This is a genomic window from Acinetobacter sp. F-1, assembly GCF_022869025.1.
In the GTDB taxonomy this organism is placed as follows: Bacteria; Pseudomonadota; Gammaproteobacteria; order Pseudomonadales; family Moraxellaceae; genus Acinetobacter; species Acinetobacter pseudolwoffii.
In genome coordinates this window covers 1-115,343 of the sequence record NZ_JAJKFX010000005.1, presented here as the reverse complement: position 1 = coordinate 115,343, position 115,343 = coordinate 1, and the positions used below count along the sequence as shown (strand labels likewise).

General features: G+C 43.5%; 112 protein-coding genes, 1 tRNA gene and 1 pseudogene (1 of these 114 running past the window's edge). 40 read left to right on the top strand and 74 right to left on the bottom strand.

Going from position 1 to position 115,343, the window contains the following annotated elements:
- From cyoE to alr, 6 genes are all read left to right on the top strand, one after another.
- Positions 1 to 361 carry the final stretch of a heme o synthase gene (gene cyoE, locus LOZ91_RS06750; protein ID WP_005097240.1) on the top strand. It extends 518 nt beyond the left edge of the window, so the window shows 361 of its 879 coding nt (coding positions 519-879); its start codon lies off the left edge, out of view; it ends in the stop codon at positions 359 to 361.
- Between the two features lie 433 nt (positions 362 to 794).
- The gene (gene rpsF, locus LOZ91_RS06745) at positions 795 to 1,181 is read left to right on the top strand and encodes a 30S ribosomal protein S6 (RefSeq protein WP_004278789.1); all 387 of its coding nucleotides are present in this window, start codon (positions 795 to 797) and stop codon (positions 1,179 to 1,181) included.
- Positions 1,182 to 1,193: 12 nt separating this feature from the next.
- Complete coding sequence (gene rpsR, locus LOZ91_RS06740) at positions 1,194 to 1,421, top strand: 30S ribosomal protein S18 (protein ID WP_005097242.1); 228 nt, start codon at positions 1,194 to 1,196, stop codon at positions 1,419 to 1,421.
- A gap of 9 nt (positions 1,422 to 1,430) precedes the next feature.
- Positions 1,431 to 1,877 carry a 50S ribosomal protein L9 gene (gene rplI / locus LOZ91_RS06735; RefSeq protein WP_004645413.1) on the top strand — a complete coding sequence of 149 codons (447 nt, stop codon included), beginning with the start codon at positions 1,431 to 1,433 and terminating at the stop codon, positions 1,875 to 1,877.
- Between the two features lie 216 nt (positions 1,878 to 2,093).
- Positions 2,094 to 3,536: a replicative DNA helicase gene (gene dnaB / locus LOZ91_RS06730; protein WP_005097243.1), complete on the top strand. Its 1,443-nt coding sequence runs from the start codon at positions 2,094 to 2,096 to the stop codon at positions 3,534 to 3,536.
- 48 nt (positions 3,537 to 3,584) lie between these two features.
- Positions 3,585 to 4,655: an alanine racemase gene (alr, locus tag LOZ91_RS06725; protein WP_244782866.1), complete on the top strand. Its 1,071-nt coding sequence runs from the start codon at positions 3,585 to 3,587 to the stop codon at positions 4,653 to 4,655.
- A 47-nt stretch (positions 4,656 to 4,702) separates the two neighbouring features.
- Here the strand turns inward: alr and LOZ91_RS06720 are convergent, their stop codons facing one another.
- From LOZ91_RS06720 to LOZ91_RS06700, 5 genes are all read right to left on the bottom strand, one after another.
- Complete coding sequence (locus tag LOZ91_RS06720) at positions 4,703 to 5,134, bottom strand: BLUF domain-containing protein (protein ID WP_191112145.1); 432 nt, start codon at positions 5,132 to 5,134, stop codon at positions 4,703 to 4,705.
- A gap of 81 nt (positions 5,135 to 5,215) precedes the next feature.
- Positions 5,216 to 5,950 (bottom strand): proteasome-type protease, encoded by a 735-nt coding sequence (locus LOZ91_RS06715; protein ID WP_244782864.1) that lies wholly within the window; start codon positions 5,948 to 5,950, stop codon positions 5,216 to 5,218.
- 13 nt (positions 5,951 to 5,963) lie between these two features.
- Complete coding sequence (locus tag LOZ91_RS06710; protein ID WP_074383227.1) at positions 5,964 to 6,743, bottom strand: transglutaminase family protein; 780 nt, start codon at positions 6,741 to 6,743, stop codon at positions 5,964 to 5,966.
- Positions 6,740 to 7,342: an alpha-E domain-containing protein gene (locus LOZ91_RS06705; protein WP_005097250.1), complete on the bottom strand. Its 603-nt coding sequence runs from the start codon at positions 7,340 to 7,342 to the stop codon at positions 6,740 to 6,742. The genes LOZ91_RS06710 and LOZ91_RS06705 overlap by 4 nt, the downstream gene beginning before the upstream one ends.
- A 22-nt stretch (positions 7,343 to 7,364) precedes the next feature.
- Positions 7,365 to 8,924 (bottom strand): circularly permuted type 2 ATP-grasp protein, encoded by a 1,560-nt coding sequence (locus tag LOZ91_RS06700; RefSeq protein WP_244782862.1) that lies wholly within the window; start codon positions 8,922 to 8,924, stop codon positions 7,365 to 7,367.
- A 239-nt stretch (positions 8,925 to 9,163) separates the two neighbouring features.
- Here LOZ91_RS06700 and LOZ91_RS06695 point away from each other — a divergent pair, with 239 nt between their 5' ends.
- Positions 9,164 to 10,171, top strand: a complete 1,008-nt coding sequence (locus LOZ91_RS06695; RefSeq protein WP_180097544.1) for a WYL domain-containing protein — start codon at positions 9,164 to 9,166, stop codon at positions 10,169 to 10,171.
- Positions 10,172 to 10,668: 497 nt separating this feature from the next.
- Complete coding sequence (locus LOZ91_RS06690; RefSeq protein ID WP_244782861.1) at positions 10,669 to 12,339, top strand: FMN-binding glutamate synthase family protein; 1,671 nt, start codon at positions 10,669 to 10,671, stop codon at positions 12,337 to 12,339.
- Positions 12,340 to 12,425: 86 nt separating this feature from the next.
- Here the strand turns inward: LOZ91_RS06690 and LOZ91_RS06685 are convergent, their stop codons facing one another.
- From LOZ91_RS06685 to LOZ91_RS06670, 4 genes are read right to left on the bottom strand one after another with little or no spacing between them, the layout of a single operon-like run.
- On the bottom strand, positions 12,426 to 13,469 hold the full coding sequence (locus tag LOZ91_RS06685; protein WP_064096527.1) for an alpha/beta hydrolase: 1,044 nt from the start codon (positions 13,467 to 13,469) through the stop codon (positions 12,426 to 12,428).
- Positions 13,469 to 14,608 (bottom strand): YdcF family protein, encoded by a 1,140-nt coding sequence (locus LOZ91_RS06680; protein WP_244782860.1) that lies wholly within the window; start codon positions 14,606 to 14,608, stop codon positions 13,469 to 13,471. The genes LOZ91_RS06685 and LOZ91_RS06680 overlap by 1 nt, the downstream gene beginning before the upstream one ends.
- A 1-nt stretch (position 14,609) precedes the next feature.
- The gene (murB, locus tag LOZ91_RS06675; protein ID WP_244782859.1) at positions 14,610 to 15,650 is read right to left on the bottom strand and encodes a UDP-N-acetylmuramate dehydrogenase; all 1,041 of its coding nucleotides are present in this window, start codon (positions 15,648 to 15,650) and stop codon (positions 14,610 to 14,612) included.
- A 3-nt stretch (positions 15,651 to 15,653) separates the two neighbouring features.
- Positions 15,654 to 16,160, bottom strand: coding sequence for a low molecular weight protein-tyrosine-phosphatase (locus LOZ91_RS06670; RefSeq protein ID WP_244782858.1), 507 nt, complete (start codon positions 16,158 to 16,160; stop codon positions 15,654 to 15,656).
- A gap of 120 nt (positions 16,161 to 16,280) precedes the next feature.
- Here LOZ91_RS06670 and LOZ91_RS06665 point away from each other — a divergent pair, with 120 nt between their 5' ends.
- A complete protein-coding gene (locus LOZ91_RS06665; RefSeq protein ID WP_005170476.1) occupies positions 16,281 to 17,441 on the top strand; it encodes an iron-containing alcohol dehydrogenase in 1,161 nt (386 codons plus the stop codon).
- A 44-nt stretch (positions 17,442 to 17,485) separates the two neighbouring features.
- A complete protein-coding gene (locus LOZ91_RS06660) occupies positions 17,486 to 17,920 on the top strand; it encodes a thioesterase family protein (protein WP_005170474.1) in 435 nt (144 codons plus the stop codon).
- Positions 17,921 to 17,928: 8 nt separating this feature from the next.
- On the opposite strand, the gene dnaX is transcribed toward LOZ91_RS06660, so the two are convergent.
- The 5 genes from dnaX to LOZ91_RS06635 all read right to left on the bottom strand — a co-directional run bounded on the left by dnaX (position 17,929) and on the right by LOZ91_RS06635 (position 24,421).
- Positions 17,929 to 20,046, bottom strand: a complete 2,118-nt coding sequence (dnaX, locus tag LOZ91_RS06655) for a DNA polymerase III subunit gamma/tau (RefSeq protein WP_005097263.1) — start codon at positions 20,044 to 20,046, stop codon at positions 17,929 to 17,931.
- Between the two features lie 133 nt (positions 20,047 to 20,179).
- Positions 20,180 to 20,623: a copper resistance protein NlpE N-terminal domain-containing protein gene (locus LOZ91_RS06650; RefSeq protein ID WP_034608473.1), complete on the bottom strand. Its 444-nt coding sequence runs from the start codon at positions 20,621 to 20,623 to the stop codon at positions 20,180 to 20,182.
- A gap of 78 nt (positions 20,624 to 20,701) precedes the next feature.
- Complete coding sequence (locus LOZ91_RS06645) at positions 20,702 to 21,967, bottom strand: serine hydrolase domain-containing protein (RefSeq protein ID WP_080633092.1); 1,266 nt, start codon at positions 21,965 to 21,967, stop codon at positions 20,702 to 20,704.
- 59 nt (positions 21,968 to 22,026) lie between these two features.
- Entirely contained in the window at positions 22,027 to 22,881 is an 855-nt protein-coding gene (locus LOZ91_RS06640; protein WP_005170469.1) for a MaoC/PaaZ C-terminal domain-containing protein, read from the bottom strand.
- A 148-nt stretch (positions 22,882 to 23,029) separates the two neighbouring features.
- Complete coding sequence (locus LOZ91_RS06635; protein WP_005097268.1) at positions 23,030 to 24,421, bottom strand: 3-oxoacyl-ACP reductase; 1,392 nt, start codon at positions 24,419 to 24,421, stop codon at positions 23,030 to 23,032.
- A 240-nt stretch (positions 24,422 to 24,661) separates the two neighbouring features.
- Here LOZ91_RS06635 and LOZ91_RS06630 point away from each other — a divergent pair, with 240 nt between their 5' ends.
- On the top strand, positions 24,662 to 26,179 hold the full coding sequence (locus LOZ91_RS06630) for an acetyl-CoA C-acetyltransferase (RefSeq protein WP_159516011.1): 1,518 nt from the start codon (positions 24,662 to 24,664) through the stop codon (positions 26,177 to 26,179).
- 57 nt (positions 26,180 to 26,236) lie between these two features.
- Here LOZ91_RS06630 and LOZ91_RS06620 read toward each other — a convergent pair.
- Positions 26,237 to 28,425, bottom strand: a pseudogene (locus LOZ91_RS06620) (hypothetical protein).
- 173 nt (positions 28,426 to 28,598) lie between these two features.
- Positions 28,599 to 29,030, bottom strand: a complete 432-nt coding sequence (gene aceI, locus LOZ91_RS06615; protein WP_244782855.1) for a chlorhexidine efflux PACE transporter AceI — start codon at positions 29,028 to 29,030, stop codon at positions 28,599 to 28,601.
- Between the two features lie 99 nt (positions 29,031 to 29,129).
- Here aceI and LOZ91_RS06610 point away from each other — a divergent pair, with 99 nt between their 5' ends.
- From LOZ91_RS06610 to LOZ91_RS06595, 4 genes are all read left to right on the top strand, one after another.
- Positions 29,130 to 30,020, top strand: coding sequence for a LysR family transcriptional regulator (locus LOZ91_RS06610; RefSeq protein WP_005170459.1), 891 nt, complete (start codon positions 29,130 to 29,132; stop codon positions 30,018 to 30,020).
- A gap of 89 nt (positions 30,021 to 30,109) precedes the next feature.
- A complete protein-coding gene (gene tal / locus LOZ91_RS06605) occupies positions 30,110 to 31,087 on the top strand; it encodes a transaldolase (protein WP_005170457.1) in 978 nt (325 codons plus the stop codon).
- 73 nt (positions 31,088 to 31,160) lie between these two features.
- Positions 31,161 to 31,817 (top strand): leucine efflux protein LeuE, encoded by a 657-nt coding sequence (leuE, locus tag LOZ91_RS06600; protein ID WP_005097277.1) that lies wholly within the window; start codon positions 31,161 to 31,163, stop codon positions 31,815 to 31,817.
- Positions 31,818 to 31,892: 75 nt separating this feature from the next.
- Positions 31,893 to 33,068, top strand: coding sequence for a benzoate/H(+) symporter BenE family transporter (locus tag LOZ91_RS06595; RefSeq protein WP_244782854.1), 1,176 nt, complete (start codon positions 31,893 to 31,895; stop codon positions 33,066 to 33,068).
- Between the two features lie 59 nt (positions 33,069 to 33,127).
- On the opposite strand, the gene LOZ91_RS06590 is transcribed toward LOZ91_RS06595, so the two are convergent.
- Positions 33,128 to 33,475 carry an SMR family transporter gene (locus tag LOZ91_RS06590; RefSeq protein ID WP_244782853.1) on the bottom strand — a complete coding sequence of 116 codons (348 nt, stop codon included), beginning with the start codon at positions 33,473 to 33,475 and terminating at the stop codon, positions 33,128 to 33,130.
- Between the two features lie 84 nt (positions 33,476 to 33,559).
- Positions 33,560 to 34,549, bottom strand: coding sequence for an alpha/beta hydrolase (locus LOZ91_RS06585; RefSeq protein WP_005097281.1), 990 nt, complete (start codon positions 34,547 to 34,549; stop codon positions 33,560 to 33,562).
- Positions 34,550 to 34,825: 276 nt separating this feature from the next.
- On the opposite strand from LOZ91_RS06585, the gene LOZ91_RS06580 reads away from it, so the two are divergent.
- Both LOZ91_RS06580 and LOZ91_RS06575 read left to right on the top strand, forming a co-directional pair.
- Positions 34,826 to 35,269, top strand: coding sequence for a universal stress protein (locus LOZ91_RS06580; RefSeq protein WP_005170452.1), 444 nt, complete (start codon positions 34,826 to 34,828; stop codon positions 35,267 to 35,269).
- A 135-nt stretch (positions 35,270 to 35,404) separates the two neighbouring features.
- Positions 35,405 to 35,851: a universal stress protein gene (locus LOZ91_RS06575; RefSeq protein ID WP_005097283.1), complete on the top strand. Its 447-nt coding sequence runs from the start codon at positions 35,405 to 35,407 to the stop codon at positions 35,849 to 35,851.
- A gap of 34 nt (positions 35,852 to 35,885) precedes the next feature.
- On the opposite strand, the gene LOZ91_RS06570 is transcribed toward LOZ91_RS06575, so the two are convergent.
- Positions 35,886 to 36,095 (bottom strand): hypothetical protein, encoded by a 210-nt coding sequence (locus LOZ91_RS06570; protein WP_005097285.1) that lies wholly within the window; start codon positions 36,093 to 36,095, stop codon positions 35,886 to 35,888.
- Positions 36,096 to 36,311: 216 nt separating this feature from the next.
- Positions 36,312 to 38,918 (bottom strand): aminopeptidase N, encoded by a 2,607-nt coding sequence (gene pepN / locus LOZ91_RS06565; RefSeq protein WP_244782852.1) that lies wholly within the window; start codon positions 38,916 to 38,918, stop codon positions 36,312 to 36,314.
- A 357-nt stretch (positions 38,919 to 39,275) separates the two neighbouring features.
- Between pepN and LOZ91_RS06560 the strand changes: the two genes are divergently transcribed.
- From LOZ91_RS06560 to thiM, 3 genes are all read left to right on the top strand, one after another.
- A complete protein-coding gene (locus LOZ91_RS06560) occupies positions 39,276 to 39,533 on the top strand; it encodes a hypothetical protein (RefSeq protein ID WP_244782851.1) in 258 nt (85 codons plus the stop codon).
- 160 nt (positions 39,534 to 39,693) lie between these two features.
- Positions 39,694 to 40,854 carry a hypothetical protein gene (locus tag LOZ91_RS06555; protein ID WP_005170446.1) on the top strand — a complete coding sequence of 387 codons (1,161 nt, stop codon included), beginning with the start codon at positions 39,694 to 39,696 and terminating at the stop codon, positions 40,852 to 40,854.
- Between the two features lie 32 nt (positions 40,855 to 40,886).
- Positions 40,887 to 41,735 carry a hydroxyethylthiazole kinase gene (gene thiM, locus LOZ91_RS06550; RefSeq protein ID WP_171063326.1) on the top strand — a complete coding sequence of 283 codons (849 nt, stop codon included), beginning with the start codon at positions 40,887 to 40,889 and terminating at the stop codon, positions 41,733 to 41,735.
- 575 nt (positions 41,736 to 42,310) lie between these two features.
- On the opposite strand, the gene LOZ91_RS06545 is transcribed toward thiM, so the two are convergent.
- Positions 42,311 to 43,834 (bottom strand): TerC family protein, encoded by a 1,524-nt coding sequence (locus LOZ91_RS06545; RefSeq protein ID WP_005097293.1) that lies wholly within the window; start codon positions 43,832 to 43,834, stop codon positions 42,311 to 42,313.
- A 739-nt stretch (positions 43,835 to 44,573) separates the two neighbouring features.
- On the opposite strand from LOZ91_RS06545, the gene LOZ91_RS06540 reads away from it, so the two are divergent.
- Complete coding sequence (locus LOZ91_RS06540; RefSeq protein WP_005097294.1) at positions 44,574 to 45,038, top strand: MarR family winged helix-turn-helix transcriptional regulator; 465 nt, start codon at positions 44,574 to 44,576, stop codon at positions 45,036 to 45,038.
- A 76-nt stretch (positions 45,039 to 45,114) separates the two neighbouring features.
- On the opposite strand, the gene LOZ91_RS06535 is transcribed toward LOZ91_RS06540, so the two are convergent.
- The 5 genes from LOZ91_RS06535 to LOZ91_RS06515 form a co-directional block, all read right to left on the bottom strand.
- A complete protein-coding gene (locus LOZ91_RS06535) occupies positions 45,115 to 45,777 on the bottom strand; it encodes an SOS response-associated peptidase family protein (protein WP_244782850.1) in 663 nt (220 codons plus the stop codon).
- A gap of 83 nt (positions 45,778 to 45,860) precedes the next feature.
- A complete protein-coding gene (locus LOZ91_RS06530) occupies positions 45,861 to 47,309 on the bottom strand; it encodes an aldehyde dehydrogenase family protein (RefSeq protein WP_244782849.1) in 1,449 nt (482 codons plus the stop codon).
- Positions 47,310 to 47,436: 127 nt separating this feature from the next.
- Positions 47,437 to 49,602, bottom strand: coding sequence for a malate synthase G (locus LOZ91_RS06525; RefSeq protein WP_159138329.1), 2,166 nt, complete (start codon positions 49,600 to 49,602; stop codon positions 47,437 to 47,439).
- A gap of 371 nt (positions 49,603 to 49,973) precedes the next feature.
- On the bottom strand, positions 49,974 to 51,119 hold the full coding sequence (gene zapE / locus LOZ91_RS06520; RefSeq protein WP_005097301.1) for a cell division protein ZapE: 1,146 nt from the start codon (positions 51,117 to 51,119) through the stop codon (positions 49,974 to 49,976).
- Between the two features lie 84 nt (positions 51,120 to 51,203).
- Positions 51,204 to 52,211 carry an AraC family transcriptional regulator gene (locus LOZ91_RS06515; RefSeq protein ID WP_100355366.1) on the bottom strand — a complete coding sequence of 336 codons (1,008 nt, stop codon included), beginning with the start codon at positions 52,209 to 52,211 and terminating at the stop codon, positions 51,204 to 51,206.
- 144 nt (positions 52,212 to 52,355) lie between these two features.
- Here LOZ91_RS06515 and LOZ91_RS06510 point away from each other — a divergent pair, with 144 nt between their 5' ends.
- Positions 52,356 to 53,852, top strand: coding sequence for an NAD(P)/FAD-dependent oxidoreductase (locus LOZ91_RS06510; RefSeq protein WP_244782848.1), 1,497 nt, complete (start codon positions 52,356 to 52,358; stop codon positions 53,850 to 53,852).
- A 68-nt stretch (positions 53,853 to 53,920) separates the two neighbouring features.
- Positions 53,921 to 54,829 carry a lysine exporter LysO family protein gene (locus LOZ91_RS06505; protein WP_005170429.1) on the top strand — a complete coding sequence of 303 codons (909 nt, stop codon included), beginning with the start codon at positions 53,921 to 53,923 and terminating at the stop codon, positions 54,827 to 54,829.
- Positions 54,830 to 54,943: 114 nt separating this feature from the next.
- Here the strand turns inward: LOZ91_RS06505 and LOZ91_RS06500 are convergent, their stop codons facing one another.
- The 29 genes from LOZ91_RS06500 to LOZ91_RS06360 all read right to left on the bottom strand — a co-directional run bounded on the left by LOZ91_RS06500 (position 54,944) and on the right by LOZ91_RS06360 (position 77,206).
- A complete protein-coding gene (locus LOZ91_RS06500; RefSeq protein ID WP_100329616.1) occupies positions 54,944 to 55,171 on the bottom strand; it encodes a hypothetical protein in 228 nt (75 codons plus the stop codon).
- A gap of 113 nt (positions 55,172 to 55,284) precedes the next feature.
- Positions 55,285 to 55,965, bottom strand: a complete 681-nt coding sequence (gene pyrF, locus LOZ91_RS06495; RefSeq protein ID WP_005097309.1) for an orotidine-5'-phosphate decarboxylase — start codon at positions 55,963 to 55,965, stop codon at positions 55,285 to 55,287.
- A 36-nt stretch (positions 55,966 to 56,001) separates the two neighbouring features.
- On the bottom strand, positions 56,002 to 56,361 hold the full coding sequence (locus LOZ91_RS06490) for a lipopolysaccharide assembly protein LapA domain-containing protein (protein WP_074383247.1): 360 nt from the start codon (positions 56,359 to 56,361) through the stop codon (positions 56,002 to 56,004).
- A gap of 23 nt (positions 56,362 to 56,384) precedes the next feature.
- Positions 56,385 to 56,690: an integration host factor subunit beta gene (locus tag LOZ91_RS06485; protein WP_005097312.1), complete on the bottom strand. Its 306-nt coding sequence runs from the start codon at positions 56,688 to 56,690 to the stop codon at positions 56,385 to 56,387.
- A 163-nt stretch (positions 56,691 to 56,853) separates the two neighbouring features.
- Positions 56,854 to 58,533 (bottom strand): 30S ribosomal protein S1, encoded by a 1,680-nt coding sequence (gene rpsA / locus LOZ91_RS06480; protein WP_005097313.1) that lies wholly within the window; start codon positions 58,531 to 58,533, stop codon positions 56,854 to 56,856.
- 110 nt (positions 58,534 to 58,643) lie between these two features.
- Positions 58,644 to 59,327 carry a (d)CMP kinase gene (gene cmk, locus LOZ91_RS06475; protein WP_244782847.1) on the bottom strand — a complete coding sequence of 228 codons (684 nt, stop codon included), beginning with the start codon at positions 59,325 to 59,327 and terminating at the stop codon, positions 58,644 to 58,646.
- A gap of 17 nt (positions 59,328 to 59,344) precedes the next feature.
- Positions 59,345 to 59,776, bottom strand: coding sequence for an SRPBCC family protein (locus LOZ91_RS06470; protein ID WP_244782846.1), 432 nt, complete (start codon positions 59,774 to 59,776; stop codon positions 59,345 to 59,347).
- 56 nt (positions 59,777 to 59,832) lie between these two features.
- The gene (tadA, locus tag LOZ91_RS06465; protein WP_244782845.1) at positions 59,833 to 60,348 is read right to left on the bottom strand and encodes a tRNA adenosine(34) deaminase TadA; all 516 of its coding nucleotides are present in this window, start codon (positions 60,346 to 60,348) and stop codon (positions 59,833 to 59,835) included.
- Between the two features lie 7 nt (positions 60,349 to 60,355).
- The gene (locus LOZ91_RS06460) at positions 60,356 to 61,477 is read right to left on the bottom strand and encodes an enoyl-CoA hydratase/isomerase family protein (protein ID WP_244782844.1); all 1,122 of its coding nucleotides are present in this window, start codon (positions 61,475 to 61,477) and stop codon (positions 60,356 to 60,358) included.
- Positions 61,474 to 62,187 (bottom strand): uracil-DNA glycosylase, encoded by a 714-nt coding sequence (ung, locus tag LOZ91_RS06455; protein ID WP_244782843.1) that lies wholly within the window; start codon positions 62,185 to 62,187, stop codon positions 61,474 to 61,476. The genes LOZ91_RS06460 and ung overlap by 4 nt, the downstream gene beginning before the upstream one ends.
- A 46-nt stretch (positions 62,188 to 62,233) precedes the next feature.
- Positions 62,234 to 62,830, bottom strand: coding sequence for a 6-carboxytetrahydropterin synthase (locus LOZ91_RS06450; RefSeq protein ID WP_244782842.1), 597 nt, complete (start codon positions 62,828 to 62,830; stop codon positions 62,234 to 62,236).
- A gap of 150 nt (positions 62,831 to 62,980) precedes the next feature.
- Entirely contained in the window at positions 62,981 to 63,928 is a 948-nt protein-coding gene (gene gspK / locus LOZ91_RS06445) for a type II secretion system minor pseudopilin GspK (protein ID WP_348519896.1), read from the bottom strand.
- 45 nt (positions 63,929 to 63,973) lie between these two features.
- Positions 63,974 to 64,600 (bottom strand): type II secretion system minor pseudopilin GspJ, encoded by a 627-nt coding sequence (gspJ, locus tag LOZ91_RS06440; protein WP_244782840.1) that lies wholly within the window; start codon positions 64,598 to 64,600, stop codon positions 63,974 to 63,976.
- On the bottom strand, positions 64,597 to 65,043 hold the full coding sequence (gene gspI, locus LOZ91_RS06435; protein ID WP_074383542.1) for a type II secretion system minor pseudopilin GspI: 447 nt from the start codon (positions 65,041 to 65,043) through the stop codon (positions 64,597 to 64,599). Before gspI ends, gspJ begins: the two co-directional genes overlap by 4 nt.
- 61 nt (positions 65,044 to 65,104) lie before the next feature.
- Entirely contained in the window at positions 65,105 to 65,656 is a 552-nt protein-coding gene (locus LOZ91_RS06430; protein WP_100329620.1) for a type II secretion system protein, read from the bottom strand.
- 14 nt (positions 65,657 to 65,670) lie between these two features.
- Complete coding sequence (locus LOZ91_RS06425; protein ID WP_004645466.1) at positions 65,671 to 66,285, bottom strand: TetR/AcrR family transcriptional regulator; 615 nt, start codon at positions 66,283 to 66,285, stop codon at positions 65,671 to 65,673.
- A 40-nt stretch (positions 66,286 to 66,325) separates the two neighbouring features.
- Positions 66,326 to 67,099 (bottom strand): TatD family hydrolase, encoded by a 774-nt coding sequence (locus tag LOZ91_RS06420; RefSeq protein WP_100535277.1) that lies wholly within the window; start codon positions 67,097 to 67,099, stop codon positions 66,326 to 66,328.
- Between the two features lie 27 nt (positions 67,100 to 67,126).
- Positions 67,127 to 67,468, bottom strand: a complete 342-nt coding sequence (locus LOZ91_RS06415) for a PilZ domain-containing protein (protein WP_005170399.1) — start codon at positions 67,466 to 67,468, stop codon at positions 67,127 to 67,129.
- 15 nt (positions 67,469 to 67,483) lie between these two features.
- Positions 67,484 to 68,464 (bottom strand): DNA polymerase III subunit delta' C-terminal domain-containing protein, encoded by a 981-nt coding sequence (locus LOZ91_RS06410; RefSeq protein ID WP_244782838.1) that lies wholly within the window; start codon positions 68,462 to 68,464, stop codon positions 67,484 to 67,486.
- 14 nt (positions 68,465 to 68,478) lie between these two features.
- Positions 68,479 to 69,240, bottom strand: a complete 762-nt coding sequence (gene kdsB, locus LOZ91_RS06405; RefSeq protein WP_005097328.1) for a 3-deoxy-manno-octulosonate cytidylyltransferase — start codon at positions 69,238 to 69,240, stop codon at positions 68,479 to 68,481.
- A gap of 12 nt (positions 69,241 to 69,252) precedes the next feature.
- Positions 69,253 to 70,257 carry a tetraacyldisaccharide 4'-kinase gene (gene lpxK, locus LOZ91_RS06400; RefSeq protein WP_244782837.1) on the bottom strand — a complete coding sequence of 335 codons (1,005 nt, stop codon included), beginning with the start codon at positions 70,255 to 70,257 and terminating at the stop codon, positions 69,253 to 69,255.
- 3 nt (positions 70,258 to 70,260) lie between these two features.
- On the bottom strand, positions 70,261 to 71,988 hold the full coding sequence (gene msbA / locus LOZ91_RS06395) for a lipid A export permease/ATP-binding protein MsbA (protein ID WP_005097331.1): 1,728 nt from the start codon (positions 71,986 to 71,988) through the stop codon (positions 70,261 to 70,263).
- Complete coding sequence (locus LOZ91_RS06390) at positions 71,988 to 72,410, bottom strand: biopolymer transporter ExbD (RefSeq protein ID WP_004278885.1); 423 nt, start codon at positions 72,408 to 72,410, stop codon at positions 71,988 to 71,990. The genes msbA and LOZ91_RS06390 overlap by 1 nt, the downstream gene beginning before the upstream one ends.
- Before the next feature lie 10 nt (positions 72,411 to 72,420).
- Entirely contained in the window at positions 72,421 to 73,059 is a 639-nt protein-coding gene (locus LOZ91_RS06385; RefSeq protein ID WP_244782836.1) for a MotA/TolQ/ExbB proton channel family protein, read from the bottom strand.
- Positions 73,060 to 73,092: 33 nt separating this feature from the next.
- The gene (locus tag LOZ91_RS06380; protein WP_005097335.1) at positions 73,093 to 73,980 is read right to left on the bottom strand and encodes a ParB/RepB/Spo0J family partition protein; all 888 of its coding nucleotides are present in this window, start codon (positions 73,978 to 73,980) and stop codon (positions 73,093 to 73,095) included.
- Positions 73,977 to 74,759 carry a ParA family protein gene (locus tag LOZ91_RS06375; protein ID WP_005170377.1) on the bottom strand — a complete coding sequence of 261 codons (783 nt, stop codon included), beginning with the start codon at positions 74,757 to 74,759 and terminating at the stop codon, positions 73,977 to 73,979. The genes LOZ91_RS06380 and LOZ91_RS06375 overlap by 4 nt, the downstream gene beginning before the upstream one ends.
- A 25-nt stretch (positions 74,760 to 74,784) precedes the next feature.
- Positions 74,785 to 75,417: a 16S rRNA (guanine(527)-N(7))-methyltransferase RsmG gene (rsmG, locus tag LOZ91_RS06370; protein WP_005097338.1), complete on the bottom strand. Its 633-nt coding sequence runs from the start codon at positions 75,415 to 75,417 to the stop codon at positions 74,785 to 74,787.
- Positions 75,418 to 75,502: 85 nt separating this feature from the next.
- A complete protein-coding gene (gene murU, locus LOZ91_RS06365; RefSeq protein ID WP_159516024.1) occupies positions 75,503 to 76,192 on the bottom strand; it encodes an N-acetylmuramate alpha-1-phosphate uridylyltransferase MurU in 690 nt (229 codons plus the stop codon).
- Positions 76,193 to 77,206, bottom strand: a complete 1,014-nt coding sequence (locus LOZ91_RS06360; RefSeq protein ID WP_005170371.1) for a phosphotransferase — start codon at positions 77,204 to 77,206, stop codon at positions 76,193 to 76,195. It abuts the gene before it with no gap.
- Between the two features lie 121 nt (positions 77,207 to 77,327).
- Here LOZ91_RS06360 and LOZ91_RS06355 point away from each other — a divergent pair, with 121 nt between their 5' ends.
- Both LOZ91_RS06355 and LOZ91_RS06350 read left to right on the top strand, forming a co-directional pair.
- Positions 77,328 to 79,781 carry an LPS-assembly protein LptD gene (locus tag LOZ91_RS06355; protein ID WP_180072306.1) on the top strand — a complete coding sequence of 818 codons (2,454 nt, stop codon included), beginning with the start codon at positions 77,328 to 77,330 and terminating at the stop codon, positions 79,779 to 79,781.
- Positions 79,781 to 81,088 (top strand): peptidylprolyl isomerase, encoded by a 1,308-nt coding sequence (locus tag LOZ91_RS06350; protein ID WP_180001292.1) that lies wholly within the window; start codon positions 79,781 to 79,783, stop codon positions 81,086 to 81,088. Before LOZ91_RS06355 ends, LOZ91_RS06350 begins: the two co-directional genes overlap by 1 nt.
- 119 nt (positions 81,089 to 81,207) lie before the next feature.
- Here LOZ91_RS06350 and hfq read toward each other — a convergent pair whose 3' ends face one another.
- The 4 genes from hfq to tsaE all read right to left on the bottom strand — a co-directional run bounded on the left by hfq (position 81,208) and on the right by tsaE (position 85,231).
- Positions 81,208 to 81,741, bottom strand: a complete 534-nt coding sequence (gene hfq, locus LOZ91_RS06345) for an RNA chaperone Hfq (RefSeq protein WP_244782835.1) — start codon at positions 81,739 to 81,741, stop codon at positions 81,208 to 81,210.
- A gap of 93 nt (positions 81,742 to 81,834) precedes the next feature.
- On the bottom strand, positions 81,835 to 82,779 hold the full coding sequence (gene miaA, locus LOZ91_RS06340) for a tRNA (adenosine(37)-N6)-dimethylallyltransferase MiaA (RefSeq protein WP_005097348.1): 945 nt from the start codon (positions 82,777 to 82,779) through the stop codon (positions 81,835 to 81,837).
- Between the two features lie 6 nt (positions 82,780 to 82,785).
- Positions 82,786 to 84,762, bottom strand: coding sequence for a DNA mismatch repair endonuclease MutL (mutL, locus tag LOZ91_RS06335; RefSeq protein ID WP_005170358.1), 1,977 nt, complete (start codon positions 84,760 to 84,762; stop codon positions 82,786 to 82,788).
- Complete coding sequence (tsaE, locus tag LOZ91_RS06330) at positions 84,752 to 85,231, bottom strand: tRNA (adenosine(37)-N6)-threonylcarbamoyltransferase complex ATPase subunit type 1 TsaE (protein WP_005097351.1); 480 nt, start codon at positions 85,229 to 85,231, stop codon at positions 84,752 to 84,754. Before tsaE ends, mutL begins: the two co-directional genes overlap by 11 nt.
- Positions 85,232 to 85,356: 125 nt before the next feature.
- Between tsaE and LOZ91_RS06325 the strand changes: the two genes are divergently transcribed.
- The 3 genes from LOZ91_RS06325 to LOZ91_RS06315 all read left to right on the top strand — a co-directional run bounded on the left by LOZ91_RS06325 (position 85,357) and on the right by LOZ91_RS06315 (position 87,269).
- Positions 85,357 to 86,265: a pseudouridine synthase gene (locus LOZ91_RS06325; protein WP_244782834.1), complete on the top strand. Its 909-nt coding sequence runs from the start codon at positions 85,357 to 85,359 to the stop codon at positions 86,263 to 86,265.
- A gap of 114 nt (positions 86,266 to 86,379) precedes the next feature.
- On the top strand, positions 86,380 to 86,727 hold the full coding sequence (locus LOZ91_RS06320) for a type II toxin-antitoxin system RelB/DinJ family antitoxin (protein ID WP_005097354.1): 348 nt from the start codon (positions 86,380 to 86,382) through the stop codon (positions 86,725 to 86,727).
- A 98-nt stretch (positions 86,728 to 86,825) separates the two neighbouring features.
- Positions 86,826 to 87,269 carry a GNAT family N-acetyltransferase gene (locus LOZ91_RS06315; RefSeq protein WP_005097355.1) on the top strand — a complete coding sequence of 148 codons (444 nt, stop codon included), beginning with the start codon at positions 86,826 to 86,828 and terminating at the stop codon, positions 87,267 to 87,269.
- Between the two features lie 39 nt (positions 87,270 to 87,308).
- On the opposite strand, the gene LOZ91_RS06310 is transcribed toward LOZ91_RS06315, so the two are convergent.
- A complete protein-coding gene (locus tag LOZ91_RS06310; protein WP_244782833.1) occupies positions 87,309 to 88,019 on the bottom strand; it encodes a 16S rRNA pseudouridine(516) synthase in 711 nt (236 codons plus the stop codon).
- 139 nt (positions 88,020 to 88,158) lie between these two features.
- Here LOZ91_RS06310 and LOZ91_RS06305 point away from each other — a divergent pair, with 139 nt between their 5' ends.
- On the top strand, positions 88,159 to 88,611 hold the full coding sequence (locus LOZ91_RS06305; RefSeq protein ID WP_005097358.1) for a DUF441 domain-containing protein: 453 nt from the start codon (positions 88,159 to 88,161) through the stop codon (positions 88,609 to 88,611).
- A gap of 272 nt (positions 88,612 to 88,883) precedes the next feature.
- On the opposite strand, the gene LOZ91_RS06300 is transcribed toward LOZ91_RS06305, so the two are convergent.
- The 6 genes from LOZ91_RS06300 to hrpA all read right to left on the bottom strand — a co-directional run bounded on the left by LOZ91_RS06300 (position 88,884) and on the right by hrpA (position 99,080).
- Complete coding sequence (locus LOZ91_RS06300) at positions 88,884 to 89,210, bottom strand: gamma-glutamylcyclotransferase family protein (protein WP_244782832.1); 327 nt, start codon at positions 89,208 to 89,210, stop codon at positions 88,884 to 88,886.
- A gap of 33 nt (positions 89,211 to 89,243) precedes the next feature.
- Positions 89,244 to 90,956, bottom strand: a complete 1,713-nt coding sequence (locus LOZ91_RS06295) for an AAA family ATPase (protein ID WP_244782831.1) — start codon at positions 90,954 to 90,956, stop codon at positions 89,244 to 89,246.
- Between the two features lie 89 nt (positions 90,957 to 91,045).
- The gene (locus tag LOZ91_RS06290; RefSeq protein WP_244782830.1) at positions 91,046 to 93,052 is read right to left on the bottom strand and encodes a hypothetical protein; all 2,007 of its coding nucleotides are present in this window, start codon (positions 93,050 to 93,052) and stop codon (positions 91,046 to 91,048) included.
- A 161-nt stretch (positions 93,053 to 93,213) separates the two neighbouring features.
- The gene (locus LOZ91_RS06285) at positions 93,214 to 93,990 is read right to left on the bottom strand and encodes a 1-acyl-sn-glycerol-3-phosphate acyltransferase (protein ID WP_244782829.1); all 777 of its coding nucleotides are present in this window, start codon (positions 93,988 to 93,990) and stop codon (positions 93,214 to 93,216) included.
- Positions 93,991 to 94,016: 26 nt separating this feature from the next.
- Positions 94,017 to 95,126, bottom strand: coding sequence for a beta-ketoacyl-ACP synthase III (locus LOZ91_RS06280; protein ID WP_005170328.1), 1,110 nt, complete (start codon positions 95,124 to 95,126; stop codon positions 94,017 to 94,019).
- 30 nt (positions 95,127 to 95,156) lie between these two features.
- Positions 95,157 to 99,080, bottom strand: coding sequence for an ATP-dependent RNA helicase HrpA (gene hrpA / locus LOZ91_RS06275; protein ID WP_244782828.1), 3,924 nt, complete (start codon positions 99,078 to 99,080; stop codon positions 95,157 to 95,159).
- A 489-nt stretch (positions 99,081 to 99,569) separates the two neighbouring features.
- Here hrpA and ahpC point away from each other — a divergent pair, with 489 nt between their 5' ends.
- Entirely contained in the window at positions 99,570 to 100,133 is a 564-nt protein-coding gene (gene ahpC / locus LOZ91_RS06270) for an alkyl hydroperoxide reductase subunit C (RefSeq protein ID WP_005097370.1), read from the top strand.
- A 316-nt stretch (positions 100,134 to 100,449) separates the two neighbouring features.
- Positions 100,450 to 100,656, top strand: coding sequence for a KTSC domain-containing protein (locus LOZ91_RS06265; protein ID WP_100329913.1), 207 nt, complete (start codon positions 100,450 to 100,452; stop codon positions 100,654 to 100,656).
- On the opposite strand, the gene LOZ91_RS06260 is transcribed toward LOZ91_RS06265, so the two are convergent.
- Both LOZ91_RS06260 and LOZ91_RS06255 read right to left on the bottom strand, forming a co-directional pair.
- Positions 100,653 to 101,258 carry an O-methyltransferase gene (locus LOZ91_RS06260; protein WP_244782827.1) on the bottom strand — a complete coding sequence of 202 codons (606 nt, stop codon included), beginning with the start codon at positions 101,256 to 101,258 and terminating at the stop codon, positions 100,653 to 100,655. The genes LOZ91_RS06265 and LOZ91_RS06260 overlap by 4 nt on opposite strands.
- A 23-nt stretch (positions 101,259 to 101,281) precedes the next feature.
- Complete coding sequence (locus tag LOZ91_RS06255) at positions 101,282 to 101,500, bottom strand: DUF1653 domain-containing protein (RefSeq protein ID WP_005097373.1); 219 nt, start codon at positions 101,498 to 101,500, stop codon at positions 101,282 to 101,284.
- Positions 101,501 to 101,734: 234 nt separating this feature from the next.
- On the opposite strand from LOZ91_RS06255, the gene ahpF reads away from it, so the two are divergent.
- The 3 genes from ahpF (at position 101,735) to LOZ91_RS06240 (ending at position 104,167) form a co-directional block, all read left to right on the top strand.
- Entirely contained in the window at positions 101,735 to 103,300 is a 1,566-nt protein-coding gene (gene ahpF, locus LOZ91_RS06250; RefSeq protein WP_244782826.1) for an alkyl hydroperoxide reductase subunit F, read from the top strand.
- Positions 103,301 to 103,571: 271 nt separating this feature from the next.
- Positions 103,572 to 103,820, top strand: coding sequence for a hypothetical protein (locus LOZ91_RS06245; RefSeq protein ID WP_005097376.1), 249 nt, complete (start codon positions 103,572 to 103,574; stop codon positions 103,818 to 103,820).
- Between the two features lie 146 nt (positions 103,821 to 103,966).
- Entirely contained in the window at positions 103,967 to 104,167 is a 201-nt protein-coding gene (locus LOZ91_RS06240) for a hypothetical protein (protein WP_005097377.1), read from the top strand.
- On the opposite strand, the gene LOZ91_RS06235 is transcribed toward LOZ91_RS06240, so the two are convergent.
- Both LOZ91_RS06235 and LOZ91_RS06230 read right to left on the bottom strand, forming a co-directional pair.
- Positions 104,151 to 104,789, bottom strand: a complete 639-nt coding sequence (locus LOZ91_RS06235) for a LysE family transporter (protein ID WP_100535265.1) — start codon at positions 104,787 to 104,789, stop codon at positions 104,151 to 104,153. The two genes, LOZ91_RS06240 and LOZ91_RS06235, sit on opposite strands and share 17 nt — an antisense overlap.
- A 126-nt stretch (positions 104,790 to 104,915) precedes the next feature.
- On the bottom strand, positions 104,916 to 105,482 hold the full coding sequence (locus LOZ91_RS06230) for an FxsA family protein (RefSeq protein WP_180083214.1): 567 nt from the start codon (positions 105,480 to 105,482) through the stop codon (positions 104,916 to 104,918).
- A 125-nt stretch (positions 105,483 to 105,607) separates the two neighbouring features.
- On the opposite strand from LOZ91_RS06230, the gene ruvC reads away from it, so the two are divergent.
- A complete protein-coding gene (gene ruvC, locus LOZ91_RS06225; protein WP_004278925.1) occupies positions 105,608 to 106,153 on the top strand; it encodes a crossover junction endodeoxyribonuclease RuvC in 546 nt (181 codons plus the stop codon).
- A 278-nt stretch (positions 106,154 to 106,431) separates the two neighbouring features.
- Here ruvC and LOZ91_RS06220 read toward each other — a convergent pair whose 3' ends face one another.
- Complete coding sequence (locus tag LOZ91_RS06220; protein ID WP_244782825.1) at positions 106,432 to 107,913, bottom strand: NAD(P)H-hydrate dehydratase; 1,482 nt, start codon at positions 107,911 to 107,913, stop codon at positions 106,432 to 106,434.
- Between the two features lie 23 nt (positions 107,914 to 107,936).
- On the opposite strand from LOZ91_RS06220, the gene queG reads away from it, so the two are divergent.
- From queG to bioB, 3 genes are all read left to right on the top strand, one after another.
- On the top strand, positions 107,937 to 109,031 hold the full coding sequence (queG, locus tag LOZ91_RS06215) for a tRNA epoxyqueuosine(34) reductase QueG (RefSeq protein WP_244782824.1): 1,095 nt from the start codon (positions 107,937 to 107,939) through the stop codon (positions 109,029 to 109,031).
- A 109-nt stretch (positions 109,032 to 109,140) separates the two neighbouring features.
- Positions 109,141 to 109,341: a hypothetical protein gene (locus tag LOZ91_RS06210; protein ID WP_100355385.1), complete on the top strand. Its 201-nt coding sequence runs from the start codon at positions 109,141 to 109,143 to the stop codon at positions 109,339 to 109,341.
- A gap of 144 nt (positions 109,342 to 109,485) precedes the next feature.
- A complete protein-coding gene (bioB, locus tag LOZ91_RS06205; RefSeq protein ID WP_074383276.1) occupies positions 109,486 to 110,487 on the top strand; it encodes a biotin synthase BioB in 1,002 nt (333 codons plus the stop codon).
- A gap of 16 nt (positions 110,488 to 110,503) precedes the next feature.
- Here the strand turns inward: bioB and LOZ91_RS06200 are convergent, their stop codons facing one another.
- Positions 110,504 to 110,731, bottom strand: a complete 228-nt coding sequence (locus LOZ91_RS06200; RefSeq protein WP_074383544.1) for a hypothetical protein — start codon at positions 110,729 to 110,731, stop codon at positions 110,504 to 110,506.
- A 1,281-nt stretch (positions 110,732 to 112,012) separates the two neighbouring features.
- Positions 112,013 to 112,089: transfer RNA gene (locus LOZ91_RS06195), tRNA-Ile, on the bottom strand.
- Between the two features lie 797 nt (positions 112,090 to 112,886).
- Between LOZ91_RS06195 and LOZ91_RS06190 the strand changes: the two genes are divergently transcribed.
- Positions 112,887 to 113,441, top strand: coding sequence for a 1-acyl-sn-glycerol-3-phosphate acyltransferase (locus LOZ91_RS06190; protein ID WP_159516036.1), 555 nt, complete (start codon positions 112,887 to 112,889; stop codon positions 113,439 to 113,441).
- Between the two features lie 245 nt (positions 113,442 to 113,686).
- Entirely contained in the window at positions 113,687 to 114,436 is a 750-nt protein-coding gene (locus LOZ91_RS06185; RefSeq protein ID WP_005097391.1) for a YebC/PmpR family DNA-binding transcriptional regulator, read from the top strand.
- 68 nt (positions 114,437 to 114,504) lie between these two features.
- On the opposite strand, the gene LOZ91_RS06180 is transcribed toward LOZ91_RS06185, so the two are convergent.
- A complete protein-coding gene (locus tag LOZ91_RS06180; RefSeq protein WP_244782823.1) occupies positions 114,505 to 114,975 on the bottom strand; it encodes an Lrp/AsnC family transcriptional regulator in 471 nt (156 codons plus the stop codon).
- Positions 114,976 to 115,343: the final 368 nt, after the last annotated feature.

The following is a 115,343-nucleotide window of genomic DNA, read 5'->3' as shown; positions in this document are numbered from 1 at the left end:
GCCTCACTCATGGGCAATTGCGGTTTACCGCTTTGATGATTACAAAAATGCAGGCATTCCCATTTTGCCTGTGGCGCGCTCGATTCATCGTACCAAGATCGAATCACTTTTGTATGTGGTGTTATTCACCCTGACCATGAATGCATTATTTGTATATGGCTATGCCAATTGGTTGTATGCAGTCATTTTAAATCTATTGTGCATTTACTGGTTGTATATCGGTGTCATTGGATTTAAAGCTGAAAATGATCAGCTTTGGGCAAAGAAATATTTTCTGTTCTCTGTCATCCTGATTACCGTGATCAGTATTGTATTTAGCTTTACTTCAACTGCGCCATCTACACAGATAGTGTTTTTTTAAAAAGATAGAGAGTTCGCCTCTATCTTTTTTTATTTTGATTTTATCCCCCCACTCCGAGCATCTGTTTGCAGAATCAAAATTTCAGCTTTAAGCGCTCGTCCCCTCCTTTCTTATCTTCTGTGAAATTCACTCATTTTTGTTTTAGAGTCACATTCATAGGTTTAGGCCAATTCCTGCCTAGAAAGAGTCGGTTGATATGATCAACAGTATATTTAATAAATTTAAGCAGTTTAAGCCTGATTAAAAATATAACGACTTTTTGATAAGAGAATCTGGCAATAGATATAATTTCACAAAAATGGCTTATCTGGTTGAAATTATCCTCGAAAATCTCTACAATTCACCCTTCGCAAACACTGCGACACAACCTTGGTTGTGACTCCTTGCTTCAATTTACTTAAATTGGGGCTGTCCAAACCGTAAGGAGCTGACAATGCGTCATTACGAAATCGTACTTTTAGTACACCCTGATCAAAGCGATCAAGTCGTTGGTATGGTAGAACGCTACCTAACTCACATCAAAGAAGCTGAAGGTCAAATCCACCGTCTTGAAGACTGGGGCCGTCGTCAATTGGCTTACCCAATCAACAAGATCCACAAAGCTCACTACATTCTTATGAATGTTGAGTGTGGTCAGACTACTCTTGATGAGCTTGAAGAATTGTTCCGTTATAACGATGCAATCATTCGTAGCCTTATCATCCGTCGTGAAAACGCAATCACTGAAGAGTCACTATTGGCGAAAAGTGCTGAAGAAAAACGTGCGCGTAAAGCTCAACGTGAAGAAGCACAACACGCTCAAGACTCTGCTGAAGCTTAAGGAGAACATAACATGGCACGTTTTTACCGTCGTCGCAAGTTCTGCCGCTTTACAGCTGAGAACGTTACGTACATCGACTACAAAGATATCGACACTTTAAAACAGTACATCACTGAAAACGGCAAGATTGTTCCTAGCCGTATTACAGGTACTAAAGCTCGTTACCAACGTCAATTGGCGCTAGCTATTAAACAAGCTCGCTTCTTGTCTTTGATCCCTTACACTGACAATCATAAGTGAGGTTGAGCTGTGGATATTATCTTATTACAACGCATTAAAAACCTAGGTAAACTAGGCGATAAAGTATCAGTTAAAGCTGGTTATGGCCGTAACTTCCTTATCCCACAAGGTATGGCAGTTGCTGCAACAGAATCAAACACTGCTGCTTTTGAAGCTCGTCGTGCTGAACTTGAGAAAGCTGAAGCTGATGTTTTAGCTGCTGCTCAAGCACGTGCTGACCAATTGAACGAAGTAAATATCGTAATCACTGCGAAAGCTGGTGACGAAGGTAAACTATTCGGTTCTATCGGTACTCGTGACATCGCTGACGCGTTGACAAATGCTGGTCTAGAAGTAGACCGTGCAGAAGTACGTCTTCCAAATGGCGCACTTCGTCACACTGGCGAATTTAACATCGCAATCCAATTGCACCATGATGTTACTGCAGAAGTTCTGGTTACTATCGTAGCTGAGTAATTTCTCGCCTCAAAAAGAGCATGCGAAAGCATGCTCTTTTTTTATCTATAAAAAAATGACAGGTATCTCCTGCTTAAAAATTATTTTATTACCCATACAAATGAAAATTTACCCTTCGCATTTGATTTCAGAACGCGTATGATTTCATGTCGTAGTGAATAAAAGCTATTCATCTCCGATAATGTTTAACCATTGTATTTAAAATCAGGGATTTATATGTCACAGGCGAATGCCAGCAAAAAGCCGACCAGCGCTAATATCGAAATCAGTACTGAGAACAGCAATCTCAAGGAATTTCGTACTCCACCGCACAATTTAGCGATTGAACAAGCCGTACTTGCTGCATTAATGACCGTTGCCGAATCTTTTGAACAGGTCGGTGATGTGCTGACTGAAAATGATTTTTATGCGACCCGACATAAATATATTTTCCGCGCCATTGATCAACTCTCTAAAGAAAACTCACCTTATGATGCGGTACTGGTGCATGACTGGCTGATCAAGCAGAACTTGCTGGATGCCATTGGTGGTGAAGAATATCTGATGCAGCTCATGGCAGACTCGCCATCGAGTTTCTACAACCTGGAAACCTATGCAGGCAAAATTAAAGAATTCTCCACCCTGCGCAGCATGATTAAAGTCAGCTCTGAAATTTTACAAAATGCCTATGACACCAAAGGCCGTACCGTCAGTGAAATTCTGGACTTGGCTGAAACCAATATTTTCTCGATTGCAGAACAACATAATAACAATGCCAAGGCGCAAGGGCCTAAACCGATTAACTCTGTCGTTGCCGATGTTTTTGATAAATTGAATGAATTATCACAAATGGAAGGTAGCATTACCGGTTTAACCACAGGTTTTGTGGAACTGGATAATAAAACCTCAGGCATGCAATCCGGCGACCTGATTATTGTCGCAGCGCGTCCGTCCATGGGTAAAACCACTTTTGCCATGAATCTGGTCGAAAGCGTTTTATTTAATAACAACCTGCCGGCGCTGGTCTATTCTATGGAGATGCCAGCGGATTCGATTGCCATGCGTTTGATTTCGTCATTTGGCCGTGTGCATCAGGGGCATTTGCGTTCAGGCAAAATGGACAGCGATGAGTGGTCAAAAGTGACCAGTACCATTGTGCATTTACAGGAAAAAAACCTGTATATCGATGATTCCTCTGCCCTGCCACCAACTGAATTACGTTCCCGTGCCCGTCGTATTGCCAAAATGCATGGTGGCAAACTCGGCTGTATCATGGTCGATTATCTTCAGTTGATGAAAGTACCCGGTATGGGCGACAACCGTGTCGGCGAGATCTCGGAAATTTCACGAAGTTTAAAAGCCTTAGCCAAAGAAATGCAGTGCCCTGTGATTGCACTTTCCCAGTTAAACCGCGCCCTGGAAAACCGCCCCAATAAACGCCCGGTGATGTCCGATTTACGTGAATCCGGTGCAATCGAGCAGGATGCCGATTTGATCATGTTCATTTACCGCGACGAGGTTTATAACAAGGAATCAAAGGAAGCCGGCACTGCTGAAATTATTATTGGTAAGCAGCGTAACGGCCCGATTGGTACGGTACGTCTGGCTTTCGAAGGTCAATATACCCGTTTTAGTAATCTCTCACCTGAGTTTTATGCTCAGTATGATGATGAAGAGTAAACAAGCTCAATCATCAGATTTCCATCGTCCCTCCAGGAGTAATTTAGGGTGCGCCAAGCTACAGTTTATATTGACAGTGCAGCACTGCAATATAATTTAAACCGTGTCAAACAACTTGCCCCAACCGCTAAAATCGTCAGTATGGTCAAAGCCAATGCTTACGGACATGGAGTTAAAGACTGCCTGGCAGCCTTAAGTGCAAGCGACGCTTTTGGTGTCGCATGCTTACAAGAAGCCCTGGAAATTCGTGAACTGGGTTATCAACAGCCGATCACGCTCATCGAAGGTGTTTTTGTTGCAGACGAAATGCCAATCGTGATTGATCAGAATATTGAAGTGATTGTGCATCAGCAGGCACAGGTCGATTGGCTCTTGGCACATAAAGATGCTTATATCGCCAAAGACCTGAAAGTCTGGGTCAAGCTGAATAGCGGGATGAACCGTCTTGGCTTTAAAATTGATGTAATTAAAGACGTGATCAATCAACTCAAAGCTGAAGGTTTTACTTGTGTTTTGGCGATGCATTTTGCCAATGCCGATGCTGATCACCCGCTGAATGATGAACAAATCCGTCAATTCTTAGAAATTAAAAATGACTGTGCACCATTGATGGGTTCATGTTGTAACTCAGCAGCCATTTATAAATATCCAGAATTGCATTTTGATTTTGTCCGTCCCGGGATCATGCTTTATGGCGCGACTCCATTTGCAGATCGTGATGTGCATGATCTGGATCTAAAACCGGTCATGACCTTTACCGCCGAGATTATTGCCTTGAATGAGATTCAAGCGGGTGAGCATGTCGGTTACGGTTCTACGTTCACAGCTGAACAGGACATGACTTTAGCAATTGTTTCAATTGGCTATGGTGATGGCTACCCTCGCGCTTTCCCTAAACAGAACTATCTCGCGATTAATGGCCAGCAAACTCGCGTGATCGGCCGCGTAGCGATGGATATGATCGCTATTGATGTCACAGGGTTAGAAGTGCAATTGGGCACAGAAGTCGAACTTTGGGGTAAAACCCGTCTGGTGGATGATGTGGCTGAAGCGAATGGCACGATTGGTTATGAACTATTATGCCGACTGAGCAATCGTCCACTACGCAAAATGGTCTGATCTAGTCTTCAAAGTAAAAAAAGCCCAACATAGGTTAGGCTTTTTCTTTAGGCTGACTTTTGTTCTTCGCCCTGTTCTATGCATAATTGCATTAATAAGGCATCGACATGGCTTTGCTGAAAGGCAAAAGGATTAAAGTCATCAAATCCCATTTCCCGACAGAATTGCTGGATCTGACTGCGTTTGGAAATATATTTCATGGACCAGTCCGGGAAACTTGGATATTCAATTTCCTTGGTCTCAAATAATTTAATATCCTGATGGCGTGGATCTTTATTCAGTCGCTCCACCAGCAGACTCTTTAAAGTAAGACATTCACCTTCCAGACATTGAAAAAAATGCCCATCTGCGAAATACAGTACACCTGTCACTTGATGCTGGTAATTAAAATCACGAGCTTCTTTCAGGATATTCGCCAAATCTTCGAGTAAGTCAGTTTTGGGAGAAGTACTTTTACTGGCGTAACAAAATTGGTACATGCGCTAACTTCTCTATTTTTATTATGCTGAACCGCATAGAAGTTAACACTGTACGCGAAAAACCTGACTCACGATAGGTTTTTATAAGAAATACTCATTAGAGGGAACTGGAAGTTCTGCCAATCCTTTTTTCAAGGTCTCTGACCATTGCCGGCTGATTGCCGTGAAATACTCATCATCTTCGGCAATACGCTTGCCTCGTGGCATGATCAAACTGTCTTTTTTATAGACCAGCACATCGAGTGGCATACCGACCGATACATTGGAACGTAGGGTCGATGCAAATGAAATCAGGGAACAGCGCAAAGCTTCATCCAGCGGCATATCATAAGTCAGCGCACGATCCAGGATCGGCTTGCCATATTTACTTTCACCAATCTGGAAATACGGCGTATCGCGTGTGGCACAGATAAAGTTCCCTTGCGGATAGACATGATAAAGCTGCATATCCTGATCTTTAAGTTGTCCACCGACCAGCAGATTACAATAGTAATTGCTTTGTTCCGAAATATCGCTCTTAACATTCGCAATCACTTTTTTCAGCATACTTCCCACCAGCTCAGCAACATCAAACATGGTGTGCAGACTCAAGATATTGGGTTCCTGCTTCAGTTCGAGCTGATTTTTGATATGACCAATTACGGCTTGTGTGGTTGCCAGGTTTCCGGATGCCTGTATGACGATCATACGTTCCCCAGGAATACCAAAGGTATACAACTTTCGAAATACAGAAATGTGATCTACTCCGGCATTGGTCCGTGTATCACTAATAAAAAGCATACCTTGCTCTAAACGTAGCGCACAACAATACGTCATTCTTTTGTCCTTATTAACATCCTAGTACCTGAACAATGGAATGCATGGATTCCACTCCGCCCTTCTCCCTCACACCGCGTACCGGTGCTACATCCCAATAATCCCGCCCAATGGCCACATAAATATGCGAGCTTGGACTAAACAGCAGATTACTCACATCAAAACAATACCATGTCTGCTCTACAAACACCTCTGCCCAGGCATGACTGGCCAGATGTGAAGCATTTTGTGCATATAAATAGCCAGAAACATAACGGGCAGCTAAGCCCAGATATTTACACATGGCAATGAAAATATGACTATGATCCTGACAGACCCCCTGACGTGCTTCAAAGGCATCTATGGCAGAGCCTTGCACTGAGGTGCTATTGGAAATATAAGGGACATGTTCCAGCAAGGCCTGTGCCAGTTCAATCAGACGTTGACGGCTTAATGCAGGAACATGAGCTTGTGCAAAATCTTTCATTGCTGCATTACATTGCGTTGATTCGGTTGGCTGTAAAAAAATATTGGGATTGATTGAATCATTCAGTCCAGTCTGATGCGCGGGATTCAGCTCGACAATCCCTTGCGCCATGATCGTTAAGGAATAATAAGGTTCACGCTGGTTACAGGTCATCCACAGATTATGAAAGGCATCTTTTCGGATTTCTTTATTCCCCGGTACACTAATATCCCAGGAATGCACCCGTTGATGCGCATTGCTCGAAGGCATCATTTTGATGTACTGAATACTGTTCCTCACCTCAGCTGTATACATATAATGCGTTTGGTGATTCACCATCAATTTCATACATCTGCCTCAAACAGTTGATGGATATGGTCGCTAAACTGATAGAACTGAATCCGGTTCGGTTCTGTACGCAACTGTTCCCAGTATTGCTCCAGGTCACCCCAGCCCATTTCCACTAGAATTCTGACTACATCATCGATCTTGCACAGTGTCGTACTGGTTTCTTCACCGAGTCGTAACTGATGATCGAGCTGTTCGACACATTGTCCCAGGCTAAAGAACAGAAAAATATCGGCAGATTCAGCTTCCAGAATATCTTCACATTCAGTCACCACTTCACAAATATAACCAGCATTTTTGTCTGCAGTTTTGATCAGTTTCATTAGTTCTGCATAGCCTGATGCAGACAATACTCCGCGTAGTTCCTGAATATTATCTTTAGCCACTTTAAACTGCTGGCTAAAAGATGCGGTCTGAGTTGAATCTAGTACCAATTCATTTAAGGAACTGGCATCAAAAGCGGGTAAACAAAAAGCATGGGCATAGGCCACAGCTGCTTCGTCTTCTAAAAATGGAAAGCGCGCACATAAAAAATGAGTGCGAGATAAATAACGCCCTAACCAAAAAATATGTTGTGCATTGCTATTCAGCAAAACCATGACATTTTCCTTCTTTGGAATATTATGAATGTAAATTGTCGACTACCCAGGTATCTTTAATACCGCCACCCTGTGATGAATTCACCACCAGTGAACCGGGCTGCATCGCTACACGTGTCAAGCCACCCTGCACAATTTCAGTACGGTAAGGCGAGCTTAAGACAAATGGGCGCAAGTCAATATGACGTTCAGCAATACCAAAATTGGTCAAAGTCGGACTAACCGATAAGTCCAAAGTTGGCTGCGCAATATACAAATGCGGCGCAGCTAAAATTTTCTCCCTGAAAAATTCAATTTGCTGTTTCGAAGCCTGTGGCCCAATCAGCATGCCATAACCACCCGAACCCTGAGCTTCTTTTACCACCAGCTGGTCCAGATGGGCCAAAACATAGTTTAAATCTTGCTGATTACGACATTGATACGTCGGAACATTTTTTAGTATTGGCTGTTCACCCAAATAAAAATGAATCATTTTATCGACATATGGATAAATCGATTTGTCATCTGCGACACCTGTACCCGGTGCGTTGGCAATCAGGACATTATTTTGTAAATAAGCTGACATTAAGCCAGGTACACCCAGGGTACTCTCCGGTTTAAAGCATAACGGATCGAGATAAGCATCATCGACCCGTCTATAAATAACATCGACTCTTTGGCGACCACGTATAGTTTTTACATAAACCTTCGAGTCATCAACAAAAAGGTCACGTGATGTTACCAATGGCACATCCATCTCCCTTGCAAGGAAGGCATGTTCATAGTAAGCGCTATTAAAACGTCCTGGAGTCAGTACTACGACAAATGGCTTATCGACGTAGGCATTTTCGATCAGGATTTCTTTCAATAATTGTGGATATTGCTCGATTCCGGCAATCTTGGACTGCTCAAATACTTTCGGCATCAGTTTTTCACTGATCTTGCGGCATTCCAGCATATAAGACACGCCAGATGGCGTTCTGAGATTATCTTCTAATACATAAAACTCGCCCTTGGAATCACGGATCACATCGATCCCGCTAATCTGGCTATAAATCCCGCCTTTCAAGCTATGTTGATACATATGCGGCTGATAGGCCTCATGAGTTAAAATCTGCAACTCAGGAATGATATTGGCTTTTAAAATGTCCTGTTGATGATAAATGTCATGTAAAAACAGATTCAGTGCGCGCACGCGTTGTGCCGACCCCAGAGCCACCATATTCCACTGTTTGCGGTCAATCACTCGTGGAATGATATCGAAAGGAATGCTTCGCTCTACCCCCTCTTTATCTTCGTAAACCGTAAAGCTAATGCCATGATGTAAAAAATGTTCTTTTGCCACCTGATTCAGAGCATTCAATTCATCCAGCGTGTGTTGGGATAACCATTCTTCCAGTCTTTGACTTGCCTGACTGGACATGACTTGCTCATCCTGCATTTCATTAAAGAATTTTGAAGACAACTGTTGAAATAAAAGTTGTGGATTTGCTGTAGTCGATACCGTTGCTGTTTTAGCCTCTATAAAATTTTTCCCAAGATTTTGGGAACTAAAATTATCAATTTTTTCAATTACATTTGTATCCCGATTTCCTTTAAGCATACAAACCTCGTCTTATCATCTATTATAATTAAATCAAAGCAATATCCATGCCATTGAACCTATATTGCGACTACCATTAATCTAATAAATGCGCCCTGAACTCAATGCCATTTCTTACCAAGTTGTTTTTAGTTTGTAGGACAATTGTTGCGCAGAAAGACTTGCGAAAAAATGAGAGTTTTTTTATTGTGTTAGTCTAAGCCTAAATCCCATCCTCTTTATCGCCAGCAAAATAAATTATGTCAGCACAAGAAAAAGAAACCTCGAATAGCCTGTATCGCCAATGGCAAATCTTGTCGCGTCTTTCTACCGGCAAATGGATGGGAACACGTGAATTACAGGAAATCTTGAATCGCGAAGGAATTGATATCAGCCTGCGTACCATTCAGCGTGACCTGAACCAGATTGCGCAGCGCTTTCCAATCGAAAGCAGCAAGACCACACCACAAGGCTGGCGTTGGCGCTCAGATGCACCGCTGCAAAGCTTGCCGCATATGACCAGCTCACAGGCGGTCACCTTTATGATGGTCGAAGAACATTTAAAACATTTGCTGCCACCGAGCCTGATCGAAGAAATGAATCCCTGGTTTGATCTGGCACGCCGCAGTCTGTCCTCGCAAAACAATGTCCGCCAATGGATTAATCGGGTACGGATTGTGCCAGCCACCCAACCGCTCATTCCACCTTTCGTGGATAAGACTGCACAGCAGGCGGTATATGAAGGCTTGTTGCAGGACAAACAGCTGGAATGTGTCTATCAGGGCCGCGGTCACAACAGCGAAGAAAAGACTTATATCCTCAATCCACTGGCTTTGGTGCAAAAAGGCTCCATCATTTATCTGGTCTGTACCCGTCATGACAAATCTGATATTCAGACCTTTGCCCTGCACCGTTTTAAATCGGCAGTAGTTCTCAATTCACGTGCCCTGCATCCGGTGAATTTTGATATTGATGAATATATTGATTCTGGTGCATTGGGCTTCCGGGTGGATTTCAATCACCCTACTGAAAATGTCATGCTAAAACTGAGCATGTCGGAATCGGATGCACATTATTTTGAGGAAAGTCAGCTCAGTAAAGATCAGAAGATTGAAAAACTGGACAATGGTATGTCGCTGATTAGTGCAACGGTTCCTTTTACTTCACAACTGGTGTGGTGGCTGCGCAGCTTTGGTAAAAAGATTAAACATATTGAACCCAGTATGGTGTCCAATGCAGTTAGCCAGATGGATGAGGAAAACCCTTAACCAAATGGATTTCATTCAGCTTTAATAATTCCAGAATAAAAAAATCCCCAGATTGGGGATTGGAGAATTATGCTTGTATTTTTATGATTGTTCTGGTGGTCTACCGCTGTACCAACCTGCTTTTCTCTAATACCCCGAAATGCAGATTGGATGAAACCTCAATATTTAAAAAGAACTGAGACATGAGCAAGCCAGTTCGGCATTATTAAAGCGAATGGATTTTTTTGTCATGGTTTATAACTCCTGTATGGGTGATAAATCGACTATAAAAGCATTCACTCTGCCTGTGAAATAAATAGAATATATGTGCTTTGCATATTTTTTCTATAGGAATTTTTCCGCAAAATTTATCTGCAATTGCTACTGATTGATTGCCTGTCTGGGTATGATTTTTGGCAAGTTTATAAAATTGAATAACAATTCTATGCTTGCATAAGATACCTGGCTCTGCACATCATAAAGCCCTATAGAAGTAGAAATAGGGACTTAATTTTACAATGGCTAACCCTGCTCAATTAGTACGGCACAAGCTGCTCAATACTTTCTTTTCTCGCCATTCAGTCTGGTTTGCCTGCATTCTGATTGCAGTGATTTTTACCACATTCCATATCGGTTATTCGCCGCGTTATATCTATTATTTTATGCCGCAAACTTTGGTGAATACCCTGTGGATTCTGAGTATACTCCTGAGCCTGTTGGGTTTGTATGATGTACTGCAAAACAAGCATTCTATTCTGAAAAACTACCCCATCATGGGACATTTCCGCTTTATCTTCGAAGAATTTCGTCCGGAGATTCGTCAATATTTTATTGAAGCCGACCGCGATGCACTGCCCTTTTCCCGTATGCAACGTAGTCTGGTGTACCAGCGGGCGAAAAATGAAAATTCAGATAAACCTTTCGGTTCAATTCTCAATGTCTATGAAGACAATTATAGATTTGTCAGTCACTCTTTGACGCCATGTAAGGTGGCCGATCCACAAACTTTCCGTATCCTGATCGGCAATGAGCAATGTACACAGCCCTTCTCTGCTTCCATTTTAAATATTTCAGCCATGAGCTTTGGCAGTATGAGTGCCAATGCAATCCGTGCGCTGAATCTCGGCGCTCAAAAAGGTGATTTTTTCCATGATACCGGTGAAGGCAGTATCAGCCCCTATCATCTTGAATATGGGGGCGATCTGGTCTGGGAAATTGGCAGTGGTTATTTTGGCTGCCGTACCTTAGATGGACAGTTTGATCCGGAACGCTTTGCGGCACAAGCCAAATTACCGCAAGTAAAAATGATTGAAATCAAGTTATCACAAGGGGCTAAACCCGGACATGGCGGTATTTTACCTAAAAGCAAGATCTCGGAAGAAATTGCCCAAATCCGGGGCATCAGCCGTGAACATGATTGCGTATCACCCTCTAGTCATCCCGCCTTTAGCACCCCGATTGAAATGATGAATTTCATCCAACGATTACGTGAACTTTCCAACGGAAAACCGGTCGGATTCAAGCTATGTCTGGGGCAGCCCTGGCAGTTTATGAGTATGGTCAAAGCCATGCTGCACACCCAGATTTATCCCGATTTCATCGTCGTCGATGGCTCTGAAGGTGGAACGGGCGCTGCACCCATTGAGTTAATCGACTTTGTCGGTGCACCCCTAAGAGAAGGTTTACTATTTGTGCATAATACCCTTGTTGGTGCAGGTTTAAGAGATAAAATCAAAATTGGTGCAAGTGGTAAAATTATTAGTGCATTTGATATTGCCAGCACGCTCGCGATTGGGGCAGATTGGGTGAATTCGGCACGTGGTTTTATGTTTGCCGTCGGCTGTATTCAGGCTCAAAGCTGTCATACCAACCAGTGTCCTGTCGGTGTCACCACACAGGATAAAGATCGTCAAAAGGCCTTACATGTGCCAACCAAGGCAGAACGCGTCTTTCATTTTCATAAAAACACCTTGCATGCCCTGTCTGAACTGATCGCTTCCGCAGGTTTAAAACACCCTTCAGCCATTAAGGCGCATCATCTGGCACAACGTGTGAATAATCACGAAATAAAAAACTTTGCACAGATTCATTTTTGGTTGAAAGAGGGAGAATTATTATCTTGTGAAAATAAGGATGATGAGAACTTCTACTTCCGGATGTGGAATTTGGCCAAATTAGAACATTTTTAAATCAACATAGTTAGAAATAAAAAGGCGTTCTAAAAAAACGCCTTTTTTTTACTTGAATGTTTAATTTTCACTCTCTTAACAATAAATTAATAATAAGTTTTACTGCCATGGGCATGTAGAAAGGCTGGAATCAAGCCTGTCAATGCAGCACGAATATCTGCACGCTCGTTGATTAACTGATGGGAACCTTCTTCCAACATCAATAAGGTTTGGAGCCGGAATTTACGCCGGATAAATTCAATATTATAGCGCCAGTCCACAGTCTGATCTTGCGCACCCTGCGCCAGCCAGACCGGAATACGGCAAGCAGGTCGTGCTTCCATTTCCAGCATCCAGCGCGACATCGCTAAAATCCAATCCATGCCCATCATTCGCGGTTGTAATGGATCTTTAAGCCGGATAAAACGCAGAAACTCCGGATTATGATTATTACGTCTGAAATGTCGGGGAACTTCACGTTTGATGCGGCTAATAATGCCCAGCCCCACCGAATTATGCCACCAGGCAGTTTTGGCAGGTCGAATCAAAGGTGATAACAGCAGAACCCGTTCCACAAAAGGATTTTCGCGACGCTGTGCAAATTCCAGTAAATGATGCATCCAGATCGCACCGCCGGTACTTTGTCCGATCCCCACCCAAGGTTTAGGTAATTGTGAGGCGTGCTGTACATAACGCTGTACTGCATGCAAAACCTGCTGATAGTGATCAAAATTCTGAATGCTGGCAGATGAACCATCACTCAGACCATGTCCAGGCAGATCATAGGTCAACACACTAAAACCCTGCTCCAGCAGCTCTTTTACAATCGGCTGATAAATACCACTATGTTCCAGATAACCATGCAACAGAAAAGCGGTTCCCTGAATCTTGTCAAAGCGGGTATTTTCCAGATTTGGCTCAAACACCTGTACATGCAGCCTGAATAATGGCATCTGCACATAGCCCTGCCAGTGTTTGCAGTCCAGCAAATCAAAACCATAAAGTTTTCGATAGGACTGCAAATCAATTGGCGGTTGATCACTACGATTCAGGTTCAAAGGTGGCAAAAGCTGTGGGGTAATGTCCCGACTAGGAATAGGTAAATCCAGCTGTTTGAGAACGGCGGGATTTAAAAATGGGATATCAGACATTATGGCACCTCCCGACAGTCACTGGACCCAAACCAGACATCGCGCATGGTCGCCAACATTTCATAATTGGCACGACGACTATGATCATAATTTTGTGCACTTGGACGCCAGCGGGTCAAAGGCGTTGGCATCGGTGCTTCTACCGGAATAGTTTGTATACCATTTAAAGCAAATAAACGGCGGGTACGCGGCATATGATAACGATCAGTAATCAGAATCACTGTAGGTGCTCCACCTTTCTTTTGTAATAATAATGAACTGAAACGGGTATTTTCACAGGTATTCATACTGCGATCTTCCAGTAATTTTGCATCAACTCCGTGATTTTTCAGCCAGCGCTGCATATATGGTGCTTCGACCCCACTCAGGACAATTGGTAACTGGTAATGTTTCTCTACTGCCAGCGTGGTTTCCAGTCGTAGTCGCGTATAATTATTGACGACAATTTCTTTGCGTTGCTCATCCAGAGTTAACCCACCACCCAGTACCACAATGGCATAAGGCTGAGAGCGATTCGCTGGTTTAACCTGCTGCTGATCTTGTAGTAATGCCAAATCCTGCCGGATTTCTTCGCCATTAGTTTCCTGTACTGAACTAGCCTCCCTCTGCTCGAGTGGATGTGTCGTCAGAAACTCCATATATTGCTCAATGCGTTCCTTGTTTTCACTCCTATCCCACTCCAGTAATTCCCGGACATTCGCTGCCGGATCGGCTGGCTCTGCCGGTTCTTGTGAGGACAATAAAGGCACTTGGGCGGGCGGACTTTGCTCGGCTTTTTGATTTTGCTGCTCGCGCTGATGTTCATCAATGACCTGTTGCAACGCTTTATAACGTGCCTGGATCAGAATCAGGTTGGCAGAATTATTTTGCTGGATATCCTGTTCCATCACCTTGAGATATGCCTGACGGGCAATCCATAGATCTGACCCGGGCTCCAGATTTTCATGCTCACTCAGGGCTGCCATTTTCTGGCTTTGCGCAGCGACTTCATTTAACTCTAAAGATACAAACTGGTTTAAGCCCTTAACAATCATTTGTGAATAGAAAGGCGTATAGACCAATACCAGTAGACAGCCGAAAAGCACAAACAGTCCAGTGACCACTTGTACAAAACGCACCATCCAATGGGTTTTACTCATATCATTCGTCATCCTGATGAGAACGGATCAATCCATTTTTATCAAACAATACAGGTTCCGGTTCCAGCATCAGCTTGAATTTTTCCCAGACCGACTGCTGTACCGCACGATAAGTTTTACGCACATCAGTCAGGGAGGCTTGACCATAATTTACCAGAACCAGTGCCTGTTTATGAAACATCCCCACAGGCCCCAACTGTTTGCCCTTCCAGCCCGCCTGATCAATTAGCCAGCCCGCTGCCAGTTTAACCTGAGCATTGGCTTGCTGATAATGGGGCAAATTCGGGAAAGATGCTGCAATTTGGTCAAAGACCGCCTGATCGACCAGCGGATTTTTAAAAAAACTGCCCACATTGGGAAATTCCTGCGGATCAGGCAATTTGCTTTGACGGATCTGAATGACCTGTTGCTGCAAGTTTTCCGCTGTCAGCTTATCACCCACTGCTGTCTTCAGATCACCGTAGTTGAGTTTCAGATCTGGCTGTTTCAGTAATTTAAAAGTCACATGTGTAATCACATACCGGTTTGGATCATCTTTAAAAATACTATGTCTATAGGCAAACTGGCAATCAGCAGCGCCAATCGAAGCAAACTGTTTTAACTGACGGTCATAGACTTCGACAGACGCAATAAACTCGCCAACTTCAACGCCATACGCACCAATATTCTGTACCGGAGAAGCCCCCACACGTCCGGGAATCAAGGCCAGATTCTGCAAGCCATAGAAACCCTGTGCCGTGGTCCAGAGTACAAACTCATGCCAGCCCTGCCCACCACCAACGCGTAAATATTGAAACTGATCATCAGCATCCAGAATTTCGATACCCTGAATATCGATATGCAAAACCAGTGCATCAATCTGCTCCGGCAATAACATATTGCTGCCGCCTGACAGGATCAGCACATTGAGGTGCTGCTGTTCAGCAAAATCCAGTGCCGCCAGCAAATCAGCAGTCGACTGGATATGGGCATAGTGGGAAGCCACTGCTTCTAGATTTAAGGTATTAAAGGGTTTAAGTTGAACCTGAGTTTGAATCTGCATCGCTTAAACCTTGTGTACATTCTGTTTAAAAATTTCAACCCATGCCCGGCTGCTGGACTCGCACTGATCGAGCACCCGTTCAAAACCATCCGCTTCGCCATAATAAGGATCTGGCAAGGCCTGTTTCGGATAGATCTGGTCATGCTCACTCATCAGTGCCACTTTTGCACGTACATGACCAAACTCGGTTTCGGCTAGACGCTGTATGTTTTGGATATTGGATAAATTCTCCAAATCCATCGCCAGAATCAGATCATAATCAATAAAATCATGCGGAATCAGCTGACGCGCCCGCAAGCCAGAAAGATCGTAACCACGTTTCAGCGCGTGCTTTTGGCTACGCAAGTCCGGAGCCTTGCCGGGATGATAATTACTGGTTCCAGCAGAATCGACCACGATATTCAGTTGCTGTTCATCACAATAATGTCTGAGTACCACTTCTGCCGTGGGAGAACGGCAAATATTCCCCAAACAAACACATAACACCTTGTATGGCGTTCTGGATGACATAAACAACCTCAGAGCTACTTTATTTTAAGGATTCTTATGTTAAGTTATTTATATACTGATTCCTATCTCACAACCATAGAATAATCTCGTATTTGCAATAAAAAAATCAAGGATATCGCCATGAATCGTTTTCAGTTTCAAACCGTCCCCAATATCATTGCCGGACTAGGCACGATTCAGGAATTATTTAAAATTCTAAAAAATGGCCGTTATCAACGTCTTCTACTGGTGACTGACCCGGGTATGCTGAAGCAGCAATTACATCTGCCGATTCTGGATATTATTGAATCTGCCGGTCTGGATTATGTGATTTACTCAGATGTTCAGGCTGACCCGCCCGATAACGTAGTGCTTGAAGCAGCAGCTTTTGCAAAGCAGGAAAAGATTGATGTGGTGCTAGGCTTTGGTGGTGGCAGCTCGATGGATGTGGCCAAGCTGATTGCGATTTTGGCGCATCCTGAGCAGCATCAGACGCTTTCCGATCTGTATGGCGTCGATAATGCCACCGGGCCACGTTTAGCTCTAATTCTGGTTCCCACCACAGCCGGAACGGGCTCCGAAGTCACACCAATTTCGATTGTTACTACAGGTGAAACCACCAAAAGCGGCATTGTCGCGCCTATTCTCTATGCCGATATTGCTATTCTGGATGCGACTTTCACTCGGAATTTGCCGGCACAGATTACCGCTGCCACCGGAATCGATGCCATGGTACATGCCATTGAAGCCTATACCTCAAAACACAAGAAAAATCCTTATTCGGATATGCTGGCCAAACAGGCTTTAAGATTATTGAATGCCAATTTGCAACGTGTTCTGCAAGATGGTCATGATCTAGATGCCCGTCAAAATATGCTGGTCGGTTCCATGCTGGCCGGACAAGCCTTTGCCAACGCACCGGTTGCCGCCGTGCATGCGCTGGCTTATCCACTCGGTGGGCATTTTCATCTGTCGCATGGACATAGCAATGCTTTGGTGCTGACCGAAGTCTTAAAATTTAATGCACCTGTAGCCAAACAGCTCTATGCCGAATTGATGACCTGGTTAGATCCCCACAGTAAAGGTTGTCATGATGGACTGACCGATCTGTTTATTGATCATTTTAATAATCATCTGATACAGAGCGGCTTAACCTTAAAATTAAAGCAGTTAAATGTACCAGAACAGATGTTGATGGTTATGGCAGAAGATGCCATGCAACAAAGCCGGCTGTTGCAGAACAATCCACGCGAACTCAAGTTGGATGACGCTTACCAGATTTACCAGGCGATTTATGCCTAAATCTATTTCCACACTAAGCCTTGTCTAGCTGAGAGCGAATCCTGATGAAAGCCACGATCAAACAACGCGAACACTATGCCTTTTTCTTGCCCATTCAGACCCGCTGGGCAGACAATGACCTGTATGGCCACGTCAACAATGTGACTTATTACAGTTATTTTGACACCGCAGCCAATGCCCTGCTGATTCAGGAAGCGGCCTTTGATCCGAAATACTCTCCGATGATTGGGCTGGTGGTCAGCTCCAACTGCCAGTTTAATCAGGAACTGTCTTATCCGGAAATTATTGAAGTGGGCGTGGCCATTGAAAGCATGGGAAATTCATCACTGAGCTACGATCTGGCCATTTTTAAACGCAATTCGGATACAGCTGCAGCTCAGGGTAATTTTGTTCATGTATTTGTCGATCGTGAGACACGAAAAAGCACCCCGATTTCAGCCGAAATGCGGGATGCCTTATCTCGATTTGTTGTGCCTTAAAATCCAGTCTATTTCAGCTGAATATTTTGCAATTCACCATCGAACTGCTGCAACAGGTCACGTACCGCAGGTTCAGCCTGTAACAGCTCTTCAGCGCGTTTAAAGGCACGAGCCTTCCGCTGATGCTGCATGGTATAGGGTGTTAGCTGGTCCACACTTTCAAATTTCACCTGGAAATGAGTTTGCGGCCACTGCTGTTGTAAAGCAGCTTCCAGAGTATGTTGCAGTTGTGTCAAAAGTTGCTGGTATTGCTCAGGGATATGAAAAACGGATTGACCATTAATCTGTCCGCTCATGACACCATACTGTGCCAGTTCCTGCACTGCTGGAGAAAGCTGGCTGTTACGGAACCAGTATTCCCATTTTTCGACGCTCCACTCACCCTCTAACATTTGCTCAGGGATTTTTAAAATATCCTGTGGCATCAGATTCTGCGTATTTAAATCTTGGGAAATGTCATCCGGTAGCGCAGTCTGAATCGGAGCGACTTCTTCAATCACAGGCTGAGCAATCGTTTCCTGTGAAAGTTCCAATTCCGGTGAGGCAAGACTAAATTCCTCATCAGCAGATATTTCTTGTGCTGCTTCGACATGAGTAACAGCATCTACAGGAATAAACTCTTCAAGCAGGAAATCATCCGAGCTGCTGCTTGTCGCCGGTGCTTCTACGCTACTCTCGATTTCATCAAAACCAAACAGGCCTTTGTCGTCATTTGGATCAAAAACGATCTGATCACTAGACTGTACTTCCTCAATCGCTGTCTGAATTACTCCCTGTTGAACAGGCTCAGGTGCATGATCATTAGTGGACTTTTCTTCATGGAGAAAATCATCTGAAGATGGTTCAGGCATTGATGGCGTATAAGCTTCCTCATCCGTCTCATCGTCCAGAGAGAAATCATCGAAGGTCGGTTCCGCTTCAAATGTTTTTGCTGTGACTGTTTCAGACTGCAATTGTGTCTGAATGGGCTGTTGTAGACGTGTAGGAGAAGCTGCTATTGGTTGAGTTGCGGCTTCATGAACGACTGGAACCTCGCTTGGCTGTAAGGGACGGAATGCCAATAAGCGTAGCACCGTCATCTCAAAACCTTGTTCCTGAGTCACCGCCAACTGTAAATCAGCGCGTCCTTTACATGCGACTTGATAATACAGTTGCAAATCCTGCGCCGAAATCAAACCGGATAATTGCATAATCTTTTGATTGATTTCAGCACTATATTTCAGACTTAAATCTGGCAGATATTGTAATAAAGCCAGTTCATGCAAAGTCGAAATTAACTGATCTAAAACCAGTGACACATCCAAAGCCTGCTGACGGAATTGCAGCAACAACTGACTGACCTGTGCTTTCTGGTTCTGGTGAATCGCCAGAATCAGATCATAAATAATGGTCCGGTCAATCAAGCCCAGCATGTCTTTGACATCCTGATGCTGAATCGCACCCTGACCATAGGCAATCGCCTGATCGGTCAGAGACAAGGCATCACGCAAAGAACCTTGAGCAGATTCGGCAATTTGCCAGATGGCATCCTGATCCGACTGAATACTTTCTTGGCCTAAAATCTGGGCCAGATGCTCGGTAATTTCATCAACAGCCAATGGGCGCAAAGTAAACTGCAAACAGCGTGAAATTACTGTAATTGGCAGCTTTTGTGGGTCGGTCGTAGCAAACAGGAACTTGACGTGCGCAGGTGGCTCTTCCAGAGTCTTTAATAAAGCATTGAAAGAATGCGTGGACAGCATGTGCACTTCATCAATCAGGTAAACTTTAAAACGACCTTGAGTCGGTGCATAAGGCACATTGTCGAGCAGCTCGCGAGTATCTTCAACCTTGGTGCGTGAGGCCGCATCGATTTCGATCAAATCGATAAAGCGTCCTTCGTTGACGGCGCTACAAGTCGCACAGACTTCACACGGTGTCGAGGTGATACCGGTCTCACAGTTCAAGCACTTCGCCAAAATACGTGCAATCGTGGTTTTTCCGACACCACGCGTTCCTGTAAACAAATAGGCATGGTGCAAACGGCCACGTTCGAGCGCGCTGGTTAAAGCACGTGAAACATGGTTTTGCCCCACCAATTCATTAAAATTACGAGGACGGTATTTTCGCGCAAGTACTTGATACATGTATGCTCCTTTTTACAGGTCTAAGCATACTGTTTTTTTAGTAAATAGTGAAATGAATGCCGGTTTATAAACAATAAAAATCCCTTGATCAAAATCATTGAAAAAGGGATATAAAACATATATTTTCTTAAAATCAGACCGATTCAAACAGGATAAAGTCACTTTGCATCTGGTAGCGTTTGCCTGTTTGATCTTCACGAATTTCCAGAACCTGCTTTTTCAGATCCACATAAACCAGATTGCGGGTATCGACATTCAGCAGTTCAATCTTTTGTTGCGTATCATCCTGAAAACGAATCGGCCCAGTAATGGTTTCAATCGGGTTATGCCCACTCAAGCTTTCACGTGATAACGTAAAAGTCCGATCATCATGCAAGCTCAAAGCAACAGCCATACCCGGACAATCGTCACAACTTGAAAAACATCCCATACAGGGTGTGGTGCCCTGATAATTCCCGACCCAGGCAGGAATCTGAGCTTTAGCCTCAATAGCAGTATTTGCCGTCGATTGGTTTTGATCCTGGCAGCCAAACAAGGCACTGCTTGCGACCAGAGGAATCATCAGCACTTTTTTCATCACTTCATACCACAGACTGGGAGTCACGCCAAAATAACATATTTTAAGGACTTTACTAAACTCCCCAATCAGGGATATTTAGCGCCAACCTTTACGTCCAGTCAGGACGGCATCAGCACAGCGTAAGGTTTCCTGTGTCAAACCCCACAGACGATAATCTCCGGTCAATGAACCTGTCGGGAAATTATGGGTATAGGCAAAACTTAAATTGCGCTCAGGGTCACACCAGGCTCCCGAACCATTAAAGCCCATATGACCAAAACCTTGCGAAGCTTTACCTAAAGTAAGCACCCGATGATAACCCAATCGCCAGTGCATCGGCAAAGGCATGACTCGATCGCGTTTTTTGCATTGAATCTGACTGAGACGCTGAAAAACTTCAGGCGAGATCAATTGCTGTCCTTGCCATTCGCCGCGGTTGGCCAGCATGGCATAAATTTTTGCCAGACTCTCTGCGGTAAATACTCCATTGGCGGATGGAATGATTGCTTGCAGGCCTTGCTCACTAAAGAAACTGAAATTCCTCATTCCTTTGGGAATCATCGCATCCTGAAAATCCTGCGGATCTTGTCCACTCCAAATCAAAGCCCGCTCCATCAGATTCGGTTTTCTTGATCCTGTTTTTTTCGCAGGCTGCGATTGAGACTTGGCTGCTTTAGCTTTAAAAATCGGCAGTGCTACCCGAGCTAATTCATTGGTCGGCACACTGAAATAAGCACCATTCAACATCAAAGGCTGAACCAGATATGCCTGCATCAGTTCAGTTAAAGTTTTAGCTGTCGCTTTTTCTAATGCACCACCGACCTGCCAGCCAAAGGTCAGCGGTTGATAGGCCGCATCTGTTGCAACTTGAAAACGTGGTTCAGCCGCGGCAATTCGGTCTAGCATCTGCGGCCAGTCGGCCATTTCAGTGGCGTCGGCAATGATATTACGGATATCAAACAATCCGCTTTGATGACTCAGCATATGCGCCAGAGTAATATTTTCTTTACCGTTTTGCGCAAATTCAGGCCAATATTCTGCAACAGGCTGGTCATAATCAACCAGGCCCTGACTGGCCAGAATATGTGCCAGTGTCGCCAGCACACCTTTGCCCGTCGAATAACACAGCGACATGGTATCGGTTTGCCAAGCCTCAGATTCCGATTTTTTCCCGGTATAAATATCGACGACTTTTTGTCCCTGAAAATAGACAACAAGTGCCGCACCACCCTGCTCTGTGCGAGCATGCTGTAGGCGACTAAACTGACGGGCAAGGTCACGGAAATTTTCATTTACCGTTCCTTGGTAATGGGCTGTATCCGCAAATAAATAATCTTTGAGTGGCTGCATCATTCTATCCATAGAATATTGATTTCTTAAAAACAAAAAAGCCTAAATCAGGTTCAGGCTTTTATCGTACTTTAAATTGCGGTCACAGTTCCTGTGACATGCGGCTTCTGATTTTTGCTATTACGAATCAGGATTTCCGTATCATTAGCTGCTTTCGCGGTTAAGAATTGCACTTTGGAAGGCAGATATAAGGGCAGTTTAAACCAGACATCTGCTTCATAGGCATCGGGCAATGCCAGGCTGGACAAAGCTTTAGCCTTGGTCCACATACCATGCGCAATCGCCTGTTTAAATCCGAATGCCTTAGCCATTAGGGCATGAATATGAATCAGGTTAAAGTCGCCGGATGTCATGGCATAACGGCGACCCGTATTTTCTAGAATTTCCCATTCAGCATTCAGCTCATAATCGGGTGTCTTGTTTTCGACGATTTTGGCTGCAGCTTTGCCTTTACTCTTTTGACGGGACAGATAAGTGGTCAAGGCTTCCACCACCACTTCATCACCGACTTTTACTGTGGTGATGAAATCAAACTGTACACCTTTATCATGCGGCTGCAATTCACCAAACTTGCAAGACAATGTGAGAGATTCATTGACTCCGATTTTACGATACTGTTTGACCTGATTGCGGATATGCACCAGACCGAGAACCGGAAAAGGAAAAGCTTCAGCCGTCATCATATGCATTTGCAGGCTTTGTGAAAGAACTGTTAGATAAATGGCTGGAATATAGCCATTATTTTTAAAACCACAAACTTCATTATAGGCTTTCAGATGCTTTTGATCGACCTTGAATGAATCCACCACATATTCAACTTGCGGTAGAACTTTTTCAGCTTTTGGCTTTTTAAAAATCAAGCCCTGAATCACTTTTGGATAGGCTAAATAAGGTTTTGGAAGTTGACTAAAATGGCGAGTATTCATACTGAACCTTTGGAATATTTATCTTTATGACGTCCTTCTTTTTAAAAGAAGGAAGAATATCTTTTTAAATAAATCCCTCCCAACCTCCCTTTAACAAAGGGAGGAGTAGTCCCCTCTTTTGCAAAGAAGGATTTAGGGGGATTCTAAATTAAGCCCCTAACAGGCTCTGACCACACACACGCACCACATTGCCATTCAAACCTGAAGAGGCAGTCGAGGCAAACATCGCAATCGCTTCTGCCACATCAACAGGATGACCACCCTGACTCATGGAATTCATACGGCGTCCAGCTTCACGGATGGCAAATGGAATTGCTGCTGTCATTTGCGTTTCAATAAAACCCGGTGCCACAGCATTAATGGTTATACCATTTTTTAATGTCGGTGCTGTGAATTTCACCACACCAATTACACCTGCTTTAGAGGCTGCATAGTTGGTTTGACCCAGATTACCTGCAATACCTGAAATAGAAGATACACAGATAATGCGACCATTTGCATTTAGACCATCGTTGCAGAGCAAGTAATCATTGACGCGTTCAATTGCTGACAGGTTGATGTTAATGACCAGATCCCAAAGCTCAGGCTTCATATTGGCCAAAGTCTTGTCGCGGGTAATCCCGGCATTATGCACGATAATATCCAGACCACCCTGCGCCGCTGCCGCCTGTTTGATTTTCTCACCCGCATCGGCTGCAGTAATGTCAATCGCTAGTGTAGAGCCGCCAATTTCACCAGCGACACGATCCAGATCTGCCTGCTGTTGTGGGACATCCAGACAAATCACATGTGCGCCATCACGTGCCAGCACATGAGCAATCGCCTCACCAATACCACGGCTTGCTCCAGTTACTACTGCCGTTTTTCCTGCCAGTGGCTTACTCCAGTCCAAGTCTACTTGTGCTGCTGCCGATACACGAATAACCTGACCAGACACATAGGCAGAGCGTGGAGAAATTGCAAAACGTAGCACAGACTCAAGATTGGCTTCGGCACCTGCATCGACATAAATCAGGTTGGCTGCAATACCCTTTTTAAATTCTTTGCCCACAGATTTGACAAAACCTTCGAGCGCACGTTGTGCAATGGCCTGACTCACAGATTTTGCAGATTCAGGTGTTGTGCCGATCACGACCACACGACCAGAACTTTGAATCTGACGCGCAATCGGATTAAAGAATTCATAAAGTGATTTCAACTGCTCTGAATTTTCAATACCAGAAGCATCAAAAATAACCACTTTAAACTTGGATTCTTTATCGCCAGTATTAAATGCATTCAGGTTCAGACCCGATTTCGCCGCTGCCTGTTGCAGTTCCGCATTATTGCCTGCATAGCTATTGGCATGAATATTTGCCAGCACCTGAGCAATAGAACCGGTCAATACACTCGCAGGTGCAGCACCGAATAACACAGCGCCTTTTACCACTGGCGTTGCAGACTCGAAACGGTCTAGGGAAATTGGGGATGGCAGGCCCAGATTTTTAATGACAAATTTACCAATAGGAGATTTTGCGAAATTTTGGTACTGATCAGTCATGTTTATTATCTCTCATACAAATTAATTTTTGATCGATCTAAAGTTATCCTTTAACTTCAATATAATGCCAGATACTTATATTGCAATAGATCTACCAGATTCTACCCAATCATACTTGAGATATCTGGCAGATGACTTGACCTGAGCGCAGTCTGCAATGTCATTGTAGTCAATACAGCATATACTCATCTATGCTAATGTAAGCCACAAGAAGACGATCAATTTGCTTGGAAAAGCCTTATGAGCAAAACAACTCAAGAAAATCCAGCAGTCGAGAATTCCGCATCTCCAGCTGTGTCAAAATCATCAACGCGTGCTAAGCGTAGCACTAAAAACACGGATACAGCCGCTGCTGCAGCTAAAAGTCCGGCTAAAACTCCGCGTACCCGTCGTACAGCGAGCAGTAGCAGTCAGACGACATCAACTCAAACAGATTCAGTTTCAAAAACACAGCCTTCTGTTCAACAGGATAATAATATGAGCCAAAACACAGTTCGCCGCGTTGCTATTCTTGGTGGCAACCGTATTCCATTTGCACGTTCGAATGGTGCCTATTTTACTGCCTCTAACTCGGACATGCTGACCGCAGCATTAAATGGTCTGGTAGAGCGCTTTAATCTGCAAGGTCAACGTGTCGGTGAAGTGGTTGCAGGTGCTGTCCTGAAGCATAGCCGTGACTTTAACCTGACTCGTGAATGTGTTCTGGATACGGCACTGGCACCAGAAACCCCAGCTTATGATATCCAGCAGGCGTGTGGTACGGGTTTACAAGCTGCATTTTTAGTGGCAAACAAGATTGCACTGGGCCAAATTGAAGTAGGAATCGCCGGTGGTGTAGATACCACCTCTGATGCGCCCATTGCATTGGGTGACGGCTTGCGTAAAGCGCTGCTTGAATTGAACATTGCCAAAACTGCCAAAGACCGTTTAAAAGCCTTGACCAAAATTAATGTCAAAGAATTGATGGACGCACCTAAAAATGGTGAGCCACGTACTGGCTTGTCTATGGGTGATCATCAGGCGATTACCACACTGGAATGGGGTATTTCCCGTGAAGCGCAAGATGAACTTGCTGCATCTTCACACCAGAAAATGGCAGCAGCTTATGAAGAAGGTTTCTTTGATGATCTGATCACGCCATTCCTGGGTTTAGAGCGTGACAATAACCTGCGTGCTGATTCTTCAGTCGAGAAACTGGCGAAGCTTAAACCTGCGTTTGGTAAGGGCGATGCGCGTACCATGACTGCGGGTAACTCTACCCCACTGACAGATGGTGCTTCTTGCGTTCTGCTAGCGTCTGAAGAATGGGCAAAAGCCAATGGTCATGAAGTTTTGGCTTATCTGACTTTTCAGGAAACTGCAGCAGTTGATTTCGTCGAGAAGAAAGAAGGTTTATTGATGGCACCTGCTTATGCTGTTCCTCGCATGCTGGAACGTGCGGGCCTAAAACTTCAGGACTTCGACTATTATGAAATTCATGAAGCATTTGCTTCTCAAGTGCTGTCTACTTTAAAGGCATGGGAAGATCCAGCATTCTGTAAAGAGCGTTTAGGTCTGGATGCGCCACTCGGTTCAATTGACCGTGTAAAACTGAACGTGAAAGGCTCATCACTTGCAGCCGGTCATCCCTTTGCAGCAACTGGTGGTCGTATTATTGCGACGGCAGCCAAACTGATTGCTCAAAAAGGTTCAGGTCGTGTACTGGTATCGATCTGTGCTGCCGGTGGTCAGGGTGTTACAGCGATTATTGAAAAATAAGCTGCTACCTTGATTCAAAAAAGCTCCTCGATTGAGGAGCTTTTTTATACCTTTTACCTACTGTATTGGCATTGGATTATTTTTAAAGTATTCGTCAACTTTATTCCAAGGTGCTGTTGATGCTACACCCCTCACAATGTTTTGATTAACCCCCTGGCACAGCGCTGCATCGGGAGTGAGGTGGAATGCGTTAACATTTGGATCCATATAAGGCAGTGAACCAGGACGGCGCTGGAAGTAGAAGTTCAACCAATCCACCATCGGCTCGAAGCCATGTGATGACATCGCCCATGCGCTATTATGTCCCCCCCAATGATGTCCGAATTCATGCGCAATAATACGAAAACCTGATAAACGATAGTGACCATAGAATAGCCAAGTATCGACACCCAGCACGGTACCGCCACCAAGACCACCACCCATATTGGTAATACCAAGATTAATCTCGTTACGATTTAAAATCTCTTTGTAGATACGAACATAGTCTTCAGGCATATAAATACCGTGTGGCCCATCGACTTGACCTGCATTACCAAAGAAATCATGGCCCATCACTGCTTTATGATTAAACCAGAGGTTTTCAAATTCAGGGGTACTGAGCATGTATGCTAAGTTCGTCATCATGATGACCCATTCACGCGCATAGACAGGCGTTACTCGACACCATTTGCCTGGTTCGTCATATTTACCAAAATAGATTTTCCATTTTGCCTGAATTTTATTGAGCTTTTTCACATGCTCGTCTGTTTCAGAAGTCACATGTAAATCGAAAATATCACTTGGTATCAGCGTGGTCTGACTTAAACCTGCCAACTGAATTGAACCACTGCCATCTGCAAGCGGGATTGATCATTCAATTTAATATTAAATTTTGCAGTGGAAAATGGCGTAAGCTCATCTAAATCTGCAAGTATAACCCAATCATCTGAATGACGGATTTTGGCGCGAATTTGTAAATTTCGAACAGGAACAGCGCTATAACTTTTAAGCGTTAAAGCGTTGCTACTCAGCTCTGCCGATAAAATCCGATTCATATACACATGACGTTCAGCACTATTGGTCAGCGCCTCCCAAGATTCACCATCTTGCAATACAAGTGTTTGACTTTGTGCTTTAGATTCAGTCAACAATAATGCAGAACTCAGCTGTTTGGTCTTATTTTGCTGTAATGTGACCATTGGCAAGAGCTTAACCCTTTGATTAGACAAATGAATCAACTGTTGGCCATACACCGCAACATCACCTGCTCTTTCGATATGACTGCTTTCAGCTTGCCCTTTCAGGATATATTTTTTGAATTGGTCGATATTGTGCTTTGGCAGAATTGATTTTAAGCCAAATTCCTGAGTAGGATATGTTGCTATCGAACCATCATTCCTTGCGGTATACACAGTACCGTCATCATGACGGTGCAAAAGGGTCGCAAGATTTGACTCTGTCAAAATAGGTGCAATGTGAGTGTCATTTTCACGAATTTGGTTAATGTCATGCACATAAGTTTTACCGTTTGGAAGGCTGGTATACAGATGATCTCGCATGACTTCCATACGTGCATTACAGTTACGACCACAATCAGGAAGACTGAGCCGAGCAAACTTTTTCGCTTTTAAATGGTTTTGTGCAATAGCATCGCTTTGACGCCAGACATTAATACGACCTTCGATATCGGGGACATAGATATAGCGGTCATCTGCGGTAACAGCATTACTGTGAACTAAAGCATGGTTCACTGTATCGCCCCACCAAACGCCAGTTCCTAGCGCCATCACAAAGCTCGGTTGAGGCTGTGAAATATCTAGAATATCGACACGGTTAGAACCATAACTGGCCACATATAAGCGTTCTGCATGGATTTCGATATCTGCAAGACTGTCCCATTTTTTTGCTAAGCCTTCAATTTTTAATGGGTCAATTGCACTCAGCGCACGTTTTTGTTTTAAATCATAACGTAAAATTTTTGATTCTGATTGGCTATTGGCGATATACAATACATCACCAGTTCGTACCAGGGCTGTAGGATTCCATGTACTTAAACCGAAATCTTGAGCAGTAAGTTCCGAACCCACATCCAAGACTTTAAATTCTGAAATTTTGGTAAATTGAGCATTATTTCCTGTTGATGGATTAGAGCCAACCGTACCTGACCCAGGCTTAGATGCATGGCTGTCATTCTCACCACCACCGCCGCCACAAGCAGTCATGAGTAAGGCAATGCTTAAACTCAACAAGCTATATTTTAACTTCATAATTCCCCTTAGATGCAAATGCATAAAAACTTCTGCTCTTATAAAGGGGTTTAAGATGAATACAAAGTCGAATAAGTGTGCTATGTGTCAAAGAAATACTGCTGTTTACTAGATTCCCCACATAAAGCACAAGTAACATTAGCTGTGCTTTATTTTTTTCTATGCTTTTCTTATTATATTTTTCGATGCTCAGGCTGATATCCAAGCATTTCTTCTATCGAATCATAACACCACTGAAAAATAAAGGTATATACCAGAATACACAAGGTCAGGCTAAAATCGAGCACAATCGCCTGCCATAGTCCCATGTTCATCGCATAGGCCACCATTGGAATGGTGGCGAGCATTAAACCACCTTCAAAGCCAATCGCATGTAAAATACGCACTCGAATCGTTCGTTTCAGTTGACGTTTCGCTTCAAATTTTTCGACATAATGATTAAACAGCATATTCCAGATGACAGAGGTCACGGCCATCACAATTCCCAGTGCACCTGTGACTTCTAGCGGCATATTAAAAATAAGACTCAAAGCTATCGCAATGATCACCAACAGGATGACTTCATAGCTAAGCGCATGCACAAGTCGTCTTTTGGAAATCAACATTTTCATTACTCGGTTTTTTATCAATAATCGCGCATATTATGTTCTTTAAACTGATTAATCGAGTTAGAATATTTCAATAAAATTGATAGATAAGATTACATGAATATTAATCAGGAACAACTCACTGTATTTAAAACTGTGATGGAAACCGGTTCATTCTCTGCAGCTGCACGAAAATTGGGAAAAGTTCCCTCTGCCATTAGCATGTCAATTGCGAATTTAGAAATTGATCTGAATCTGCAACTGTTCCAGCGTATTGGGCGTGAACCTGTGCCAACGGAGCAGGCACAGACACTGTATGAAAGAACAGAACAGCTGTTAATCGAAATGAATCAGTGGAAACAGCATGCGCTTGCCCTAAGTTCAGGCCTGGAGTCTGAACTGAATATCGTCATCGTTTCTGAATTACTGCATACGCGCTGGACTGATTATGTCGTTCTGGTGGAACAGCAATTTCCCGAGCTTCAGATTAATGTCTTTGGTGCACCTCAGGAAGATGCGCAACAGATGCTCTTGGATGGTAGCGCACAACTGGCATTAATGTTTGAGCGGGAACAACTCGATGCACGTGAACAGTTTGTGGAATTAAAGCGTGAAGTCTTGATTCCTGTCGCAGCCAAGCAGCATGTACTGAGTCAATACGATCAGGTCAGCTTTGAACAAATTCTAAATAGCCGTCAAATTGTGGTGGCGAGCCGTGACCGTAATATTAAACCTGAATTATTATATTCCCGTCATTACTGGCGCACTGACAATCATCATTCTGCCTGTAGCATGATTCAACAGGGTTTGGGTTGGGGTGTTCTCCCGCAGGAAATGCTAAAAAAACAGCCGAATTTACAGCAAAATCTGCAAGTGCTGAATCTGCTCGATTTCACCCCAAAGTTTGAATATTTTATCGATCTGGTCTGGAGTCGGGAAAGCAACTTGGGCACAGCTGCTCATTTTTTGATTAATCATCTGCGAAATCAGCGTAAAAGTAGCAAATAATCACAGAAACACCACTTCAGTCTACTTGGTAAATACAGGGTTTATGATATAAAAGTATGCATAAGCAATAACCATAGAACTAGATCGTAATGACATTAACCGCATTAGACCAATTAAAAAACTTGACCACAATTGTGGCGGATAGCAGTGACTTGAGCGCAATTGAAAAATTTCGTCCTCTGGATGCAACCACCAATCCATCACTGATTACAGCAGCGGCCAGTCAAGTTGAGAACAAGGCCCTGATTGAAGCGGCCTATCAGCAGGCGCAGCAGGAAGGCTATGCGGATGATGCCCTAATTGAACGTACCATTGATATTTTGACCGTCAAATTCGGCGTTGAAATCTTGAAATTAATTGAAGGGCGTGTTTCGACTGAAGTCGATGCGTCCCTGTCTTTTGATACTGCTGCCACCATCGCAAAAGCCAAAGAGTTACTGGCACTATATGCGCAGTATGGGATTGACTCCGATCGCATCCTGATCAAGATTGCATCAACCTGGGAAGGCATTCAGGCCGCAAGAACCTTAGAAGAAGAAGGCATTCATACCAACCTGACCCTGTTATTTGGCCAGCATCAGGCCCATGCCTGCGCTGATGCCAAAGTTACTTTAATTTCACCTTTTGTTGGCCGGATTCTGGACTGGTACAAGAAGGCTGAAGGTGTGGATGCTTATCCAATCGAAAAAGATCCTGGCGTGTTATCGGTTAAAAGTATTTATGAGTTTTATAAAGCCCATGGCATTCAAACCGAAATTATGGGCGCCAGCTTCCGCAGTATCGATCAGGTCTTGGGCTTGAGCGGTTGTGACCTTCTTACCGTTGCACCAAATCTACTGGCAGAACTGAACCATGATCAACGTAAAGTTCAGCCGCAACTTTCAGCGACAGCTATTACTGTGCAGGGTGAACTGAGTCCGATCAGTCAGGCAGCATTTCTGGAACAGCTGAAGCAGGATCAAATGGCCAGTGAACTGTTACAAGGCGGTATTCAGGGTTTCATCAAAGCGCGTGAGCAACTGGCTGCGCTATTAGGTCAAACCTTTCTCAATCCCGTTGAAAGCTAAGCTAAAATCTTAGAAATTTTACCAGCCGATGTTGCTATAATGCCGCATCGGCTTTTTCTTGTGCGAATTCTTCGTGTTTGGTATTACAGATCTCAGTACCTTTATCATTGGTACCACCTTAATTGTGCTCTTGCCCGGCCCCAATTCCCTTTATGTCATGTCCATTGCCTCACGTTTTGGTATCAAGACAGGTTATTTAGGTGCTCTGGGAGTGTATACCGGTGACATGATTCTGATTTTATGTACTGCTTTGGGGGCTGCATCTTTATTGCATGCTTTTCCAATCCTGTTTATTACTTTGAAGATTATCGGCGCCATCTACCTGAGTTATCTGGGGATGAAGTTATTAATTGCCGCCTATAAAACCATTCGTCCAACAGAAAAAGTGACGATTCCGCAGATGAATGCGGCTGATGCTAAAGCTTCGTCTATTCAGCCATTTCGTACTGCATTGACCATCAGTATTTTAAATCCAAAAGCGATTCTGTTTTATCTGTCATTTTTTGTGCAATTTGTCGATCCTCGCTATCCTTATCCAGCATTGACTTTCATTCTGTTGGCTTTAATCTTGCAATTGATTAGCATGACCTATCTGTCCATTCTGATTTTCTCAGGGGTAAAACTGGCCTCCTATTTCAACCAGCATTACAAACTGACAGCCAGTTGTGTGGCCATAGTCGGCATTTTATTCTGTGGTTTTGGGATGAAGCTAGCCAGCTCTACCTTATAAAAGCTTGAAACAGATATTGTCTAAATACGTGAAAAGCGTATGATTTAAACGCTTTTTAAAATTGTGTCATGGACGATGCCAAAACTATTACAAGATCTGTCTCTTACTGCGGTCATTGCCGGCCTGATTACCTGCCTGATTGGCATTAGTGTTTCTGCGGTACTGGTGATTGAAGCTGCACAAAGCTTAGGCGCCAATGCGACACAAATCAGTTCCTGGTTATGGGCACTGGGAATCGGCATAGGTATCTCTGGTCTGTGGCTGTCCTGGAAATATCAGTATCCTGTTTCTACTGCCTGGTCAACGGCGGGACTGGCTTTGATCATTGCGTCTGCGGGTCATTACAGCCTCGGTGAAGCGATTGGTGCGTTTCTGATTTGTGGACTGTTGACTGCTGCGCTGGGATTCTTAGGAATTTTTGAGCGTATTTTTCATTTTATTCCACAAAGTTTAACCAGTGCCATGCTGGCTGGAGTATTGCTAAAATTTGGTATTTCAGTATTTGGTAGCCTGCAACAGTCCTGGAAATTTGTACTCAGTGTCCTGGCCATTTATCTGATCTCAAAAAAAATCAGCACACGCTATAGCATCGTGATTACCGTATTTACCGCAATTGCGCTCTGCCCTTTCTTTATCGATTTTACAATCCCGAGTTTAAACTGGAGTATGGCCCAGCCGGTCTGGATCCAACCTGAATTTAGTCTACAAGCTGTTCTAGGGCTGGCTTTACCACTGTTGGTGATCAATCTGGCTTCGCAATATCTACCCGGACTGGCAGTAATTAAAAGCTATGGCTATCCACCCAAGGTAAACGGTATTTTAGGCTGGACCGGTATAAGTCAGGCGATACTGGCACCTTTTGGCTGCTTTAGTGTCAATCTTGCTGCGATCAGTGCGGCAGTGAGTCTGGATACTCAAGCTCATCCCGACCCACAGAAACGCTATATTGCAGGCATGAGTTGTGGGCTGTTTTATATTTTGATGGGACTATTTGCAGCGACCTTGACCAGTGTCCTGATGGCATTTCCAGCAATCCTGATTACTATTCTGGCCGGAATTGCCTTATTCGGCACCATTGGGCATAACATCGCGCTGGCTTTTCAGCAAGGCCATGAACGTGAAGCGGCACTGATGACCTTTTTATTCAGCGCATCCAATATTCAGTTTTTCGGGATTGGTTCAGCCTTTTGGGGCCTATTACTGGGATTAATGGTTTATTTTCTATTTAAGCTCAAGCCTCAAGTCACTTAAAATTGATAACTGATCATTAGAATAGAATGACAAATAAGCGCAGCGATCATGTCTGCCTTTTACGAATGTCCTGCGGTCTGGGAAAAAAGGTTGATGACGAGTACACCGGAAATAATCAGTGCAATGCCAATAAGTGCAGGCACATCGAGCGTCTGCTTGAAAAGTACATAGCCCACAATTGCAGTCAGAATAATTCCCACACCGGCCCAGATGGCATAAGCGATTCCCAATGGAATGACTTTAATCACTTGCGACAATAAATAAAATGCAATACAGAATAAAACCACGACTGCCAAAGACGGCCATAACTTGCTAAAGCCTTCAGATTTTACTAAAAATGTAGAGCCTGTGACTTCGGCGACAATCGCCAGTGCCAGTAACAGGTAGGCCCACGATACAGGATTCATTTTTCCATCTCCAAAATTTCAGTGTTCATGCTTTGAATAACAAGCCAATTAAAATAGAAAATTAAACTTTAAATAATGCTTATTTTACAGTGAATGCTGGTGCAGAAAATCAAGGGTGCGAATAAAGGTTTGCTGACTCTCTTTTTTGCCCATAAAAAACTGGTATTCATGAATCAGCCAGGCCTTAGATTCCGGATAAAATACCTCGGTCACTGCAATATTCCGGGCCTTGAGTGTCTCTACAAAAGGCAAGGACTGAGTATCGGTCAGAAAGTCTTTATTACCGCCACTGATGAACACCGGCGGATAAGCATTTGAAATATGCTGGATCGGGGAAATCTGCTTTAAAAATTCGACATCATCTTTCTGGTCGCCCGTATAAGCCTGTACCAGATTATAAACGCCCCATTCGACCATTTTGATTTCATCCGGTGCTTTTTGCACAAAGGCCTGTAGATCATAAATACCACAATGCAAAATCAAGCCTTTGAGCTGCATTGGTTGAATATTTGGACTGAAATTGGATTGTTGTGAAAACTCTGGATTGGTCAACAATGCGGCATAATGACTGGCCAGATTGGCACCGGCAGAATCTCCGGCTAAATACAGTTGTGCTGCATCAATGTAGTAGTTCTCGGCATGCGTGTTGATAAATGCCAACGCCTGATTAATTTGCTGAAGTTGACTCGGATAAGTCACCTGCGGCGCAAACTGATATTGTACAGAAATCACGTTATAGCCTTGCGCCGCCAATAGCTTAAAATAGCCGCGGGCATGTGCCTTGGAACCTGAAATCCAGCCACCGCCATGAATCCAGACAATGGTCGGTCTCGGGCCTAGATTCTGAATATTCTGCGGTTGATATAGATCGAAGCTTAAATCCTGTAGCGGCTGGTACACGATATTGTTCTGTACCCGAACAGTTTCAGGAGCATAACGATCCATCACTTTTTGTTGTAGGCCCGTGGTCATATTGAAGGCACTGGCAATTAGCCTGCTATTTTGTACGGTATTCTGACAGCCCGCTAACATCATCGAGCTGACCAGCACAAGATTTACCGCGATATATCTCACAATTTCAATTTCCCTATATTGATAAAAATCAAGCGCAGGCAGTTTAACTGAAATGCTCAAAAACCAAAAACTTAATCCAGTTCGTTCTGGCAGCAGAGGTGAAAATCCCCAGTTTTTTGCTCGGATTTATTTGCCCATTTCTTTACAGTTTTATGTGAATAATAGTTGTAATTTAATGAGTTTTTTCATTTTTTTAGGTTTTGCAATTGCACCTGTAGAGTCACTGTGCTATCAATGAATCAGAAGCGAACAATAAACATTTGGAGTAAAAAAATCATGGCCTATCAGCATATTTTAGTTCCGGTAGACGGCTCAGAAATTTCTTTTTCCGCAGTACGACATGCTGCAAAAATTGCCAAAGCATTTGGTGGCCAGCTTTCCCTGATCAGCCTGATTGCAGAAGATCCTTTTACTGAAGCTGATTTCTATTACAGCTCATCTATCATGAAGGAATATTTTGTACAGGCGCATGCTAATGCCAAAAATGCCCTGAAAGAAGCCACTGCGATTGCAGCGACTGAAGGTATTGAAGCTCAGTCACGGATCGTCACAGGTCTGGTCAATGCCGAACACATTGCCAAAACTGCTGATGAAGTAAAAGCAGACCTGATTGTTATGGGTTCTCATGGCCGTAAAGGCTTCCAGAAAATGATTCTGGGCAGCTTTGCACAGGATGTTTTAGGTGCCAGTGAAATTCCGGTTCTGATCGTGAAAAAATAATCAAAGCTTTGCGCATCTTCAAGGTGCGCATTACCCGGTTTTCTATATTTGATTTCAAACCAAACCGTACGTTATGGAGATTCACCCACCCAAACCCTATTCTCCTTACTGCAATAATAAATATCAGGAAGCACCATGAATAATTATGATCATCTTCTCGTAGCACTCGATGAGTCCTCGATTTCCTATGCTGCTGCAGAACATGCCCTCGAACTGGCTAAAGTATTTCATAGCCATGTCACCTTACTCAGTGTCATTGCGGTTGACCCTTTTAAGGGCGTAGATTTTTATAAAGTTGCTCCAGCAGTCACAGATTACTTTATGCATGCAGAACAAAATGCGCTTGATCGCTTAAATGACCTGAAACAGAGCTTTGTTCGTGAAGGCATACAGGTCACGACAAAAATCCTGCATGGTATGGCACCTTCAGAAGGAATCTTACAGGCTGCAAATGAATCACCGACTGATGTCATTATTATGGGTTCACATGGCCGTAAAGGTTTGCAAAAACTCATGCTGGGCAGTGTGGCGCAAAATGTGCTGGCACTTTCTGATATTCCAGTACTGGTGGTCAGACAATAACAGGTATTGATGAAAGCCTGAGCTGAGCAGGCTTTTAGCGAAGCTTTTGATTCAGCTCACTCAAGAAGATTTCTGCATCAAGCTGGCTTTGAAATACTTTCTTGTATTCCCCGACCTGCTGAACAGAATGAGGTGTATATTGAATCGAGATTTCAAGTAAGCCATTTTCAGGATTCTTGCTGACATGTACGGCAATAATATGCTGGCTATTTAAATAAAAACCATCTTCAATTTTCACTAACATATCTTAAATGACCTCCAGTAAGTGGATCTCTAAGATCCTTTTACCCTGCTTACAGCTTAATAAATCAGTACTCTTGTCCGTATAGCAATACTGTACACGCTTTGGTTGCCACATAGTGCATCAGCGTATTTCAAATGTATCTAAACCGGCCATTTAAAATCAAAACAGATAAAAAACCGGATCTTGATGATCCGGTTTTTTGATAGAGACTGAATTTTATATACTTAGCATACTATTTAATGTCTCAGACACATTTTTAGATTTGACCAGTGGCTTCAATACTTCAAGTTGCGCCTTGACTTCACTGCGTTGCGGCTCAGCAAGGGTGTACCAGCGTGACAATACTTGCAGCAGACGTGAGCCCACAATTGGGTTTTTCTGATCTAGATATTTCGCCAGACCAATAAAATGCTGCACACCAAAGCTCCAGGTATTCACCGGATTGGCATTCAGACCGCCGCTCACAGCACGGATCCGGTTTGGTACAGCCAGATCATAATCAGGATGCTGGGTCAGATAGGCAATGGTTGCATCGGTTGCTTTTGGATGCGCTGCCTGCACCATAAACCATTGATCTAAAGACAGAGCTTCGTCTTCAAAGCGGCTATAAAAGTCTGCCAAAGCTTCTTCTGCTTGTGGTGCATCGTTCCAGACCAGAACTTTCAGGGCGCCCAAACGTTCAGACATATTACCTGTGTGATATTGCTCATAAGCCAAATCAAAGGCAGATGCATCTCCCTGACGGGCGATCATCGTCAACATGATGTTTCTTAAAGCACGTACACCCATCGCTTGCGAGAATTCAGATTGCAGATCAGGATCCAGATCAAGATACGTCTCTTTGGCTGTTTCACCAAAGGCACGTGCCAGCGTATGCAGCAAAGCCTCACGCTTTTCCTGAATCAGAACCGGATTATAGTCCTGATCAATACGGCTGCCCAAATAACCTTCAGACGGTACATCAAACAGACGTGATGCCAACAGCGGATCTTTTTCAATCACACCCGGCAAGGTATTCAACATCGCCGCGATATAAATATCCGCAGGCTGATCATCTAGCAAGATACGCTCTAATAACGTTTGAGTGGCTTGCCACTGGTTAAAACCATTGGTCTCATATTGCAGCAGGAAGGCCAATTCTTGTTCTGAATAGTCAAAGTCCAGATTGACTGGCGCAGAAAAATTACGCAACAAGGACACCACCGGTTTGCTGCTTATGCCGCTAAATTCAATCGTGGCTTGTTCCTGATCAAACAGATACACCCCATCTTTCACGCCATTTTCAAAGAGTGCTTCAGAGTTCAACTTTAACTGCTCACCGGTTTCGGCATCAAACAGCGCCAAAGCCACTGGAATAGGTACCGCTTTCAGATTCGGATATTTGGCATGGGTTTTCAGGCTTTGCTTCAAGCTAAGACGATAAGTTTGCATTTCAATATCATATTCGGCTTTTACTTCAAGTTTCGGTGTACCCGGCTGGTTATACCAGGTCAGGAAGTTGGATAGATCCACCCCTGAACCTGCGGTGAGCGCGGCCACCCAGTCTTCCACCGTTACCGCCTGACCATCATGACGGCGGAAATACTCATCGGTACCTTGGCGGAATTTGTCCTTGCCCAGCAAGGTCGCCATCATGCGGTTAATTTCCGCCCCTTTTTCATACACGGTTGCGGTATAGAAGTTGTTAATTTCGACAAAATGATCCGGGCGTGGTGGATGGGATAGCGGGCCAGAATCTTCCGGGAACTGATGTGCCTTCAGAACCGCCACATCATCAATACGCTGTACCGCAGCCGACTGTAAATCTTCCGAGAAAGACTGGTCACGGAACACGGTCAAGCCTTCTTTCAAGCAGAGCTGGAACCAGTCACGGCAGGTAATCCGGTTACCAGTCCAGTTATGAAAATATTCATGGGCAATCACCGACTGTACCCGCATGATCGCAGCATCAGTGGTAAATTCTTCATCGGCGAGCACACATGAGGTATTGAAGATATTCAGACCTTTGTTTTCCATGGCACCCATATTAAATGCACTGGTGGCCACGATCATGTAATTGTCAAGGTCATATGGCAGGCCATAATGCTCTTCATCCCAACGCATGGAATGTTTAAGCGCTTCCATGGCAATCTTGCATTTTGGAATATCTTTTTCTTCTGCATAGATTTCCAGTGCCACATTGCGGCCTTCTGACGTAACATAGGAATCTTTCATCACCGCCAGATCACCAATGACACAGGCAAAGAGATAACTTGGCTTTTTGGTCGGGTCCTGCCAGATGGCGTAATGACGGTTGGCATCGACTTCCCCGGTTTCCAGCAGGTTACCATTGGCAAGTAAAACAGGATATTTCTTGTCTGCTTCGACACGCGTGGTAAAGACCGACAACACATCCGGACGATCTGGATAGAAGGTAATTTTACGGAAACCTTCTGGCTCATTTTGGGTTACAAACAGATCTGAACTGGCCTGATACAGACCTTCCAGCATAGTATTGCTTTCCGGATGAATTTTCACCACGATTTCAAGCAATACCTGATCAGGTGTATTGGCAATCAGCAGTTGCTCAGCATCCAGGTTGTAATCACTGGCATTGAGTTGTTGACCATTTAACTGAATCGATTGCAGTTCCAGATCTCGTCCGAGCAAGACCAGATCACCGGCAGTTTGACGCTGCATCTGCAGTTTGCTGCTGACCAGCGTATGATCCGCATAGACCTGAATATTCAGCTCGATAGAATCGACGATAAAGGAGGGTTTTTGGTAGTCTTTTAAATAAATGGTTTGATCCGCTTCGATCACCGAGTTTGCCGCAATATTCATGTCCTGTCCTAATCTTTATCTTGTTCGACATTGTTCATGTCAAAATCATACGCCAAGTTTTAAACGCTGTCTGTGCATTTGTATTGTTTGCTCTAATATGGGCATTGTACGCACCACTTTCAATGCATTTTGCCTAATTGCGCAGCATTCGATTAAGCTTAAGAAATATCTATGCCAAATAAACAGCCAGAATCATAATTTCTTACATTTTTATAAATCTTTGATTTAAAGGTATATATTGATATCCAAATTACACTTCACAAATACAGATTAAAAAATAAGCACACTTCTTGCTAGAGTTAAGCTGTATTTCCCCGCACTTAAAATTAAAGAATAATGATAACCATGAGGCGAGCCATGTACTTAAAAAAACATATTGTACGAATGGAAAATATCAAAACCCTGCAAACACTGGATCAGGCCAATATTGACCATAAAGTCATTGCACTCTTGATGAGCTGTGAAGGTATTCCCCTTCAGGCATATGAAGTGACTGCTATTCTCAACAGTTACGATGCTCTCGGTACCAAGAAAGTTCCATCTAAAAAAGTTCAAGCCTTAATTCACGCCAAACATCGCGGACAGCAAGATGAAACCTTACCATGCCCAGTCTAAAACCCGTCATTTCATGTTTTTAAGATCAGAGCTACTTCGGTAGCTCTTTTCATGTGCGCGTGTATTTTTTGCTGACGTAAAATAGCATCAGTCAACTACATTTGCCTCGCATCAGCGGTGTATAATCAAATGCCCGTCCATTCTAAAGTTGCTCGCGCCCATGGTATTCAGTGTTCTGCAAAAACAGCTTGATGAAAGCACCCACTGCCCGCTATGTAAGGCATCGATGTATTGGATTGAGGCGGAACAGTATGATCAGGAGATGAGTTACCATGAATGCAGCCATTGCCAGCATCAGCTTCATCCGGATCAAAAAAATAATTGTTATTGCGCACAGTGTCTGGCCCAACGTAAACGCATGCTCAAGGAAGTCCGTTTACAGGAAAATCGTCTCTATCATAAAAAACAGGACCGGCCGGTTCCTGAGCTCAATCAGCTCAGTTTTATCAATAAACTGTTTTTACTTTCGATTTTAGATGAACAAGTACAGGAATATAGCCAGCACCGCGAATATATCGACTGGCATCAAATTCGCTATTTTTCCATCAGTCCGAACTATCTGTTTCAACATGGTCTGGTCAAAAATATGCTCAGAGAACAGATTTTAATTCCCAAAGATGTGCAACAGGAAAATCAGCACTATTATATTAATGTACGTCTGGATGGCTATTCTGAACCGAGCCTGTTCAGCATTACCCAGCAACTACGCAACTGGTTTTATCAGAACCTGAGTCAAGGTGTGCCCTTTAAAAGTGCAGATGAAGTCAAAGATGCCCTGTATTGTCTGCTATATGAGGAGATCATTCAGTTTGCGCAATTTTACTGTCGTAGCTGGAATGTGCAGATTGCCGGAAATCAGAGCTTTCAGACCTTTTGCTATCGCCTTTTAGATGTCTTGGCAGTGGGACAGATTTATTATCTGGTACAGACCGCACTGGAATATCTATATAAGCAAAAAGCGCTTAAGCCACGCAATGAAAATTTTATTAATACCAATCTGCTGAAAAAAACCTTACAACAGTATCGGGAACGTTCTGTCACGGAAAAATGGGAAACCTCTACCCTGCCACGCCCGCCACAACTGGCCTTCAGCAAGATGAGTGAAATCCTGTTTTATCGCTTCCTGGGTTATGATGAGAATATTTTCTTTCAGCCGGTCTGGCGCTCATGGCATAAAATTGAACCGCGCCTGAAATTTTATTCGCAGAAACGTTGTATGCACTGCGGTTCACAGGAGCTTTCGGTGGATTATGATGCCAGTGACTATGTCAGCCTGTTCTGCCGTAGCTGTAAGCATCAGGACCATTATTTTACCCGCTGAGCGAAGATACGACTTAGATTACTTTTTGACAGATGATCATTATGAATACTTCTACGCAAGCACTACAGCACACGCTTCTGGATCAAATCTGCGAGGCATGGTTAAAGTTACAGCAACATCAGCCATTGGTGCATATCATGACCAATGCCGTGGCCAGTAATTATGTGGCCAATGTGGTGCTGGCTGCCAATGCTTCCCCCGCCATGATCGATAATCCTTTTGAGGCCGAAAGCTTTGCCAAAATTGCAGCTGCGATCAATCTCAACCTGGGTACGCCGACCACCGAACAAGTACAGGCCATGCACATTGCTGCGGAAACGGCACATCGTCTGAAAAAACCATGGGTACTGGATCCGGTTGGTTATGGAACGGTACTGCATTGGCGCTCGAATACGGTAGATCAGTTGCTCAATTCCCATCCGACAATTTTACGGGGCAATGCCTCTGAAATTGGTGCTTTGGCTGGCAAGCGGATCGAATCCAAAGGTGTGGACAGCACCATCAATAGTGCCGATGTTTATTTACAGGCACAAAGCTTATTGGCGCATTGTGACTGTGTCGCGATTTCCGGCGAATCTGATTACATCATTTCCAGAGATTATCCGGTAATACAGGTATCAGGCGGATCATATTTACAACCGCGAGTCACGGCCACCGGTTGTGCACTTGGTGCACTGATTGCAGCCTATAGTGCTGTAAGTTCTCCCGCAATCGCGGCACTCGCTGCACATGTGCATTTTGCAATTGCAGGTCAACGGGCTTTTGAACGTGCGCCACAGCTTGGCCGTTTTAATGTGGCTTTTCTGGATGAAGTCCATCAACTTAATACTGAAAGCATTCGACAATACGCCAACTTTCAAATTTTGCCGGGAGCAGTTTAGTTTGCTAGCAGCTTTAAGGGGTGTTTGCAGGTTTGCATAGACCTGACACCCCACTTTTAGCTGTACATCGCTCACATCTTCTACTAATTTCTGAAGAGATAGGTTGCTTCTGAATCCTACGCTGAAACTATTTTGAGCATGATCGGTGGTTAACTGAGTAGGCTTCATATAACTTAATGTAACTTAACTACCGATTTCCACCAAAGGAATCAAACTTTTGTTTGATCTGTTTTCACATGATCCCAGCTGAAATCATGTGAATTATAATTTAATTATTCAGCAGGATTTGAATGTTACTTTTAAGCTTTAATTAACAGGCTCTATTGATCAATATCCAGTATGTGATTCTGCTTATGCTGCATTACGAATCTGGCTTTTAGACTTAAAACTCTAGTGCAATATCAAGCCATTCAGCTCAATATCCAACTTGAGTGATAGTCTGCATCGAATGATAAAAAATCTGTCTGAACAATGACCTCACTTTGTTTTAATAAGGACAATTGAGAAAAGATGCATTAAAAAAAGTCAGCTGCCACTAGAGCAACTGACCTTCAAGATTTGAAGAAAGCAAGTGTTTAAGCCGCGTAATGAATACTGACTGATTTGATACGATTGCTTTCAATTTCAGTGACTTTGAACTGTACACCTTGATAATCCAATTCAGTACCGACTTCGACCACACTGTTGGTTTTATCCAGAATCAGACCCGCAACACTGATATAACCAGCATCTTCATCAATCAGATCAATCATGCCGAGTTCAAGCTCAAGCTGATACAGATCCAGCATACCTGAAGCGATCCAGTGGGAATCGTCAATTCTGACCAAATCAAGTTGTTCGTCTGCATCTGGGAACTCACCGGCAATGGCTTCAAATACATCTAGTGGTGAGATCAAACCCTGTACATTACCAAACTCGTCGCTCACCAAGACCAAAGAGCCTTTAGATGTACGCAAAGTATTGATCGCATCAATAACTTTCATCTTTTCAAAGATATAAATTGGACGATGGCGTTTGATCAGGGCTTTTAACTCTTCCGGTTCTTCCAGCACATCCAGTAATTCCTTGGCACGTACGATGCTAATCACCTTATCCAGGCTGCCACGACATACCGGAAACAGGCTGTGGGGAACAGATAGAATTCTTTCACGGATCTGTTCCGGGCTATCCTCTAGATCGACCCATGAAATCTGACTGCGCGGTGTCATGATCGAAGCGACTGAACGCTCTGCAAGGGTCAATACCCCGCCAATCATGTAACGTTCTTCATCTGCAAAGGCTTCTTGAGCTTCATTTTTGTCAGTATCAGTGGTTTCCAGCTTGCCGCCCATTAACTTCAAAATAGAATCAGCCGTACGATGACGCAAAGGAATCTTAGATTCATGCTTTGCTGCATTACGCTGGCCGAACTGGTTGAACGCTTCGATCAAGATCGCGACACCAATACCTGAATAGATATAGCCTTTTGGAATATGGAAACCAAAACCTTCTGCAATCAGACTGATACCAATCAAAAGTAGGAAGCTTAGACACAGAATCACCACAGTTGGATGACGGTTTACAAAACTGGTCAATGGTTTCGATGCCAGTAGCATTACACCCATCGCAACAATCATTGCAGCCATCATGACGTAAATATTGTCGACCATACCAATTGCAGTAATCACTGAATCTAAAGAAAATACAGCATCTAAAACAACAATTTGGGCAACAACAGCAGTGAAACTTGCATAAACCACCTTAGTGGTCAATTTGACTTCAGGCTTACCTTCTATCTTTTCATGTAACTCTGTGACGGCCTTATACACCAAGAACAAGCCACCAAATAACAAGATCAAGTCCCGACCGGAGAAGGTCCAGTCAAACAGGGTGATCAACGGCTGAGTCAAAGTGACCAGCCAAGCAATGGCAAACAACAGGCCCAGACGCATCAATAATGCGAGTGAAAGACCGATGACACGAGCTTTATCACGTTGTTCAGGAGGAAGTTTTTCAGCCAGAATGGCAATAAATACTAGGTTATCAATACCTAAAACGATTTCAAGAATAATAAGAGTAATTAAACCTACCCAAATTCCGGGATCTAATAAAAATTCCATTAGAGAACTACCCCGTTCGAGTAAGCTAGAAATAGAGATGGAAGATCAACGCACGGCGAGGGATCCATTAAATTTAACCTATGTAACTTAAGACCATTCCATTATGCATAAACTGAGTATTTTGTAATGTATTAATTTATAAAAAAATTACATGATTATGATTTTCCTTAGACTTTTTTCATTAATCAGTGTGTATAAAATGCATTAAACTTAATTTTTTCTTCACAAATTATTTTACTTTAATTAAAAATATGCAGTAATTACCATTCATTAGCTCAACCACTTTTAAAGTGAACTAAAAATTCAGCCATCAAATATATACTGATTAAAAAAGCAATCAGTTAAAATAGGGCTTGAATTTTTTGATGGGGAAATTCCTCCGCATAACTGCATAGATCCATCAGCAAAATTGTCTGGTTGATTAAAATCAGAGTGATTGCATTTTGGCCGATAAGCGAATCATGCTGTCGAATGACAAACCATTGCGGAAAATGATTCCGCCTCAGAAATATACAATTAAGTATTAATTTTACACAAAATATTATTGCCTTTCATCCGATTTAAAATGGCCATTCTCTGTCCTGAATCAGCGCATATGCAGAACTGCTCGACTTCTGGGGCTATTAAGAAAAACTAAAAAGTGCAATCTCTTTAACATTTTTAAAATAAAGGTTGAAACATGCATAAACTTTTTCATAAAATGGACGGGCCCTAGAAAAATAAATACAAGGAACATTTCATGACTAAGAAATATGCAAAATTTTTACCGTGTACGGAAGAATTTAATTTAGAAAACTTTCCCTATTATTGGGTTACTCAGGTTCATGCTCAATATGTACTTAATGTCGATCACGCACTTAAAAAATATGGTGTCGACAATTCGCGCCGCCGTATCCTTCTTGCCTTAAAATCCAAACCGCATGCGAGTGTATCCGACTTATCAGAGATGGTCGTATCTAAAATGTCGACCACCACTAAAATTGTTTATCGCTTAAAAGATGAGGGTCTGGTTGAGACTTATTCATGTGAAGATGATGCACGAATTACCCGGGTATTTTTGACCGAAAAAGGCATGCAAATGACACATAAGATCAATGATCTGACCAATATAGTACTAGAGCAGTCATTTGAAGGCTTGACGCCTTTGCAAATTGAAAAAACCATGGAAAGTTTACGTCATATTTTTAAAAACCTGGCTCGTTAAAAGCCCTACTTTTTATTTTTAAATAGACGCTGGCGAATTGGCATACTTTCAATAATAAATAATTCACCGGAGCTTTCTAAGAATCAAAAAAGTTCAGTTGTGGGCTGGCTTTTTTGATTTTTTCTTTGGGGACATGTGAACATTCAAACTCTTCTTCCAGAAAGCCGTGTACAAAACTCCGAATATCCGGATGACTCAGTGTCAGCCATTCTTGTAGTCGCTCATGCGGAATTACGATCACCGAACGTTTGATATTTCCAGGCTCATGAAATTCTTTCATCATCGGATGGTCAATGGCATCCATCGTAATCATGCTGGCAGATCGTACAATTTCCCCTTGTACTCGTGTAATCTCATATACTGCCGCAATAAAAGTCGCCTGACCATCTTGACGTCTTATACCCCAACGCTGTGGTTTATTGTCAAAATATTTGGACTCATAAAACTCGGCAACAGGAATGACCCCAAAATGACATTTGGCAGTGGCTTCAGTAAAGGTTGGCTTTTGCAATAAAGTTTCATTTCTGGCGTTATAGGTCTTGGTAGCTATACTTTTATCTTCTGCCCATTTTGGAATCAGGCCAAAATTTACCGACCGCCATTCCAGTCCTTGAGCTGAATGAAATAACAGCGGTGTAGCATAATTGGGATAGACCTCTTCCGGATATTCAAAAGGAATTTCGGGCAATCCCAGATTATGCAATTGTTCTAAGCTTAAAGGTTTAAAGTTGGCACACATGGCGGATTAATGTAAATCATTCGACCACTCGATTATAACCTGATGTCTGAGCCAAACCTGTAATATTGATATAGATTTGAGTATCATGAATTCGGTATAGTCAACCAGTGTGTCCGGGTAAATTCCTCAAAAATCCAGCGACCATTAAAACGTCCGAGTCCTGAGTTTTTCTCGCCGCCAAAGGGGGCATTAGACTGATCTGCAACACTGATCCCGTTAATATGGGTCATGCCAATATCCAGTTGTGCCGCAAAAGCGCTGCCGCGTTCGATATTTGATGTACAGACTGCACTGGACAAACCGAACTCTGTTGCATTGGCCAGATTTAAAGCATGGGCCTCATCACGTGCTTTTAAGATCGGTAAAATCGGACCGAAGCTTTCTTGTTGTGCTAAATCAGAATCGGCTGCGACGTTAATGAAAATATGCGGATAGACCAGATTTCCTTCAATTCCGCCCTCATATACCAGCTGTGCGCCCTGCTCGCTGCCTGTCTGAATGATCTGTTGATGCTTTTTGACCTGACTCCGATTAATGATCGGCCCGATGATGGTATCTTCCAGATTCGGATCGCCCACTGGAATCATTTTGACCCGATCCAGAAGCTTATCCACATAAGCATCATGAATAGATGCATCGACAATGACCCGATTGGTACTCATGCAAATTTGTCCCTGATGCATAAAACGCCCCATCAAGGTCAGTTCAACCGCCAGATCAAGGTCGGCATCATCCAGAATCACCAAGGGTGCATTGCCGCCCAGTTCCAATGCCAAACGTTTGATTCTGGAACTGGCCAGAGCTTTACTGCCGACACTTTTCCCCACTTCAGTCGAGCCGGTAAATGAAATCATTTTCGGCACTGAATGCTCGACAAAATAATCCCCGATTTCACTGCCAGCACCGGCAACAATATTCAATGCACCTGGAGGCAAACCGGCTTCTTCAAATAATTTCCCGATTAATGTACCGCCAGTCACCGGCGTATCACTGGCTGGTTTCAAGACAACCGTATTGCCACAGGCAATCGCTGTCGCCACTGAACGCAAGGACAGATGAAATGGAAAGTTCCATGGACTGATGACTGCAATCACGCCTAAAGGTTTACGCAAGACCAAACTTTTCCGTACTGGATCTTTGCTTTCGAGCTGTTCAGTTTTCAGCTGATCTGGAAATGCCAGACTTTCCTGAATAATCCCCAAGGCAGCATCCATTTCAAGGCCGGCTTTAATGCGCGTACTGCCTGATTCAATAATCAGCCAGTCAATGATTTCTGCACGGCGCTGCTGAATAATATTAATTAAATTTTGCAATACTGTTTTACGGACTCCAATGGAATTCAAAACACCCTGTTGCAAAGCCTGTTCTGCTGCCGTATACGCACTGTCTACATCGACAGAGCTGGCAGCTGCAAGACTCATAATTTCGGTTTGGGTAAAAGGATTGATATTTTTTATGATTTTGGTTGAAGTTCCATGTTGCCACTGACCATGAATAAACTGCTGGTCTAAGTCCTGATATACCGTCATCATTTTATTGTTCCTCGCAAGCTTTGCTCCACTTTAAGAGTTCAGCTGAAAAATTTCTAGTCAGAAAGACAGCCGCTTACCATTAGACAATAAAAAAGCCTCCGAAGAGGCTTTTTTAAGTTAGACGGGATTAGTCACCTGTATAACCTTTTAACTTTAAACGTGCTGCATGTAAAAGTGGCTCGGTATAACCTGATGGCTGTTCACCACCTTTAAAGATCAGGTCAGACGCTGCCTGGAATGCAATATTGTTGGCAAAGTCTGCAGACATTGGCGTATACAACGGATCATTGGCATTTTGCTGATCTACAATTTTCGCCATACGCTGCATCACTTCTTCTACTTGCTCATGGCTTACCACACCATGACGCAACCAGTTCGCCACGTGCTGCGAAGAGATACGTAAAGTCGCACGGTCTTCCATTAAACCGACATCGTTGATGTCGAGTACTTTAGAACAACCTACACCTAAGTCTACCCAGCGAACTACATAGCCCAAGATCCCCTGACAGTTATTTTCAAGTTCTTTGGTTTTCTCTTCTTCAGACCAGTTAGTGTCTGTTGCTAATGGTGGCGTTAACAAGTCATCTAGTGACAAGGCTTCAGTTGCCAATAACTCTTGCTGACGATCCGCAACATTAATCTGATGATAGTGAATCGCGTGAATTACCGCACCTGTTGGTGATGGCACCCATGCACAGCTCGCACCTGCTTCCGGATGTTCAGTTTTGGTTTTATACATGTCGAGCAACATGTCTGGTTTTGGCCACATGCCTTTACCGATTTGCGCTTTGCCACGTAAACCTGCTTGCAGACCGATCATCACATTACGGTTTTCATAAGCCGGGAACCAGATCTGACCTTTGACTTCGCCTTTACGTACGAATGGGCCTGCTTCCATAAAGGTATGGATTTCGTCACCGGTACGGTCCATGAAGCCTGTATTGATGAAAATAGTACGGTCTTTGGCTTGTGCAATACAGTTCTTCAGGTTTACAGAAGTACGGCGCTCTTCATCCATAATCCCGATTTTTAAAGTTTTTGCAGGCAAACCCAGTACCTGTTCCGCACGTTCAAACAATTCAACGGCAAATGCCACTTCTTCAGGACCATGCATTTTTGGTTTAACGATATACATTGAACCTTGACGCGAGTTCTTAATGGTATTTTCACCTTTGATGTCGGCAAAAGACAACAAAGGTGTAATCAAGGCATCCATGATGCCCTCAAAAATCTCTGCACCATCGACCAGAATGGCAGGGTTTGTCATCAAATGACCGACATTACGCAGCAACATCAATGAACGACCATGAACCTTGGTTTCACCACCTTCCACATTTTTGAAAGTACGGTCTGCATTCAGTGTACGGGTAACTGTTTTACCATTCTTCTGAATGGACTCTTCTAAAGTGCCTTTCATCAGACCTAACCAGTTACGGTAGCCTTCCACTTTTTCTTCAGCATCAACCGCTGCAATCGAGTCTTCCAAATCCTGAATGGTGGTAACCGCAGCTTCAAGAACTACGTCTTTTACGCCAGCGGCATCAGTCTGGCCAATCGGGCTCGTTGCATCAATTTGCACAATAACGTGCAGACCGTTATTTTTAAATACGATTTCAGTCGGTGCTGACGCTTCGCCATTGAAGCCAACAAATTTAGCGCTATCCGCAACAGTCGTTGTAGAACCATCTTTTAATTTTACAACCAGTGCGTTGCGATCAACTGCATATTGAGTTGCGTCTGCGTGCGAACCTTGTGCCAATGGGAAAGTTTCGTCAAGGAAGTTTTTCGCAAATGCGACAACTTTCTCACCACGTTTCGGGTTATAGCCTTTGCCTTTTTCCGCGCCATCTTCTTCAGAGATCACGTCGAAACCATAAAGTGCATCGTAGAGAGAACCCCAACGTGCGTTGGCTGCGTTGAGGCAGTAACGTGCATTACGTACCGGTACCACCAGCTGTGGGCCGGCCAATACGGCAATTTCTTCGTCTACATTTTCAGTGCTGATTTGAAAATCTTCTACTTCTGGTAACAAGTAGCCAATTTCAGTCAAGAAAGCTTTGTAAGCTTGTAATTCAAATGTGTTATTGCGGTGCCATTCATCGATTTTCGCTTGAATGTCATCACGCTTAGCCAAAAGTGCTTTATTTTTAGGGCTAAGATCAACAACGACTTGTTCAAAGTTTTTCCAGTAAGTTTCACTATCCAAACCAGAACCTGGTAGTGCTTCATTTTCGATAAAATCGTAAAGTTCTTTAGCAATCGCTAACTTGCCTTTTTGAATACGTGCAGTCATTGTCTTTCCTGATATTGCTACTTTTTATACAAGAGATTCTAGTATACCGATTAAAATCTAGCTGAATAGTATTATCAAATTGCTAAATACTGAGCATTTTTCATAATATGAGTACCCTCATAAACATATCAGACGTCGCTCAGCCGCATTGAGATATCATTCTGCTAAATACCCTAATGACAGTGTATAAAGTTTTCGAAATGTAGAAATTAGACTTAAGTTCAGATTTTCGAGTAAAAATTATGCATTCTAGTTATACACGATCATATTTAGATCAAGATTAAGCCATGTTTGGCCCTAGTTGTCGATCATTTACCTGCTTATTTTTATAAAAAAGCGCCGGTCAATGACCAGCGCTTTTATTCTGCTTCCTACTCACTTGAAATAGTTTTCTGAATCTGACGATGTTCAGAATTCAGATATTCATCCGACTGCATTTCCAGTAAACGTGAACGCGTCCGTTCAATTTCGAAGACCAGTTTTTCACCTTGGTAAATATCAATAATATTATCTTCCGAGGTCAATAACAGTTTGACACCACGGTCATAGAACTCATCGACCAGATAAATAAAACGGCGCGTCCCATCATTGAGGAAATCGGTCAGGTGCGGCACATTACTGACTAAAACCGTATTATAAATATTGGCAATTTCAATAAAGTCAGCTGGGCTACGTGGTTTTAGACACAGCTCAGAAAACTCGCACCACAATACATCTTCGGTATGTGACACAGTTTCCACAATACGGTTATTGATGATAATCGGCTCTTCAGAGCAGGTTTGCGTCTGAGTCAAAGCACTGAAACGTTGCGCAATCCAGTTTTTATGATCATGGGTTAATGGGAATTTGAATAACTGCGCCTGTTTTAATACGCGTAAACGGTAATCGACGCCGGCATCGACGTTTAACACCACACAGTTTTTCTTGACCAGTTCAATCGTCGGCAGGAAACGGTCACGATGAATCCCGTTTTTATACAAACCATCTGGGGCAATGTTCGAAGTTGCAACCAAAGTAATCCCGCGTTCAAATAGTTTCTGGAACAGATCACTCAGAATCATGGCATCGGTGACATTGGATACAAAGAACTCATCGAAACAGATAATCACCGCGTCTTTATAAATCTGATCCGCGACCAGATCCAGCGGATTACGCTGCCCAGAGAGCTTATTTAATTCACGATGCACATGCTGCATAAAGTGGTGAAAATGCATCCGGGTTTTACGGCGAAATGGAATCGAATCATAAAACTGATCCATTAACCAGGTTTTGCCACGACCCACACCACCCCACATATACACGCCATTGGGAGAAGTCTGACGGCGAAAACGGCGAAAGGCTTTTTTCGAGGCCTTAAAACGCTGAATCAATTCCAGCCAGACACGATTCAGTTCATGTACTGCCATTGCCTGTGCATCATCAGGCATAAACTGTCCCGAAGATATTGCTTGTGCATAACGTTCTGCAGGAGAAATCGGACTAAAGGCGGTGCTGTGCTGTGAATTAAAATCGGACATAGAGTTTCGTACTATTTGGGATCAATTTAATTATAGCGGAGTTTAATCAACACACTATAACACTTTGGCATAAACAAGCTTAGGCTATTTCACATATTGCCGAGGGCTTTGCCCAAACCAGCGTTTAAAGGCATGGTTAAAAGCAGCCGGCTCGGAATAGCCCAACAACTCTGCAATCATTTCAATTGAATACTGTTTATATTCAATCAATCGCAAAGCCTTATCTTTAATAATGTCTTCGCGAATCTGTTTATAACTGGTATCACACTGCTGTAACTGATGCCGCAAGGTTCGCTCCGGAATATTTAGCACCTGCGCAGTTTCGGCCATGCTCGGCATCAAACCACTTTGTATTTCCAGATAATCCTGAACGCGCTGCACCACTGTCGGTGTCTGCTCATCCTGTTGCAAACGTTGCAATTCAGCAAAACACTTGGCTTCATACAGCGCAAAGGTCACCGTATCCGCAGACGGAATTTTAATATCCAGAACTGCTTCATCAAACCAGAATGCCGCACTTGGTGCATCGAACTGAACCTGTGTCCCATAATAATCATGATAGACCTTTAAGGTATTCGGCTCTTGCGGATGGGCAAATGGTAACTCGATCCGTAAATCAGGTTTGGACAGGCCCATCATTTTGTAGATATCACGGATAAACTTGAAAGTTCCCGAAATCTCCGCCTGTGCCAGCAACACACCCAGACCATCTTCCAGATTTTTCGGTCGATAACACAACGCGCTATGATGCTCGCTTTGTTGCAAACCCAATTGTCCTGTCAAATGCGTCAACTGTTGAAAGCGGATCACCTGATGCAGCGCATCACGTACCGTCGGACTGGTAACCAGTAACATCAACAACGGACCATAACCTGCCAATGCATAATGCTGGCCAATCAATAATCCCTGCTCAGCTTCGATTTCCTGCCCTACCACCTTAAGTACATCATGTTCCAGACTCGGATGAATAATCGAGCCAGGATCAAAGGCATCGACACGCAGTCCAATGTTTTGCAGCTTCTGATCGACGTCTATGCCCGCCTTGCGCATCCCTTGAATCAAATACATCAGACTGAGAACAGAACGTTTCATAACCATACAAATACAATGTGATAGTCTTAGTTGTACTATAAAAATAAGTGTACTGCTATTGCCGTTTAGATCAATTTTAGGTCTAATCTTTTATCAGTGAATGATGATAATAATCTCTTATTAAAATAAGCAAGGAATGCAATGATGCTGGAAAATACAAGCGCCACCCGCTCGCCACCCTTTACCAAAGTCGCCATTATTGGCGCCGGTTTTGGCGGTATTGCCATGGCAATACGTTTACAGCAGCAAGGCATCCATGATTTTATTCTGCTGGAAAAAGGCCATGAATTTGGTGGAACCTGGCGAGACAACCAGTACCCTGGCGCAGCCTGTGATGTGCAGTCACATTTATATTCCCTGTCATTTGCGCCGAAAAGCAACTGGTCAAAACGCTATGCCGAAGCACCCGAGATATTTTCCTATATTCAGGATCTGGTGACCGATTATAAGCTACGTGCTTTCTGCCGCTTAAATACTGAAGTCCTTTCAGCGCATTACCAGGCAGAGCGCTGTCTGTGGCAATTGCAGTTACAAGATCAAAGTATCCTGGAAGCCCAATTTGTCATATTTGCTTCAGGGCCTTTACATATTCCCCAGATTCCACCTATCCCCGGTATTGAGAAGTTTCAAGGGAAAGTCTTTCATTCTGCACAATGGGATCATGCTTATGATTTAAATGGCAAAAATGTCGCATCGATTGGCACAGGTGGCAGCGCCATTCAATATGTTCCGGAAATTGCCCCACAATGCAAACAACTCTATGTCATGCAACGTACTGCAGCCTGGATCATTCCTCGCGATGAACGTGTCTATCACCCTCTCGAAAAGACACTATTTGAAAAATATGACTGGTTCCGAAAACTGCACCGTGCCCGCTTATATTGGTCAAATGAATCGCGGGTCATCCCCATCGTTAAACCCGGCATCATGAAATACACCCAGAAACTGGCAGAACTGTTCATCAAATACCAGATTAAAGATCCTGAGTTAGCTCAAAAACTCACTCCGGATTACATCATGGGTTGTAAACGTATTCTGGTTTCCAATAGCTATTTCCCGACTTTTAACCGCAGGAATGTAGAACTGGTGACTGAAAAGATTCAGGAACTCACTGAAAATAGCATCATTACCCAAGATGGTCAGGAGCGGCCAATTGACTGTCTGATTTATGGCACCGGGTTCATTACCGATCCACGCATCTATATGAAGAATTTTCAATGTACTGGGCTGGATAATCTACAGCTCAATGAGGTCTGGAAACAGGGGGCTGAAAGTTATTATGGAATTTGCATGAAAGGTTTCCCAAACCTGTTTCAATTACTGGGCCCAAATACCCTATTGGCACACAACTCTGTGATTTTTATGATTGAGGCACAAGTTGACTATATCTTGCAGCTCATGCAGCGGGTCGATCAATCACATAGCGATGCCATTATGGTCAAAGAGCAGGCGCAAGATACATTTAATCAGCAGGTGCAACATATGTTTGAACAGACCGTATGGCAATCTGGCTGTGTCAGCTGGTATCAGCAGGAAGGTGGCAAGAATTTTGCCCTATGGCCGACTTATACCTGGAAATACTGGCTGAAAACCAAGAAACCCAATACCGCAGATTATCGATTATTCAATAAAGTTAGCTAAAAGCTTTTCACCATCTAGCATCAAGCGATGGCATAATTTAAAGATAATTTTTTCAATCTATTAAACTTATGCAATCGCTTTGGCTCATCTTTCAGCTTCTTCTCTGTTTGGCACTCGGTTTTGCTTTGGCGAAACGGATTCCAGTATCGATGATTAAAATCTGTTTCAAGCTCTTACCTTATTTTAGCTATGTGTTACTGATTGCGATTTCCTTTGAATTCTCACAGCTTGTGGATGAATTACAGCATCCCCTACAGATTCTGAGTACATCCATCAGCATTGCCTTTCTGACATCACTCGGTGCTTTTGCTATTTGCTATTTGCTGTTCAAGTGGGCTGGTTTTCTTCCCAGTTCAGGCAGAGTATCCCTTGATCTGGTAATTAAATCCTTAGTGAATATGAGTTATGCTTTTTTGGCACTCGCAGGCGGATACTTTTTACATGCTGGCTTGAGTCTGTTTGATCTGTCCTTACACATTAGCACCTGGCATTTGTTACTGGTATTTATGTTTTTCATTGGTTTAGATCTGGCTTATTCGCCACTGGATCGTTCTTGGTTAAATATCAAAATTCTTCTGGTTCCGATCGGTTGTATCTTCGGTTCATTATTCGCAGTTATGCTGTATTCATTCTGGAACACACAGATTGGCCTGAAAGATTTGATCATGCTGTCACAAGGCTATGGATTTTACTCAATGTCAGGCGTTGTCGTGACCGAGCTTCGAAATGCAGAACTCGGCAGCATTGCACTAATGAATGACCTGTTTAGAGAAATTTTTGCCATCTTACTGATGTATTGTATGGGCTGGAGATACCCGAGATCTGCCATTTCCGCAGCAGGTGCAACTGCAATGGATGTGACTTTACCGATGGTTAAGCAGGCTTGCGGTCACGATTTTATTCCGCATGCTATGGTCAGTGGATTTATTTTGTCACTGTTAGCACCAGTCATGGTGAGTGTACTGGCAGCGATTTAATTGCTTTATTGCTTTCTCAATCTCCCTAAATCTCTCTTTTCTAAAGAGGAACTCTCCTTCCTGACTAAGTTCTAAAGCAGGATTTTAAAACGAAGCACAAGCAAGAAGGGCTGACTAAAAACTTAAATCAATATCACTTAAGGCATCGCCTACTGTTTCAATAACATCCGAAGCAAGGCTGATGGCATCAGATGCCAAACTGACCACATCGATCCCTGCTGTCCAATCTGCTGAGCTTGCCTGCTGTTGTTGCTGTTCTTGTTGCTTAAGCTGTTCCGCCTGTTGAACATTTTGAATCACGTCATTCTGTTCTTTTTCTAATTGTGGTTCAGATGAAGTCATCATTTTTCCTTTTTATTTTATAACCATTTTTTTCAATAGGCGGATTCAAGCGGCAAGTGCAACAGTATAAAAAAAGCCTTTCGACTGAAAGGCTTTTTGTCATTCAAACCATATTAAAGCGTTGCCAAAATATCTTTTAAAGTCTGACGCATATTCTTAGACTGGGTAATAGGACGGCCAATCACCAAATGAGTCGAGCCGTCCAGCATCGCCTGTTTGGGTGTCACAATACGCTTCTGATCATCGGCATTTGAGCCTTCAGGACGAATACCGGGTGTTACCAAAGCAAAGTCTTGGCCTAATGTTTCACGTAACATTTTTGCTTCTTGAGCTGAACACACCACCCCGTCCAGGCCACTGTTTTTGGTCAGTTGAGCCAGACGCTTGACATGCTCATTTGGCTCAATATCCAGACCAATATCTTTGAGGTCTTCACGACCCATTGAAGTCAGCACTGTCACAGCAATGAGTTGAGTTTTATAGTTGCCTGCTTGTAAACGCTCCACACAGGTTTCCATCATTTTTCGGCCACCAGATGCATGTACATTCACCATCCATACACCCAAATCAGCTGCCGCGCAGACTGCCTGTGCAGTCGTATTTGGAATATCATGAAATTTCAGATCCAGAAATACATCAAAACCTTTGTCTTGAAGTGCTCTGACAATGATTGGACCTTCATGGGTAAATAACTCTTTGCCCACTTTTAGTCGACACAAGGCAGGATCTAGCTGTTCTGCAATGGCTAAGGCATCAAATTGGCTTTTGGCATCTAGTGCAACAATGATACTCAAGAGATTATCCCTTCAAATAGGCAAAAAATAAGCCCATTATAATGGGCTTTGATTTTCATTGGTAATATCTAATACAGTTTTTTCATGCCGGGTATGGGCTGCTGCTTCAGCGGCCATTAACTTGGCTGTATTCAACTGTTCCTTACGCAGATGTTCAATGTCTTTACGTAATCGCTTGATTTCCCAATTGGTCTGGAAAACCCGGAAGATTTGAACGCCCAATAACAGGCCTAACACGACGCCTAGAGATAGGGTAAGGAGCAGCAATAATCCTAGACGCATTGCAGGAACTTGAGTAAATAACAAGTCCACGGACAATTCGGTACCATTTTGCAAAACCAAAGCCAATGAATAGCCAAACAGCACCAATAAAAGAACGACCAGAACGTAACGCATGAACACCCCGTAAATATTTACAATTATTTATTTGCAGATTCGTTTACAGCATCCCGAAGGGCCTTACCTGGCTTAAAGTGCGGAACTGCTTTTGCAGCCACTTCTACAGATTTACCAGTTTTAGGGTTACGACCCACGCGTGGCTCACGATGATGCAATGCAAAACTACCAAATCCGCGAATCTCGATACGATTGTCAGATGATAAAGCTTCTATCATTTGATCAATCATAATTTTAACCGCTTCTTCCACTAAAGGCTCGGCCAAATGCGGATTTTTTAATGCAATGCGCTCTATTAAGTCAGACTTATTAAGTGCTTCAGTAGTCATCTGCGACCTCTTTAATTATCAAGCTACTTGGGATCTATTTCCCGATAATAACCTGTTTAAATACAAAACGGTAGCGCAATAATTAAATACTACGCTACCGTTTACAGTATTTGTATAAAAAGTATTAGTTAACTTACATTAACAATACAATTCAAACGTCTACTTAGTTGCCCATTTGAGCTTTGATCAGGTCACCAATCGTCTTAGGACCATTGTCTTGACCAGCAGCTGGCGCTGTTTTCAAGTTAGCAACTGCTTCTTTCTCTTCAGCTTCGTCTTTCGCTTTGATAGACAAGTTGATTGCGCGAGATTTACGATCAACGTTGATGATCTTCGCTTCCACTTCTTGACCAACTTCAAGGAACTTAGTTGCATCTTCAACGCGATCGCGGTTGATTTCAGATGCTTTCAGAGTCGCTTCAACTTCGTCAGCCAACTTAACAGTCGCGCCTTTCGCATCAACTGCAGTTACAGTACCTTTAACCAACGCACCGCGTTCGTTAGCAGCAAGGAAGTCATTGAACGGATCGTTGTTCATTTGCTTGATGCCAAGGCTGATACGGTTGCCTTCAGCGTCTACAGAAAGGATAACCGCTTCAACAGTGTCGCCTTTCTTGTAACGACGAATCGCTTCTTCGCCTTGTTCGTTCCAAGAAATATCAGACAAGTGAACTAGACCGTCGATACCGCCTGGTAAACCGATGAAGATACCAAAGTCAGTGATAGATTTGATCGTACCAGAAACTTTTTCGCCTTTGTCGTGGTCTTTAGCAAACTCTTCCCATGGGTTAGCACGAGTTTGTTTGATACCAAGAGAAATACGACGACGCTCTTCATCAACTTCAAGAACCATAACATCAACTTCATCACCGATCTGAACAACTTTAGATGGGTGGATGTTTTTGTTCGTGTGATCCATTTCTGAAACGTGTACTAAACCTTCAACGCCTTCAGCAATTTCAGCGAAACAACCGTAGTCAGTCAGGTTAGTTACGCGCGCTTTAACGATTGAACCTTTAGGGTAACGGTTCATGATCGCTAACCATGGATCTTCGCCAAGTTGTTTAAGACCTAGAGAAACACGGTTACGCTCGCGGTCGAACTTAAGTACTTTAACAGTAACTTCTTGACCCACTTCAACAACTTCTGAAGGATGCTTGATGCGTTTCCAAGCCATATCAGTGATGTGAAGAAGACCGTCAATACCGCCAAGGTCAACGAATGCACCGTAGTCAGTAAGGTTTTTGATCGTACCAGTAACAGTTTGACCTTCTTCAAGCTGAGCAAGAAGAGCTTCACGGTCAGCTGAAGATTCAGCTTCCATAACAGCACGACGTGAAACAACAACGTTGTTACGTTTAGCGTCAAGTTTGATTACTTTAAATTCTAACTCTTTGCCTTCTAGGTGAGTCGTATCACGAATAGGACGAGTATCAACTAAAGAACCTGGAAGGAACGCACGTACTGGACCGATGTCAACAGTGAAACCGCCTTTAACTTTACCAGAGATAACACCAGTAACGATTTCGCCGTCTTCAAAGATTTTTTCAAGTTTAGTCCAAGTCTCAGCGCGTTTAGCTTTTTCGCGAGAAAGAACAGTTTGACCCATACCGTTGTCAAGCGCTTCAACAACTACGTCTACAGTGTCGCCAACTTGAACTTCAAGTTCGCGCTGTTCATTTAAGAACTCAGCACGGTCAACAACGCCTTCAGATTTAAGGCCAGTGTCAACAGTTACCCAATCAGAGTCAATGCTTACTACAACGCCCTGGATAACTGCACCCTTTTCAACGTTGAGGTTTAATTCACTTGCTTCAAAGAGGGCTGCAAAAGATTCGGTCATGATATTTCCGATAAAGTCAGCGGTCTTGGATCAGACAAGGCCGGTTTAATTAAGCATCTACATAGTCCATATAAAACTGATCAAGCTATGCGTTTGCTGATAAAATCAGGTTAATTGGCTAACTGCTGGTCCACATAAGTGGTCATCAACTGGAATACCTCATCAATGTTCAAATTTGAACTATCGATAATGTAAGCATCGTCGGCAGGCTTGAGTGGAGCGACAGTGCGTTCCATATCTCGTTTATCACGCGCGATGATATTAGCTAAAATATCGTTTATTTTAACATCCAGCCCCATACCCTGCAACTGCTTTACACGTCTTTGCGCGCGCGATTCAGCCGATGCAGTCAAATATATTTTAGCCTGAGCTTGCGGGAAGATACTTGTGGCCATATCGCGGCCATCTGCCACCAGACCAGGTGCCTGTGCAAAAGCATGTTGACGTGAAACCATTGCCATTCTAAGCTCAGGAATTGCAGCAACTTTTGAAGCAAATTCTCCGACGCGTTCAGTTCGAATGGTCTGGGAAACGTCTTCGCCATCTAAGTACACCTGTACCCCGGTATCGGTGCTGAGAAACTGGATCTGCAGATTTGTTGCGATTTGTACGCATTCGGGCAATTTACTGTCCAGCGCATCCAGTAAATCATGGTGATGCAATGACAATCCCAACAGCCGGTAAAGCGCACCAGAATCCAATAAGTGAAACTGATAATGTGCAGCCAGTTTTGCTGCCAACGTGCCTTTGCCCGACCCACTTGGACCATCAATGGTAATAATTTGAACTGTCATTGCTTTCCCGTTGTTGTTTAAACAGATTTTGCGAGTTTTGTCAGGCCTAGTTTAATCGCTGCCTGTAACTGTGCAAGAATTAATTTACTCACAAAAGGTGCACGCGCCTGCAATTCAATCGTGTAGGTGACCAGGGTTTGCTCATCAGCCAGCGTTTCAAACTCAATAATACCCAGATGATGCTTGATCAATGGATTCTTGATAATCTTATATTCAATACGGGCATTCGGTTCAAACAAGGTGATCTGTTCCTTTAGCGGCTTGAGCGGCCCTACACCCATTGCGCGCACCGAACCAAATCCATCTGGATGTTCAGCATCCGCAGAGTCTTTGATCCGTTCAACCTGCAGCGGTGCAAAGGCAATATTATAGGTGGCATGCTTAGACATTAAAGCAAAGACGTCATCAATCGATGCTGGAAATTCTTTTTTTACTTGTATGCTGTTCATTATTTTTCCTGAAATTACAGATTTGAAAGTTAGAAAATTTTAGCGATAAAGCACATTTATTTCTGCGTATTTAATAATTTTTCTTGTAACTTGAGTTGGCGTTTCTGCTCACGACGCAACTTGAAAAATGCACTGAGCTGTTCGGAACATTGCTGCTGCATGCAGCCTGCTTCAAACGCAAATACATGATTGTAATAGCCAGTCTCGAATAATTGACGCGCGCTGACCAGTGAACCTGCTTTAGACTCAAATGCACCAAATACCACCCGTGATACCCGTGAATGTACCAGCGCACCGACACACATGGTGCACGGTTCAAGCGTTACATACAACACTGCATCATCGGGCAACCGGTAATTCTGGATGTTCTGACATGCATCACGCAGCGCAACAATTTCGGCATGTGCGGTCGGATCATTTAAAGAAATTGGCGCATTAAATCCCTGCCCAATGATCTGATTCTGACTCACGATAATTGCGCCGACCGGGATTTCCCCCTGTTCGGCGGCAAGTGCAGCCTGCGCATACGCAAGCTGCATCCAGTCTTCATCGGTCAATTGCGGATCGGACATGTAAGGCTTAAATCACACAATACTGCTTGAGTAGCTCATTCCAGCTTTCAATATGGGTCACTGGCGGGTTTTCAGACAGGATACCTTTTAGACTCAGATCTGCGCCCTTTTTCCATTCAGGAGCAAGGTCTTTATCGACCAGACGTGCACGCACACCTTCGACAAAGTCATGATGCCGGATTTTCCAGTCAGAAATCTGGGTTTCCAGTTCAAAAATTTCATTCCAGGAATGCACCTGCTTGCCCCATTGCCATAACAGCCAGGTCAATGCAGCAGTGGTCGGTGAGCCTTTTTGCAGGTTTTCACTGGCCTGACGCAACCAGTCACTGCGTGCATCACTGAGGCCGATAATCGACTCGTAATCGTGCTCGAAGTTTACTCCCCGGCACACACTATGAATCACGTCCAGAGAGTTTTGCAATGGTCCCGGCCCTACCGGACGATGCATGCTGTTAAGCGTGTCATCAATGGCACGGAAGTCACCGGCAGGATAATGACCCCAGTCGATATTAACCACTTTATTCAATACAGAATCACGATGTGCATCACAGATATGCGTTGCCCAGCCAATCCCGTAAGCGCCTGCAGCAGTCATGATGGAGCCGGTCAAACCGGTAAACAGACCAATCGCACCACGATCTGCCAGGAAACGGGTCGCACCAACATCCGGATATAAACCAATGTTAATTTCCGGCATGGCCAGACGCGAATATGGTGTCACCAGACGGAAAGGTGCTGCCATAAACAGTCCCAAGCCACCGCCCATCACATAACCTTCACCCCAGACTAACACCGGCTTGGCATAATTATGCAATAACAGATCGAGCGCATATTCCTGCTCAAAGAATTTATTGGCAGTTGCCACTTCATCATTAATGACCAATTGACGTAACTTACGTACATCGCCACCAGCACAGAATGCCTTCGGGGTGGTTGAATCCAGCCAAATGGCTTTTACGCTGTCGTCTGTATGAAAATCCTGAAACACTTCCAAGAGTGCGGAAGCAATCGACTCATCCAGAGCATGTAAAGATTTTGGACGATTTAAACGTACGATACGCCAGCCATTGTGCGCTTCTTCAACGATCAAATCCGGATGATAAGTTTTATTAAGGGGAGAATATGTCATGCGTCCAGCTGCCAATCTATAGGCTCAATGCCATGTTGTTTGAGATAGTTATTCGATTTCGAAAATACTTTACAACCAAAAAAACCACCACGGTTTGCGGCCAAAGGCGATGGATGTGCGGCCTTTAACACGAGATGCTTGTCCTGATTAATGCGCTGTCCTTTACGCTGTGCGTATGCGCCCCAAAGAATAAAGACAATATGTTCACGCTGCTCATTTAAAACATCAATGACCTGATCGGTGAATTCTTCCCAACCACGCTTTTGATGCGAAGTCGGCTGACCTGCTTCTACAGTCAATACTGCATTTAACAGAAGCACACCCTGCTCTGCCCAATGCGTCAAGTCACCATGCTTCGGGCGTTCAACCCCGACGTCTGCATGCAACTCGTGAAAAATATTACGCAAAGATGGCGGCAATGCAACCCCTTTTTGCACCGAAAAGCTTAATCCATGGGCCTGATTCGGGCCATGATAAGGATCCTGCCCCAAAATCACCACTTTGACCCGATCCAACGGCGTGGTATTTAAGGCATTAAAAATCAGATGATTGGGAGGATAAATCGTTTTATCTGCTTTTTTTTCTTCAACCAGAAACGCTTTTAATTGGTCCATTTTCGGACTGAGTAAAAACTCACTCAATCCATATTTCCAGCTTTCATCCAACTGAACCTTATTCAGTTTGGCCAGTTGCTGTTCATTTAAAGACATTCTTCAATCCTAAATCTATGTCAATGGATTTAAAGTCACGCAGACTTTAAATCTGTACCTGTAAATCTACAACTGGATTCTGAAATGGCGTACCATGTTTCAGCTTGCTCAACATGTCCGGGTCTGTCCATTCAGATTGAACCTGTTCAGAAAACTCGATTTGCTCAAGACTTAGCAAGCCCATCTGTTCATTCTGGATATCTTCTAGAAAGCTCTGTGCATAACCGGTATCGGTTTCATGCACAATCACAGAATAGACTTCGACATCGCCTTCGCCATTTTGAGTCACGGTCGATGCCAGTACTTGTTGTGCCAGAAAGAAGAAAATCCGGGAAAACTGTTCAGCCGACGGCGATACCGGCAATGATACCCAGCGTGCACTGAAAGTTTTGCAAGCCTGAATATATTCCGGATCATCATTTTGCCAGAAACAGATCGCATGATCGAAAGAATCAAAAAAATCCTTAATCACACCTTTAAGCAGACCAAAGTCATAAACCATTTGCCCATGATCTAATTTCGATGCTTTTAATAACAGCTCGACTTTATAACTATGGCCATGGATCGAACGCTTACAGCGATCTGACGTGCAGTTACGCACAATATGAGCATTCTCAAACTTAAATAACTTACGAATTAACATATGCCGTAATGTCGTCAAAAAATAGGTGAATTAATTTTGATTATAAAGCAAAACCACTGACTTGAGGATTAATTTTGCTGTTCAGCCTGATAGGAAAAAGGGATTGACCTGGCAGCCTTATATAGCGAGGCCATAATTCAGAAGCTAGAATTAAAATGGGGCCATGCTGCGATAAGCCACATATACCTGCTTGTCCTGACGAACCAGATCACTACTGAACTGACGCTTGCGTTCGCTTAACACCACTTCAATCCGCGCTTTAAAATAATTGGATTGTACCCCGAGCAGGCTATTCAACAGATTGCGCTTGCCCGCCTCGACCTGAGCGAAAGGCTCCAGCGACCACAGATCAGTCACATTGGAAAAGTGTTCTAAATTGGCCTGACGCTGATCCAGCAATTGCTGTACTGCATTTACATCCAGTTTTTCATCCATACTGGCCAACAGAAAAGCCGAAGCTGTATTGATATTGACTGTGCTATCGACTAAAGGTGCAGCGCTCAGATAAGCTGCGATCAGCTTGTATTTATTTTCGTCAAAACCGCGCACCAGTTTTAACTGGTCTACGCTATGAAATTTTGCATTCGGTGGCAAAGCCGCATTCTGCAAACCTTGATAATAATTAGATTCTGCTCCCATGCCGCCACTGACCAGCTCATCTTCATCCTGCCAGTCAATCACTGCCTCACTAAGCTGCTCTGACAGCCCTGCACGCTTTAAAATCAGCTCGAACCATGCTTTGGCATTTTCATTGACGGTGCCTTCAGCGGTGACCAGACTGTTTAAATTAAACTTGCCCGATTCATCCTGGATGATCCCAGAAACATAGCCATCATCGACTGGAAAAGCCGGCATCGGCTGCGCCCAGGTTTCTTGCAGATGATCTACTTCTACGGCATTTTCAGCATCGTCAACCAAGAGTTCAGAAAAAAAAGCCTCGGCACTTTTGGCGTACATCAGAGACTGGTTTTGTCGTATCAGATAGGCTGTACTTTCAGCAGTTGCCGCCTGACGCTGGGCAATCGTGGCAGCCAGAATGGTCGCCAATGCCACCATCACCAGAATGGTAATCAGGGCAATGCCTTGCTGCTGTTTCATGATGACCGGTTTATTTCTGTTCATGTCTTGTTATTCTTAGTCGGGTTAACCTGTGTTCTGGGAATTCAGCAGAAAATCTGTATTTAATAAACTAAACAGCCATTCATAACTGACACCATTTACAGTTAAATTGATTTTGATTCCCTTAGGCAAGCGCTGCTTCTGCTCCTGCTGATTTAAATCCATAGCAGGATCAGGCCATTGGGTGAGTTCATTCGGATTTAGCACCACAATCTGGAATTGCTCGACTTCTGATAATAAAACACTGGATTCTGGCTGATCACGACCGGTCTGGTTCAGGTTGCGATATTTCAGTCGATACAGTTTTTGTTCATCGGCCCGATACTGATATTCAATGCGTTCATCTGGCGAAATACCCTCCTCCAGAGGATCAGTCACGCCAGTTTTACTAAAATTAAAACGGCCATTTTGCAAAACCAGAGCCGGTTGAATATCACTATTGATATTGGCCGTTAAAGGGACTGCCTGTACCGTATCCCGTAAAATTTGCTGATAGGTTTCCTGTAGCTGACCTAGACGCTGTTCATGTACTGCATTTTGATCTTTGGTTTTGACAATATAATCAAAAACTTTCCAGCCCAAAGCAGACAGTACCGCAAAGATTGCAATGGCAACCAATAATTCGACCAGGGTAAATCCTTTAGGCTTCATGGCGTATTGTTCATGCGATGATTAAAGAACATCAAGCTGCTGATCCCGGATGCAACTTGACCAGTCTCCTGATTGACCAGACTGACCTGTAGTTCAATACGCTGCACATTGGGACTGATCGTCGGTTCACTGCGCTTGTCAATTTGCCAGGTTTCGCCTTGCTGGGTCAGCTGTTTGGAGGCCGTACCATCCATCCATTGCTGATTGATTTCCATTTGAGCCACTTCGTTCAGGGCAACAAACTGTGCTTTGGTGCGCAGAATGGCATTCGAGGTTGACTGGGTATATTGCATCGCGACTTTGGTCAGCGTCATGGCTGCGGTGGCGAAAATTGCCAGTGCAACCATAACTTCCAGCAAGGTAAAGCCTGAGCTGCGATGAGTGAAATGCTGTTTCACCGCTGCGCAAGACCAAGAGCTCTGCTCGAAGTGCCCACAATGCAATCGATCAGCACTCGATTTAAATGGTTTGATCAGCCTGGAGCACACACTTTGCTTGAAAGATCTAGATTTCATTGATTTTACCCAGATGATCCACCTCAATCGCAGAGCCGACTTCGCGATCTTCTAAAAAGAACTGAATCCGTACCGGCTTGACCTCACCATTCCCCAGCCAGATCAATTGAGGAGAATTCACCTGCGTCAGATCACGATTTTGCGCACGGGCATAACGCTGTTGTTCTAGCCCCTGAATCCGAAAAGACACATGATCCGGCAGCTTACGTAATTTAAATTCTGTATAACTCTGCCATTTTTCATTTTGCAGGTTCTGTTCAGTCTGCGCTGCTGAACGATATTCTACAATCCCATAACGAAATGGCGAGACATCGGTCGCGGGTTGCATATCAAGCGCCAGTATTCTGGACTGGTCATTCGCCTCACGCATGACCCGCTGCAAGTCTAATAACAAAATCTCGCGTGCCTGCATGGCCTTACGCTGATCGACACCACTGGTATTCAGCAATACCAGTGAGGCCATGATTCCCATAATCACAATCACCACCATCAATTCGATGAGGGTAAAGCCACGAACTGCGCTGTGAGATGATCTGATCATACTAAGCTCTAACCTTAGGCAAACTGCTCGGCAGAATGCACCTGCTTTGGCAAAGCCAGTGCTTGATCGATATAGGCCACGCGCAAGGTATCGCGTGAACCCAGATAACGCTGATAAAAACTGGAATTGAGAATTGCAGCGGCGCCATGGGTCAGTGACCAGATCGACGCCAGATAGTCACGCACCGACATGCGGCTATGAATTGAAACCAGATAACTTTCTGTCATGCGGATGATCAGGCGTAAACGCTGTTTGCGTACCTGATACAGTTCACTGAATAGATGCTGAATTCCCACGCCAGTCGTCGACAGACGTTCTTCAATCTGATGGAACAGCACCGTACGTTCCGGATGATGTAAATGGTGCAACATAAAGAAGGCCAGATGTTCAGGAAAAGCTTTATCACTATCCTGAATCATTTCCAGCAACATGCGCTCATTACGGATAATCAGCAACATATACAGTTCATCTTTACTCTGAAAATGTTTATAGAGTGTCCCTTTGGCCAGATCAAGTTCAGCAGCAAGCGCATCTAGCGTCATTCCTGCTTCACCATTTTCCAGCAGGAGCTGCTCTGCGACTTGAAAAATCAAGGTTTCTCTTGCTCGAAACTGAGCCTGACGATCCATCTTCACCCTATAAACTCTCTTGTACTTTATATAACTTTATTTACTTTAAATTTAGAAGATTTTCAAAGTTCTGCTTTGTGATAGAAGCCATTTCTTCTAGCGACTTATCATATACATCACAAAGCGCTTTGGCTACATAAGGAACGTATTTAGGTTCGTTAGATTTACCACGATATGGCATCGGCGCAAGATAAGGACTATCGGTTTCAATCAGTACACGATCCAGCGGAACCTGTTTGGCCACATCACGCAGATCCTGGGCATTTTTAAACGAGATAATCCCGGAAAATGAGACATAATAACCGCAGTCTAAAACCGCTTTGGCAGTTTCCCAATCTTCAGTAAAGCAATGCAAGATGCCATGCGTGGATTTTTCCGCACGGATAATATCCACGGTATCATGCTTGGCAGCACGGGTATGTACCACCACCGGTTTCTTAGTGATTTGCGAAGCATGGATATGACGGGCAAAGCAGGCTTTTTGTTCTTCGACAAAATCTGTACTGTGATAATAATCCAGACCGGTTTCACCGAGCGCCCAGACTTTTTCTGGTTGTGCCAGCTCGACCAGATATTCAGTCGTGGCACGCGCCATAGTTGCAGCATCTTCGCAAGGATGTACCCCGACGGTATAACCGACATCCGGGTGACGCGCGGCAATTTTCGCCAGCGCGATATGATCATCCAGATCGACCGAGATACTCATGAATCTGGATACACCCGCTTCACGGGCCTGTGCGAGTGCCTGATCCAGATCACCGTTATACGGCGTTAAATCCAGCATCGTTAAATGACAATGGGTATCTACAAACACAATGCGTTCCTACCACAGCTAAATGAACTACATAGTGTAACTTTTACGCCCTTCAGATTTAAGACCTGCAACCAGACGATCTGCTTCATTTTTGAAATAAACACCCTTTTCACCGCTTAACTGGATGCCAAAGCCTTGTGGCTTGATGCCATTCTGCTTTTGCGAGACCCAGATCACTTTACCGGTTAAAGGAATTTTCTGGGTCTGTTCAGGCAAAGTGGTCAATACAAAAACTTCTTCACCCAGCTTGACCGGCTGCTTGGACGGAATAAACAGTCCACCACCCCATACATAAGGCATATAGCTGGCAAACAGTGTTTCAATATCAGGAATATTGGCCTGAATAATACCGCCCATACGTGGTTGCATGTGATTTCCCCTTAATTAAAGATTCATCAGCTTGATAAACAGCTCATCGATCACCAGATTGCTTTGAACATTCTGCTCGAGATATTGCTTGGAACGCTGAAAATCTTCATAAATTTTAAAAAGTGCTGCTAATGAATATTGTTCGGCAAGCACATTAAACTCAAGATCAATGTTTTTCACCGTTTGATTGAGCTTGACACAAATTAAATCGGACAACAAGTATTCAAACATGGGAGCAAATTCACCAAAGCTCAGGCTTTTGTTCCATTTGGTCGCAATTGCAAGCGGCATATTTTTTTGCATCACCAGTTTTTGCCAGTCTTGCAGGAATTCCTGACGCAGTGGCAGCCAGGCACTTTGTGCAACCTCGAGTGCTTGTAAGGGCATCTGATTGGACAGGTTCATCAATAACTGTTGCTGGCTAGAACCTGCATCCGGCAACTGTGCCTGAACATAATCACTAAATTGTTCTGCAGAAATCCGGTCTAAGGCAAAATGCTGCAAGCGACTCCGTATCGTTGCAGGCAATTTTAAATAATGATCTGCCAGCAAAATAATGACCGTATTGTCACCGGGTTCTTCTAGCGTTTTCAATAATGCATTGGCAGAGGAGATATTTAAGGCTTCCGCAGGTTCAATTACAATCACTCGCCAGCCATCGACGGTCTGCTGCACAAAAGGCAACAGATCACGAATCTTTTCAATCTTGATTTTGGCATTCTGTTTTTTATTGTCTTCGTCGGTGCTGATATGCACATAATTGGGATGCGTATCAGCCTTGAGCCATTGGCAACTGCCACATTCGCCACATGCACCAGAAGACTGCCGATTCAGACACAAGACCCAAGCCAGAAACTGCTGGCTAAATGCCTCCTTGCCACAGCCTTTTTTGCCATAAAACAATAAACCATGCCCAAGCTTGGGAAAACGTCCGGTCAGCGTTCCCCAAACCTGTTGCTGCCATGGATAAATCTGTGCATTGACATCAAAAGGCATGTATTCAACTCTTCTTAAGCAAAATGAGAAAGATCCATTTGATTCAATCGATCCAGATCTTCTTGAGTATCCACACCCGGTGGCAAATTGGCTTCAGCCACGGCAATCGCAATACGGTGACCATTTTCCAGTACCCGCAATTGCTCTAGGGATTCCAGTTTTTCCAGACCCCCCATCTCCCAAGTGACATATTCTTGAAGCAGTTTTACACGGTAAGCATATAAACCTAAATGACGATAGGCCTGATTATGCAGTTTTGCTTCAGCCAGTTTCGCGCCATCACGGTCATAAGGAATGGTGGCACGGCTAAAATACAAAGCTTGATTATGTTTGGACATCACCACTTTAACAATGCTGTCACGCTTAAATTCGTCTAGTTGATGAATCGGCTCACATAGCGTCGACATCGAAGAATCCGGTTGATCTTCTAGAAGTTGTGCCACCTGTTTCACCAGTTGTGCCGGCAATAAAGGCTCATCACCCTGCACATTGACAATAATATCGTGACTGTCCCAGCCTTTGATCCGCGCTACTTCACTGAGGCGGTCTGTCCCGGAAGGATGATCCGCCGAAGTCATCACCACATCAACACCTTCGGCACGACAAACCTCAGCAATACGCTGATCATCGGTCGCCACACACAAATCATCAAAACCTTGTACTTTTTTGGCTTGATCCACCACACGCAAAATCATGGGACGACCATGAATGTCCAGCAAGGGTTTACCCGGCAAACGTGAACTGGCAAAACGTGCAGGAATAACAATGTGTTTCATACTGAATAAGCCTTAAGAAATTTGAATACCGTATTGTTGTAACTGTTGCTGCAAGACCGTATAGCAGGCTGGCGATAATACTGCATCGACTGGCACCACCCAGATATCCTGCTTAAAATCGGGATATTGTTTCAGTAATGCCATAATTTTGACTGCGTCTTTTTCCGTGGTAATGATCGGATTGGCATCATCAAACTGTAGATCTTCAATGTCATAATCATGATGATCGGGAAATTCATGACACTGGAATTGTTCTATGCCCAGATTTTTCAGGGTCTGGTAAAAGCGCTGCGGAAAACCGATTCCCACCACGGCATAAAAAGCCGACTGAGGGTCGAAGATTTTATTGTTGTCTTGATTGAGCAGATAGGGCTGTGATGCAGCCAGATGCATATGCAGCTCAGAACTTGGACTTGCCGAATGCTCAATTACCGTTCCAGTTTCCAAGCGTGTCACCGGTTCACGCAGATAGCCTTCCGGAAGCAGTTTTTGGTTGCCCAGACCGCGATTATTGTCCAGTACAATCCATTCAATCTGACGATTTAAAGCCCAGTGCTGCAAACCATCATCACAAATAATCAGATCCAGCTGATGTCTTTGCAGTAACAGTTCAATACTTTTTTGCCGGTTTGGCCCTACGGCCATCGGCACGCCCGTCGCCTGTACAATCAAGGCAGGCTCATCACCGACGACCTCAGGCAAGGTATTAAAATCCACATAAGCCGGAAATGGACCTTTGCCGCCATAACCACGGCTAATCACCCCAACTTTTACACCTTGTTGAGTTAAATAATCAACCAGATGAATCAGCAAAGGGGTTTTACCACTACCACCGACAGTGATATTGCCAATCACCATGACCGGAACCGGAGCACTATAGCTTGTCTTGATCCCTTTCTGGTACAGCCAGCGATTGCTGACAAAACCTAAACGATACAAGCATGACAAAGGACGCAGCACCACCAGCCACTTTGCCTGTGCATTCCAAGCATCCTGAATGATTTGCGCCAATGCCATAACTTATTGTTCCTCAAAATTACGTTGATGCAGCTGATAATAAGCCCCATGCAATGCAATCAGTTCTGCATGAGTCCCTTGCTCGACAATACACCCCTGATCCATGACCACAATACGATCCGCATTTTCAATCGTCGATAAACGGTGTGCAATCACAATGGTTGTACGATCTTGCATGGCCTGATCAAAGGCACGCTGAATAAAGTATTCGGATTCATTATCCAGGGCACTGGTTGCTTCATCCAGAATCAGAATAGAGGCATTTTTCAAAATCGCACGTGCAATCGCGATGCGCTGACGCTGACCACCAGACAGATTTAAACCTTGAGCACCCAGTTGGGTATCATAACCTTTTGGCAGAGCCATAATAAAATCATGTGCATAAGCGGCTTTTGCTGCTGCAATAATATCTTCATCAGTCGCACCTTCGAGCTGACCATAGGCAATATTTTCCCGCACAGTCCGATTAAACAGCACCACTTGCTGATTCACCATCGCAATCTGGGTACGCAAGGCAGTCAGCTCAAAGTCTTCAATCGGTTTCTGATCCAGTAGAAGCTGACCTGACGTTGTATCCTGATAACGTACCAGCAAATTCACCAGTGAGCTTTTACCGGCACCGGAACGCCCAACCAGAGCAACCGTTTCACCAGCTTTTACCTCTAAATTAAAATCACGAATGGCATGATGACCATCATCATAAAACAGGTTGACATCTTTAAACTGAATATTACCTTTTAAGCTATCGCTTAAAGTCCCGGTATTTTTTTCTTCGGGCATGTCCAGCAATTCAAATACCGAATGCGCTGCGGCCATACCCCGTTGAATTTTTTCATTGATATCTGTTAAAGCCTTGATTGGTCTTGCCAACATGCCCGCAGCCGTAATATAAGCCACAAATTCACCGGCAGAGGTATCGCCAAGGATCTGTGGACGCAAGGCAATAAACATGACAATACTGAGTGAAATAGACATGATCAGCTGAACCACAGGACTGTTCAACTGCTGCACAGCGACCATTTTCAAGCCACGACGCAAGTTTTCCAGCGAGTTCTGTTTAAAGCGTTCCTGCTCATAACTTTGGCCGCCAAAACCCTTGACGATCAGGTTGGCATTGACCGTTTCCTGAACCACATGGTTGACATCCCCCATGGTATCTTGCACTTGCTGTGACAGTTTACGCATCCGTCTAGCTGCCTTACTGATCACAAAGCCAATAACGGGTGCAAAAATCAGGATACACATGGTCAGACGCCAGTTGCTATATAGCAGATAGCCTAATAGCGCAATCGTAATCAAACCTTGTTGCAACAGGGTTCTTAACGCTTCTGTTGAGGCAGCGGTCAGTTGTTCCACGTTATACATGATCTTGGCAGTAATATGCCCGCTGGTATTGTCCAGATAATACTGAGACGGTAAACGCAGCAGTTTTGCAAAAACTTCCTGACGGATATTGAACACCAGATTACGGGAAATCACCGCAGTAAAATAACCCCCCATGAATAATCCCAGCCCACGAAAGAACATCAGGACAACCACTAAAAACGGGAAAAGCGAAGTGAAACTCTGGTCTTTGTCTTGAATGGCCTCAATGATATATTCCAGTAATTTAGCCACAGAGACTTCTGTAGCCGCATTAATAGAAAAACCGAGCAGGACAAGCAATCCGATGCCCCAAAAGGGTTTTAAATAACTTAAAAGGCGAAGATAGACCTTAAAATCGTGCTTCACTAATAACCTCGGGTAGGTACTTTGGTACTGATATTAATATTGACAAAGCCGAGCTGCCCGGCCACATCCATAACGCGAATCACGTCCTGATGGCTGGCTTTCGCGTCAGCGGCAATGACGAACATTAAATCACGGCGTTCATTAGAAATCTGTTTAATTGCAGTATTTAAATCTGCGACTTCTTTACTGGCCAAGGATTGACCATTGACTGCATAATGACCATTGGCATCCACAATCACTTCAACTTTCTGATCATAACTTTTAGGCGGAACACCCTGCGCATCTGGTAAGGTCAAGTTCATACGGCTCATTTGGCTAAATGTTGTCGATAACAGTAAAAAGACCAGAATAAACAGCAGACAATCAATCATAGGGGTCAGATTAATATGCACATCTTCAACCTGGTTGCGTTTGAATTTCATCATCCGCCTCCTAGCTGGCTTTTTGCATATCTTGGTCTATATCTGCAATATTGCGATAAAAAAGATCCGCATGAAACAAGGTCGCCTGCTGTTCAAGCTCCGCCACATATTCCTGAACCAGTCGCTGGAAGTAACGATGGGCAAAAAGTGCCGGAATCGCAATCAGCATCCCGGCTGCTGTGGTAATCAAGGCTTTGGAAATACCTGGCATCATCAATACCGGATCACTCCCAGTCCCCACATCGATCATCAGAAAAGATTCGATAATCCCAAGCACAGTCCCCAACAAACCCAGCAATGGCGCCACAGCACTTAAGGTTCCCAGAAAGTTAATATTCTTTTCCAGATAACCAATTTCCTGTGATGCCATCACTTCCATTTGTGCACGGGCATACTGTTCGCCCTGCGGCTTGCTGGCATAGCCGGCTGCAAATACCCGGCCTAAAGTACTGTGCTTCAATTCCGTACTTTGTTGAATTTTTTGCATGACTTGTGATGCATTTTGCACTGGACTCATCGGAAGTGTAGACGGAAGTACCGCTTTCCTCTTCAGGCGAATCAGGCGCTCGATCGAAATCGCCAACATAAAGATAGAACACAAGACCAGTGGCAGCATGAGCCAGCCACCCGCTTTAACCAATTCCCACATCTAATTTATTCCCCAATAAAAAAAATATATAAATTATTCATCTTCTAAAATAGAAAGAATGCCATCCAGCTCTTCTAAAGAATGATAACTAATGACTAATTTTCCTTTACCTTGTTTGTTATAGTCAATTTTCACATCAGCACTGAAACGCTCTGAAAGGCGCTGGGTCAATTGCTGAATATCCGGTGCAAGCGCTTGTTTTACTTTTTCTTGTTTAGGTGCATTAAAATCACGGACTAACTGCTCGGTTTGACGAACAGACAAGCTTTTTTCAATCACGATATCAGCGACTTTGAGCTGGTCTTTTGCCTTCAGCGTTAGAATCGCACGCGCATGCCCCATATCCAGCAGGCCTTGCTGCATAAAGTCTTTCACTTCTTCAGCCAGACTGAGCAGGCGAAGTAAATTACTGACCGTAGTACGTGCCTTGCCGACTGTGTCTGCAATTTCCTGATGGCTTAGACCAAATTCCTCATGGAAACGTTGCAGAGCCATGGCCTGATCAATCGGATTCAGATCCTGACGTTGGATGTTTTCAATCAGAGCCAATGCAATCGCGACCTGATCCTGAAGTTCGCGCACAATCGCAGGAATTTCAGTCAGACCTGCCAACTGCGCTGCACGCCAACGACGTTCACCGGCAATAATTTCATAAGGATAGCGTTCGTCATCGACCGGACGAATCACAATCGGCTGCATAATGCCGTGTTTTTCAATCGATGCCGCCAGCTCTTGCAAGTCTTGCTCGTTGATATAACGGCGCGGCTGGTATTCACCACGCTTGAGCAGGTTCACATCAATCTGTTTGAGCTGACCATGATCAAGACCTTGGGCTTCCATCTGTAATTTTTCTTTTTGAATTGAGCCTAGCAAGGCATCCAAGCCACGACCTTTAGCGAGTCCACGTTTCTTGACGGTCATGCTTTACTTCCTTTTTTCACTTTGCTTTTCTTTAATACTTCAGCTGCCAGATTTAAGTAAGCAACTGCACCCTTTGAGCTTTTTTCAAAATAAATCACCGGCAAACCGTGTGCTGGTGCTTCAGCCAGACGAATATTGCGTGGAATCACGGTGTCATACAGTTTTTTACCGAAATATTGTTCTAATTCTTCAGAGACATCACGGGTCAAGGCATTACGCGCATCATACATGGTACGTAATACACCGACTATTTGCAGGTCTGGATTCAATGCTTGCTGAATCCGATCGATGGTCTGGGTCAAATCAGCCAGACCTTCCAGTGCATAATATTCACACTGCATCGGAATCAGCACACCATCAACCGCTGCCAAAGCATTCACTGTAATCAGGCTCAGACTTGGCGCACAATCAACAATAATATAATCAAATGACTTTTCGACTTCTTGCAATGCATCACGCAGGATGAATTCACGTCCTTCTTGATCTGCAATTGCCAGCTCAACCCCAGCCAGATCACGGTTGGCACCCAGAACCTTATAACCGACCTCTGCCTTGGCGATCGCCGTTTCAATCGGCACTTCACCCAGCAATACATCGGTGACCGAATAGAGCAAGTCATTCTTTTGAATGCCCGACCCCATGGTTGCATTGCCTTGCGAATCCATATCGACCAGCAAAACGCGCTTTTTTAACACAGCTAAAGATGCCGCCAAATTTACTGCGGTTGTGGTTTTACCAACACCACCTTTTTGGTTTGCAATCGCAATAATTTGTGCCATGTTGCCCCCAATCCCTTTAAAATTCTTAAATACGTTTTAATAGCAGTAAATGACGCTGTTCGTCTAAGCGCGGAACTTTAAGTTCAATAATCTCACAACTAAATTCATTTTTTAAAGCAGTGACTTCATCTTCAGGAATTAAGCCTTTCATTGAGGCAATAATGGTCTGTTCATGCATATACGGTTTAGAGGCATCCACAAAGTCAGTCAGAGATGCAAACGCACGACTGGTAATCACATCAAATTGACCCAGCTCGTTAATGCTGTCTTCATTTTCTACACGCGTTTGCACCGCAATGACATTTTTAAGTTTCAGATCGGCAATAAACTGCTTCAGGAAACGAATTTTTTTACCGTTTGAATCGAGTAATACACATTCACGCTCGGGCTGACATAAAGCAATGATCATGCCCGGCATACCGCCACCCGTACCGATATCGAGCAGACGGCCCGCTGGCAGATCTTTTAGAATGCTGAGACTGTCCAGCAGATGCTTGACCAGCATTTCTTTCGGATCACGGATCGCAGTTAAATTATATGCTTTGTTCCACAGCACCAAAGCGTCCTGATACTTGAGTAATAAATTCAAAGCTTCTTCAGATAGCTCTAAACCCAAAGCCTGGCTACCCTGCTTTAGTTCTTGAAAAAACATGTGCATAAACAATCTACGCTCGAAAAAGTTAGGTGGAAGTATACCGTTTTCTATATCTTGTCATAGTAGGCAGTGCTTAGTGAATATTCACTTAAACAGACTTAGCTTCACGGATTGCCAAATCCAGTGCCGTTAAACGTTCAGGCGTGCCGACATCTACCCAAATACCTGCCAGTTTAGAGGCAACCACTTGATGATTCAGCATCGCTGCCTTCAATAAAGGTGCCAAAGGACGCTTTCCAGCCTCTAAGCCTTCAAATATTTTTGGACTGATGACGGATACACCGCTAAAAGTCAGGTTTTCACCCTCGACCTGCTGATCAAAGGTATAAGCCTTCCCTTCTGCAAGGGTGAAATCACCCTCTGGATGTTGCTGCGGATTTTCGACCAAGACCAGATGTGCCAAATTATCGTTCAGATCAACATCTAATAAAGGTGCAAAATCCATTGTGGTCCAGACATCACCATTTAATAGGATAAAAGGCTGATTACCCAAAAGCGGCAAGGCATGAATGATCCCGCCTGCCGTTTCCAGACCTTCACCTTCATGTGACCACAGAATCTTGACACCAAACTGTGAGCCATCACCCAGGGCTTGTGCCAGTTTTTCACCGAGCCATGCAGTATTGATCACGATTTCAGTGACGCCAATCGCAGCCAGTTTCTCGATATGCCAGACAATCAGCGGCTTGCCACCGACTTCAAGCAAAGGCTTTGGGGTATGCAGCGTTAAAGGCCGCATACGATTACCGAGGCCTGCGGCTAAAATCATCGCTTTCATTTAGGCAGCCACCTCATATGAACCATATTTTGCTTCAAAAGCCGGCATCACTTTTTCATGCATAAACTGCATAAAAGGCTGCAATTCTGGATAAGGTTTAGATTCTTCTAATAAATACCACATCACCCGTGGTAAATCTTTTAAATAACCGGACTTACCATCACGTTCAAACAGACGCACAAAAATACCCAGAATTTTGATATGACGTTGAATCGCCATCATATCGGCATCTTTCTTGAACTGCTCAAAATCACGGTCTTCTTTGGCTGAGGCTGGCAATAAATTATAAAAGGCTTCAAACCAGCGATAGACACGATCAGCATTCCATTGCACATAAGCATCACGGGTAATCGAGATCAGATCGTAGGTATCCGCACCAATCACCGCATCCTGAAAATCAATCACACCGAGTTCGGTTTCATTGTCAATTTTCATCAGATTACGGCTATGAAAATCACGATGCACAATCACTTGTGGCTGCGCCAGCGCTGCATTGGCCAGAATCGCAAAGCTACGTTTGATCAAGGCACTTTCTGATTCAGTCGGCTGGATCTTTAAGGCTGGCAACATCCAGTCAGTCAGCAGCTGCATTTCCGAGATCAGTTTTTCATAAGAGTATTCCGGAAAATGTCCTTCTCCAGCAATTGATTGCAGTTGAATCAGCTGCTTAAAGCTTTGCTCATAATAAGCATCCACCGTCTCTTCATTCAGCAGATTGGAAAGCAGGACATCGCCAAAATCTTCGAGCAGCAAAAAACCATTTTCCAGATCTTTGGCGACAATATGCGGAACACGCACGCCATGCGCATCAAAAAATTCATCAATCGTCACAAAAGGCACACAATCTTCTTTTTCTGGTGGTGCATCCATCAGCATAAATGTTTTATTATTCAGTTTGATTCGTGCATAACGACGGAAGCTGGCATCACCTGCTAAAAAATGAGTTTCAAATTGATCTGAACCGAGTACAGAGGCAATCCAAGATTGTATCAATTGTTCGCGTTGTGTATTCATTTGCAATTAATTCTAATACAGGCTGAGTTTTTAAAGTGCTAAGTGTAGCTACTTATCAACTTTTTCTCTATGATGCGACAATAATTAATTGCGATAAAAGCATGATTGGTTAATGAGACAAATGAAGCATCACTTTAAAATCAACCCTCTAGCGACTGCGATCTTAACCCTTTTATGTGGCAGCTCAGCCTCAAGCTATGCTGCATCAACTGTCTCATCCGATGTAAATGCAGAACAACTCAAACAGCGCATTAATGAGACCTATCCAGGTGAAGCCTTCTTTTCACAATACTATGTCGATAAATCCTCGGCTGAAGCGCAGCAACGCCAGGGACAGTATTTAAGTTCGGCTTATTGTGAAGGTGCCTGGGTTACCCCGATCGCCCCAGATGCAGCGACTATTGCGCCAGACCAAGCCACCTCAACCATTACCGCCGATTATGGACATTACAATCCGGCAGGCGACTCCTATCTGGAAGGCAATGTGGTTATTGATCAGCAAGGTCGTCAAATCCGTGCCGAACGAGTGACCATTGATCAGACCCAGACCTATGCCAAAGCAGCAGGTCAGGTACAGTTAGCACAAGGCGGTCTGATCTCACAAAGTGATGATATTAATTATAATTTAAAAACCCAACAGGGCGATTTAAACAACAGTTTCTATATTGCAGAGCAGCAACATGCCCACGGTCGTGCAGAAAAGATTGCCAAAACATCGACTGATACCATAGAACTGGAAAATGCCACTTACTCTACCTGCCCGCCTGAGCAAAAGCCGACCTGGAAAATACAGGCAGAAAAGATCAAGCTGAATCAGGAAACCGGACGTGGTGAAACCCGCAATACCAAACTGTATGTCAAAGACGTTCCGGTATTGGCAATCCCTTATTTCAACTTCCCGATTGATGACCGCCGTACTACCGGCATTCTGACGCCAACTTTTGGTTTTACCAATGATGGCGGACTTGAACTCGGTGTTCCTGTTTATCTGAATTTGGCCCCACAGTATGATGCTACCCTCACTCCGCGCTATATTGGTGATCGTGGTGCCATGCTAGATGGCGAGTTCCGTTATCTGACAGAAAATTATGGTGAAGGTCGTATCTGGGGTGGCTATCTACCTTCGGATGAAAGTTATGATAATGAGGATCGTAAAAGCTTACATTACTTGCATAATTGGCAGATCAACGATCAGTTCTCGACCAATCTGGAATATAATTACGCCTCAGACAAAGATTACTTTGCCGACCTGGACAATAACCCGAACTCAAAAACTGACTTGAACCTGCGCCGCGCCTGGGAAGTCAATTATAAAAATGGTATTCCCGGCTTAAAGGCACAATTCAAAGTCGAAGATTTCCAGACACTCGATCCCACTGTACTGGATGAAGATCGTCCTTATGCACGTTTGCCGCAGCTTTTAGTCAATTATAAAACTGGCAATCCACTCGGATTACAGCTTGAGTTTAATAACGATACTGCTTATTTCCAGAAGGACCTGAGAAATTTTGCTGATATCCCTCAAAATGATGACAAGATTTATCAACCAAGTGGCACCCGCATCTATAACGACTTTTCGGTGCGTTATAATCACTATAACCCGTGGTCGTTTTTCATTCCGGAAGCATCTGTACGCAACATCAATACCTTCTATGATGAGAAAACCCGAGACCGTGGTGGTTCTAGTGAAAGCCAGTCCATTGTGGTGCCACAATTCACGCTGGACACCGGCTTAATTTTCGAAAAAGAAGGCACCTATTTACAGACCTTAACGCCTCGTCTGTTCTATGCCTATTCACCTTATGAAAACCAGCAGAATCAACCTAACTTTGATTCAGTCGTTGCTTCGATTAATTATGATCAGCTTTTCAGTGCGCGTCGCTTCTATGGCAACGACCGCTTGGAAGACAATAACTTTGCCTCTTTAGGCCTGAGTTATAGCCTGTTTAATGAAGAAGGTCTGGAACGCCTACGTGCGAGTGTCGGTCAAAGTTTCTTCTTTGAAGATCGCCGTGTCACACTGGAACAGGATGCAGACAAATATGACCGTGAAAGCCATACAGGGCCTGTCATTCAGCTCACCAGTCAGCTATCGAATAATGTCCATGTCAATTTAAACTCCAGCTGGATGTCGAATGGTCAAAATGCGCAGCGTGATGTGCAGGTTTATTATACTGGCGATCAGGGCAATCTATACAACGTCGGCTATTTCTATCGTAAAGACATTCCGAACCGTCAAGACCGTTATGATCATATCGTCGGCTCCTTTATTCAGCCGCTTGCCAACAACTGGCGTCTGGTAGGACATGCGCAGTTTGACCTCGACAATAGTGTCGCACGAGAATATTTACTTGGGGTCAACTATGAGTCATGCTGTTGGGGAGTTTCTGTATATGGTCGTTCATATTACAATGACTTAGACGACGTTAATGATTCAAACGTCAAAGCCAAACGCGCCATTATGGCCGAGGTCAGCCTGAAAGGCTTAGGTGGGTTAAGCAGCAAACTCACCTCATTACTAGAAAATCGCATTCTAGGTTTTAACAATATCAATCAAACTTGGACAGAACGTTAATGAAGACAAAACAGTTAAAACAAATTTTTAAAGCGACTGCACTTGCGCTATGCCTTTCTTCAGCGATGACGACGTTTGCTGTTGCCCAACCTAAAGATGAAGTTGTAGCTGTGGTCGACAATAGTATCATTCTGCGTAGTGATCTGGCTCAAGGTGTGGCCGAGATTTCTCATCAGCTGCAAAAGCAAAATCAGACAGTTCCACCCCAACAATTTCTTGAGCAACAAGCCTTAGAGCAGCTCATTATTCGTCAGGCACAACTTGAACAAGTTAAACGCTACAATATTCGTCCCGATGAAAAATCCCTGAATGACGCAGTACTGAAAGTTGCCCGTGATTCGGGCTCAACCAGTCTGGAAGCTTTCCAGCAAAAACTGGATGCCATGGCGCCCAATACCTATGCTTCTTTACGCAACCGTATTGCGGAAGATTTAGCGCTGAATCGTTTACGTCAACAAGTCGTGACTTCACGGATTCAAATCACAGACCAGGATGTTAAAAACTTCCTAAATACCCCGCAAGGTCAGGCTTTACTCGGCAGCCAGGTACATGTGCTGCATTTACGTGTAAGCGGCGAAAATGCGGAACAGATTGCTACACAGGTAAAGCAAGAGCTGAATACCAGCAATGATATTCAGGCGATCAGCAAAAAATACAGCACTGGCGGCATTAAAGTCGAAGCTGCTGACATGGGCGTGAGAAGCCTGTCAGAAATTCCGGCAGAACTGGCTGCACGTGTCACGACCCTACAGCCAGGTCAAACCTCTGAACTCATTCCGGTTGCTGATGGGGTACATGTACTCAAGCTACTAGAACGTAAAGGTGGCGAACAAAAAGCCCTGGTTCCTCAATACTTGACCCGTCACATCCTGATTCAACCCTCTGAAGTAGTCAGTCCGGAAAATGCCAAACAGATGATTGACAGTTTATATAGCCGCCTGCAACAAGGCGAAGATTTTACTGTTTTAGCTTCAACTTTCTCCAATGATACCGGTTCAGCACGTGATGGTGGCAGTCTTGGCTGGGTAAGCCCTGGGGTAATGGTGCCTGAATTTGAACAACAGATGAAAAGCACCCCAGTGGGTCAGTTCAGTAAACCGTTTCAATCCCAGTTTGGCTGGCATATCCTGCAAGTCAGCGAAACACGTCAACAGGATATGACAGAGGAATATCAAGAACGTATGGCCCGTCAATTACTTGGTGAACGTCAGTTTGATGCCGAGCTGGACAGCTGGTTACGTGAAACACGTAGCAATGCCTATGTAGAAATCAAAGATCCACAACTGGATCCTAAACGTAATCGTTAAGTCCAGATCCATTTTAAAAAGCCAGCGCTAGATTGCTGGCTTTTTAATTTTTATCCATGCAAAACTTACAGGCATAAAAAAACCTCTCGATGAGAGGTTTTTTTAATTTTCAGACTCGATTAACGATTATTTTCGTCGTCTTGAGTATCTTCAAATTTAGTATCGTTGTCAAAGCCAGCGCCTTGACCACCAAAGCCACCTTGACCACCAAAGCCACCACCTTGACCACCAAAGCCACCACCTTGACCACCAAAGCCAGCGCCTTGACCGCCACCGAAGCCACCTTGACCACCAAAACCAGCACCTTGACCGCCACCAAAGCCACCTTGACCACCGAAGCCAGCGCCTTGACCACCGAAGCCAGCGCCTTGACCGCCACCGAAACCACCAGTAGCACCTTGACCGCCAAAGCCAGCACCTTGTGGACCAGCAGGCGCACCAGCAGGACGAGGATTACGTGCAGGCACTACAGTTGAAATTGCATGCTTATAAACCATTTGGCTTACTGTATTTTTTAATAAAACCACGTATTGGTCGAAAGACTCGATATGACCTTGTAATTTAATACCGTTTACCAGGAAGATAGATACTGGGATACGTTCCTTACGGAGAGAATTCAAGAATGGATCTTGTAAAGTTTGACCTTTAGACATGTTATAACTCCAAAAAAAAATTAAAAATCAGCGCAAAAACTATCTCTATTTTTCAATTAAAAATTATAAAAAAGATAGTCCCTAAATTTTGCTTTATCCGTGACAGTTTCGCAAGTCTTGTTGAGCCTGCTGTAGCGTAAAATATGTTGTAAATTTATGCTTTTCTTGCAAAGACCTCAGCCACGTATATTGACGTTTTGCAAGTTGTCGTGTCGCAAATAAAGCTTTATCCTCCATTTCCTGTTGCTTTTCCTTGGTTTTGTCAGCATTTTTTAAGAATTCTATAGCTTGACGGTAACCTACCGAACGCATAGAAGGTAGATTTTCATTAAAATCGTATTTTTCAATTAAACTAACAACTTCATTTAAAAAACCGTTTTTCCACATCATTTGCAGACGTTGTTCAATACGCCCGTGTAATTCTAACCGATCTGGCATAAGTGCATAGTTATAAAAACTGTAACGATATGGTAAATTTTTAGGTTGCTCTGCCTGTAGTTTTGTAATCGGCTCACCGGTCAGTTTAAACACTTCTAAGGCACGAATAATACGCTGCTTGTCACTAACCTTGAATTTCTCCGCAGCAACGGGATCTACGGCACTTAATTCTGCATAAACAGTCTCCCAACCTTCTCGCTCGCCTTTGGCTTCAATTTCAGCACGAATCGTATAGTCGGCACTGGGCAGATTATCTGACAACCCCTCAAGTAAGGCTTTAAAATACAGCATGGTTCCGCCCACCAATATCGGTGTTTTACCACGTGCATGAATATCATCAATTAACCGGCAAGCATCTTCAACAAAGTTTGCCGCAGAATAGACTTCGAGTGGACTGATAATATCGATCAGATGGTGCGGATAGCGCGCCAGTTCCTCTTTAGAAGGCTTGGCTGTTCCAATATCCATTTCCCGATAAACCAGCGCAGAATCGACTGAAATCAGCTCGAATTTTCCCTGCTCATACAGTTCACATGCCAAAGCGGTTTTGCCACTTGCAGTTGGCCCCATTAAATTGATGACCGGCAATTGATTGGACATGTAAAACTACTCTCCTCGAGCAAAAAGTTTGTCTAGTTTATTCAATGGAAAAGCACGCCAAGTCGGACGGCCATGATTACATTGACTGGCAAATTCAGTGTGTTCCATCTGACGCAGTAAAGCATTCATTTCAGACAGGCTTAAAATGCGATGCGCACGTACTGCACCATGACAGGCCATACCTGCCAGAATCTGGTCACGTTTCTGCAATAGACCCTGTACCTGATCATTCGGATCCAGATCATTTAACAGCTCGGGAATCAGTGCATCAAAATCTGCTTTGTGCAAAATGGCAGGTACGCCACGCACAATCACCTGTTCATCACCATACTGGTCAATTTCAAGCCCCAAACGCATTAACTGCTCTTTGAGTTCTTCGACCCGCATCGCCTGCATTCGAGTGATGTTGACCACTTTGGGAATCAGCAATTGCTGTGATGTCCAGAATTCAGGTTTATCCCAAGCCGATTTCATTTGCTGCAAGACAATCCGCTCATGTGCTGCATGCATATCCACAATGATCAGCCCTTCGGTATTTTGTGCCAGAATATAAATCCCATGTAACTGGGCAATCGCAATCCCGAGTGGATGTTCATCGACTTTGGCCTGTATATGACTTTGCAAGGCTTGCTCTGCAACTTGTGGCTCATAGGCAGACGCTTGATCACGCAGCGGTGCCAGATAGCTTTGCAGGGCATTATTCAGCTGCTGCGAGCCTGCATAAGACGCATTATAGTCTCGCGCATAATGTACCGTTTGCGGCCGCGAAGATTCAAAGTCGGTCAGGACATCCGATGCCTCATTTTCATCTTTAGCAGCTACAGGTAGGTTAGAGGATAATTGCTGCTGCGCATGCGCAGTCTGGTGCAGGCTAAACTGTTCCTGATAACGCGGTTGCGGTACAAGTGCAACAGGTTCATCATCAACTTTCATCGCAGTTGCTAAATCAGCAGTTGCCGTCTGGAATTGTGCCAGAGTTTCTTTGGCATAATGCCGTACAAACTCATGTACTTCACGCTGATTCAGAAAGCGAATTTCATGCTTAGTGGGATGGACATTGACATCAACATTTTCAGGATCAACTTCTAAAAACAGCAAATAAGCCGCATGTTGATGGCCATGCAAAATGCCATCATAAGCCATCCGCAAGGCATGAGAAATGGTTTTGTCTTTGACAATCCGGCCATTGACATAGACATATTGCAAGTCGGCCTGTGCACGCGCATCTGAGGGATGACCAAGCCAGCCTGATAAACGCATGTTTATACTGTCAGCATCGATCCAATAAGCATTTTCAGTGAACTGACGACCCAATAACTGCTGTACCCGCTGGAAACGTAAAGCACCGCTGTCCGCCACGGGTAAATTCAGCTTGATGCTTTCATTATGTTCCAGCACAAACCGGATATCAAAATGCGTCAGTGCCATACGGCGTACAATTTCTTCAATGTGGCCAAATTCAGTGCCCGGTTTCTTTAAGAATTTACGCCGCGCAGGCACATTAAAAAATAAATCCTGAACCCGGATATGCGTCCCTTTCGAAGCCGCGACCGCTTGAATCTGCTGATGATCAAAAGCCGTACCGTTTACTTCTACCTGATAACCAATGCCATCCTCATTTTGACTGCTGATCATGGTCAGGCGTGAGACTGCTGCAATCGATGCCAGCGCTTCTCCACGAAAGCCTAAACTGCTGATCGCATACAGCTCATCGGCACTCTGGATTTTGCTGGTGGCATGACGCATGACGGCCAATGCCAGATCTTCAGCATGAATACCACGGCCGTTATCCATAATTTCAATTAAGGTACTGCCACCCTGTTCCACCCGGATGATCAGCTCGGTCGCACCCGCATCAATCGAGTTTTCCAGTAATTCCTTGACCACGGATGCCGGACGTTCAATCACCTCACCTGCAGCAATCTGGTTGGCCAGCGCAGGATCAAGGGCACGGATACGGCGTAGGCTTAAATCATTCGACATGTGAAAATTGACGCTCCAAAGCCTCTCGCAAAGCAAGATTAGAGGAAATCAGGCTTGCAGTACGGGTCAGTTCATCTTCAGATTTTAAAATTTCAATAATCAGGTCAGCTTGCGGAATTTCATCGCCACCTTTGGAGGGCCATTCAAATAAAAATAGCGCATTCGGAGTTTCCAGATAATCCCGGATTCCCATCAATTCGAGTTCATAGGGGTCATTCAGACGGTACAGGTCAAAGTGAAAAATATCCTGCCCATTGATCTGATACGGTTCGACCAGCGTATAAGTCGGACTTTTCACCGAACCTTGATGACCCAGCTGTTGCAAATAATAGCGCGTTAAGGTCGTTTTTCCTGCCCCCAAATCACCGATCAGATATACGACTCCCGCAGGGAAATTTTCGGCCAGAACCTTGGCCAGTTTCTGGGTATCGTCTTCATGATTTAAAGTGACATTAAATGAATAAGGCATATTACTCACGACATGATGCAAAAGAATAAATATGATAGCATCGCCACGCTTTAAAAGCCTATTCACCTGTGTGAGAAACTGTATTTTTTCACCATTTCTGTTTCTGAGAGGTTGATCTGCCTGCCATGCATCCGACTGCTGAGTTTAATCCGCCCATGTTAAATGGGGTCAGTGCCAGTAAAGTGTTCTTGCAGGATAGTCTAGATGCACCCCCGACAGTTTTTGCTTATTTATGCACGCAATTTGCGCATATCGCAGCAGATGAATGGCAAGCCCGTTTCGCCAAAGGTCTGGTCTATGATGCGCAGGGCCATCAATTAAGCACAGAAAGTCCATTTCAGGCCAATAGTCATTGTTTTTATTATCGATTTTTGGCACATGAAGTGCATGTTCCTTTTCAACATCAGATTTTATTTGAAAATGAGCATTTCATGGTGATCGATAAACCGCACTTTTTGACCATGAGTCCGACCGGTCAGTATGTACAGGAAACCTTGCTGGTTCGTCTCAAAAAACAAACAGGCAATGAACATTTAACACCGATTCACCGGCTAGACCGTGAAACGGCCGGCGTGGTTCTCATTTCAAAATATGTAGAATCTCGTGGCCTGTATCAACAGATGTTTGCCACACGGCAAGTGCAGAAGACCTACCATGCGATTGCAGCATACAAGGCTGATTTAGTATTTCCATTGATCACACGATTAAGAATGGAAAAAGGTCAGCCCTTCTATACCATGCAGGTGGTCAACGGCGAAGCCAATAGCGAAACGGCAATCCAGCTGTTAGAACATAATAAAGAATGGGCCAAATATGAACTGAAACCACACACTGGAAAACAGCACCAATTACGCGTGCACTTGAATCATCTCGGTATTCCAATTCAGAATGATCCGTTTTATCCACGGATAGCGCACAAAGCCGAAGATGATTTTTCTGCCCCTTTAAGCTTATTGGCCCAACATATTCAATTCATCGATCCGATCACGCAGAAAAGCATGAATTTCAGCTCCAGACTTGAATTGACACTGTAAATCGCTTGTCATTACAGATTATTTTCTAAAATCGGTCGCTTTAAGATTGAATTTCAAACGTAATTGATTAGAATAAAGGCGAAAAGTTAAGTAATTTAAAGCTTTAAAAATATTATGAGAAAAACTGAAGTTTATCAAATTCGCTTGGACTCGCAAGAGAAGAAACAAGCCTTTGCGGTATTTAAGCAATTGGGGATTACGCCAGCTCAGGCCGTGCGTCTTTTTTTCAAACAGGTGGTGATTACCAAATCGATCCCCTTCTCGATTGAAAACCAGAATATTAATCTGGAACAACTGATCCGACTGCGCAAACTGAAGCAAAATGAGATCCAGAATGGGCAAAGCAGCTTGCCAAATTCAACACTCAATTCTCTGGATGATCAGGAAATCCAGCTCGATGATGATCATCTGGATTTATTTGAAGAACTGAATGCCATTTTAGGTGAAAGCGACAAAATTTAACATTGTTGCATTTCCGAACAATTTCTAAAGCCGGCCACTGACAAACTTCGCTATGCTTGATGCTGATAATGAATAAAAAAATTAGCATGGAGGATGCAATGCTCGTACGACGCGCTCAATCAGCAGACCTGAATCAGCTTGCGATATTATTCGATGAATATCGACAATTTTATGGCACCTCCTCTAACCCCGAACTCTCCTACCAATTTTTAAAACAACGTTTTGAAGATGGACAGACCGTCATTTTCATTAATACCAAAGATGATACTTTTACCGGCTTTATTATCCTGTATCTGGGTTTTTCTTCGGTGGCCTGCTCGACCTATTATATTCTGGATGATGTCTATATCACCCCGATATTTCGGCGTCAGGGTGCAGCCAGACAACTGATTGATACCGCAATTTTATTTGCCAAACATGAACAGGCCTTAAGAATTACCCTGGAAACCCAAAAGAACAATTACCAATCGCATGAATTGTATGAATCTATGGGATTTATTAAGGATAATGAGTTTCAGACCTATCATTGTTTCCTGAGATAAAATCTGATCGTTCAAATAAACTTGAGAAGAATAACTCAATTATTCTTCTGAACGGAATTTTGCCAAAGCCACCTGTTCTGCATTTAAATAGATCCATTCTCCTTCAGCCAGCTCAGGCAGAGCCAAAGCACCAATTTGAGCACGATGCAATTGCTCGACTTTATTTCCGACGGCTGCCAGCATGCGTTTCACCTGATGATATACCCCTTGATGAATGCTCATTTGCAGACGGCTTTCAGACAGACGTATCACTTCAGTGGCTGCAAAAATACCTTTTTCATTGCGTAGCTCAACGCCTTGTTCCAGTTGCTGTAGCTGAGCATCAGTGACTGGATCTGCCGTTTGCATTTGATAAACTTTGGCCACATGTTTTTTCGGATGTGTTAACGCTTGCAGAAACTGGCCATCATCAGTCAACAATAACAGTCCGGTGGTGTCCTGATCCAGACGACCCACGCATTGAATGCCACGATTCAGCAGCATCTCATCAAACAGATCAAACACACTAAAATGATGCGTGGCCTGATGCGAACACTCATAGTCCTGCGGTTTGTTTAAAGCGATATAGACTTTCTCTCGATAGCTATGGGCCTTGCCATAGACCTCGAAGTCTAAATCATTCAAATCCAGTTTATGTTTAGGATGATCAATCACTTCATTCTGGATAGAAACAGCACCATTTTTAATCAATTGCTGACAATGCTTGCGGGAACCGAAACCTTGTGACTGCAACATTTTTTCCAATAGCATCTGCTTAAACCTGTATCGCGTGAAGAGTTGTGCATTCTATCCTGAAACACACCTAAATTGATTGCTTCGCTTATTTTCTTCGTATCACCAGCTGAAACGCTCTACAATGGTGGCATTTTCCATGTTTCCTCTCCCGCCCATGTCACAACTCGATTTAAATTTGATGGTTCTTTTGGTATTACTGGCCTGTGGTATATTCAGTCACAATAGTGCTGTCACCATCGCTGCAGCGGTACTGATTGTTCTTAAAATTACCCCGCTACACGACCTGTTGCCTTATGTACAACAACATGGTTTGAATATTGGAATTATTATTTTAACCATCGGGGTATTGGCACCGATTGCGAGTGGCAAAATTGCCGGAGAAAGTATTCTCAAGTCATTTCTCAGCTGGAAATCTTTACTGGCCATTGCCATTGGTGTTTTTGTGGCTTGGCTCGGTGGCCGCGGTGTAAAACTGATGTCGAATCAACCGGATATTGTCGCGGGCTTATTGATTGGTACTGTAGCAGGTGTGGCGGTGTTACGCGGCGTACCTGTCGGGCCGCTGATTGCAGCCGGGATTTTATCCTTATTGATTGGTACACAATAGATTCAAATCATCAGCACGCATCACCAGTATGCAAAGATTTCTCAAAAATACATCACATGGCCTATAATATGCAGGTCATCTATTGATTACCTTGCACCAAGCTTTAAAGCAGTGTTTCAAGCTTGCTCAGGATATGTCATCAGATCAACAGAAGATTCATCTTGGTTATAAGCTTTCCAATCTAAAATAAAGGCAATACAAAAAAATAGAATGATCTTTAACAAGCTGTGACCTGATAAAAATTTAAAATTCACTGCATGACAAATACCGGTCTAATCTTTTAAGGCATAAACCAAACTTTCTATCATCTCGCCGTTTCCCAAATATACTTTAACAGGAATCCGTTGATATTCATCACCTTCAAACGCATCCAGCTCTTCCCAATATTGGGGAAGATGCTCAGATATAAATACATAACCCTGAACAGTCTCGCCCGAATCACTGAGCTGGATGCCCGGGCTACCAAATTCAGCACCCCAGCCACGCTGTTGCAAATGCCCACGGATATAAGCGGCTTTCCAGCTTCCCCCAATCCGCTCCATGACATGGGCATTGGGTTGCTGCGGACGAAGCGTGCCGTATACGAATAAACTATGCATCTTAAAAGCTCTGAAGGATCATTTCGGGGATTACTATACAAATAACAGTGCCAGACGGACTTGGTCATAAGCCATTTTAGGCGTGGTGAGTTCTACAATCGGGCGCAACTTAATCGAGCCATCATCATTAAAATGCTCAGCACTTTGACGTTTGGTTAGTCGTTTATAAATTTTACGCACCTGCTCCACCACTTCCTCACCGGGATGAGCCACCGAAATATCAAGTCCCTGCTCTTTGTGTAAACGGCCTAGATGATTAATGATTGTCGCTGGCGTCAGACCACGTTCAGTCGCGATATCCGCAACTTCATAGCCTTCTTCAAACAGTGCTCGGGTTTCATCCAGTGTGGCAGTGGCATAACTCTGCTTCGTGCCACTCTTGGAAATTTTCTTTTCATTGCGCTGGATTTCTGCTTCATTCAATGTGCCACCGCAGTGACGAATAAAGGCTTTATGCTGCGCAGTCAAATCGACATTTTCAAAATTCGCTTCGGCTTCATCAGAAAGTTCCTGAAAACGACGATCAGCTTTAATCGCTAAACTGTCAAGTTCCAAAGCCTGCTCATTAAAGCCTTTTAAACGTAAGCCATTTAAGCTTTTCAACCGTGACAGCGCCACATAACCTTGACCTTTCTCGAAAGTATGACTCAGATCAATTTCTGCTGCTTCCAAGGTCATCCCTTGAGATTTATGAATGGTAATCGCCCAGGCCAAGCGTAAAGGAATTTGCTGGAAACTGGCAATAGTCTTACCAGCTTCATTGTCTACCGACCAGGTTTCCGGCTCCACCACCAAGGTCGTGCCATCGGTCAGTTTTACTTTGGGCAGCACACCATATTCATCGTCTTCTTCAAAACTGATCACTTCACCCAGACTGCCGTTGATATAGCCCATATCAAAGTTATTTTTTACAAACATGACTTTGGCATGCTTTTTCAAGGTTAAGGCTTCTGGTGCACGTACTGAAGATTTTAAAGTTTCAATCAGCTTTTCATTGCCATCACACTGGGCATCAAACTGGCGCGGATCATTGTCAATTTCATTCAGATGTTTAAAGTTAAGACTATCCACATCCATATTATGGGTATACAGACGCGTATAGGTATCGCCGATTTCTTGATGTCGGGTTGCCTGTAAAGCCGTGCGATGTTCATGGCTAATCGCCTGCGCACGGATCGCATTCAGGATGTCATTCAGATAATCATTGCCCTGACGATGCTGCTCGGTCAGATAACAGACCCGAAACTTGGCTTCTACCCAGGCTTCCGACATAAAGCAGAATTTATCGCGATTACGCTCGTCATTCTTACCGACTGGCGGCAACTGGAAAAAATCCCCGGCCACAATTACCTGAATACCGCCAAAGGCTTCATCACTGTCCTTAAAATATTTCAGCACCTGATTGACCAGATTCAGCTGCTTGGCATGCAGCATGGAAATTTCATCAATAATCAGAACTTGGGCATTTTCCAGATGTTCTTTTAAGTATTTACGCTCTTTCATGCGCTTTAAGTCATCTTCGGACAAAAAGTCTTTAATCCCAATGCCGGCCCAGGTGTGAATGGTCATACCATTCATATGCGTGGCTGCAATACCGGTCGATGCCGTAATCGCGACGGCGACTTTACGCGCTTTTAAATAATTAATATATTGATTCAGCGTATAGGTTTTTCCTGCACCCGCAGAACCGGTTAAAAAGACATTTTCTCCTGCTTTGAGTAACTTAAGGGCAGTTTCCTGTTTCATAAGAGCAATACCGTGAAAGAACGGCTATAGCCTAACGATTTTTGGCAGAAAAGTTAAGCGTCATGGCGGAAAACCACTTAATCTTGCACTTAAGCCTGCAAGTTGAGCCAGTTGATAAAATGCATCGCGATATTGCTATATTCAGCTTCTGCCTTTTGATTGTTCGGATATTCCAACTGATCGAAGATCACTTGCCCATTGACGATTCGACAGCCCAGAATTAAAGGTAAACGCACATCCGGATGCGACATGCGAAAGGCCACATATTGCCCTTCAATAATCTGCTGGGCATAACTGGCAGCCAGACAGTTCCTGAAAACCTTGGATTCTTCCAGAATACGATCCAGATTTTTAAGCTCCTCAAAACGCCAGTTGAAATATAATAAAAATGAGGCCTGCGTCAAAGGTGACCAAGTTACGAGCGCAAACTCTTTTTTCAGCTTGGCCATCATTTCCTGCTTCTGAATCTGATCATGCCAGATCACGGCCTGAGCGAATAATCCACTCCAGCTGAGGTTTTTCGGAATCTCGTTATGACTGGAAAAATATTCCACCAGATAGTCACGCACATAACTGTCAAATACAGACTCACGCACATGTCCACTGTGTAAATAAAACAGCTGTCTAAATTCGACAAAAGGAATCCGATAGCGCTGCAACACATGATAGAAATCCCGATTCTGCTGGCTTTGAGGCTGAATATAGGTCAAGACTTCTTCTGGAAGATGTGTGGTAATTTTATATAGATGCTGCATATATGCCTGCATCACCCGGCTCAGTTGCAAATAGACTTTCTTGGTGATCTGATCATCCATTTTGACCACGTTACGCAGCAGTTCTATCCATTCGTCCAGATACAGAATCGAGGGAGTGATGGCAATCCGCTGATCATCCATCGATTGGCGTGTGCCTTTTAAGACCACCGCCTGATTATGCTGATGTTGAAACCAGTCATGCTGGATTGCATATTCATGCATGCTATGAATAAACAGTCGCGCTGAGACATATTGAAAATATTGTAAGGTCGCCAGAATAATCTGCGGATGAATATGATGGCTGTCTACAAAACTTAAGGCCGTCACTGCCACCCGCACGCTGCTGTGCTGAATATTGCTACTGATCCAGTCCAGTACTTCGGCTGGTTGCCTGAAAATCCAGTTCACTGCACGATGACAGTCAAATAGTGGTAATCGGGCCACCTTTTTTTGCCATAAATAGGGATGATTTTCCAGAAAATTTCGTTTGGCTAATAAGTCATCGCGATGCCAGACCTCACGGTTCATCAAACGGACAAAACCGAGCAGGTGGCTCTGCTCCTCGGCATGTCGATACAACAGCCGAATATCATCGCTGTGATCATTCAGTTCATGTAAATTAAAACGCTCTTCAAAAGACAAGGACATAATCCGAAACGTCGCCGGATGCAAAAACTGTGCGGCACTAAAACAGAATTCATCCAGAGTGTCCATTAAGGACTGGATGGACAGGAACTCATCCTGTTGTAGAAATGCCAAAGAAAAAGCCTGTTGCAAGCTTTCAAGAATTTGCGGGGGAATATCCTGTTCGTCCAGAACAACGTTTTGCATGACTGGTGTTGTATACAACCCGGCCTCTATTAAATGATGATCAATAATCTCAGCCTGAACCACCGACATCTGTTGCAGGAATGCCAATACCCGTGCTGGGCCATTTACCGCCTCATAGACCTGGTTCAGAATCAGTTTGCGTAATTGCTTGGCTTTGTCACGTAAATACAGCGAATGCTGCGGTTTCAAGTCCCCAGTCAGGAAATAAATATCCTGTAAAAAAAATTCCTCTAGCGCTTCTGCTTTGTATTGCTGAAAATAAAAATGACTCTCGACCAAAACGGGTACAGTTCCGGAGTCCAGTGCATATGCAGTATAAAACTGGATATAGAACAACCCATCCAGCAATTCAATCCGGTACTGACCCTGCTGAATTTTTAATAGATTTTGTGCAGTCAGATGACCAATCATCGCCATCTGATCCAGATAAAGCTGGTTCAACTCCGGAGAAATCCGCAAACATTGTTGTGCCAGCAATTTTAACGGCGCTACCCAACCACCCTGTTCCATATACGCACCTATATTATTTTATTTTTATATTGAATCATGTTGAGCCCTCGATCATCGATCAGTGACTATTTGACCATACATTATGGCAGTACTCGCACAATAAAACAGCACTGCAGGATGACTTCTAAATATAGCGCATCTCAATATGTCACAACTTGGATTTACAACGAGGATTCGGTTGCCTGCTGGTCTTGCTGACGCTGCACAGTGAGCGCTGCCAAACCCGTATAAATATGCTGTTGCAAGCTATGCCGAAACTCAACCAGCTCCTCTTGCGTCTGCACCTGAGCAATCGATAGTCGCGGCATAAACTGAAAATAAAAGGGCAAGCGGTTTGGCAACAGGTGTTTGGGCAGAGAAGGAATCACATCGCCCTGACGTAGTAATTTATTGAGTTGTGGTATTTTAAGTAGTGTTTGAAAATACTTATGCTGGATAATCTTATTGGCATTAAAGCCAATCTCATAGACCTCATCCGCACCGAGAGCGGCAAAAGGGACAAGATCATAGTTGAATTCTTGCGCCAGCTTTAAAAAGCCGTAACGCTGCTTCCAGATCAGCTGATACTGCTCACCCTGACGTTTGAGCACTTCACGACCGCCACCCGGAAAGACCAGAATGGAATAGCCTTGCTGCATTGCAGCACGCACATAGGCTTGTGTTCCATCAATGGCACCAAACTTTTTCACGGCTTCACGCCACAGCGGCACATAAAAATGGCTATGATCTGCAATACTGACCACAGCCACCTTATGTTCGTTGTAGAGGTAATCAATCAGCATCGGCGCATCAAAGATGCCATACATGGAATGATTACCGACATACATTGCAGGTCGACTGGCATCCATATACTCAGCCCCTAAAAATGTCGGGGTAAAATATAACTTGGAGAAGGCACTTAAACGCCTGATCCACTGCCCGTCATGCTTGGCCTGCAATCTGTCTACTCTCTATTTATTGCGGATCATGCCACACGTTTTTGAACCAGAATCGAACCCACTGAATAACCAGCACCGAATGAACAAAGTACGCCGTATTCACCATCTTCCACTTCATGGGCAGTGCGGTGTAATGCAATGATCACGCCTGCAGAAGAAGTATTGGCAAACTCGTTCAGAATCATCGGCACCAGACCAGGTTTGGCATTTTCTTTGCCAACCACCAGTTTCAGGATCAGTTCATTCATACTGGCATTGGCTTGATGGAGCCAGAAGCGTTTCACGCCAGTCGGTGCAATCTGATTCTTCTCCAGTTGCGCTGTAATCATTTTCGCAACCAGTGGGCAGACTTCTTTAAAGACCTTACGGCCATCCTGACGGAAACGCTTGTCATCAATGTCGGCATTTTCAGAGGTATTCAAGAAACCAAAGTTATTGCGGATGTTATTCGAGAACTGGGTGAACAACTCGGAATCCAGAATTTCAAAACCGGTTTTGCTTTCAGTGTTTTCAATAATTGAAGCGGTTGCCACATCACCAAAAATAAAGTGACAGTCACGTGAACGAAAATCGGTATGTGCAGAGGTAATTTCCACATTAACCAATAACACACGACGCGCACCAGCCTTAATCGCATCATAGGCCTGTTTCAGACCAAATGTTGCTGCCGAGCAGGCCACATTCATGTCATAGGCATAGCCTTTAATTCCTAAAGCGGTTTGAATCTCGATGGCAACGGCAGGATAAGCACGTTGCAAATTCGAGCATGACAAAATCACGATATCAATATCTTCAGCAGTTACGCCTGCATTTTCCATCGCCTGCTTGGCTGCGATTACACCCCATTCTGCTTGCAGTGAAATTTCATCATCTGCACGTTCAGGTAAATTCGGACGTAAACGTTTCGGATCTAGAATACCGCTTTTTTCCGCAACATAACGGCGTTGGACACCAGATGCCTTTTCAATAAATTCTGCACTAGAACCACGACGCGCTTCAATTTCGCCTGCAGCGATTTTGTCCGCATTTTCGTGATTAAACAGTTCCACATAAGCATTTAAACTTTCAACTAATTCTTCATTGGTGATGACATTTTCCGGATGGAACAAGCCAGTACCCGTAATGCGGATGCCCATGTAAAACTCCTTCTCTGAATTACCTATATCTTAACTGATTCCAAGACGATCCCATACTTTTTGCAAGCGAGTTGGAGACACGGGTGCTTTTGTTTTCATCGGTTGTGAAAACAATGAGATTCTTAACTCCTCGACCATGAAGTACAATTCTTTCAGACGAGGGTCATCTTTAAACTTGAACAATTTTTCCATCCATTGATCAATTTGGTCAATGGCGGAATTGTCCCTTTGTAGATTATTGGGCAAGCGGTCTAAACGCAAGATCAAGGCTTTCAAATAACGTGGAAATTCGATCCATACATCGGATGGTTTACGATATACAAAGTCAGAAAGACTCATTAAATCAAGTTGATCTTCAATATCATTGATATTTTTCTCAAACACAGAATGGTCTAAAACCAATAATTTCCGGCGGATTTCCTGCCACTGGATATAAATATCTGTAATCTCTTTCAGGGTAACTTGCCCATGACTTAAGAAAGATTTTTTTACATCTTCAACCAGTTTTTGGAACTCTTGCGCATTGACAGGTAGCTCATTCATGGACACTTGCAGTGTGGCATAAACTAACATTTGTTCTAGTTGGGCCTTGTCACCGAGTGGCGAATAAGCCAGTGCCAAAGGTTTGGAGATCTGTTTTTTTAACTGGCGAATCAGGTCTCCCAGTTGCATATGCACCAGTCGGATCACCCCTTCACGATGTTTTTTGATCGCTTCCGCCTGATCGTTAAAGGTCTGAATCACCACGCCCGACTCATCTTTTTGCTCCAGTGCAGCAAAGGCTTTGGTCGGCACCAGCGCCTGATACTGCTTGACCACGACACCCGTGACTTTTTGTGAGGCTTCAAACACAAAACTTTCCGGGAAGGTTTTAAATTCACCTTTCAGCTGCTTGACCGGACTATGGGTTTCAGCCCGGCAACGTGCTTTCAGCTCTGACAAATCACGACCCTGTTCAATGACACGACCTTTTTCATCAGTGACTTTAATAAACGGTAACAGATACTGTTCGACCCGGTCAAAGCTGAAATCTTTCTCAGTGATTTGATCGCCACGTAACTGGAACGCCAGGAAACCAAAGATATGTTTCTGCAGATCCTGTACATCGACTTTTGCCATGAGTTTTCGTGCAGTATCTGGAATTGGCACCAGATTACGGCGCTTGTCCTTCGGCAAGCCTTTTAGCAATGCTCCAATCAGGTCCAGACGCCAGCCTGGAATTCCCCAGGACCAGATTGATTCATCTACCTGAGCCAAGGCTTGCAGTGGAATTTTAACTGTCGCGCCATCTTCATCATGACTCGGGTCAAAGCGATAGGTCGCTGCCAGACGAAGTTCACCATTACGTAAATAGTCAGGAAATTGCTGTGTGGTTGGACGGTCATTCAGCCATAATGCATCATCATCAACAAATAAATAACGTGGCTGCTGAGGCTCAACCGTAGCCCGCCAATCTTCAAAAGTACGGCGGCTGGCCACTTCAGCTGGCACTTTAGATGCATAGAACTGGTAAATGGTTTCTTCGTCTACCACCAGATCACGACGACGCAATTTATCCTCAACCCGTTCGACTTCTTCCAGTTTAAGCAAGTTATGCTTTAAAAATGGCGGACTAATACCGAGATGACCCGTAGTTAAAGCATCGCGTAAGAAAATTTCATGCGCCGCAGCCTGATCGACTTTTTCATAATTGATTGCTCGTTTTGGCTCAATGATCAGACCAAATAATGAAATCTGGTCATAAGCGTTCACCACACCGGCTTTTTTCGACCAGTGCGGTTCAAAATAATGATGCTTGAGCAGATCGCGGGCGGCTAGCAGTATCCATTCCGGTTCAATCTTGGCCAGAGTGCGTAAATACACTTGCGAGGTTTCCACCATCTCAAAAGCCATGACCCACGGCGTATTGCTCTTATGCAAAGTCGATGCCGGGAAAATCCGGGCTTTCTGCTGACGTACCGCCATAAACACATTACGTTCATCGGTCTTGTTGGCAATAAACGACAATAAGCCGGTGAGTAATGCACGATGCAGATTTTCATAACTGGCAGCTTTGTCATTAAATGACAGTTTTAGACCTTGAGCCAAGTCCACCAGTTGTTCATGGGTTTTTTTCCATTCACGTAAACGCAGCCAGCTCAAGAAATGATTCCGCGCAAATGTACGGCGTTTATTCTCACTCATACTTTCGCGATTGCCGTGCAATGTTTCCCAGAGTTTTATATAGAACAAAAAGTCAGAATCAGCTTCACGGAACAAGGCATGTTTCTGGTCGGCCTGCATTTGTTTGTCTGCAGGACGTTCACGCGGATCTTGCACCGCGAGCGCCGCAACAATAATCAAGACTTCGTTTAAAACACCAAAATGTGCGCCACCCAAAATCATACGGGCCAGACGTGGGTCAATCGGCATTTTTGCCATTTGCTGACCGATTTTGGTTAATCCACTGCTTTGAAGTCTCCCTTTCTCAAAGGGAGATTTAGAGGGATTTGCTTGATCATCTTCAGTTTTAGGAGAATTTTTCTCGGCCATTGCCCCCAACTCAATCAGCAACTTACGGCCATCATTCACCAGACGGTGATCCGGTGGTTCGATAAAATCGAAGTCCTCCAGCGAACCTAAACCCAGACTCTGCATCTGCAAAATCACCGATGCCAGATTGGTACGCTTGATTTCAGGTTCAGTAAATTCCGGACGGCTTAGAAAGTCATCTTCCGAATACAGGCGGATACAGACACCGGGCGCAATACGACCACAACGGCCTTTACGCTGATTGGCTGCAGCCTGAGAAACGGCTTCAATCGGCAGGCGCTGCACCCGTGAACGATAGTTATAACGTGAAATACGCGCAAAACCACTATCAATTACATAACGGATATTCGGCACAGTCAACGCTGTTTCCGCGACGTTGGTGGCAATAATAATACGTCGCCCGCCCCCAGAAGGATTAAAGATTTTTTGCTGCTCTGCCAAGGCTAAACGGGCAAATAAGGTTAAGACTTCAGTATGCCGTGGCCCGTGTTTAATCAGGGTTTCCTGTAGCTCGCGAATTTCCTGTTCTGTACTGGCAAAAATCAGGATATCGGCATGTTCGGGATGGCCTTTTTCTTGGGCATCCTGGAAGCATTCTTCAACTGCTTTAACCACTGCACGTGGCAAGTTTTCTTCAAAGTCATCAAATTCATCATCATCGCTGCCGCCAATGCTCATTTCCGAGATCGGGCGATAACGCAGTTCAACCGGGAAACTACGGCCTTCTACTTCAAAAATGGGTGCACCATTAAAGTAATTACTAAAACGGTTTACATCCAGTGTGGCAGACGTAATGATGACTTTCAGGTCTGGACGACGCGGCAGTAACTGCTTCAGATAGCCCATAATGAAGTCGATATTCAGCGAACGTTCATGTGCTTCATCAATAATAATGGTGTCATATTTGCTTAGGTAGCGGTCATGCGTCAGTTCGGCAAGCAGAATACCGTCAGTCATCAAGCGTACAATTGAATCTTGGGAACCCTGTTCAGTAAAACGCACTTTAAAGGAAATTGATTCCCCGAGTTTTTCGCCAACTTCTTCAGCAATACGCTGTGATACGCTTCGAGCCGCCAGTCGGCGTGGCTGGGTATGTCCAATCAGACCAGTCAGGCCGCGTCCAGCCAGCATGGCAATTTGCGGTAATTGTGTGGTTTTACCAGAACCGGTTTCGCCAGCCACAATAATGACCTGATGCTTTTGAATCGCGGCTATCAGCTTGTCAGCGTATTGGGTAACGGGCAAATCTTGATTCAGCTTGATGTCTGGAAGACGTTCCAGCCGCTGCCGCACTTTCAGATTGGATTTTTCAAATAGTTCCTGATACTGCTTGGCATTGGCATCTTTCCCCTTCTTCAGTCGATTTAAACGGTGACGGTCACGCGCCATTATCCATTGATCTACATTTAAATGACTCTGCACAGAGAAAACACCCACATCAAAAAACCGGAAAAGTTTATTTTACTTGGTTCATTAGCTTTCAGATAGTCGTAGTTCTGTTAAGTGCCGGACAAATTGGCTTTACTCGTCTCATTTCCCTTAATTCGGCGTAGTAAATCGAGCAAATTACCCCGCTACTCTCACCTGTCCACATGATTAAGTTTAAGCATAAACCTAATTTTTAAATTGATATCGAGAGTATTTTGAGGAAAACAGGATTTTTTTCCTGATTTGCCCTTGAATTTTTCAGTTTCAGCATCATGTTTGTTAGCACGAGGAAAAAGAGATAATTTTGTCATGAAGCCATCATCTTGATGCTGCTCAATGAACAAAGCTATTTTGTGAAAATGGAGAATTTTTACATGATTCGGTTTTTCCGATTTTTGTAATGTAAAAATACCATTTCACCAATAAAGTAAATTTCTATAAGCTAATTGAAATTCAAAACAAACCTCAATCATGGAGACAATGATGAGCTTAATTAATACTGAAGTTAAACCATTTAAAGCAACTGCATTCCAAAATGGCCAATTTATTGAAGTAACTGAAGCTGACCTTAAAGGCAAATGGTCTGTAGTATTCTTCTACCCAGCTGACTTCACTTTCGTTTGCCCAACTGAACTGGGTGACCTTGCTGACAACTACGCTGAATTCCAAAAATTAGGCGTTGAAATCTACTCAGTTTCTACTGACACACATTTCACACACAAAGCTTGGCACGATTCTTCAGAAGAAATCAAAAAAATCCAGTATGTAATGGTTGGTGATGCAAACTGGACGCTTGCTAAAAACTTTGACGTATTAATCGAAGCTGACGGCCTTGCTGATCGTGGTACTTTCGTCATCGATCCAGAAGGTAAAATCCAAATCGTTGAAATCAACGCCGGTGGTATCGGTCGTGATGCTCAAGAACTTCTTCGTAAAGTTAAAGCAGCTCAGTATGTACATGCTCACCCAGGCGAAGTTTGCCCAGCTAAATGGAAAGAAGGCGATGCAACTCTTGCTCCTTCAATCGACCTAGTGGGTAAAATCTAATTTTAATTAGATTAAACTGACTCAAAAAAACCACGCTCTTTAGCGTGGTTTTTTATAACTTTTGATTTGATTTATTTATTTATTTATTTTAGAAGTAATGTTTACACGCAGATTGAGTGTGTGTATTTATCCCGAAATTGCTTGAATCGTCTATTTCTTTGCGATCTATCAAACTGCGCTGAATAAGTTTTAATTTCTCGCTGCAGCTATTTTCTTACAATCCTCTGCCCATTCTTACAATATAGCTATACATCTACAGCACGGCATGGCATAAGTTCAAATGATAAGAAAATAAATATTCAGTGGAGGAACGTATATGCAAAAACTGCTTACAGTGATTTCATGGAAATATAATCCCTCAAGCCGCCACCTGAAAATCGTTTATAGTAATGGCCATACGGAACTCTATCATCCTGTACCCGAATTTATTTATGACAACCTGCTCAGACGTGAAGATAAAGCTGCTTTCGTACATAAATATCTTGAATATAATTTACATTTCAATAAAGTCTGCATGGATTAAAACTCATGCGATTCACGACATCCGACCATCAGCAGACCTGCACCGATCGGTACAATGCTGATGATAAAACGCTGATCTTGCTGAATCAGCTGAATAAACTCTTCCACTTCTGCTGCATGTGAAATGACATTATCCACCACAAGCATCCCACATTTTGGCTTGAGTAATCGAGCCAAATGCTTCCAATAGCCTAGATAGGCATCGCGCTCAGCATCCATTAAAATAAAATCAAACTGTTGCTGTGAAGCTTCTAGATATTGCTGCGCATCCATCACTTGAAAATCAATAAAATGTTCAAAACCCAATGTATTTGCATAGTGTTTCGCTTGAGTGACACGTGCTTTATCTATTTCCAGTGTGGTTATCACTGCTTGGGTATGCTGAGCAGCTTCAGCTAGCCATAAAGTCGAATAGCCTGTGGATGTACCAATTTCCAAAATATCTTTGGCTTGCTGGGCACGAATCAACGTGGATAAAAATCGACCTGATTCTGGTTCTATATTGCGATATCGTTGCAGTCGATCTGTCTGCTTGAGATCATGCATATGAAATTTTTCATATAATTCATGCATGAATTTTTCAAATTCATCTGGATTTAGCATAGCCCCTCCCTGAGCCTTTTAGCTTAAAGCGCCTGAATTAATTTAAAGCGTTCCACTTCACGATCATCGTTGGTGGTAATGGTTTCAGTGAACATTGTTAAAGGGCGCACCCAAATCGAATAATCCCCATAGAGACATTGATAAACCACCAGCTTTTCTTCAGTTTCACTGTGCGTGGCGACATGTAATACCTGATAAAGCTGCCCTTTATAATGCTGATAAATTCCGCGCTGTAATTCCATGATTCAGCCCTCCTGTTATAGATACCTAATACTAACTGAATTAAGCAAATATCAAGTTAAATTACTTGAAAATTCTTATTCTAACGCCATATAAAAATCTGAAATTAATGATGCATTTTTCAATAAATCAGTAATTCCGATCGATACTATAAAAACAAACTGTTTTACCTATTTTGATTTATGCACTAATATCGCTTTATCAAATAAATATTTATTCCTTTGGAGACGTTAGCCATGTTAGACCAAAATACTTCAGCTCAATTAAAAACACTACTCGAACGTCTGGAAAGCCCGATTGAACTGGTGGCGACTTTAAATGATTCCGACAAATCTGCAAAAATCAAAGAACTGGTTGAGGAAGTGGCTGCATTATCTGATTTAGTCACTGCACGTTTTGATGGCCAGAACCAACGTGTACCAAGTTTCGGTATTGCCAAAGCAGGTGAAGAACCACGGGTCTACTTCGCAGGTCTGCCAATGGGGCATGAATTCACCTCACTGATTCTGGCTTTACTGCAAAGCTCTGGTTATGCACCGAAAGTATCTGCTGAAGTTTTAGAGTCGATTAAAGGCTTAGGAATCAAATCTGATTTTGATGTATTTGTATCACTCAGCTGCCATAACTGTCCGGATGTGGTTCAAGCCTTAAACCTGATTGCAATTTACAACCCGGGCACAACAGCCACCATGATTGATGGTGCCTTCTTCCAGGATGAAGTGGAAGAACGCAAAATCATGGCGGTGCCGATGGTGTTCCAGGACAACCAGCATATCGGTCAAGGTCGTATGACTTTGGAAGAAATCGTGGCAAAACTGGACACCAACTCTGCAGCAAAAGAGGCCGAAAAGCTCAATGCCAAAGACGCCTTTGATGTACTGGTGATTGGTGGTGGCCCTGCAGGGAATACCTCTGCGATCTATGCTGCACGTAAAGGCATTAAAACTGGAATCGTGGCTGAACGCATGGGTGGTCAGGTCATGGACACCATGGACATCGAAAACTATACCTCGATTCAAAAAACCCAAGGACCTAAGTTTGCGGCTGAAATGGAAGCACATGTACGTGAATACGGTGTTGACATCATGAACCTGCAACGTGTATCCAACATCAAAGGTGCAGATGAAACGGCCAATGGTCTGGTAGAAGTCACTTTAGAGAATGGTGCCAAACTGGAATCGAAAACCGTGATTCTGTCGACCGGTGCACGCTGGAGAGAAATGAATGTTCCGGGTGAGCAGGAATACAAAACCCGTGGTGTTGCCTACTGCCCACACTGTGATGGTCCTCTGTTTAAAGGCAAACGTGTTGCGGTAATCGGTGGGGGTAACTCTGGTGTTGAAGCTGCGATTGATCTTGCAGGGATTGTAGAGCATGTGACTTTGGTTGAGTTTGATAGCAAACTGCGTGCGGATCAGGTATTGCAAGACAAATTAACAAGCTTGCCAAACACCACGGTGATTAAAAATGCCTTGTCGACTGAAGTGGTGGGTGACGGTTCACAAGTGACTGCACTGAAATACAAAGACCGTGTAACAGATGAAGAGCACACTGTTGAATTGGCGGGTATCTTCGTACAGATTGGTTTGTTGCCGAATACCGATTTCTTAAAAGCAACAGCGGTAGAACTTTCAAATCGTGGTGAGATCCTGATTAACGAACGCAACGAAACCAATGTGAAAGGTGTATTTGCGGCGGGTGACTGTACTACTGTTCCGTATAAGCAGATCATCATTGCCACAGGTGAAGGCGCGAAAGCATCACTGTCTGCATTTGATTACATCATCCGCTCAGGTCAGTAATCCTTAACAAAACCCTAATAAAGCCCGCTTGAAACGGGCTTTATTTTTCAATAACTACCGGTTTAGATTCAGTATATTTTATAAGCACTACGTCCCTTCATCTTCTTGCTAATCTTGTCATAAGCATGTCATTAATTTTGATTCTGTATAGATGGTCTGTAACTGTCGATAATCTCGTATTGCAAGCCTGCGAAAGCTCTCCTATGATAGGGTGATAAATCATCTTTCATGATCGAAGAATAAAAAAGGATAACATCCTGGGAGAAGAACAATGCACTACCAATATCAATGTGCCTGCTGCGAAAAAGTAGTGGAATCTACAGAAAAATCATGTCCAGATTGCGGTTCGCATCATATTCGCAGTCCTTTTGGCTTCTGGATTTTGTGTCTAGTGGCCTGTCTTGCTACAGCGATCGTATTTAAAGTGGTACACGTCTATGTGCAATCACAACAACAAGAAGTTCCCGTACAACACTCTATACTCGATGTTTTACAAGAAGAAAATAAAGGCCTTCGTTAATTTTATTTAGCTCTGATTGAGAGACCTGTTCCGAAAAACAGGTCTTTTTTTATGGTGCTTTAATACCAGTATCGCTATACAGAAAAACCGATTCATAGCTGCCAGATTTGATTTACAATAGCAGATCTTGGAATGGGAGATATGCAATGGTTCAGTTAATTAAAAAAGGTGGATTACGCGAGCGTGCCAACCGTAGCCGTAGCTATCAGGGTTCTGAAAATACCGAAACCAGCTTAAGACCCAACCGCTATCAAACAGCGGTTAAAACACAAGAAAATTTAGTGTCTTCTTCACTTATATCCACCGAATCCACTTTGGATGATCATCCAGTTAATTCATCAAAATAAGCGCGTCATACCATAACCATAACGCAAAGAGTAAAAATAGCCCGCCTGAAACGATATCAATATAACTCCCTGAACGCTGATACAGAGCTTTAATTTTCGGCTGTGAAATCAGCAACATGAGTAAAGCGAAAGTGATAAAAGTCTGCAAGGGAATAATCACCGCGAGTTGTGCTTTCAGATATTCCGAGGCTGACGAACTCAGTGCCAGTGAAAATACGCTGCTAAAATAGATCAGCGTTTTAGGATTAGAGAGGTTGGTCCATAGACCCAACATAAAGTAATTTTTGGGTTGTGCCAGTTCATTGGAATCATCTTCGGGCTGATGTTTATTCTTAAAACTGTGCACACCACCCTTGAGCATTGCCCAGCCCATTTTTGCCAGGAATATTCCACCGAGCAGCATCAAGACCTGCTGGACCCATGGAAACTGCTCGATTAAAACGGTAAATCCGGCCAGTGTCAGTACCACCCACACGACAATACCGGCCGAAATACCTGCAATAATTTTCAGGGCATTTTGGCGTGTGGTAGATGCAGCACTTTTGGCGATCAGTAGAATATCAGGGCCAGGACTTAGTTGAGCAACAAAATGCAGAAGGCAGATGGTAAAAAGCAGAGACATTAAAATAGCGTTAAATTATAAAAAATGATTATAACGTTTGTTCAAACTAATGAGAATATTCCAATAAAAAACCGAATCATCAGATTCGGCTTAAATATAACCTTTTGAACTTTGCAGATGGATATCTTATTTTGGATTGATATCTTTCATTTCAATTTTTTTCGCTTCAAGCTTCACTTCACGCGCTTCACCATCAATGATGGTTGAATCACCACGACCTGCTTGCTGGTTTTGCATATCCTGCATTTGACGCATCATCTCGGCAAAGGGGTTCTGGCCTTGCGCACCCCCCATATCGCCCATCATGCCACCCATCATTTTTTCCATCATGGCCTGCTGACGTTTCATCATCGCCTTCATCATGGCAGCTTTAAATACTTGCTGCACGGCTGGAATCAGCATTAATACCGCCAGTACATCGCTAATTAAGCCAGGAAGAAGCAGGAAGAAGCCTGCTAAAATTTTAGGTAAATTTCCTGTTAATGCAGGATCTGCATTCATCTGCCCCATTTGCATTTGCTGCATCTGTGGCATCACACCGGCCGAATATTTACGGATCAGGTTCATACCAATAAAAAATGCAGCCACAAACCAGAAAAATACGTACCACATGCTCCCGACGAGGTCACCCACGCCAATCCAGACAAATACTTCTAGGATTAAGCCTGCAAGGATAATAAGAAATAATTTCATGAAAATTAATCTAATCTCAGTAAAATAAATAATAGGATGATGTAATCAACTGCTTCATCAGGATCAAGCTTTTTTGATACGCTTATGTAACAATATGGGCATTATTCTATTTTTAAAGTGCAGGCATGTCATTAATTATTGGGATTGACCCCGGTTCTCGTTTAACCGGTTACGGAATTATCGAAAAAGACGGCTCCAAACTGACTTTTGTCGATGCCGGTACGATCCGCACAGAAACCACGGAAATGCCTGAACGTTTAAAACGAATTTTTGCCGGTGTAGAGCGGATTGTAAAATTTTATGGCCCAACAGAAGCCGCGGTAGAACAGGTCTTTATGGCACAAAACCCGGACTCTGCCTTGAAACTGGGTCAGGCCCGTGGTGCTGCTGTTGCCGCGCTGGTCAATCTGGATTTAAAAGTTGCTGAATATACGGCGCGCCAGATCAAGCAGTCTGTAGTGGGTTATGGCGCTGCCGATAAAGAGCAGGTACAGATGATGGTGATGAATATTTTAAAACTCAGCATCAAACCGCAACAGGATGCCGCCGATGCACTGGCGGCTGCCATTTGTCATGCACATGCCTCAGGTAGTATGAGTAAAATGGCGGTACTCAATGCTTTGGGCGGCATGGCACGTGGCCGCAGTCGGGTCAGCAGCCGTCGTCGTTAATGTTTAGCGCCGTATTTTAAAGCCTTGAATACCTAAGTCGGATTGCAGATGCTCTGGAATAATTGCTTGTCCGATTGCAGAAGCAGGCCCTTTGCCAACTTCGTGCAATCATTTCCTGAAGCGGTGAATCTGCGCCAACAATAACAGCCTCAACTTCGCCACTACTTAAATTTTTCACCTAGCCTTTTAAATCGAGTGCCACAGCCTGCTCAGCAAACCAGTAGCGCTAACCCACACCTTGCACTTGGCCTGAAATTTTCAGCTTGATTGCAGACAGATTAGCCGCCTTCACGATTAACCACCTGATAAATTGCATGTTTCATGTCCTGCGCCTGCAAACCACGTTCGCCGTTTTTGGCCAGTTCATCCCCTGCCAGTGCATGCAGCGTCACAATTTCATGCAAATGAATGGATTGAGCAAATTGTGCCTTTAGACTGGCAATCATCCCGGCCAGCACATCCCCCATGCCGCCTGTTCCCATACCCGCATTCCCGGCAGTGCAAATATACAGCTGTTGTTCCAGAATCAGGCTACCTGAGCCTTTCAGCACCCATTGCCCACCATACTTCTGCCTTAAGGCATGAATCGCTTGAATCCGATCTGTTTCAATGTCCAAGGTTTTACAATCAAGTAAAGTTGCCGCTTCACCCGGATGCGGTGTACTGTAAGTTTTAGAATTTAATTGTTGCGGCTGTTTGGCTAAAAACCACAATGCATCTGCATCTAAAACAATGTCTAAGTCTGAATTTCGAATTAAATCAAACCATGCCTGATATTGCTCTTTTGCCCATTGATCACGTCCCAAGCCCATACCAAAACAGACTGCATCGACCTGCTGAATTAAGGCTGTGCGCTGCTCTATGTTGAGAGCATTAATATCACGCAGCATAATATTCGGCGCACGAGACAAAATGGCGGTATGGTGTTTCGCATCACAGACAATGGTGACCTTACCTGCTCCGGCAGCAAATGCCGCTTCTGCTGCCATAATCACTGCTCCGCCCATTTCAGCATGCCCCCCCACCACCAGCACATGACCATAACTGCCTTTATGACCAAAGGCTTCACGTTTCGGTAATTTAATCTGCTGTGAGGAAAGTTTGGCAACTGGTTGCAGTTCGGCATCAACTGGAATGGCAGAAATCAGTTCAACCTTAGCGGCATATTCCTTAGCTTGTCCGGTAAACAGTCCTGCCTTTAAGCCCAAAACCGTATACGTAAAATCCGCTTTAACCGCAATAGGCAAAGGCTGACCGGTATTGGCATGCAGTCCACTCGGTATATCAACCGCGATTTTGAGACCTTTCTGGTCATTGATCAATTGGATGATGGATTGCCAGTTCGCATCCAGCTCACGATTTAAACCAATGCCAAATAAGGCATCGATATAAGCGTCATATTCATGCTTAAACTGAAAATGCGGCCCTACTTTCAATCCAGCATCCAGCGCTTCTTGCCAAGCTTTGGCCAAGTCCACTGATTGACCCTTTTCAGCCGCATAAATATCTACATCGAAACCGGCCTGTTTTAAATATTTTGCAATCAGATAACCATCACCAGCATTATTGCCCTGACCACAACACACCGCTATTTTCTGTATATTTTTTTCTTTAAATAGCACACTCAGACGCTGTGTGACTGACCAAGCCACCTGCTGCATCAAACCATAGGAACTATTTTGCTGCTGAAACCAACGCTGCTCCCATGCTTGAATACTTTGGCTATGATAAACAGGGCTATGGTAAACTTGTTGCTGCATTTTTTATTCCCTGTCTTTGGTTTATGACAATTCCCGATTCTTACGCACAAATTCAAGTCTATCAACAAGATCTAGCCGAGCTAAAAGCCTGGATTAAAGCGCAGGCGCTAGAATTGGGGTTTTCTGATTGTGTCATTGCCAAACCGGATGCTCAAGCAGAATTAGCGCGCTTACAGGAATATCTGGATCGTGGCTATCATGGCGACATGAAATTTCTGGAAGATAATCTGGAAAAACGTGCCAATCCTGCCTTACTTGTCCCCGGCACGCGCAGCATTATCTGCGTGCGTATGGATTATCTGGTCGAGACTCCAAAGCCACGTTACGTTCCGTATGCACCCAATTCCGCGATTATTGCGCGTTATGCCCGTGGTCGGGATTACCACAAGATCATGCGCGGTCGGCTCAAAACCTTGGCGACAAAAATCCGGGAAAAAGTTGGCGATTTTGAATCACGCCCTTTTGCCGATTCTGCGCCCATTTTTGAAAAATCACTGGCTGAAAGTGCTGGCATGGGCTGGACAGGTAAACATACCCTGCTGATTCATAAAAAGTCTGGTTCTTTCTTTGTGCTTGGAGAGCTATTTACTTCTCTGGACCTCCCTTTTGATGCGCCTGCCAGTAAACATTGTGGTTCCTGTACGGCCTGTATCGACATCTGTCCAACTCAGGCCATTGTCGAGCCCTATATGCTGGATGCACGGCGATGTATAGCTTACTTAACCATTGAATATAAAGGTATTATTCCAGAAGATTTGCGCCGCGGAATTGGTAACCGGGTTTTTGGTTGTGATGATTGCCAGTTAATTTGCCCCTGGAATAGCTTCGCTCGAACGACTTCCGTAAAAGATTTTCATCCACGACATGGTCTGGATCAGGTCAGCTTGCTAGATTTATGGCAATGGGATGAAACCACCTTCTTAAGTGCGACCGAAGGCAGTCCAATGCGCCGTACAGGTTATCAAAGCTTCATGCGCAATATCGCCATTGGTCTGGGCAATGCACCTTTTGATGAAAAGATTGTTTACGCTTTACAACATCAACGGGCATTACATGACGAAATTGTGCAGGTGCATATTGATTGGGCGATTCAGGAACAGTTGACCAAAACAGCATAAATTTTCAATTTATTACTTCGGCTCACTCGATCTCTTATAAGGCTTACACAATATTTGATCACTTTATGTCATAAAGAAAGAGATGAAAAAATGACGAGAGGGACTGAAGATGCAAGAGCAAGATAAAAAACAGCAACAGCACGAACAGCTAGATCAGCTTAAACAGCAGAAGCAACAACAGCAGCAGCCCCAACATGGGCCAATCGATTCTCCTAAGAACAATCAGTATGAGCAGGATGAACGAGTGCTGAACAAGCAGCATCGTGACGATCTGCAAAATCAGAATATTCATGGGGGTCATCGTGAATAAAAAATTTCAGGATTAAATATAATGACAAAGTCCACCCCGTGTGGGCTTTGTTCGTTATAGAAGGTCATATTTTGCTAGTGAGGCAGACACACATTTTTATTAAGATGAGGTGAATGATAAATAAGCACAAACAAGGACAGATATATGAACACGAGTAATGCAGTACGCAATGATTGGTCACGTGAAGAAATACAGGCACTGTATCAGCAGCCTTTAATGGATTTATTGTTTCAGGCGCAACAGGTTCATCGTGAGCACTTCAATGCCAATACAGTTCAGGTCAGCACCCTCCTCTCGATCAAAACAGGCAAATGCCCTGAAGACTGCAAATACTGTTCACAATCTGCGCATTATGATTCCAAGCTAGAAGCTGAAAAACGTATCGCGGTCGATAAAGTCATTCAGGAGGCTAAACAGGCACTGGCTTCTGGAAGCTCTCGTTTCTGTATGGGCGCTGCATGGCGTAACCCGCATGAGCGCGATATGCCTTATGTTCTGGAAATGGTGCAGGAAGTTAAAGCACTCGGTCTGGAAACCTGTATGACACTGGGCATGTTGAATGCATCCCAAGCAGAACGTTTGAAAGATGCCGGTCTGGATTACTACAACCACAATCTGGATACTTCTCGTGAATATTATTCACATATTATCAGTACCCGAAGCTTTGATGACCGTCTCGATACTTTGGATTATGTGCGTCAAGCCGGTTTAAAAGTATGTAGTGGCGGTATTGTCGGACTGGGCGAAAGCCGTAATGACCGGATTGGTTTATTATATGAACTTGCCACGCTGGTCATTCACCCTGAATCTGTCCCGATCAATATGCTGGTTCCAATTGAAGGCACACCAATGGCAGATGTAGAAAAACTGGATGTTATTGAATGGATTCGTACCATTGCAGTGGCGCGCCTCTTGATGCCAAAAAGCTACATCCGCCTCTCTGCGGGCCGTGAATCGTTAACCGATTCAGATCAGGCTCTGGCATTTATGGCCGGTGCCAATTCCATTTTCTCGGGTGAAAAACTTTTGACCACCCCAAATACTGCCCAAGGTCGTGACCAAAAGCTATTTGAGAAATTAGGTCTGGTTGCAGAGCAGCCTAAACCAAGTGTACGTGCATTGGCGACCGATGCGATGGCAGGCTAAGCAATATAGGAGTGAATTAAGTCGCTGAAAAGTTATGTGCAGTAATCAGTATGCCATAGCGGGCATTCAGATAATCTCCAACTCTGATTTGATCCATTCCATTGGCATGATGCACCACCAACTCCTGAGTGATTGCATCATAGCTAAAAGACTCATAACTGTCTTGATGCAGACTAAGCCAATGCAGCGTATCTGCCAGATTGCTGTCTACGATATAGGTATCTGCATGAAAATTTTTGCTCATATGCCCGATCATCAGCTTGGAATTTCACTCTAATTTTAACGGAAATTAGCCAAGTATAAGCATAAAAAAAGTGAGCCCTCGCTCACTTTTTTTTGTAAAACATCAGTCCTTATTGATCCCACACTTACGACACTCCCTGTGTTCCCCGATTTCCTGCATTTGCTCGTACTCATAGATATGCAAGCAAAATAATTTTCTTAATAGCTGAAGCATCTTGAAACTCCTGTTTAATCATTTTTTTAATACGCTTCTTAAGATATTCCTTCCTGAAACATCATGATTTCTGACTAAAAAATCATCTCTTATTTATTAGCATAATTTTCTCAGTTGTAAAATGCATTTCATCTACTTTTAATCTTATTTCCTGATATTTTTTGAAGTGCATCACAGTCCATTCATAAATATAAACTTTTTTCCTGAGGTAAAATTCTTCTAGATAAAAAATCCTTAAAAATGACTCATAGAATTCATCTATTGAAGCCAGACCTCTTTTTTATAAGTTGATTCAAATATTGCCTAATTTTTATTTAAGTGTAATAGTTAAATTATCGTCAATGGTAAAATCATAAGCATTACGACAATACGAAATTAGTTTTTCAAATCGATTGAATATCTGTTCATTTAATTGTTTTTATTGGAAAAATCCTTTCCACTCCGAAGCAGGTATGTCTTTGAATAGACGATAACAAAATACTGGCAATATATGCTTTTCTATCGACTGATACTCTTTCTTATAAGTTTTATCAGTTCATACAGCTTGCTTTGTCTTCATCCATTTAATCAGTAAATTACCAAACAATAGGTTCTCTTTTTGTTGAGCTTCCAATAACTTCTCATTTTTAGTTTTTAAAATGAGTTCACCATTTTAATACTTAATGGCCATTGAACATGCTTCTCTGACTGAGATTACTGGATAAGTCCCAAGCTATGTCCATTTACCAAGTGTATTCTTAAACCGCAACTGCCATGATTTTTACCTGTTACAACGACTTTTAAATACAAACCCATAATATCCGAAACCCTATACTCTAATTCTTTAGGTTTTAACACTGCAAATTGGGTATCTGTGAGCAATTTAGATTTAGCAATAAAATTATGATTTTCCTAGATTAAACTAGGCTCCTGTATCCTGAGTTATATTTTAAATTTATGATACAAACAAGGATACGAATAGGGTGTTTTTCTACGAGTCTACCTGAGTATTCTTAAGACATAAAAAACCCTTAACTCTTTTAGAGTTAAGGGTTTAGATCTTATATAAAGCTATATAAATATAAAATTTGGTGGGCCCAGACAGACTTGAACTGTCGACCAACGGATTATGAGTCCGCTGCTCTAACCAACTGAGCTATAGGCCCTACATGCTGAAAACTTTATTTATCAATAAGTTCAAGCGTCATGAATACTAGCTAAGATTTTTTTGAAAGACAAGTACTTTTATAACCACTTGAACACTTAGGCAGCAATCATCATGACTTAATTCGAAAGAAATTCTAGTTCTTTAATACTTCAGTCTAAAGACATGCAGAAAAATGGGTATATACAGATCAATTTAAGGCAGCCTAGCCTGAAATATTGACGTCAACCTCATAGAATAAAGCATACATTTGATAGATTTGACGTCTCAGTATATTTATAAAGTATCAAAAAATATTTGATAAAATATTAAAAATGATGGAAAAGTATATGAGCTGCAGAATAAAGAAAAATTAGAATTGAGACTTCATTTCTTTTTCTTTACGCAAATCCTGCTTAATTTCGATGAAAGACCATACAATTATAAGCACTAAAATCAATAAAGAGACTACAAAGGCTGTAATGTATGTCATAGTTTTCAATCTCAGAGTAGAAAGAACAACAAAATAGAAAGGATTAATACCCCTTCTCTTCTTCGACAAAAGTCTAATAACTAAATCTTGCTCTGGATAGTCATTTTTTCACCATTTTAAGACTTTTTTTATATCTAATAATACTTTTTTAATATCAAAATTTTTTATTTATACATTTTAGCTCTTAATATTTCAGTTTAAAAAGATCAAGAAATTATAGATTTCTACATTATTTACACGTTTTATTTGCCAGCCTATTGACTGAATGGCCGAACAAGAAGAAATTATGCAATTCTCCACATATGGCTTTTACTTAATCTGTGCTTATGCTAAATAAATTCATTGGCGAATCTGCATTTAAACTTGCGGGTTGGCAATATCATGTCGAACCAGATGTACTCGAAAACAAACAGGTCATTATTGGCTTTGAACATACTTCAATGATGGATGCGGTGCTGTCGATTGCCCTCTTCCAGATTTATGATCTTAAAGTTCATACCTTGATCAAAAAAGAACTATTTAAAGGACCTTTCAAACCGCTATTAAAAGCTGTCGGCGGTATTCCTGTTGACCGCAAGGCCAATAAAGATATCGTGACCCAGATGGTGGAGCATTTTCAGAATAATGAAAAGTTTAATCTGGTGATTGCACCAGAAGCGACACGTGCCAAGCAAGGTGAAGCACGTAAACCGATCCGTACCGGCTTCTGGCATATTGCCAAAGCTGCCAATGTGCCGATTGTGTTGCTATATGCCAATTCCAGAACCAAACAAGGTGGCATTTTAGGCAAGATTTATCCAACAGATCTGGCTCAAGATCTGGCCTTAATCAAACAGCTCTATAAAGATAAAGTGGATCTGGATATTGTCATTCCGGAATAAGCTCAGTAACAGTGCTCGACATGAACAGATCCTTTGCTGTTCATGTCCTCCTAAAGCATTTGTATAAATTTGAAAAATAAAATCAAAAACTGCACTATAGCATTCCCCTTTTCTATCAATTTAATACAATTTTTTTGTTTTATCCTGAAATCTCAAATCCAGACACTTTTTTTTAAAAAAAAGCTTATGGTAGAATTTCGGCATTCTGATAGGCATACAGCCAATCTACAAGGAGCAAAGTTCGCATGGCGGGTCATTCCAAGTGGGCCAATATTAAGCATCGTAAAGCAAAACAAGATGCGAGTCGTGGTAAGCTTTTTACCAAATATATTCGTGAATTAACCACTGCGGCAAAACTCGGTGGTCCAGATGCAGGTAGCAACCCTCGTCTGCGTGCGGTGGTTGAAAAAGCATTATCTGTAAATATGACACGTGATGTGATCAACCGTGCCATTCAACGTGGTGCGGGTGGCGAAGATAACGACGACCTGAAAGAAGTGACCTATGAAGGTTATGGTGTAGGTGGTGTTGCTGTTCTGGTAGAGACCATGACAGACAACCTGAATCGTACTGTTCCTGATGTTCGCCATTGCTTCTCAAAAACCAATGGTAACTTAGGTACTGCCGGTTCAGTGGCTTATCTGTTTACCAAACGTGGCGAGATCACTTTTGAAGATGTTTCTTTAGAAGATCAAATCATGGAAGTAGCTTTGGAAGCAGGCGCGGAAGATATTGAAATTGCTGAAGATGAAATTCTGGTAATTACCACGCCTGAAAGCTTTGGTGATGTACAGGATGCGCTCACTGCAGCAGGTCTGAAGTCTGACAATGCTGAAGTTGTGATGAGCCCTTCAACCAAAGCTGAAATTACAGATGTTGATCAAGCCAAAATGATTTTGAAAATGATCGATATGTTTGAAGATTTAGATGATGTTCAAAACGTATATACCAACGTAGAGTTTACTGATGAAGTGATGGCGCAATTAGATGCTTAAGCTTGATCAAAACTAAAAACGCACCCTTGGGTGCGTTTTTTATAGTTGTCTACTACTCTCGCCTAGGATCAAACTTTATTGAGTAATCCGCTACAGTTAAAGACATTATATTCTTTAATGACAAAGCTCGAATGCAGTGCAACCACATGCTCAATTTTCCCGATACGCTTGAGTAAAATTTCACTATAATTTTCCATATCTCGCGCCACTACTTCGACAATAAAATCCGCAGACTGGCCGGTGACCAAAAAGGCATTAATCACTTCGGGAATACTTTCCAGTTCTTCCAGAAATTTAGCAAAAGTATCACTATCATGTTTACTTAGCGACACCTGTAACAGTACATGCAGCGTGAAACCTAATTTCTGATAATTAATTTCACGCTTTAAGCCACTGATAATATTTAGATCGATCAAGTGTTTGATCCGGCGATGGACTGAACTCACAGATAAATTTACCCGCTCTGACAGTTCATTCAGATTGACATCCTCATGGGTCAATATTTCTAGAATATGTTTATCGAAACGATCCAGTTCCATTTTTATACTCTTTCTTAATAATCAATAAAAATAGCAAAATATTGCACTCTCCCTGTTATACAATATTTATTTATTTTTCACAAAGTTTTCATATTCTGAAAATATTTTCCAAATCTTCTGCCATTTTATAAAGTAACTTTCAATCCTGAACCAGATAACCGTTAATCATATAATTCTAAAAAATGACCAATGTTAATTTCTATTAATTATTTATTTTTTAATAGTTTAAGTTTAATTAGTCTAGTAAAATATAAGCCAGACCTTCAAGTACCCGCACAGTTCAGCCACTTATCTTTTACAAGTGTATAGAAATAGATTAAAACAAAGCCGCACTAAAAATAAAAATAGCATTTTTCAAAAATATTAAA

Coding starts and splice junctions, on each gene's coding strand:
- LOZ91_RS06240 (WP_005097377.1), top strand. CDS start 103,967: ATGGTTCAGTTAATTAAAAAAGGTGGATTACGCGAGCGTGCCAACCGT.
- dnaX (WP_005097263.1), bottom strand. CDS start 20,046: ATGTATCAAGTACTTGCGCGAAAATACCGTCCTCGTAATTTTAATGAA.
- LOZ91_RS06680 (WP_244782860.1), bottom strand. CDS start 14,608: ATGAGTAAAACCCATTGGATGGTGCGTTTTGTACAAGTGGTCACTGGA.
- LOZ91_RS06430 (WP_100329620.1), bottom strand. CDS start 65,656: ATGATCAGATCATCTCACAGCGCAGTTCGTGGCTTTACCCTCATCGAA.
- LOZ91_RS06425 (WP_004645466.1), bottom strand. CDS start 66,285: ATGGATCGTCAGGCTCAGTTTCGAGCAAGAGAAACCTTGATTTTTCAA.
- rpsF (WP_004278789.1), top strand. CDS start 795: ATGCGTCATTACGAAATCGTACTTTTAGTACACCCTGATCAAAGCGAT.
- pepN (WP_244782852.1), bottom strand. CDS start 38,918: ATGAATATTGCGGCAAACTCGGTGATCGAAGCGGATCAAACCATTTAT.
- LOZ91_RS06360 (WP_005170371.1), bottom strand. CDS start 77,206: ATGAATACACAACGCGAACAATTGATACAATCTTGGATTGCCTCTGTA.
- LOZ91_RS06410 (WP_244782838.1), bottom strand. CDS start 68,464: ATGCCTTTTGATGTCAATGCACAGATTTATCCATGGCAGCAACAGGTT.
- LOZ91_RS06505 (WP_005170429.1), top strand. CDS start 53,921: ATGCAATCGCTTTGGCTCATCTTTCAGCTTCTTCTCTGTTTGGCACTC.
- LOZ91_RS06180 (WP_244782823.1), bottom strand. CDS start 114,975: ATGGAACTGGATCGTTTCGATAAACATATTCTAGAAATATTGACCCAT.
- cmk (WP_244782847.1), bottom strand. CDS start 59,327: ATGACAGTTCAAATTATTACCATTGATGGTCCAAGTGGGTCGGGCAAA.
- LOZ91_RS06190 (WP_159516036.1), top strand. CDS start 112,887: ATGCTAAATAAATTCATTGGCGAATCTGCATTTAAACTTGCGGGTTGG.
- LOZ91_RS06555 (WP_005170446.1), top strand. CDS start 39,694: ATGGTATTCAGTGTTCTGCAAAAACAGCTTGATGAAAGCACCCACTGC.
- queG (WP_244782824.1), top strand. CDS start 107,937: ATGACAATTCCCGATTCTTACGCACAAATTCAAGTCTATCAACAAGAT.
- LOZ91_RS06305 (WP_005097358.1), top strand. CDS start 88,159: ATGTCACAACTCGATTTAAATTTGATGGTTCTTTTGGTATTACTGGCC.
- rsmG (WP_005097338.1), bottom strand. CDS start 75,417: ATGCACATGTTTTTTCAAGAACTAAAGCAGGGTAGCCAGGCTTTGGGT.
- LOZ91_RS06385 (WP_244782836.1), bottom strand. CDS start 73,059: ATGTGGGAATTGGTTAAAGCGGGTGGCTGGCTCATGCTGCCACTGGTC.
- LOZ91_RS06500 (WP_100329616.1), bottom strand. CDS start 55,171: ATGACTTCATCTGAACCACAATTAGAAAAAGAACAGAATGACGTGATT.
- LOZ91_RS06350 (WP_180001292.1), top strand. CDS start 79,781: ATGAAGACAAAACAGTTAAAACAAATTTTTAAAGCGACTGCACTTGCG.
- gspK (WP_348519896.1), bottom strand. CDS start 63,928: ATGAAACAGCAGCAAGGCATTGCCCTGATTACCATTCTGGTGATGGTG.
- LOZ91_RS06640 (WP_005170469.1), bottom strand. CDS start 22,881: ATGAATACTCGCCATTTTAGTCAACTTCCAAAACCTTATTTAGCCTAT.
- rpsA (WP_005097313.1), bottom strand. CDS start 58,533: ATGACCGAATCTTTTGCAGCCCTCTTTGAAGCAAGTGAATTAAACCTC.
- hfq (WP_244782835.1), bottom strand. CDS start 81,741: ATGTCTAAAGGTCAAACTTTACAAGATCCATTCTTGAATTCTCTCCGT.
- LOZ91_RS06540 (WP_005097294.1), top strand. CDS start 44,574: ATGACTAAGAAATATGCAAAATTTTTACCGTGTACGGAAGAATTTAAT.
- LOZ91_RS06230 (WP_180083214.1), bottom strand. CDS start 105,482: ATGAAATTATTTCTTATTATCCTTGCAGGCTTAATCCTAGAAGTATTT.
- LOZ91_RS06390 (WP_004278885.1), bottom strand. CDS start 72,410: ATGAAATTCAAACGCAACCAGGTTGAAGATGTGCATATTAATCTGACC.
- LOZ91_RS06575 (WP_005097283.1), top strand. CDS start 35,405: ATGAATAATTATGATCATCTTCTCGTAGCACTCGATGAGTCCTCGATT.
- LOZ91_RS06670 (WP_244782858.1), bottom strand. CDS start 16,160: ATGTCATCCAGAACGCCATACAAGGTGTTATGTGTTTGTTTGGGGAAT.
- LOZ91_RS06650 (WP_034608473.1), bottom strand. CDS start 20,623: ATGAAAAAAGTGCTGATGATTCCTCTGGTCGCAAGCAGTGCCTTGTTT.
- murU (WP_159516024.1), bottom strand. CDS start 76,192: ATGAAAGCGATGATTTTAGCCGCAGGCCTCGGTAATCGTATGCGGCCT.
- LOZ91_RS06295 (WP_244782831.1), bottom strand. CDS start 90,956: ATGAAACAGGAAACTGCCCTTAAGTTACTCAAAGCAGGAGAAAATGTC.
- LOZ91_RS06515 (WP_100355366.1), bottom strand. CDS start 52,211: ATGAAACGTTCTGTTCTCAGTCTGATGTATTTGATTCAAGGGATGCGC.
- LOZ91_RS06660 (WP_005170474.1), top strand. CDS start 17,486: ATGAAAGCCACGATCAAACAACGCGAACACTATGCCTTTTTCTTGCCC.
- LOZ91_RS06720 (WP_191112145.1), bottom strand. CDS start 5,134: ATGTACCAATTTTGTTACGCCAGTAAAAGTACTTCTCCCAAAACTGAC.
- LOZ91_RS06265 (WP_100329913.1), top strand. CDS start 100,450: ATGCAAAAACTGCTTACAGTGATTTCATGGAAATATAATCCCTCAAGC.
- LOZ91_RS06570 (WP_005097285.1), bottom strand. CDS start 36,095: ATGTTAGTGAAAATTGAAGATGGTTTTTATTTAAATAGCCAGCATATT.
- tal (WP_005170457.1), top strand. CDS start 30,110: ATGACATTAACCGCATTAGACCAATTAAAAAACTTGACCACAATTGTG.
- LOZ91_RS06665 (WP_005170476.1), top strand. CDS start 16,281: ATGAATCGTTTTCAGTTTCAAACCGTCCCCAATATCATTGCCGGACTA.
- LOZ91_RS06635 (WP_005097268.1), bottom strand. CDS start 24,421: ATGACTGATCAGTACCAAAATTTCGCAAAATCTCCTATTGGTAAATTT.
- LOZ91_RS06325 (WP_244782834.1), top strand. CDS start 85,357: ATGCATCCGACTGCTGAGTTTAATCCGCCCATGTTAAATGGGGTCAGT.
- dnaB (WP_005097243.1), top strand. CDS start 2,094: ATGTCACAGGCGAATGCCAGCAAAAAGCCGACCAGCGCTAATATCGAA.
- LOZ91_RS06535 (WP_244782850.1), bottom strand. CDS start 45,777: ATGTGTGCCAACTTTAAACCTTTAAGCTTAGAACAATTGCATAATCTG.
- LOZ91_RS06415 (WP_005170399.1), bottom strand. CDS start 67,468: ATGCAACCACGTATGGGCGGTATTATTCAGGCCAATATTCCTGATATT.
- bioB (WP_074383276.1), top strand. CDS start 109,486: ATGAACACGAGTAATGCAGTACGCAATGATTGGTCACGTGAAGAAATA.
- LOZ91_RS06380 (WP_005097335.1), bottom strand. CDS start 73,980: ATGACCGTCAAGAAACGTGGACTCGCTAAAGGTCGTGGCTTGGATGCC.
- LOZ91_RS06685 (WP_064096527.1), bottom strand. CDS start 13,469: ATGTCTGATATCCCATTTTTAAATCCCGCCGTTCTCAAACAGCTGGAT.
- LOZ91_RS06710 (WP_074383227.1), bottom strand. CDS start 6,743: ATGAAATTGATGGTGAATCACCAAACGCATTATATGTATACAGCTGAG.
- LOZ91_RS06700 (WP_244782862.1), bottom strand. CDS start 8,924: ATGCTTAAAGGAAATCGGGATACAAATGTAATTGAAAAAATTGATAAT.
- LOZ91_RS06290 (WP_244782830.1), bottom strand. CDS start 93,052: ATGGAACAGGGTGGTTGGGTAGCGCCGTTAAAATTGCTGGCACAACAA.
- LOZ91_RS06200 (WP_074383544.1), bottom strand. CDS start 110,731: ATGAGCAAAAATTTTCATGCAGATACCTATATCGTAGACAGCAATCTG.
- aceI (WP_244782855.1), bottom strand. CDS start 29,030: ATGTTGATTTCCAAAAGACGACTTGTGCATGCGCTTAGCTATGAAGTC.
- ahpC (WP_005097370.1), top strand. CDS start 99,570: ATGAGCTTAATTAATACTGAAGTTAAACCATTTAAAGCAACTGCATTC.
- LOZ91_RS06355 (WP_180072306.1), top strand. CDS start 77,328: ATGAAGCATCACTTTAAAATCAACCCTCTAGCGACTGCGATCTTAACC.
- miaA (WP_005097348.1), bottom strand. CDS start 82,779: ATGTCCAATCAATTGCCGGTCATCAATTTAATGGGGCCAACTGCAAGT.
- rpsR (WP_005097242.1), top strand. CDS start 1,194: ATGGCACGTTTTTACCGTCGTCGCAAGTTCTGCCGCTTTACAGCTGAG.
- mutL (WP_005170358.1), bottom strand. CDS start 84,762: ATGTCGAATGATTTAAGCCTACGCCGTATCCGTGCCCTTGATCCTGCG.
- LOZ91_RS06485 (WP_005097312.1), bottom strand. CDS start 56,690: ATGACTACTGAAGCACTTAATAAGTCTGACTTAATAGAGCGCATTGCA.
- LOZ91_RS06580 (WP_005170452.1), top strand. CDS start 34,826: ATGGCCTATCAGCATATTTTAGTTCCGGTAGACGGCTCAGAAATTTCT.
- LOZ91_RS06315 (WP_005097355.1), top strand. CDS start 86,826: ATGCTCGTACGACGCGCTCAATCAGCAGACCTGAATCAGCTTGCGATA.
- LOZ91_RS06375 (WP_005170377.1), bottom strand. CDS start 74,759: ATGGCACAAATTATTGCGATTGCAAACCAAAAAGGTGGTGTTGGTAAA.
- ung (WP_244782843.1), bottom strand. CDS start 62,187: ATGTCTTTAAATGAACAGCAACTGGCCAAACTGAATAAGGTTCAGTTG.
- LOZ91_RS06255 (WP_005097373.1), bottom strand. CDS start 101,500: ATGGAATTACAGCGCGGAATTTATCAGCATTATAAAGGGCAGCTTTAT.
- LOZ91_RS06690 (WP_244782861.1), top strand. CDS start 10,669: ATGGCTAACCCTGCTCAATTAGTACGGCACAAGCTGCTCAATACTTTC.
- ruvC (WP_004278925.1), top strand. CDS start 105,608: ATGTCATTAATTATTGGGATTGACCCCGGTTCTCGTTTAACCGGTTAC.
- LOZ91_RS06300 (WP_244782832.1), bottom strand. CDS start 89,210: ATGCATAGTTTATTCGTATACGGCACGCTTCGTCCGCAGCAACCCAAT.
- LOZ91_RS06510 (WP_244782848.1), top strand. CDS start 52,356: ATGCTGGAAAATACAAGCGCCACCCGCTCGCCACCCTTTACCAAAGTC.
- LOZ91_RS06525 (WP_159138329.1), bottom strand. CDS start 49,602: ATGACTGCACGTATTCAAAAAGGCAAGTTAGCGATTGCTAAAGAACTT.
- lpxK (WP_244782837.1), bottom strand. CDS start 70,257: ATGGCATTGGCGCAAATCATTCAGGATGCTTGGAATGCACAGGCAAAG.
- LOZ91_RS06630 (WP_159516011.1), top strand. CDS start 24,662: ATGAGCAAAACAACTCAAGAAAATCCAGCAGTCGAGAATTCCGCATCT.
- ahpF (WP_244782826.1), top strand. CDS start 101,735: ATGTTAGACCAAAATACTTCAGCTCAATTAAAAACACTACTCGAACGT.
- LOZ91_RS06310 (WP_244782833.1), bottom strand. CDS start 88,019: ATGCTATTGGAAAAAATGTTGCAGTCACAAGGTTTCGGTTCCCGCAAG.
- LOZ91_RS06530 (WP_244782849.1), bottom strand. CDS start 47,309: ATGATGACGGTATATCAGGACTTAGACCAGCAGTTTATTCATGGTCAG.
- zapE (WP_005097301.1), bottom strand. CDS start 51,119: ATGTCCGATTTTAATTCACAGCACAGCACCGCCTTTAGTCCGATTTCT.
- tadA (WP_244782845.1), bottom strand. CDS start 60,348: ATGTCCGATCCGCAATTGACCGATGAAGACTGGATGCAGCTTGCGTAT.
- LOZ91_RS06450 (WP_244782842.1), bottom strand. CDS start 62,830: ATGTTAATTCGTAAGTTATTTAAGTTTGAGAATGCTCATATTGTGCGT.
- LOZ91_RS06595 (WP_244782854.1), top strand. CDS start 31,893: ATGCCAAAACTATTACAAGATCTGTCTCTTACTGCGGTCATTGCCGGC.
- LOZ91_RS06695 (WP_180097544.1), top strand. CDS start 9,164: ATGTCAGCACAAGAAAAAGAAACCTCGAATAGCCTGTATCGCCAATGG.
- LOZ91_RS06245 (WP_005097376.1), top strand. CDS start 103,572: ATGCACTACCAATATCAATGTGCCTGCTGCGAAAAAGTAGTGGAATCT.
- LOZ91_RS06705 (WP_005097250.1), bottom strand. CDS start 7,342: ATGGTTTTGCTGAATAGCAATGCACAACATATTTTTTGGTTAGGGCGT.
- LOZ91_RS06260 (WP_244782827.1), bottom strand. CDS start 101,258: ATGCTAAATCCAGATGAATTTGAAAAATTCATGCATGAATTATATGAA.
- LOZ91_RS06645 (WP_080633092.1), bottom strand. CDS start 21,967: ATGGATAGAATGATGCAGCCACTCAAAGATTATTTATTTGCGGATACA.
- tsaE (WP_005097351.1), bottom strand. CDS start 85,231: ATGCCTTATTCATTTAATGTCACTTTAAATCATGAAGACGATACCCAG.
- LOZ91_RS06470 (WP_244782846.1), bottom strand. CDS start 59,776: ATGAACAGCATACAAGTAAAAAAAGAATTTCCAGCATCGATTGATGAC.
- LOZ91_RS06590 (WP_244782853.1), bottom strand. CDS start 33,475: ATGAATCCTGTATCGTGGGCCTACCTGTTACTGGCACTGGCGATTGTC.
- LOZ91_RS06490 (WP_074383247.1), bottom strand. CDS start 56,361: ATGCGTTACGTTCTGGTCGTTCTTTTATTGGTGCTGTTTGGCTATTCA.
- gspJ (WP_244782840.1), bottom strand. CDS start 64,600: ATGAAGCCTAAAGGATTTACCCTGGTCGAATTATTGGTTGCCATTGCA.
- LOZ91_RS06220 (WP_244782825.1), bottom strand. CDS start 107,913: ATGCAGCAACAAGTTTACCATAGCCCTGTTTATCATAGCCAAAGTATT.
- LOZ91_RS06560 (WP_244782851.1), top strand. CDS start 39,276: ATGTACTTAAAAAAACATATTGTACGAATGGAAAATATCAAAACCCTG.
- kdsB (WP_005097328.1), bottom strand. CDS start 69,240: ATGAAACACATTGTTATTCCTGCACGTTTTGCCAGTTCACGTTTGCCG.
- LOZ91_RS06280 (WP_005170328.1), bottom strand. CDS start 95,126: ATGGGCATCCGCATTACGGGTACTGGCTTGTTCCATCCGGAAAATGTC.
- murB (WP_244782859.1), bottom strand. CDS start 15,650: ATGCAGATTCAAACTCAGGTTCAACTTAAACCCTTTAATACCTTAAAT.
- LOZ91_RS06320 (WP_005097354.1), top strand. CDS start 86,380: ATGAGAAAAACTGAAGTTTATCAAATTCGCTTGGACTCGCAAGAGAAG.
- LOZ91_RS06610 (WP_005170459.1), top strand. CDS start 29,130: ATGAATATTAATCAGGAACAACTCACTGTATTTAAAACTGTGATGGAA.
- LOZ91_RS06185 (WP_005097391.1), top strand. CDS start 113,687: ATGGCGGGTCATTCCAAGTGGGCCAATATTAAGCATCGTAAAGCAAAA.
- LOZ91_RS06545 (WP_005097293.1), bottom strand. CDS start 43,834: ATGGAATTTTTATTAGATCCCGGAATTTGGGTAGGTTTAATTACTCTT.
- LOZ91_RS06235 (WP_100535265.1), bottom strand. CDS start 104,789: ATGTCTCTGCTTTTTACCATCTGCCTTCTGCATTTTGTTGCTCAACTA.
- LOZ91_RS06460 (WP_244782844.1), bottom strand. CDS start 61,477: ATGACATATTCTCCCCTTAATAAAACTTATCATCCGGATTTGATCGTT.
- LOZ91_RS06715 (WP_244782864.1), bottom strand. CDS start 5,950: ATGACGTATTGTTGTGCGCTACGTTTAGAGCAAGGTATGCTTTTTATT.
- thiM (WP_171063326.1), top strand. CDS start 40,887: ATGATCATTATGAATACTTCTACGCAAGCACTACAGCACACGCTTCTG.
- LOZ91_RS06210 (WP_100355385.1), top strand. CDS start 109,141: ATGCAAGAGCAAGATAAAAAACAGCAACAGCACGAACAGCTAGATCAG.